We start from the raw sequence: 112,749 nt of genomic DNA on the forward strand, positions 1-112,749 counted from the left end.
GAACTCAGAAGTGAAACGATGCATCGCCGATGGTAGTGTGGGGTTTCCCCATGTGAGAGTAGGTCATCGTCAAGATTGAATTCCGAAACCCCTATCTGCTGACGCAGGTAGGGGTTTTGTCGTTTTGGGCCGGTAATCGGATCACGCCTCTGATTGCGGCTGGCACCCCGGCAAACCCCGAGGCCGTTGCTATGCTTTGATAGTCAGGACTCTGTCAAAAGGAGTCCACAAGGTCACTGGTCATGGGGATTCCAATAATGAAAAACCCTTATGCTCCTGGCTTCTGGTGCGCGGTGGCGGCCCTGATACTGCTGTCGGCCACCTACTTCTATGGCGTCATGCTTACGCATCAGATTGACAAGGCATTGCTCTTTCTCGATAGCGCGGCGGCGTTGATCGGCGTGATATCCATTGCAATCGTGGCCTGGGCATCGCTTCAAGGCCAGCGCATCAAAAAAAGACAGCTTGAACAAGGCAAGACCTTGGTGCTGATTTGGGACACCAAGGTTGCACTACGTCGGGTTGAGACGGTATTCGACCGTTATTTCTGGGGCAGTTATTGGCAGCCTGGTCGCACGTTTCAGGAAGTGATGGGTGAGCTTACCGGCACCCCCCTGGAAAAGAGCCTGGAAGCGCTGAAGACTCAATGCGCAGCCTTGGACAAGCAAGTCACCCAGGGCGGCTGGCATTGGCTCAGCAACGCGCGTGAATTGTGTGATGTCGCGAACGCGATGGCTCGTGAACGTTACCAGTTGGATTACTGCGATTCGCACGCCGACTCATCAGGCGCGGCAGTGATCAATCGCGACTTTGAAGTGCTGGTGTACACCTGGTCGGCCCGTCTCAAGACCTTCGACCATCAACTGGACGAGATTGAAGTTCAATATTCGTAGACCATCTCTCAAGAATACGCTTTTCCCCCTTTAAACATTGGGCCTGCTGGCCTGCCTGATGGTAATCTCCCACCACTTCACGGCGTCGAGCCACACCCTTCGCGGGTCAGGGAAGACGACAGTTTTTTCAACCATGGATATCGATCGGGTCACTCATGAACAAATCAGCAAGCGTACTCCTGGGAATCGTAGTGGCTATCGGGGCGGTCAGTGCCGGTGGCGCCTGGTACACGGGTACGAAGCTCGAAGGCGTGCTGAACACGGCTATCGCCGAAAATAACAAGCAACTGCAGCTGGCGTTCACCGGCTCCAATGGTACGGCTTCGGTGGAGCTGGTTTCCCTGGACCGTGGGATGTTCAGCAGTACTGCCCACTACCGCTTCAAGGGCGAGGGTGAGATGTTCGGTGGCGAACCGGTCGAACTGCTGATCGTCGACAACATCGAACACGGTCCACTGCCGTTCTCTCGCCTGATGTCGTTCAAATGGCTGCCGGTCATGGCGACCAGTCATTCCGAATTGGAAAAGACCCCGCTGACCGAGAAATGGTTCGCCGCCGCCAAGGATAAATCGCCGCTCAAAGGCGTGATCAACCTGGGCTATGACCAGTCCACCAACGGCACCTTCGAACTGTTGCCACTGGACGTCAAGTTGGACGAACAGTCTCAGCTCACCTTCTCGGGGCTGAAAATCGACCTGGCCGCCAGCGCCCAGGCGCAGAAAATCAAGGCAGATGGCTACATGGACAGCTTCAAGCTGACCACCGTCTCCGAAGACCAGACACCGGTGCTTGTCGAGTTGAACGGCCTGACCCTTGCCAGCAACCTGAGCAAGAGCACGTACGGCTATTACATGGGTGATAACAGCCTGCTATTGAGCAACACCAAGGCCAGCTTCGGTGAGCCGAAGTCGGTGCTGCACCTGAAGAATTTCGAGATGAAGAACAGCAGTGCCGAGAACGGTACGAGCGCTTCGGGACGTGCCGATTACAAGATCGGTGAGTTGTCCTTCAACGACAAGACCATCGGTGCGGCACAGATGGCGGTCAGCGTGAAGAACCTGGACATTCCGGCCACGATGTCCTTGGTACAGCTCTACCAGACCAAGCTGCAACCTTACGAAAAAGCATCTGCCGAGGCTGCTGAAGCAGGCGAGCCGGCACCGGAGTTGAACCTGACCGAAGCTGAGGAAGCCCAGGTCAAGGCGGACCTGGAAAAAATCCTGGCTGCTGCCCCGCAAGTGGCGTTGGAGAACCTGTCGTTCAATACCGCCAACGGTGAAACCCGCGCGGCGCTGGTGATGGACCTGGCCAAACCGCAATCGATGGACCTGCCACCTGACGAGTTGGGCCGTCAGTTGCTGGCCCTGCTGGATTTCAAGGTGAAGGTTTCCAAGCCGATGCTGGTGGATCTGATGACCCTGCAGGCGCAAATGGAAGGGCAGACTGATGCTCAAATGATCGCCGAACAAGCCACCGCTGCCAGCGACATGTTCAGCAGCATGGCGGTGGGTTCTGAACTGGCGGTGCTGCAAGGCAACGACATCGTGACCAATTTGCACTACGCCAACAATCAGATCGACTTCAACGGCCAGAAAATGACAGTCGAAGAGTTCTCGACGTTTGTAATGAACAAGATTAGCGGTGGCGTCGCCATTCAATAATCCGTTCGAGCAATACCCAAGAAACCGGCCCGTGCATGACGCACGGACCGGTTTTTTTTGCCCGTCGAAAAGCCAGCAGCGAAATCTGTATCGATTCTGAAGAATTGTGGCGTTCTGGAAGATGACTATCCAGGGGATGCAAAACTAGACCCATTAGAGCTTGGCCGGATTCTTTTGATCCGGCTTCCTGTTTGATGGGCAAGGGGGCACTGCGACCCGGCTGGCCATGTAAGGATGCTGACGAATGCCGCGTACTGTGGGTCCTCTTATTCAAAGTGGCTTGCGCCCGTTGTTTCGCATCGTGCTGTGCGGTCAATTGTGTTGGCCTGCGTTGGCTGGCGCCCAGACCGCCTATGACCAAATGGTGCTGGATGCACGGGCCGGCCACTACACGTCTGCGTTGAACACGTTGCGCCAGGTGCCGGTCGGGCAGGCAAGCACCGCACAAATCAGTGACCACTTGCAGATCGCCAGTTGGGCGGGCCTCGACGCCGAGGTGATAGAGGTTTACGAAACCCAAGGCCGCTTTCGTGATTTACCGGTACCAGCCGTGTCGGCAGCGGCGCGTGCCTATCGCAACCTCAAGCGCTGGGATCCGGCAATTGCACTGTATCGCCAAGCCATACGGGCGGACGCTCAGAACCTTGATCTGCAACTCGGTCTCGCGCTGACCCAGGCGGATGCCGGACTACCCGACGAAGCCGTCAGCCGCGCCAAGGCGCTCGTTGCCGCCAAGCCTGAAGACCCGATGGCCAGACTAGCCCTGGGCTACGCCCTCACGCGCGCTAATGAGCCCTACGAGGCGCTGTTTGAATATGATCAGGCGTTTTTCCGCGCGGGCAACCAACCTGAAGTCGCACGGCAATACATCATTGCCCTGCAACATGCCCGACTGCCAGAACCGGCCTTGCGCCTGGCCCGTCTCAAGCCGGGGCTAGTCGACCGGGGCGTACAGCGCCGTCTGGAAGGCGACGTGGCGGCCGAGCGGGTGCGCCTGTCAGACATGGCGAGCCGCAGCGAGCAGGAGCGCTTCGTCATCGCCGATCGCGCCCTGGCCGACTACGACAAGTTGCTCGCCACGTGGACCCCCGTGGCGGAGGCCCATGACGATGTGCTGCGCTGGCGCATCGATCGCATGGGCGCCCTCAATGCCCGTGCCCGTCGCGCGGAGGTCATTGCGCAATACCAGACGCTGATTGCCGAAGGCGTGAGCATCCCGACCTACGCGCTGCGCTGGGTGGCCTCTTCCTACCTGGAGCAGCGAGAGCCGGAGATCGCCGTCGATTTGTACCGTCGCGTCCTGGCCGCGCCTGATGCAGATCCTGCCGAGCGCTTCGAGGACAGCACGGCGCTCTACTACGCATTGTTGGAAAGTGAGCGGTCTGAAGAGGCCCGCATGCTGGCCGAAGACATGGCGAAATCCCAGCGCCCGCGCATCGAGCTCAAGGGCCTGCCGATCGGCAACCCCAACGACGAATGGATGGATGCCCAGCAACTCGCCGCCCAGGCCGGCACTTATGGCGCCGACCTGCCGTCTGCCGAGGCGCGCCTGGATAGCTTGGTCTATCAGGGCCCAGGCAACACCGGCATACGCCTGGCCCAGGCCGATCTGTACCAGGCCCGGGATTGGCCGCGGTGTTCGGAAAACCTGCTAAAGGAAGTCGAGACCACACTGGCGCGCAACCGTGACCTGGAAATTGCCCAGGCCCGCGCCGCGATGGACTTGCAGGAATGGCGGCAGATGGATGCCCTGACCGACGACGTGGTCGCCCGCTATCCGGAAAACGCCCACGTCAAACGTCTGCAACGCCAACGCGACGTGCACGACATGGCCGAACTGCGCGTCGAAGCCTACACCGGCAAGAGTTTCGGCGGTGGTAACGGGGACGCTGGTGCGGTCACCGGCAGTCGGGATTTCGGTATTGAAACGCTGCTCTACAGCCCGCCCATCGACGAAGACTGGCGGCTGTTCGGTGGTGCTGGCTACGCCACCGGTGATTTCGAAGAAGGTACCGGCCATCACCGTTGGCAGCGCCTGGGTGTGGAGCGTCGTACCCGGGACATGACACTGGAGGCCGAGGTCTCCAATCACGCCTATGGCTCCGGCGATAAACAAGGCGCCCGCCTGGCCGTGGCCCGCGATATCGATGACCACTGGCAGTACGGCGCCAGCCTGGATTACCTCTCGGCCAACACCCCGCTGCGGGCCCTCAACAGCGGAGTCCGTGCCAATGGCGGCAGCGGTTTTGTCCGCTGGCGCGCCAATGAAAGTCGCGAGTGGCGACTGGCTGTCAGCCCGTCCCATTTCAGCGACGGCAATAACCGCCTCGAGACCCAGCTGACCGGTCGCGAAGGGATCTACAGCACGCCGAAGCTGCAAATGGAGCTGGGTCTGGATGTGGCGGCCAGTCGTAACAGCGGCTCTGACGAAGTGCCGTACTTCAACCCCAAGTCGGACTTCAGTGTCATGCCGACTGTGAACGCCAACCACGTGTTGTACCGCCGCTACGAAACCACTTGGAGCCAGCAGTTCCAGGTCGGGGCCGGCAGTTACAGCCAGCGCGACTACAGCACCGCCGCCATGGGACTGCTCGGCTATGGCCAGCGGTTCATCTGGAACGATGTGTTCGAGGCCGGCGCCATGTTGAGCTGGTTGAACCGCCCTTACGACGGCGATCGCGAAAGCGACCTGCGCCTGCTAGTCGACCTCACCTACCGCTTCTAGAAGAGTCTGAAGATGCCTGTCATTTCGCGATTCATCCTTCTGCTGGGCGTCTTGCTGATCAGCGCTTGTGCCCAGCAGGCCCCGGCGTTCACGCCACCCTCGCAGCGCCAGCTGGCGGCCAATGACGCCCCGTGGCCAAAGAACCATGTGCTGGGCATCGCCTACCACGATGTCAACGACCGAGACCCCGACCAGGCGCTGGTAGCCGTGCGTACCGAACGACTGATCGAGCAACTGGCGTGGCTGCGGGAAAACCATTACCAGCCCGTCACGGTGGATCAGATCATCAGCGCCCGCAAGGGCGGCCCGGAACTGCCGCCGCGTGCGGTGCTGCTGAGTTTCGACGACGGCTATTCGAGCTTCTATACCCGCGTCATGCCTATCCTGCGGGCCTATAACTGGCCGGCGATCCTCGCCCCGGTTGGCAGTTGGGTCGACACACCGCAGAACCAGACAGTGGACTTCGCCGGGGTGCCACGCCAGCGTTCCGAGTTCCTGACCTGGGAGCAGATCCGAGAGGTTTCCAAATCGGGCCTGGTGGAAATCGCCGCCCACACCGACGCCAATCACAAGGGCATACTCGCCAACCCGCAAGGCAACCAACAACCGGCGGCGACGACCCGACGCTACGACCCTGCCACCGGCGGCTATGAAACCGAAGCCGATTTCCAGGCGCGCCTGCGCAAGGACGTCGCGGTCATTTCCGAGAAGATTCGCAAGGTCGCGGGCTACAACCCGCGCATCTGGGTCTGGCCATACGGGGAAGCCGACGGCACCGCGTTGCAGGTGATCGGAAGCGAGGGCTACCAAATGGCCCTGACCCTGGAGGACGGCCTCGACAGCCTCGATAACCTGATGGACGGCCCACGGTTCCTGGTGGCGTCCGATCCGGACGGGGCTCATTTTGCCGAAAGCATGGTGTCGGTGCAGACGATCGAGCCGATGCGCGTGGTGCATGTCGACCTGGACTATGTCTACGACCCGGATCCGGCGCAGCAGGAGGCCAATGTCGGCAAGCTGGTCCAGCGCATTTCTGACCTGGGCGCCAACACCGTGTTCCTGCAAGCGTTCGCCGATCCGAAAGGCGACGGCCTGGTGCATTCGCTGTACTTCGCCAACCGTCACTTGCCGGTACGGGCCGACCTGTTCGACCGGGTTGCCTGGCAATTGCGCACCCGCGCCAACGCCAAGGTCTATGCCTGGATGCCGGTGCTCAGTTTCGCCCTCGACGCGAAGCTGTCGCGGGTCCAGCGCTGGGATCCGCAAACCGGCAAGACCGGCGTAGCCCCGGACCAGTACGTGCGCTTGTCGCCGTTCGACCCGAACGTGCGCAAGGTCATCGGTGAGATCTACGAAGACATGGCGCGGATGAGCTCGGTGGACGGTGTGCTCTACCATGATGACGCGGTGTTCTCGGATTTCGAGGATGCCGGCCCCGCCGCCCTGAAGGTCTATGCCGCCAACGGCTTGCCGACGTCCATCGCCGCCCTGCGCGACGATCCGGCAGCGATGCAGCGCTGGACCCGCTTCAAGAGCCGTTACCTGATCGACTTCACCGCTGAGCTGACCGCCAAGGTCCGGGCGATCCGCGGCCCGCAGGTGCGCACGGCGCGCAATATCTTTGCCGAACCGATGCTCAATCCTGAAAGCGAAACCTGGTTCGCCCAGAACCTCGACGATTTCCTCGGCGCCTATGACTGGACCGCCCCGATGGCCATGCCGTTGATGGAAAAACAGACCCTCGCGCAATCCGGGCCGTGGCTGGAACGCCTGGTCCAGACCGTCAAGTCCCGGCCCGGCGCCCTCAAACGCATGGTGTTCGAACTACAGGCCCGTGACTGGGACAGCCGACCGGCGACCGACATCGACGGCGAATGGCTGGCCGACTGGATGGGGCGCCTCAAGCGCCAGGGCGTGACCAGTTTCGGCTACTACCCCGACAACTTCATCGAAGACCAGCCCCCCGTGAAAAACGTGCGGCCGGCGCTCTCCAACAAGTGGAATCCTTGACATGTTTGACAGACTGCTCGCACTGCTGGTGCTGGCGATCGTCCTGGGGGTGCCCCTGGGCCTGATCTTCCTGGCCACCGGGCAATTCCTGATGGACTTCGTGTTCTTCTACCCGTTGTTCATGTCCGGGCTGTGGATCGCCGGCGGCCTGTATTTCTGGCTGCATTGGGAGCGTCACTGGCCCTGGAAGGAGGACACGCTGCCACCGCCCCTGGCTGGCGAACCGCTGATCAGCATCCTGATCCCGTGCTTCAACGAAGGCGATAACGTCGCCGATACCATTCACGCGGCGCTGGGCCAGCATTACCCGAACATCGAAGTCATCGCCATCAACGACGGTTCGAAAGACAACACCGCCCAGATGCTTGACCAACTGGCGACGCAAGACCCGCGCTTGCGGGTGCTGCACCTGGCGGAAAACCAGGGCAAGGCCGTGGCGCTGCGCATGGGGGCCATCGCGGCGCGCAGTGAGTACCTGGTGTGCATCGACGGCGACGCCTTGCTGGCGCCCAACACTTGCGCCTATCTGGTGGCGCCGATGCTGGACAACGCCCGCCTCGGCGCGGTGACCGGCAACCCGCGCATCCGTACCCGTTCGACCCTGGTGGGCCGGGTCCAGGTCGGTGAGTTCTCTTCGATCATCGGCCTGATCAAGCGCACCCAGCGGGTCTTCGGGCGAATCTTCACGGTCTCCGGCGTGATCGTCGCGTTCCGTCGCACCGCCCTGCACCGGGTCGGCTACTGGAGCCCGGACATGATCACCGAAGACATCGACATCAGTTGGAAACTGCAGCTCGATCACTGGAGCATCTTCTACGAGCCGCGCGCGCTGTGCTGGATTCTCATGCCCGAAACCCTGCGCGGCCTCTGGCGGCAACGGCTGCGCTGGGCCCAGGGTGGTGCCGAGGTGTTGTTCAAGAACATCCGTGGCATCTGGCAATACCGCCACCGCTACCTGTGGCCGCTGCTGTTCGAATACTGCCTGTCCACCGGTTGGGCGTTCACCTTCCTGCTGTCGGTGATTTTCTGGGGCGCGGGAAAATTCGTCGAGATGCCGGCGGCCATTGCCGTGGACCACCTGATGCCGCCGGCCTTTACCGGGTTGTTGCTGGCGGTGGTGTGCCTGTTGCAGTTCGCGGTGAGTATCCTGATCGACCGCCGCTACGAAAAAGGCCTGTGGCACATCATGTTCTGGGTGGTCTGGTATCCGTTGGTGTTCTGGTTGATCAGCCTGTTCACCACCCTGGTGAGCTTTCCAAAAGTGCTGTTCGGGCGGCATCAGCAGCGTGCGCGCTGGATCAGCCCGGATCGCGGTATCAAGCCGTTCGATGATCAGGAAGAGGAAGTGATCCGATGAAAATTATCAGGACCCGGCAACGGCCTTTTCTGGTGGTCATCGATGCGTTCTTCACCGTACTGGCCTGGGTAGGCCTGCTCTATCTGCTGGTCAATGGCCTGTGGCCGTTGTTTGCTAGCCAGGCCGGCCCGCGCTTGGGCGGGTCGTTGTTCGACACCCTGGGGACGTTGCAGATCTACGGTTGGATCGCCTTGGTCAACGCGGTGCTGTTGATCAGTTGGGCGCGTTATCAGCAACGCAAGAGCCGCAGCTTCGCCCAACGTCGACTGCCGGCACCGGTGGTGGATGACCAGGGCTTGAGCGCCAGTTTCAAGTTGACCGACGAGCGCCTCGGCACCTTGCGCCAGCCAGGCTCGAAGATCATCCACAACAATCAGGACGGCGACATCAGCCACGTCGTGCCGCACTTCCATTGGCTCAGCCCCGACTTGCAACCGCCGCCCCTCGCGCCACGGGAGCGACCGCAGGTTATCCACTGAAGTCCCGGATCAGCCGCCATGCTTCGTCCACTGGCAACGGTTGTTTCATGCGCTGGGCCAATGCCGCCATGGCCCGGCCTTCATCGCAGGCCACGGCTGCGACAACGAGTCCGTCGTTGCCCAGCAGGGCGATGAAGGGCGGCTGTTCGGGCGTGCCCTTGAATTCCAACTCATCCCAGCGCTCGGCGTGGCCAAGGTAGTCGTAGCGTTTGCCGAAGTGATAGGTCCAGAAAAACGGCACGTCCAGATAGTGTTCGTCACCGCCGAGCATGTTCGCGGCGGCGATGCGCGCCTGTTGCTGGGCCAGGCGCCAATGTTCGATGCGCCGGGGCTGGCCACTGAGGGGGAAAGTCGCGATATCCCCCACCGCCCATAACCCGTCGACTACGCGCATGCCGGCGTCGACGGTCAGTGATTGGTCGGTTTCCCGTGGCAGGTTGGCAAAGGGCTCGGTGGCCGGGCGCACACCGATACCGACAATCACCAGGTCCGCCGCAACGCGCTGGCCATTATCCAGTACCACGGCTTGCACCTGGCCGGCTCCTTCGATCCGCGCCGCTTCGCCGTCGGTGCGATAAATCACGCCGTTGGCCTGATGCCGGGCCAGGATCGCCTTGCCCACGCTTTCACCCAACTGCGCGGCGAAGGGTACGGGATGCCGGGCCAGGACGGTGACCTCCAGTCCACGTTTACGCAACGACGAGGCGACTTCCATGCCGATGAAGCTGTCGCCGATAATCACTGCTCGTTGCGCTGGCCGGGCACTGTCGAGGATCCGTCGGGTGTGATCGATGGTGCGCAGCACAAAGACTTGCGGCAAATCGCTGCCGGGTAGATCCAGGGTCTTGGGCGTCGCACCTGTGGCGATCAGAGCGGCGTCATAGCCCAGGCACTGGCCATCGGCGAGCCAGATCTTGCGTGCGACGGCGTCCAGGCGTGTGACTTCGCCATGGATCCGTTCGATGCGTTGCTGGGTGTAATACGTTTCATCGCGCAGCGGCGAGGTCTCGTCGACGGTCATGTCACCGGCCAGCACGTATTTGCTCAGCACGGTTCGGTCATACCCGGCCGCTGCTTCGCGGTCGATCATCTGGATCCGTCCGCCAAAGCCTTTCTCGCGCAACGCCGCCGCACAAGCCGTGCCAGCCGCTCCGGCTCCGATGATGACGAACGTGCGTGGATCATCGGCGGGCGGGACTTTTTCGGCGGGCAACGGCTGATCATCAACCCAGATGCCACCTTCCCGAACCTCTACGTGGTAACGCGCCAGGCTGTCGAGCGCAGGCGGCTCGCACAGGGCGCCGTCTTCGGCTCGGAACGCCGCCTTGTGCCAAGGGCAGATCAACCGTCCGTGGCAAACCGCCCCCTTGGCCAGTGGCGCGCCAGCGTGCGGGCAGCGGCCCTGGAAGGCGCGGACTTGATCGCCCGCGCGCAGCAGCAGAAGGGGAGTGTCGTTGATTTTCACTTCGAGGCCGCGGTCCTCGCGCACCTCGGCGAAGCGGGCGACCAGATGCAGGGACATGGTGCATCTCCAGCAGGCGTTTCTCATTGGAGTCGAAGGAGTACAACGAGTTTCACTAATTGTCACTGCAACCGGGCCGGCACTGCGGCTATAGTTCGCAGGCCATCCATGGCCTGATCCGCATAAGGTGCCCGGTATGACTCGATTGAACACTCTCTCCCCCTGGTTGGCTGCTGTTGCCTTCGTGCTGTGCACACAAGGGGTTGCCCAGGCCGAGGAGCGTTTCACCCTCAGCATTCCCGGTGTGTCGGACGACCGACTGTTCACCGCGGCGGCCGCCAGCGATGCGAACAATTGCGGTGGCAAGAACATTTCCCCGGCCTTGAGCTGGAATGCCGGCCCGCCGGGCACCCTCAGCTACGCCATCGTCATGTTGGACCCGGACGGCCAGCGGGGGCAGGGCGTCGATCACTGGATCCTCTACGGCATCAAGGCCTCCACCCGGCAGATCCCGACGGGAGCGGGCAGCAAACCCGCGCTGGAAGGCGTGAGTGGCATCAATAGCAAGAACACCCGCGGCTACATCGGCCCTTGCCCGCCCATCGGCGACAGCGCGCATCATTACCTGATCCAGCTGTTCGCCCTGGACCTGCCGCCGGAAGCGCTGCCCGCTGGCCTTACCCGTGCCCAGTTGATGGAAAAGATCAACGGCCACGTACTGCGCAACAGTAGCGTAGTGCGGCGCTATCACCGCTGACGCGAACCTGCCCATGACTGCCACCCATCATCTACCAGGGGAACGATTCGGCCGGTCTGACTACAAGACCCTGGGCCTGGCTGCGCTCGGCGGGGCGCTGGAGATTTACGATTTCATTATCTTCGTCTTCTTCGCCCTGACCCTCAGTCAACTGTTCTTCCCACCGGAAATGCCCGATTGGCTGCGTTTGCTGCAAAGCTTCGGGATATTCGCCACGGGCTACCTGGCCCGGCCGCTGGGCGGCATCCTCATGGCGCACTTCGCCGATCGCCTGGGACGCAAGCGGGTGTTCAGCCTGAGCATCCTGATGATGGCCTTGCCGTGCCTGCTCATCGGGGTGATGCCGACCTATGCGCAAATTGGCTATTTCGCGCCGTTGCTGTTGCTGGCGTTGCGTATCCTGCAAGGCGCGGCGGTGGGCGGAGAGGTGCCGAGTGCCTGGGTGTTCGTGGCCGAACATGCGCCGCTAAAGCACCGCGGCTATGCCTTGGGATTTCTCCAGGCCGGCCTGACCTTTGGCTACCTGCTCGGCGCCTTGACCGCAACGGCGCTGGCGCGGATCTACACACCGACGGAAATCCTCGATTACGCCTGGCGCTTGCCGTTCCTCCTGGGCGGGGTGTTCGGTGTGATCGGCGTCTGGTTGCGCCGTTGGCTGAGCGAGACGCCGATCTTCATGGCCTTGCAAGCCAACCGCGAAGGTGCGGCGGAGCTGCCGCTGCGCACGGTCCTGCGCGATCACCGGCCCGCCTTGCTGCCGGCCGCCATTCTCACCTGCGTGCTGACCAGCGCCGTGGTGGTGTTCGTGGTCATCACCCCCACCGTGATGCAGAAAAGCTTCGGCATGACCCCAGGCCACACTTTCGCCCTGAGTAGCCTGGGCATTGTGTTCCTGAACGTCGGCTGCGTCCTGGCCGGACTCATCGTCGATCGCATCGGCGCCTGGCGCACTGTCCTGCTCTATAGCCTGCTGCTGCCCCTGGGCATCGCCGTGCTCTACGCCAGCCTGATCAACGGCGGCGCCTGGCTGGGCCTGGCCTATGCCGTGGCCGGCCTCGGCTGCGGTGTGGTCGGCGCGGTGCCTTCGGTGATGGTCAGCCTGTTCCCGCCGAAGATCCGCGTGTCCGGCATTTCGCTCACCTACAACATCGCCTATGCGTTGTGGGCGAGCATGACGCCGCTGCTGCTGATTGCACTGGTGCCTTGGAGCCCGTGGGTTTGCGTGGGGTACTGCGTGGTGATGGGGGCGGTGGGCGTGGGGGCGGCGCTGTATTTTCCGGGGCGGGAGCTGAAGGCTGCACGAGCATCGTTGGCGTGTGAGTCGTAGTCCGGCTTTTCAAAGACGCTCGCGCAAGAACTCCAGCATGTGCGCCTGTGCGCGGACCGTCATCAAGGAAACGGCTGGTGAGCTTCTCCAAACCCCGTAGAATGCAACCGTTTTACCCATTACCTCTTCAAGGATGACTTTATCCATGCGAGCTTTTGCTGCAATCCTGGCTTTCTGCCTTTTGGCAGGCTGTGCCTCTAAACCCGATTACTACATTTCCCCCACACCGGTCACGATCCCAAAGACCGCTACTTATTGGATCGACACGTTCAACGTCGAGGTCGTCGGTAAAAACGAACGCTTCCTGCCCGACGAAAAGGTCCGTGAGCAGTTGCATACCGATCTGATCGGTCGCCTGAGCGAAGACAATCGCTATGCTTCCAGCAAGGAAACCGCCGATTATCTCCTGGACGTGAACAGTGTCTACACACGCCGTATCCAGGACACTCACGGTGGCCTCATGAGCAAGATCGTTGCCGACGGTACGCTGCTTGCCAGTGTCGACTACAGTTATCAGGTCAAGGTGAAAAAGGGCGGTGCCGAGGTGTTGCACTTCGCCCAGGCCCGCGAGGGGCTGAGGCCCGGCGGCGCGGTCGGGCAATTTCAGAACATGCGAAGCCTGGCCGGTGCCTTGACGAACAAGGGCAACTCCGAAGTCGAAGAGTTTTACACCAGCGTGTTGAGCCGCTTCATCTCTGATGACCTACGGGCCATTCCGTCCCGCTAGTCGACGCCGCTCCAATGAATGCCACTGCCGTAACCCGACCGGCCCGCCTTGCTCACCAGCGCCATGTTCTACGCTGGCCTGATCAACGGCGGCACCCGGCATCGCCAGTGGCTTTAAATGGCCCGATCGATACAATGTCTGCGCTGTGCGGGGCCTAAACCCCTTTGTCCTGCACTGTTTGATACCGGCTTTGACTCAAGGAATAGTCCATGGAACTGCGTCAGTTACTCGTACCGATTGCTGCTCTCGTCACCTGCGCCAGCACATACGCCGCAACGCCTTCATTCGAAAATTTTGTCGCTTGTGATGCAAGCTCCTTGGCAGTTGTTAGCCAGCCTGCGCTCAAGGAGCGCGTTTCCAGTCAACTCGAAAACGGGCAGATCAAACTCAGTGGTGGTACTAAAACCGATTTGGGCCAGCGCTGGGTTTTCGACAAACCTGTGGTTGTCGACGGTATTTCCCTGACCGGTTTTTTTGCCGAGGATGTCGATCTGATGGGCTCTCGCGTCATCAACTGGGGTTTCTACACGCAACAGAGCCCTGACGAACTCTTTGCCCATTTTCAGAAAGTCACCGGTGCCGATCTGGAAAAAACCAACGGGATTTATGCCCGTGCCCAGATCTGGTCCCACAAACAGTCCGCCTGGGTGTCCGAAAAGGGTGATAGCACCGCAGGCAAGCTGGTGACCGACACGGCGGAACGGATATTGATGGTGGAGCCGGGTCCCGGGGATTTGGCCAAGACCAGCAAGGGCATGTTGACGTGCTCAGTCCAAGGCAACGTCACCGAAGCGATGCTCAAGACCACGCGGCCTGACTTGATCAGATAAATACGCTTGGGCCAGCCAATCCCGCTAGTCGACACGGTTCCAATGAATGCCACCGCAGTAACCCGACCGGCCCGCCAGGGTTGGTCCGGTTCTGCTTTTGAAGCATCCCGCAAAAAAAAATTCCGGCCGTTAACCCGAATCATGGATGCCTTGCGTCTGACCCAGTGAACGAAACTTCCACTTTCGAGGTTCAGCCCATGTCCCGTCCTCTTCCATTCCTGCGTCCTGCTGCCCAGGGTTTCGCCGTGACCTTGCTGGTGACGCTGGCCGGCTGCGGGCTGTCTTCGTCCCGGGAGGTCGCCAAGCCTGCCGACGTGGCGTCTCCCAGCTCGGCCCTGATAGGCGAAGTCGCCTATGAGCCATCCATGGCCAAGCGCAGCGTGGCGCCGTCACCGATGGTGGTGAGCGATGCCCCGGCCATGGACTACCGCAGCGAGCCGCGCGAGCAATATGAAAAGCTGCCCGACAATCCGATCCATAGCGTGATGGAAACGCCAGTCTCGACCTTCAGCGTGGATGTCGATACGGGTAGCTACGTCAACGTACGACGTTTCCTCAATCAAGGTAGCCTGCCGCCCGAAGGTGCCGTGCGACTGGAGGAAATGGTCAATTACTTTCCTTACGCCTACACCTTGCCCACCGACGGTTCACCTTTTGGAGTGACCACCGAAGTGGCCCCGTCGCCGTGGAATCCCCATACCCGCTTGTTGCGCATTGGCATCAAGGCGTCTGACCGCGCCGTGGCGGAACTGGCGCCCGCCAACCTGGTGTTCCTGGTGGATGTGTCCGGCTCCATGGACCGCCGTGAAGGCCTGCCGCTGGTCAAGAGCACCTTGAAGCTGCTGGTGGATCAGTTGCGCGACCAGGACCGGGTGTCGCTGGTGGTGTATGCCGGCGAATCGCGGGTGGTGCTCAAGCCCACTTCGGGCCGCGACAAAGCGACGATCCGCAACGCCATCGATCAATTGGACGCCGGCGGCAGCACCGCAGGGGCCTCGGGCATCGAACTGGCCTATCGGATGGCGCGGGAAAGTTTTATCGACAAGGGCATCAATCGCATCCTGCTGGCCACCGATGGCGACTTCAACGTCGGCGTCAGCGATTTCGACAGCCTCAAGCAGATGGCCGTGGAACAACGTAAAAGCGGGGTCTCGCTGACGACGCTGGGCTTTGGCGTGGACAACTACAATGAACACCTCATGGAGCAACTGGCCGACGCCGGGGATGGCAACTATGCCTACATCGACAACCTGCTCGAAGCGCGCAAGGTGTTGGTGGACCAGCTCAGCTCCACCCTGGCGGTGGTGGCGCGGGATGTGAAGTTGCAAGTGGAATTCAATCCTGCCCAGGTCAGCGAATATCGCCTGTTGGGGTATGAGAACCGTGCGCTCAAGCGTGAGGATTTCAACAATGACAAGGTCGATGCGGGTGAGATTGGTGCCGGGCATACGGTCACGGCGTTGTATGAAATCGTTCCGAAGGGCGAACCAGGCTGGCTGGAGCCGTTGCGCTATGCCAACCCGCCAAAACAGGAGGGCAAGAGCAGCGAGCTGGCGATGTTGCGGGTGCGCTACAAGCCTGCCGCCGGCGGTAGCAGCCGCTTGATCGAGCACCCCATCGTCAGAGCAGCGCAAAATGACAAAGCCAGTGATGACCTGCGCTTTGCCGCTGCCGTGGCCGCGTTTGCCCAGCAGCTCAAGGGCGATGGACGCTACATTGGCAACCTGAGTTTGCGTGACACCGCTGGCCTGGCCCGTTCTGCTCGAGGCGAAGACCCGTTTGGCTTGCGCGCCGAGTTCGTGCAATTGGTCGAGCTGGCACAGAGTCTGAAACCAGTACCGTGACCGCGAAAGGAGTTCGCACTGGTGGCCTGTACGGTTAATTCGAGTACTCAAATAGATGCGTGCGCCGTTTGATACCCTCAGCGACGAATCGCTGCTAGCCCGCTATCGCGATGGCGACGGGGCTTCTTTCGAAGCCCTGTACGCCCGTCATCGCCAGGGGCTTTACCATTTTCTCATGTCGTTGAGCAATAAAGCCGAACTGGCCGAGGAAGTTTTCCAGGAAACGTGGCTCAGTTTGATCCGCAGCACTACGCAGCCACAGGGACGGGCGAGCTTTCGTACGTGGTTGTTCCAGATTGCCCGCAATCGGTTGATCGACCAGTGGCGTCGACACGGCGTCCACAGCCCGTTGCACGACCCTTACGATGAGCAATTGCATGTCCAGTGCGACGAGACCACCAGTCCTGAGCGCCAGTTGAGCCTGAGCCGCGATCAGGGCCGGTTGGAGGCCGCGTTGCAAGCCTTGCCCGAGGACCAGCGGGAAGTGTTTCTGCTGCGCCTGCACGGCGACCTGGACCTGGCGCAGATCGCTGCCTTGACCGGCGCCCCACTGGAAACGGTAAAAAGCCGTTTGCGTTACGCCCAGCAGAAATTGCAACGCCTGCTGGCCGAGGAGGTACCCGCATGATTGATTCCCGACAGACCTCGCAACCCACTGACGAGGGGATGGTCGAGCATTTCCGTCAACACACGGCCGGTGAGCCGCCGGCTTCCCTGGACGCCCTCATCCTGGCCACCGCCCGCCGAGAAGCCCCGACGCCTGCTCCGAGCTTGTGGCAGCGCTGGCTGCGGGCCTGCCAACGGCCGCGCTGGCAAATGGCATTCGCCTCAGTGGCGGGGCTAGCGCTGGTCATTGGCCTGGTAGTGCGTTCGCCGGTGCCCCAAGGCGAATTGTCTTCGCCCGCCTCCATGGAATTTTCCGCCCGCCAGCAAGAGGCGCTCGTTGCGCCAGCCGCGCCCATCGCCATGCCCGCGCCTGCGCCGATGACCGCGACCAAGCCTCAGGCCGACACGCTCCAAGGCTCATTGAGCGCCGAGCAACCTGCGGTGGAGGAGCCCGCGGCGAAGATGAGCAAGCGTTCGGCCGTTGTCCAGCCATCGTTGGAACAGGGCTTGTTGCAAATCCTGCGCTTGCGTCAGGCGGGGGACAGCAAGAAGGCCGATGAAGAGCTGCTCAAGCTGCACCAACGCTTTCCCGAGGAGGATTTGCCTGCGCGGTTGGAGGCGTTGCAAAAGCGCTGAGCAAAACAACGGCGAAAAAAAACCGACATTGGCTGTCGGTTTTTTTTCACGTTGCGCAACGATGCTCAGATCGTCAGCGTCCAATCGTAATCCACGATCAGCGGCGCATGCTGCGAGAACCGTGGCTGGCGCGGCAGGCGGGCGCTGCGTACGAAGCGGCGCAGCCCAGGCGTCAGCAACTGGTAGTCGAAGCGCCAGCCGAGGTTGAGCATCTCGGCTTGTTCGTTGTCCGGCCACCAGCTGTACTGGTCGCCTTCGCGGCTGACTTCGCGCAGGGCGTCGACATAGCCCATGTTGCCGACGATCTCGTCCATCCAGGCCCGTTCCGGTGCCAGGAATCCAGGAGATTGCTGGCTGTCGCGCCAGTTCTTGATGTCCAGCTTCTGCTGCGCCACGTACAGCGAGCCACAATAGATGTACTCGCGACGTTTGCGCCGCTGTTTATCCAGGTAACGGGCGAAGTCGTCCATCAACTTGAATTTCTGGTTCAAATCTTCATCGCCGTTCTGCCCCGACGGGAGCAGTAAGGTCGCGATGCTGACCTTGTCGAAATCGGCTTGCAGGTAGCGCCCGTAGCGGTCCGCCGTCTCGAAACCGAGACCATTGATGACAGCCTTCGGTTGCAGCCGCGAATACAAGGCCACGCCACCCTGGGCGGGGACTTCGGCATCGCAGGCATAAAGGAAGTAACCATCCAGTTGGAAGGCTGCATCGTCCAGTTCAAAGGCGGAGGCGCGGGTGTCCTGCAGGCAGATGACGTCGGCATTCTGTGCTTGCAGCCAACTGAGCAAACCACGCTCCACTGCAGCCTGAATACCATTGACGTTCACACTGATGATCCGCATAAATGGCCCCAAAAATCACGTGCGTGTATGATACACGCCGTCTACCTATTTAGCTAAATCCGCGGTATTTGAGGCTTTTTTCATGCAGGCGTATCAGCGCGATTTCATTCGTTTTGCCATCGATCGCGGCGTTTTGCGCTTCGGTGAGTTCACCCTCAAGTCCGGACGCACCAGCCCGTACTTCTTCAATGCCGGCCTGTTCAACAGCGGTTCCGCCCTGGCGCAACTGGGCCGGTTCTATGCGGCGGCCATCGTCGAGAGCGGCATCCCGTTCGACGTGCTGTTCGGCCCGGCCTACAAAGGCATCCCGCTGGCCGCCACCACCGCGGTCGCCCTGGCCGAACACCACGGCCGTGACTTGCCCTGGTGCTTCAACCGCAAGGAAGCCAAGGCCCATGGCGAAGGCGGCAGCCTGGTGGGTGCACCGCTGACCGGTGAAGTGCTGATCATCGACGACGTGATCACCGCCGGTACCGCCATCCGCGAAGTGATGCAGATCATCGGCTCCCAGGAAGGCGCCAAGGCCGCCGGCGTGCTGATCGCCCTGAACCGCCAGGAGCGCGGCAACGGCGAGCTGTCGGCGATCCAGGAAGTGGAGCGCGACTTCGGCATCCCGGTGATCAGCATTGTGTCGCTGACCCAGGTCCTGGAGTTTTTGGCCGACGATCCACAGCTCAAGCAGCATTTGCCGGCAGTCGAGGCTTATCGGGCGCAGTTCGGTGTCTGAAGGCTTTTGATTCCTGTGGCGAGGGAGCAAGCTCCCTCGCCACAAAAGCATCATCTGAAAAGTGGTGTAAAAAAGACCCCGCTCAACCAGGTTGAGCGGGGTCTTTTTTATGGGTATCGCTTAAGGACGCTTGCGATTACTGATCAACGTGCCCACGCCGGTGTCGGTGAAGATCTCCAGCAGGATCGCATTCGGCACCCGGCCATCGATGATCAGCGAGCTGCCGACGCCGCCCTGTACCGCTTCCAGCGCACAGCGGATCTTCGGCAGCATGCCGCCGTAGATGGTGCCGTCGGCGATCAGGTCATCGACCTGTTGGGTCGACAACCCGGTCAGTACCTTGCCCGATTTGTCCATCAGGCCGGCAATGTTGGTCAGCAGCATCAGCTTCTCGGCTTTCAGCGCTTCGGCCACCTTGCCGGCCACCAGGTCGGCGTTGATGTTGTACGACTCGCCGTTGGCGCCCACGCCGATAGGGGCGATCACCGGGATGAAGTCCCCCTTGACCAGCAGGTTGAGCAGGTCGGTGTTGATACCGACCACTTCGCCCACATGACCGATGTCGATGATTTCCGGTTGGGTCATCTCGGGTGTCTGGCGGCTGACGGTGAGTTTCTTCGCACGGATCAGCTCGGCGTCCTTGCCTGTCAGGCCGATGGCGCTGCCGCCATGACGGTTGATCAGGTTGACGATGTCCTTGTTGACCTGGCCGCCCAGGACCATCTCCACCACGTCCATGGTCTGGGCGTCGGTCACGCGCATGCCATCGATGAAGTGGCTTTCAATGGACAGGCGCTTGAGCAGGTCACCGATCTGCGGACCACCCCCATGCACCACCACCGGGTTGATGCCCACGGCCTTCATCAGCACGATGTCGCGGGCGAAGCCGGTTTTCAGCTCCTCGCTTTCCATCGCGTTGCCGCCGTATTTGATCACCAGGGTCTTGCCGACATAGCGTCGGATGTAAGGCAATGCTTCGGACAGGACCTTGGCGGTATGGGCGGCGGCTTCGCGTTCGAGGGTCATTCAGGGCTCCGGTAGTGCTTCAAATAATCAAAACGGTAGTTGAAGATCAGGTGCAACACGTTTGAGTTGGGTGTGGAACACATCCTTGATGCGCTGCAGTTCGGCCTCGTTATCGGCCTCGAAGCGCAATACCAGCACCGGCGTGGTGTTGGATGCGCGAACCAGGCCCCAGCCATGGGGATAGTCGACCCGCACACCGTCGATGGTGGTCAGTTCGGCGCCTTCGCCCCATTGAGCGTCGTGCAGTGCATCAATGATGCTGAATTTGCTCTCTTCGGTCACATGGATATTGATTTCCGGCGTAGAAATATCGTTCGGGAAGGTCGCAAACAACTCTTCAGCCGTTGATTTCTCCTTGCTGAGGATCTCCAGCAGACGCGCGGCGCTGTAGATGCCGTCGTCGAAACCGAACCAGCGCTCCTTGAAGAAGATGTGGCCGCTCATCTCGCCAGCCAGCAGGGCGCCGCTCTGCTTCATCTTCTTCTTGATCAACGAATGGCCGGTTTTCCACATCAATGGGCGACCGCCGTATTGCTTGATTAGTGGCACCAGGCGACGGGTGCACTTGACGTCGAAAATGATCTCGGCATCGGGGTTGCGTGCCACCACGTCCTTGGCGAACAGCATCAGCAGGCGGTCCGGGAACACCACGCTGCCGGTGTCGGTCACCACGCCGACGCGGTCGCCGTCGCCGTCGAAGGCCAGGCCCAGGTCGGCGTTGGTTTCCTTGACCTTGGCGATCAGGTCTTCGAGGTTCTCCAGCTTGCCCGGATCCGGATGGTGGTTAGGGAAGTTGCCGTCGACGTCGCAGAACAGCGGGATGACTTCGCAGTTCAGGGCTTCGATCAGTTGCGGGGCGATCACGCCGGCCGCGCCGTTGCCGCAGTCGACCACCACTTTCAGGCGCCGCGCGAGCTTCACATCCTTGACGATCTCGTCGTTGTAGCGCTCCAGGATGTCGACCTTGGTCACGCTGCCTTTGCCGCTGCTCAGGTCGTTGGTCTTGAGGCGGGTGTGAAGGGCCTGGATCTGCTCGTTGGCGAGGGTGTCGCCGGCGATGACGATCTTGAAGCCGTTGTAGTTCGACGGGTTGTGGCTGCCGGTGAGCATCACGCCGGATTTGCCGGCCAGCACGTTGGCGGCGTAATACAGCGCCGGAGTCGGCACCAGGCCCACGTCGCTGACATGGCAGCCGCTGTCGGCAATGCCCTTGATCAATTGTGCGACCAGCTCAGGGCCCGACAAGCGACCGTCGCGGCCGACGCACACGTTCGGTTCGCCCTGGGCCAGGCTCTGGGAACCGATGGCGCGACCGATCCAGTAGGCGGTTTCGGCGGTGAGGGTTTCCGGTACCACGCCACGGATGTCGTAGGCGCGGAAGATGCTCTCAGGGAAGATCGGGGCGATTGCGGCTGGGGTGTTCATGGGTGGGGCGCTCTATCAGGAAGGTGATTGGACAGGCCAGTGAAATGCACTGACAGGCTCAAGCTGAAGGGTATGACGGCGTTTTCGACAGAGAGTTCGTGCTGTGAAAGTGCCATGAGACAGCGTTACCTTCGATTCACTCGCCTAATACCTTGATTCCTGTTGGGAAAGCTCGCCGCCAGCCTGTGCGCATTTTTTCGTCCTGAAACAGAAGCTTAACAAACGGGCCGGGCAGAAAACCCGGCCTGGTACCCGAATCAATGACTGCCGGAATGCCCAAAACCACCCGCGCCGCGCTGGCTTTCGTCGAACTCGTCCACCAGTTCGAAGTGGGCCTGGACCACCGGCACCAGCACCAACTGGGCAATGCGCTCGCCCACGGCGATGTTGAAGGTGGTGTGGCCGCGGTTCCAGCACGACACCATCAGCTCGCCCTGGTAATCGGAGTCGATCAGGCCGACGAGGTTGCCCAGCACGATGCCGTGCTTATGGCCCAGGCCCGAGCGTGGCAGGATCAGGGCGGCCAGGCCTGGGTCGCCGATGTAGACCGACAGGCCGGTGGGGATCAGCAAGGTCTGGCCCGGCTCCAGGATTGTGTCCTGCTTGAGCATCGCCCGCAGGTCGAGGCCGGCGGAGCCTGGTGTGGCGTATTGCGGCAGAGGGAATTCGCTGCCGATGCGTGGGTCGAGGATCTTGGCTTGTAGAGCGTGCATGAAAATTAAACCTGGTTCAGCCGTTCGGCGATGAAGGTGATCAGTTGGCGGGCGATCTTGCCCTTGCTGGTCTGGGCGAAAAGGGTGGCATGCAACTGGCGGTCGATCACGCTGCAGGCGTTTTCTTCGCTGTTGAAGCCGATGCTCGGGTTGGCGACGTCGTTGGCGACGATCAGGTCCAGGTTCTTGTCCTTGAGCTTGCGTGCGGCGTAATCGAGCAGGTGCTCGGTCTCGGCGGCGAAGCCGACGCTGAACGGACGGTCGGGGCGGGTCGCGATGGTCGCCAGGATATCCGGGTTACGCACCATTTGCAGGAGCAGTCCGTCGCCGCTTGTAGGGTCTTTCTTCAATTTTTGCGGGGCGATGACCTCAGGGCGGTAATCCGCGACCGCCGCGGAGGCGATGAACAGGTCGCATGGAATGGCCGCTTCGCAGGCCGCGAGCATGTCGCGGGCACTGACCACGTCGATGCGCGTGACCCGGTCCGGGGTCGGCAGGTGCACGGGGCCGGTGATCAGCGTCACCCGGGCGCCGGCTTCCACGGCGGCTTCGGCCAGGGCGAAACCCATTTTCCCGGAGCTGTGGTTGGTGATGTAGCGCACCGGGTCGATGTTTTCCTGGGTCGGCCCGGCCGTGATCAGCACGTGTTTGCCGGTCAGGGTCTGGCGCTTGAAGCAATCGGCGGCGCATTGGGCCAGGTCGGTGGCTTCCAGCATGCGGCCCATGCCGACATCGCCGCAGGCCTGGCTACCGGAGGCCGGGCCGAAGACTTTCAGCTCGCGGCTTTGGAGTAACTGCAGGTTGGCCTGGGTGGCCGGGTCGCGCCACATGGCCTGGTTCATGGCCGGTGCGACGGCGACCACCGCGTCGGTGGCGAGTACCAGGGTGGTCAGCAGGTCATCGGCGATGCCTTGGGCCAGGCGGGCGATCAGGTCGGCCGTGGCCGGGGCGATCAGCACCAGGTCGGCCCATTTGGCCAGTTCGATATGGCCCATGGCGGCTTCGGCCGCCGGGTCGAGCAAATCCAGGTGGACCGGATGGCCGGACAGGGCCTGCATGGTCAGCGGGGTGATGAACTCGCTGCCGCCGCGGGTCATCACGACCCGTACTTCCGCGCCCTGGTCGATAAGCCTGCGGACCAGCTCGGCGCTCTTGTAGGCAGCAATGCCGCCGCCGACGCCCAGAACGATGCGTTTTCGATACAGCCGCTGCATAAGCCTGCCTTTGGATTTCAGTGGTCAGTGCAAGGCGAACCCAGGACAGCAGCCTGCCCGGGTGCAAATCGCCTGCAAAAAAAGATGGGCTACGATATCACAGCGACCGCTACGGAACAGCGGCGCCCATGATCAGGGAGAGACTATGAGTATTCGCGATTGGCCCGCGGCGGAACGCCCGCGGGAGAGGTTACTGGCGCTGGGGGCGGGGAGCCTTTCGGACGCCGAGCTGCTGGCGATTTTTTTACGAACCGGTGTGGCGGGCAAAAGCGCGGTGGAGCTGGCGCGACAACTCTTGATTCAATTTGGCAGCCTGCGCGCGCTGCTTGAAGCCGATCAGCTCACTTTCAGCAATCATGTCGGGCTCGGACCGGCGAAGTTTGCCCAGTTGCAAGCGGTGCAGGAGATGAGCCGTCGGCATTTGGCTGAACGGACACGGGAAAAACCTACGCTGGAAAGCCCATTCGCGGTTCGTGAGTACCTGAAATCGATGTTGCGCCACGAACCTCATGAGGTGTTCGGTTGCCTGTTCCTCAACGCCAAGCACCAGGTGCTGACCTTCGAGGCGCTGTTCCGCGGCTCCATCGACAGCGCCAGCGTTTATCCCCGGCAGGTGGTCAAGAGGGCGCTGGCCCACAACGCCGCTGCGCTGATCCTGTGCCACAACCACCCTTCTGGCAACACCGAGCCCAGCCAGGCCGACCGGGTGCTTACCGAACGGCTTCAGGAGGCGCTGGATTTGATCGATGTGCGCGTGCTCGACCACATCATCATCGGTGACGGCGAGCCGCTGTCGATGGCGGAGTATGGGTGGGTGTGAGGCAGCTGCAAGCCGCGAGCTGCGAGCGGCAAGTCAGAGCTGCGCGCACCTGCTCTTGACTTGCGCTTGAAGCTTGCAGCTCACGGCTTGAAGCCGACCTTGGAATAGTCCTGCCGTCCAAACGGGCTGACCGAATATCCCTGCACATCCTTGCGCACCAGGGCGAAGGCGGTGGGGTGGGCCAAGGGCAGCCACAGGGCCTGTTGCTGGATAAGCGTTTGGGCCTGCTCGTAGAGCTTGGTGCGCACCCCTTGTTCGCCGGTGGTCTTGCCGGCGCTGATGAGCTTGTCCAGGTCAGTGTTGCAGTAACGCGCGAAGTTAGTGCCGGACTTGACCGCGGCGCAGGCAAATTGCGGGGTGAGGAAGTTGTCCGGGTCGCCGTTGTCGCCGGCCCAGCCCATGAACAACAGGTCATGTTCGCCGGCCTTGGCGCGACGGATCAGTTCACCCCACTCGATCACCCGGATTTCGGCCTGGATGCCGATTTCCGCCAGGTCGGATTGCAGCAATTGCGCGCCGATGCTGGGGTTGGGATTGAGCAGGCTGCCGGAGGGGCGGGTCCAGATGGTGGTCTGGAAGCCTTCCTTCAAACCGGCCTTGGCCAGCAGCTCCCGAGCCTTGGCCGGGTCATGGGCGTAGCCGGGCAAGCTCTTGGCGTAGCTCCAGGTGTTCGGTGGATAAGGGCCATTGGCGGCTTCGGCGGTGCCTTCGAAGACGGTCTTGAGGTAGCTCGCCTTGTCGAAGGCGAGGTTGATGGCTTGCCGCACCTCGGGCTTGTCCAGGGGAGGGTGCTGGCTGTTGATCGCCACGAACGCGGTCATGAAGGCGTCGGTCTGGGCCACGGCCAGCGTAGACTCCTGCCTGGCGGCCTGGACGTCCAGCGGCTTGGGCGAGAGGGCGATCTGGCATTCGTTGCGTCGTAATTTCTGCAAACGCACATTGGCGTCCGGCGTGATGGCGAAGATCAGCGGATCGACTTGCGGCTTGCCGGCGAAATAATCGCCGTTGGCTTTGTAGCGAATCGAGGCATCCTTCTGGAACCGGCTGAAAACGAACGGGCCGGTGCCGACCGGCTGGCTATTGAGTTTTTCCGGCGTACCGGCGTTCATCAACTGGTCGGCGTATTCGGCTGAATAGATGGACGCAAAGCCCATGCTCAACGTCGCCAGGAAAGTCGAGTCGGCATGGTCCAGGGTAAAGCGCACGGTCAGTGGGTCGAGTGCGTCGATTTTCGTGATCAGCGCCGGCAGTTGCATGGATTGGGCATGGGGGAAGCCGCTTTGCGCGACTTTGTGCCAAGGGTTTGCCGGATCGAGCATGCGCTCGAAGCTGAACTTCACGTCCTCGGCGGTCAGGTCGCGGCGCGGCGTGAAGTATTCGGTACGATGGAACTTGACCCGCGGGTGGAGCTTGAACACATAGGTCAGCCCATCGGGTGAGACCTCCCAACTGTCGGCCAGGCTGGGGACCACTTTACCGCTGGCGGTGTCGAAATCCACCAGGCGGTTCATCAGCACGTCGGCGGAGGCGTTGGTGGTGGTCAACGAGTTGTACTGGACCACATCGAAGCCTTCCGGGCTGGCCTCGGTACAGACCGTCAGGGCGGCAGCGTGGGCCAACGGGCTGATCAGCAGAGGGGCGAGCAACAGTGGTAGGGCGGCGAGGCGCATCGGTAGGTTTTCCTGTGCAGGTCGAAGGCCCATCTGCGAGTGCAGTCTGGAAAACGCCTACCCTAGTGGGCCCGCCGGTAAATGACTATCCCCTTTTTGCATTTTCCGGTCCCCAGTGCCGGCGCATCGATGGTCAAGGTCGGTCATTGGTCAATAAAAACGGTATGCCGCGACGAGCGGTCACTGACAGCGCCAGCCCTTGCCCCAGCCGCCCGGGACGGTTGGCCGAGAATTTCCCATGAAGACAAATCACATCGGCTGTTGTTGCGCTGTAGTCTTTCTGGTATAAAGCAGCGCTCTTTTCTAGGGGCCCGGTTCCTTCACTGTAGGTGTAGCCGGTAAGACCCTTAAAGAAACGCGGCGCCTGGCGCCAAATGACTGAGAGATTAAGCGGCCAACCCATGCCGGGTTGGGCATGTGGTTTTAGAGGGCTGAGGCATGTCTAGAGTCTGTCAAGTTACCGGTAAGGGTCCGGTGACTGGGAATAACATTTCCCACGCAAACAACAAAACCCGTCGTCGTTTCCTGCCGAACCTGCAGCATCACCGCTTCTGGGTTGAGTCCGAGAAACGTTTTGTACGTCTGCGCGTATCTGCCAAAGGCATGCGTATCATCGACAAGCGCGGCATTGATGTCGTGCTGGCCGAACTTCGCCGCGATGGCAAGGTTTAAGGGAGCTAATCATGCGTGAATTGATTCGTTTGATCTCGAGCGCCGGTACTGGTCACTTCTACACTACCGACAAGAACAAGCGTACTACCCCGGACAAGATCGAGATCAAGAAATATGATCCGGTTGTTCGCAAGCACGTGATCTACAAGGAAGGCAAAATCAAGTAATTGATTTTTCCCTCTTACGAAAAAGGCCCGTATCGCGAGATACGGGCCTTTTTTGTTGCCGTCTGGTCAGTGCGGGGCGGATCAGCCGCAGTTGATGCTGACGATGACTCTGTCGGCATTGGTGTGCAGGTTGATGCGGCGCGGACGCAGATCCCAGCTTGTAGGGTATTTGGGGCCTGTAGCACGCACAGGCGCACCATTGGCCAGGGCGCGAACCTCTTCAAGCAACTCTGGGGTGCATTTTTGGCCGATGGTGTACTGGGCGATGGCGAGATCGCATTGATCGGGTAAGACGGGCATATTGCCTCCTTGCGATTAGTCAGGTTAGGGCGCTCACTTGTCGGCCTGGCTGCACATCCTGTGTGATCCCGGTGCGACAATAGAATTCGTGGCGCGGCAGGCAGTCTCGGTTGACTGACGGGGCATTGACCAGCGAAAGAGTGTCAGCGTCTTTTTCGGCGCGGGCTCAAGCCTTCTGTTCAAACACCACGTAAATCTTGCGGCACGGCTCCAGCACCTCCCAGGTGCCCTTGAAGCCGGCCGGGATCACGAAGCGATCGCCGGCTCGCAGGGTCTTGGCGTTGCCGTCGCTGTCGCGCAATACAGAGACGCCTTGGACGATCTCGCAATATTCGTGTTCGGTGTAGTTGACCGTCCACTGGCCCACGGCGCCTTCCCACACGCCTGCGTTCATTTGCCCACACGGGCTGCTGTAGTGGTTGAACACGGCTTGTTCGGGGTCGCCCTTGAGCACTTTGGCTGGATCCGGGCGATAGCGATCGGCAGCGGTGATGGCCTGGTTGAAATCGACGATGTCCTGGATGCTCATGCTGTAACCCCAGTGATGGCTCGGAAGGTTTCGAGTCTATGTTTATTAAAACGAACATCGCAAGGCGGTTTGCCCGCGTTATGTCAAATATATTGAAACTGGACCGGCCGCTGGTTTAGGGTGGTGGGTGCCTTGTGCCCAAAGCAGGCTGGCCGGGCAGAATTCGTTGGACGCTGCGCACCGCGTGGCGTTCTTACTCAAATAAGAGGAGGACACACGCATGACCACCCTGACTCGTGCCGATTGGGAGCAGCGCGCCCGCGACTTGAAGATCGAAGGCCGCGCCTTCATCAACGGCGAGTACACCGATGCGGTGTCCGGCGAGACCTTCGAGTGCCTCAGTCCGGTCGACGGTCGCCTGCTGGGCAAGGTCGCCAGTTGCGACGTGGCCGACGCACAGCGTGCCGTTGAGAGTGCTCGCAGTACCTTCAACTCCGGCGCCTGGTCGCGCCTGGCACCCAGCAAGCGCAAGGCGGCGATGATCCGTTTTGCCGCCCTGCTCAAGCAGAACGCCGAAGAACTGGCCCTGCTCGAAACCCTGGACATGGGCAAGCCGATCAGCGACTCCCTGAACATCGATGTCCCCGGCGCGGCTCAGGCGTTGAGCTGGAGCGGTGAAGCCATCGATAAACTCTACGACGAAGTGGCCTCGACTCCACACGACCAATTGGGCCTGGTGACGCGTGAGCCGGTGGGTGTCGTGGGGGCTATCGTGCCGTGGAACTTCCCGTTGCTGATGGCCTGCTGGAAGCTTGGCCCGGCGTTGTCCACCGGTAACTCGGTGGTGCTCAAGCCGTCGGAAAAATCCCCATTGACCGCCATTCGCATCGCGGCCCTGGCCGTTGAGGCCGGTATTCCGAAGGGTGTGCTGAACGTGCTGCCGGGTTATGGTCATACCGTCGGTAAGGCACTGGCCCTGCACATGGACGTCGATACGCTGGTGTTCACCGGCTCCACCAAGATCGCCAAGCAACTGATGATTTATGCCGGCGAATCCAACATGAAGCGTATCTGGCTGGAAGCCGGTGGCAAGAGCCCGAACATCGTGTTTGCCGATGCGCCCGACCTGCAAGCCGCCGCCGAAGCCGCCGCCAGCGCGATCGCCTTCAACCAGGGCGAAGTCTGCACCGCCGGTTCGCGGTTGTTGGTGGAGCGTTCCATCAAGGACAGCTTCCTGCCGCGGGTGATCGAGGCCCTCAAGGGCTGGAAACCGGGCAATCCACTGGACCCGGCCACCAACGTTGGCGCCCTGGTCGACACCCAGCAGATGAACACCGTGCTGTCCTACATCCAGGCCGGTCACAGCGACGGCGCCAAACTGGTGGCCGGCGGCAAGCGTATCCTCGAGGAAACCGGTGGCACCTACGTCGAGCCGACGATTTTCGACGGCGTGAACAACGCCATGAAAATCGCCCAGGAAGAGATTTTCGGCCCGGTATTGTCGGTCATCGCCTTCGATACCGCCGAAGAGGCGGTCCAGATTGCCAACGATACGCCGTACGGCCTGGCCGCAGCGGTATGGACCAAGGACATCTCCAAGGCACACCTGACCGCCAAGGCCTTGCGGGCCGGTAGCGTGTGGGTCAACCAGTACGATGGCGGCGACATGACCGCGCCGTTTGGTGGCTTCAAGCAGTCGGGCAACGGCCGAGACAAGTCGTTGCATGCCTTTGACAAGTACACCGAGCTGAAGGCGACCTGGATCAAGCTCTGACGCAGGTCCCTTTTGTGGGAGCGGGCTTGCTCGCGAAGGCGGTTTAACATTCAACAGCTAAGTTGACTGACACTCCGCTTTCGCGAGCAAGCCCGCTCCCACAGTATTTTTTATACCCCTCCACAGGAGCGTGGACATGCGTTGGGCGACTTACTTCGCCGTGCTGGCGTCTGTGCTGAGCGTCGGCCTGGCCTTGGGCGTGAGCATGCCGTTGGTGTCGCTGCGCCTGGAGGGCTGGGGCTATGACTCGTTTGCCATCGGGGTGATGGCGGCGATGCCGGCCGTAGGTGTATTGCTCGGCGCCAAGGTATCGAGCCGGCTGGCCGCGCGGTTCGGCACGGCGACGTTAATGCGCTTGTGCCTGTTGGGCGGCGCGGTGTCTATCGGTTTGCTGGCGCTGTTGCCCAGCTATCCGGTCTGGTTGGTGCTACGCCTGGTGATTGGCGTGGTCTTGACCCTGGTGTTCATCCTGGGTGAAAGCTGGATCAATCAACTGGTCGTCGAGCAGTGGCGTGGGCGACTGGTGGCGCTGTATGGCAGCAGCTATGCCCTGAGCCAGTTGTCTGGCCCGCTGCTGCTGGGCGCGCTGGGGACCGCCCATGACTACGGATTCTGGGTGGGTGTCGGCCTGCTGCTGATCGCGCCCCTGCTATTGCTGGGGCGTAGCGGTGCGCCGAGCAGCGAGGCCAGCAGCGTGACATTCGGGGATTTGTGGGCGTTCTGCCGGGGCTTGCCGGCGATTGCCTGGGCGGTCTCGTTGTTCGCCGCGTTCGAGGCGATGATCCTCACGTTGCTGCCGGTGTATTGCTTGCGCCAGGGCTTCAGTGCCGACGTTGCCCTGGTAATGGTCAGCACCGTGGTAGTCGGTGATGCCTTGTTGCAATTGCCCATCGGGGCCCTGGCCGATCATGTATCTCGCCGGGCCCTGTTGGCGGGCTGCGCGGTGGCGCTGACCCTGTCGAGCCTGGCGGTTCCGCTGTTGATCGATACCCTGTTGATCTGGCCGTTGTGGGTGCTGTTCGGCGCCAGCGCTGGCGGTTTGTTCACCTTGTCGCTGATCCTGATTGGCGAGCGTTATCGCGACGATGCACTGGTGCGGGCCAACGCTCATGTCGCGCAGCTGTGGGGGCTCGGCTGCCTGATCGGCCCTCTGGCGGCGGGCGCGGGGAGTCAATGGGTCAGCGGGCATGCGCTGCCGTTGTTCATGGCGGTAGGGGCGTTTGGCCTGGTGATCCTGCTGCTGCGCCAAGGAGCGTTTGGGGCGACTCAGGCTGCCTGAACGCTTACGAACAACGGGCTGCCGGACTTGTGCCGGTCTACAGCATTCGCTCCAACCCGATCGTCATGCTGAACCAGGCATTGAGCCGACGCCACCAACTGCCCGGCTCGCGGTCCAGCTCGTGCTGCGTGCCGTTGTCTTCGGTGGTCCAGACGAGAGCCCCGTCCTCCAGCCGGACCTGGTAACTCAGGGCCGGCGCCATGCCCTGCAAGGCCAGTCCGCGCACCTGGTCGGCGAGTTCCTGGCTGTCCACCAGCACGCCGACTTCGGTGTTCCACAGCACGGAGCGCGGGTCGAAGTTGAACGAGCCGATGAATGATTTCTGTCGGTCAAAAATGATCGCTTTGCTGTGCAGGCTCGAATCGGATTCACCGTAGGACTTGCTGTAGAACAGATGTGGGCTGCTGGCTTCCTGGCCCGGTTGGCGTCGAAGCTCGAACAGATTGACGCCATGTTGCAGCAAGGCTTTTCGATACGGCGCGTAGCCGCCATGTACGGCCGGCACGTCGGTGGCTGCCAGGGAGTTGGTCAGCAGGCTCACCGACACACCCGCGTCGGCGCGACTGGTCAGGTAGACCAGCCCTGGCTGGCCCGGGACGAAGTAGGCGGAAATCATGATCAGCTCTTTGCTCACGCCGGTCAGTTCCGGGGCCAGTTGAGTGGTCAGCAACAGTTGGGGATCCGGTTCGTCCTTGGCCAGGACCTTGCTGGGCGCGTCCCACATCGCCTGGTTCCAGGCCCAGATCAACTGGCTGCGCCAGATGTCCAGGCGCGGTTGGGTCTTGTAGAGGGTCAACTGCTGGTAGAGCGCGTGGTTTTCCTTTTGCGTCTGCTCCAGGGATTCTTGCAGGCGCAGGCGACTGTTTTCCAGCGCCTTGGTGATCGGACGACGGGACAGGAATTGTTCGATGGGTTTGCTCAGGGCGCTGTTCCAGTACTGGTCGAAACTATGCCCCAGTTGCTCGGCCACCGGCCCGACGCCGAGCAAATCGATATCGGTGAAGTTCAGGTTGGGTTCGGCGTCGAAGTATTCATCCCCCAGGTTGCGCCCCCCGACAATGGCCATGCTGTTATCGGCCAGCCAGAGCTTGTTGTGCATCCGACGGTGTTGCAGCGACAGGTTGAACAGCCGCCCAAGGCCGCGAGTGACACCGGTGGCGCGCCCCAGGTGCAATGGATTGAACAGGCGGATCTGGATGTTCGGGTGGGCGGCGAGGGTCGCGATGATTTCGTCCTGGCCATCGCTGGTGGTGTCGTCCAGCAGGATGCGCACCCGTACGCCCCGGTCGGCTGCCTTGAGCAGTTCGTCCACCAGCATGCGCGTACTGATGCCGTCGTGAACGATGTAGTACTGCAGATCCAGGCTGCGCTGGGCGTTGCGAATCAGCTCGGCCCGGGCGGTGAAGGCATCGGTGCTGTCCGAGAGCAGGCGAAACCCGGAGCGCCCCTCGTGCGGAGCCGCCTGGGCCTGGACCGAGCGGCCGAACGAGGATTCGGCGGCCGGCAGTGCCTGGGAGGGCTCGCGGGTGACATCAAAACTGGCGCAGCCACCCAGCAACGAGGCGACTAGCAGTAGCGCAGGCAGGATCGGTCTGGATCTCACGTAGGATCGTTCCGCTTGTTGGCGTTGATCGGCTGTCGGGTGCGCTTCCCTGCATAAAGGTTCAGACGGTGTCGCGCTGGGTTTCGTTCAACAGTGCGATAGCCGCGGCGCCGACCCTGCGCACGGCTTCTTCAATCTGCGCCGTTGGCTTGGCAGCGTAGTTCATCCGCAGGCAATTACGGTACTTGCCCGATGCGGAGAAGATGCTGCCGACGGCCACTTGTACACCTTGGTCGTGCAGGCGCCGATTGAGTTTGAGTGTATCGAAGCCATCGGGCAATTCGACCCAGAGCATGAAGCTGCCCCGGGGGCGACTGGCCCGGGTGCCGTGGGGAAAATAACGGGTGACCCAGTCGATCATTACGTCGCGATTGCGCTGGTATTGCGCGCGCATCCGCCGCAAGTGTGGTTCGAAATGCCCGCCCTTGAGAAATTCTGCAATGGCGATCTGCGGCTGTGGCGCGGTGGAGCCGGTGCTGATGTATTTCATGTGCAGCACCCGTTCCAGATACCGGCCTGGGGCGACCCAGCCAACCCGAAGGCCAGGGGCCAGTGTCTTGGAAAAAGAACTGCAGAGCAGCACGCGGCCGTCATCGTCAAAGGATTTGATCGTGCGCGGTCGTGGATAGGTGTAGGCCAATTCGCCATACACATCATCTTCGATAATCGCCACGTCGAAGCGCTGTGCCAGGCTCAACAAGGCGCGCTTGTTCGCATCCGGCATGATGTAGCCCAGCGGGTTATTGCAACTTGGCGTTAACTGTATGGCCTTGATCGGCCATTGCTCCAGGGCCAGTTCCAGCGCATCGAGGCTGATGCCGGTCAGTGGATCGGTGGGAATTTCCAACGCTTTCATGCCAAGCCCCTTGAGGGTTTGCATGGCGCCGTGGAAGCTGGGTGAGTCCACCGCAACGATGTCCCCCTGCTCGCAAGTGGCGCGAATGCTCACCGATAGCGCCTCGTGGCAGCCCGTGGTGACGATCAGGTCGCCAGGGCCCAACTGGCAGCCGGAATCCAGCAGCAGGCGAGCGATCTGTTCACGCAACGCGAGGTTGCCGTAGATGTTGTCGTAATACAGGCCTGGCATGTCCTGCCGACGGCTGATCTGCGCCAGGCTGCGCAGCAGTGGCTTCATGGTCGGCGAATGGATGTCCGGCATGCCGCGTCCCAGTTGCACCACATCCTTGCGCGGCACGGCGCGTATCAGTTCCAGCACTTGGTCCCACTGGGAAATGTCCACGGGGCGCTGGGCCGGACGACCCACTGCCGGCAGGTCCGGTAGCTCGCGGCTGGCCGGGACGAAATAACCGGATTTAGGTTTGGGCATCGCCAGCCCGCTGTCCTCCAGCATGCGATAGGCCTGCTGCACCGTGCTCAGGCTGACCCCGTGTTCCGTGCTCAATGCACGCACTGACGGCAGCCGGTCGCCTGGGCGATAGAAGCCCTGCTCGATGCGGGTGCCGAGCAATTCGGCGAGGTTCACGTAGAGGGTCATGGTGCGCTCCCAATAAGGTAGACAAGGGCAACCGATACAGATGGGCGGCAAAAAGACAATTCAGTGGTGAAAAGGCTCAATCTGTATGCACATAAAAGAATCTGGTTGAATCTGTATTGCTTTTGCTCGCCCGCGCATCATGAAACCTCTGGCGACCCAAGTAAACAGGAGCGATCAAAATGAACGGCTTGAGCGATGTGCGGCTGACGTTACGCAGTCAGGAACTGGCGGCAGGACAGGAAAAGGCGCTGCGGGGCGTGAAGGCCCGCAACGCTCCAACCTGTCTGGGACGCTGGGGCCTGTTCTGGCACCGTCTGCATACACGCCAGGCTTTGCTGGAACTTACACCCGAACAGTTGCGTGACATCGGGCTGAGTCGCAAGGAGGCATTGGAGGAGGGGCTCAAGCCGTTCTGGCGGCTGTGAAACCGATGCCGGCGCTGAGATTGCTATCGCGCGCAAGTCTTGCCCACAGGTCACTTTCAATCTGTGGGAGCCAGGCTTGCCCGCGATGGCGTCGTCAGTGGTGATGAGGTTCTTTAAATCAACTCTTTGAGCCGATGCCACAACATCCCCAGCGCCAACAGCGGCGAGCGCAGGTGCTTGCCGCCAGGGAAGGTCATGTGCGGAACCTGGGCGAACAGATCGAAGCCGCCACTGTGCTGGCCGCTGATTGCCTCTGCCAGCAGCTTGCCAGCCAGGTGCGTAGTGTTCACGCCATGTCCGGAATAGGCTTGGGCGTAATACACATTGGGTTGGTCCTGGAGCCGACCGATCTGCGGCAGGCGGTTGGCGCCGATGCCGATCATCCCACCCCATTGATAATCGATTTTCACATCCGCCAATTGCGGGAAGACCTTGAGCATTTTCGGACGCATGTACGCGCCAATGTCCTGCGGGTCGCGGCCCGAATAGTGGCAAGCCCCGCCGAACAGCAAGCGTCGATCCGCCGAAAGCCGGTAGTAATCTAGCGCCACCCGTTGATCGCAGACAGCCATGTTCTGCGGCAGCAATGCCTGGGCCTGAGCCTGGCTCAAGGGTTCGGTGGCGATGATGTAGCTGCCGGCCGGCAGCACTTTTCCGCCAAGTTGCGGGTTGAGCCCATTGAGGTAGGCGTTGCAACCCAGGACCAGGGTCTTGGCCCGGACCGTACCTTGTTGGGTGTGCACCGTGACCTGCGGACCGTAGTCGATGCGTGTGACCGCCGATCGCTCGAACAGCCGGGCCCCCAGTTGCTGCGCGGCGGCAGCTTCGCCCAGGGCCAGGTTGAGTGGGTGCAGATGACCCGAGCCCATGTCGATCAACCCACCGATATAACGATCCGACCCGACCACGCTGTGCATTTCATGGGCTTGCAGCAATCGCGTTTGATGACGATAACCGAGGCTGCGCAGTTCTTCGGCGTCTTCGGCGAAGCCTTCCAGGTCGCTGGGTTTGTTGGCAAGGTCGCAGTAGCCCCAGGTGAGGTCGCACGGGATCTGGAAACGTTCGACGCGCTGGCGGACGAGCTCCACGGCTTCGAGCCCCATGAGTTTCATCTGGCGCACGCCTTCGCTGCTAATGATCGGCGCGAACTGCTCGAGGCCATGGCCGACGCCGCGAATCAGTTGGCCGCCGTTACGCCCGCTGGCGCCCCAGCCGATCTTGTGCGCTTCGAGCAGCACCACGCTCATGCCGCGTTCGGCCAGTTCGATCGCTGTGTTCAACCCGGAGAAGCCACCGCCAACCACGCAGACATCCGCTACCTGTTCGCCTTGCAGCACCGGATGGTCTGGCTGCGGCAGGCTGCTGGCGGCGTAATAGGAAGCTGCATGCGCGTGGCTGGGGACAGGTTGCTGAACACGGGCGTTCATGTGCGTAATCCTGATTATTGTGTTTGAGAAATTTTACGAGAATAAGCCGGCAATTCATCCGTGGGCAACAGCGGTCGGCTAGCCCTGTCTGGTCCGCGGCATTTAAGGCAGAATCCCGGACTGTCCCCCTCGGTAGCCGCCTCGATGAGCTGCAACAGTCAAAAGATCCGCATGCTGCGCCAGCAGATTCCCTCGTTCGAGTGCGTCCCCGGCTGCCATGACTGCTGTGGGCCGGTGACCACCTCACCCGAGGAAATGGCCCGCTTGCCCCGCAAGACCCGCGCGGAGCAGGACGCGGCCATGGACGCGCTCGACTGCGTTCACTTGGGGCCGAACGGTTGTACGGTGTATGACGAACGGCCGCTGATCTGCCGACTGTTCGGTACCACGGCGACCTTGCCCTGTCCCAACGGACGGCGCCCGGTGGAGCTGATCCATCCGCGGGTCGAAAAACAGATTCATGAATACATGGCTGCCAATCGCCAGGTATTGGTCTGACGAGCGCGGCGATCGAGTCGCGGCTTTCGCGAGCCTGCTTTCAATCCGGAATCGGCAGGTTCAGGCTCTCCTTCACTTCCTCCATCACGATGTAGCTCTTGGATTCGCGTACATGGGGCAGCTTGAGCAGGATGTCCCCCAACAGCTTGCGGTATGAAGCCATCTCGGAAATCCGCGCTTTCACCAGGTAATCGAAGTCTCCCGACACCAAGTGGCATTCCAGTACATGGGGCAATTTCAGCACGGCGCGACGGAATTCCTCGAACGTATCGCCGGACTTGTAATCGAGGCTGATCTCGACAAATACCAGCAAACTCCCCTTCAAATGCTGCGGGTTGAGCCGGGCGTTGTAGCCCATGATGATGCCTTCACGCTCCAGGCGGCGTACCCGCTCGGTGCATGGCGTTGTCGAAAGACCGACCTTTTCCCCCAGTTCGGTGAAGGAAATCCGTCCGTCCGCCTGGAGGATGCGCAGGATGTTGCGGTCGATCTTGTCCAGTTCGCGTTTGGTCTGGGTATTGGTACGCACAGGTGATGCGCCTCCATGAAAAGGGTTTTTGCCGAGAATTCTCGCCAAATATAAGCACTTATATAGTGAAAAGCACTGGCTAATCTTTTTTACACTGCGCCCATTACGGTTTTGTATAACAAACGTCAGCGGTTCGCCGCGGTGAGGGCAACAACATGCGTGTTCTGGTCTTGGGTAGCGGCGTCATCGGTACCGTCAGTGCTTATTACCTGGCCCGTGCCGGGTTTGAAGTGGTGGTGGTCGATCGTCAGCCGGCCCCCGCCATGGAAACCAGTTTCGCCAACGCCGGGCAGGTTTCGCCGGGGTATGCCTCGCCCTGGGCCGCGCCGGGCGTACCGCTCAAGGCCATCAAGTGGTTGTTGCAGCGTCACGCACCGTTGGCCATCAAGGCCACCGCGGACATCGATCAATACTTGTGGATGGCGCAGATGCTGCGCAACTGCACGGCCAGTCGCTATGCGGTCAACAAGGAGCGCATGGTGCGCTTGTCCGAATACAGCCGTGACTGCCTCGACGAGTTGCGTGCCGAAACCGGTATCGCCTACGAGGGCCGTAGCCTGGGGACGACGCAACTGTTCCGCACCCAGGCACAACTCGACGGCGCGGCAAAAGATATCGCGGTGCTGAAAGAGTCTGGCGTGCCGTTCGAAGTGCTCGATCGCGAAGGCATTGCCCGGGTCGAACCGGCCCTGGCCAGCGTGACAGGCATCCTGGCCGGCGCCTTGCGCTTGCCCAACGACCAGACCGGTGACTGCCAGATGTTCACCACGCGCCTGGCGGAAATGGCCACCAAGCTCGGTGTGCAGTTCCGCTTCGACCAGAATATCGAGCGCCTGGACTTTGCCGGCGATCGCATCAACGGCGTGTGGATCGATGGCAAGCTGGAAACCGCCGATCGCTATGTCCTGGCCTTGGGCAGCTATTCGCCACAACTGCTCAAGCCCCTCGGGATCCGCGCACCGGTCTATCCGCTCAAGGGCTATTCCCTGACCGTACCGATCACCGACCCGGCCATGGCGCCCACCTCGACCATCCTCGATGAAACCTACAAGGTGGCGATCACCCGCTTCGACAACCGCATTCGCGTGGGCGGCATGGCCGAAATCGCCGGTTTTGACTTGTCGCTCAACCCGCGTCGGCGTGAAACCCTGGAGATGATCGTCAACGACCTTTATCCTCGGGGCGGCGATCTGGCCCAGGCCAGTTTCTGGACCGGCTTGCGCCCGACCACCCCGGACGGTACGCCGATCGTGGGGGCCACGCCGTTCAAAAACCTGTTCTTGAACACCGGTCACGGCACGCTCGGCTGGACCATGGCGTGTGGTTCCGGTCGCCTGCTGGCTGACCTGATGGCCAAGAAAAAGCCGCAGATCAGCGCAGAAGGCCTCGATATTTCCCGTTATGGCCGCAAACACCAGGAGTCTGCGAAACATGTCAATCCAGCGCCAGCTCACCAATGACCGCATGAGCCAGGTGAAGCTGTCTGTCATGGCCGCGCTGCCTTGATGCTTTAAAAAATCCCTCTCCCGGTGCTGTTGGTGGTGCAAGCCGTCAGCCAGCACCGGTTTTTTATTCAATGACCGCCTAGAAGCCCGCCACCATGCGTCCCGCCCGTGCCCTGATCGACCTTCAAGCCCTGCGCCACAACTACCAATTGGCCCGTGAAGTCACGGGGGCCAAGGCCCTCGCGGTGATCAAGGCCGACGCCTATGGACACGGCGCGGTGCGTTGCGCCGAGGCCTTGCAGGACACGGCGGACGGCTTTGCCGTGGCGTGTATCGAAGAAGCCCTGGAGCTGCGAGCCGCTGGCATTCGTGGGCCGGTGCTGTTGCTGGAAGGCTTCTTCGAGGCCGACGAGCTGGCGCTGATCGTCGAACATGATTTCTGGTGCGTGGTGCACTCGTTGTGGCAGCTCGAGGCTATCGAGCGAGCGACGCTGAGCAAGCCGATCAATGTCTGGCTCAAGCTCGATTCGGGGATGCATCGCGTCGGGTTGCATCCGGCGGACTACCAGGCGGCCTACCGTCGTCTGCTGGCCAGTGGCAAGGTGGCGAAAATCGTCCTGATGAGCCACTTTGCCCGAGCCGATGAACTGCACGACCCCAGCAGCACTCAGCAACTGGCCGTGTTCGAAGCGGCCCGTCAAGGCCTGGCGGCGCAAATCAGTCTGCGCAATTCCCCGGCCGTCCTGGGCTGGCCGCAGATACCGAGCGATTGGGTGCGGCCGGGAATCATGCTGTACGGCGCCACGCCTTTCGACGAGCCCAACGCCTTGGCATCGCGCCTGCAGCCGGTGATGACCCTGGAATCGAAGATCATCTGCGTGCGCGAATTGCCGGCCGGCGAGCCGGTAGGCTATGGCGCACGCTTCGTGACCGCGCAACCGACCCGGGTCGGTGTGGTCGCCATGGGTTACGCCGACGGCTACCCACGCCAGGCACCGAGCGGCACGCCAGTGCGGGTGGATGGCCAGCCCAGCCAACTGGTCGGGCGGGTGTCGATGGACATGCTGTGTGTCGACTTGACGAATATCCCCCAGGCCGGCCTTGGTTCGACCGTGGAGCTATGGGGCAAACAGGTCCTGGCCAGCGACGTGGCGAAATCTGCCGACACGATTCCCTATCAGATTTTCTGCAATCTGCGCAGGGTGCCGCGGCTCTACTCTGGGGCCTGAGGCAACACGCTGCCGACCGAAAGTCGTTTCACCCCACAGGATGCGGGTCAAAGTGTTGTAAATACTGAACGCTGTCGCCATGATAACGCTCACTTTCCAAACAACTTGATCCCCTGGAGGCTCCAGCATTGGACGTCGGTGAACGACTGCAAGCCATTCGTAAACTCAAAGGCCTTTCCCAGCGTGAACTCGCCAAGCGCGCGGGCGTCACCAACAGCACCATTTCGATGATCGAGAAGAACAGCGTCAGCCCCTCGATCAGCTCGCTGCGCAAGGTCCTTGGCGGGATTCCCATGTCCATGGTCGAATTTTTCTCGGAGGAGATCTTCCAGGAAAAACCGACCCAGATCGTCTATAAAGCCAACGAGCTGATCGACATCTCCGACGGCGCCGTGACCATGAAACTGGTGGGCAGGGCTCATCCGAGCCGGGCGATCGCGTTCCTGAACGAAATCTACCCTCCAGGCGCCGATACCGGTGAGGAGATGCTCACCCATGAGGGGGAAGAAACCGGGATCCTGGTGGAAGGGCGGCTGGAATTGGTGGTGGGGGCCGAGACCTTCGTGCTCGAAGCCGGCGACAGCTACTATTTCGAGAGCACCAAGCCACATCGCTTCCGTAATCCGTTCGATGCGCCGGCGCGACTGATCAGCGCAGCCACGCCGGCCAATTTCTAGAAAAAGTGGCGCCGCACCCGTATGGCAACGGCGCCGGGGCAACGAGCCGTCGCTGTAAACAAGACCCTTGCGACTTTGGGGTTGTTTCAGTGTGACGGGCTTACCGCTATACTTGCGCCCGCCTGCAAACCGTGGCCGCAGGCGTGACTAGCCACCATTGAGGGTGTACGCGTGAACCTAATTATGAAAATGCTGGCTGCACCAGCAACCGTATTGGCCCTTTGGGCAGCCAGCGCTCAAGCGGCGCCGACCGACGAGATCGCCAAACGCCTTGAACCTGTTGGCCAGGTTTGTGTTCAGGGGAAAGAATGCAAGGGCATGGAAGTGGCCGCAGCGGCTGGCGGTGCCGGCGGCGCCAAGGCACCGAAAGATGTGATTGCGAAACATTGCAACGCTTGCCACGGTACTGGCCTGCTGGGTGCACCAAAAATCGGTGACAAGGCTGCCTGGAAAGATCGCGCCGACCACCAAGGCGGCCTCGACGGTATCCTGGCCAAGGCCATTACCGGTATCAACTCCATGCCGCCTAAAGGCACCTGCGCCGATTGCTCGGATGACGAGCTCAAGGGTGCGATCAAAGAGATGTCTGGCCTGTAACACGCCAACGTTTCCCGAAAAAAGCCGCTTACGAGCGGCTTTTTTGCGCCTACGCTTTTTTCAGGGCTGTTCACCGCAACCAAGACCCGGCCAGTTCGGTCCTACCCACATTCACGGAATGTCCCGGAGGGTCGGATGGTGCAGTTGTGCTCAATCGAACAGGCGGTGGATGAGGTGCTCGAGCGCCTGCCCGCACACATTCACCTGGGCATGCCCCTGGGGTTGGGCAAACCCAATCTGTTTGCCAACGCCTTGTACCGACGCGTCGCGCAGTTGCCCGAGCGACAGCTGACGATCTACACCGCCCTGAGCCTCGGTCGGCCAAACCTGGGCGATGGCTTGCAGAAGCGCTTCCTTGAACCGTTCGTCGAGCGGGTCTTCGGCGACTACCCTGAACTGGATTACCTGGCCGACCTGCGGAACGACAGCCTGCCGGCCAACATCCGGGTCGAGCAGTTCTTCATGCAGCCCGGCAGCCTGCTGCACAGTGCGTCGGCCCAGCAGAACTACGTCAGCAGCAACTACAGTCATGCGGCTCGGGATATCAACGCCGCCGGGCTGAACCTCATTGCCCAACTGGTGGCGAGCGATCCACGACACCCGGATCGCCTGAGCCTGAGCTGTAACCCGGACATCACCCTGGACCTGCTGCCGATGATCGCCAAGCGGCGGGCGGCCGGGGAGACCATTCTCCTGGTCGGCCAAGTGCACAACGACTTGCCCTACATGCCCGGCGACGCGGAAATCGGCATCGACGGTTTCGACCTGTTGATCGACGAGAAGGACGGTCACACGTTGTTCTCCACGCCGAACATGCCGGTGGGCTTCCAGGACCATCTCATCGGCCTGCACGCCAGCACCTTGGTGCGCGACGGCGGCACGTTGCAGATCGGCATCGGTTCCATGGGCGATGCGTTGACGGCGGCGCTGTTGGCGCGCCAGGCCGACAATGCCGGTTACCAGGTGCTGCTGGCGGACTTGAACCTCAGCCAGTGGGCGCAACTGATCGAGCGCGAGGGCGGGGTCGAGCCGTTTGTCAAAGGGCTGTACGGTTGCAGTGAGATGTTCGTCAACGGTTTGCTGGTGTTGGCGGAAGCCGGGATCGTCCGCCGCAAGGTCTACCCCGACGAGGCGACCCAGGCCCAGGCGAATGCCGGCACCCTCGACGAGGCGGCGCAAGCGGATGGCATTTGCGTGCACGGTGGGTTTTTCCTCGGGCCGCGCAGTTTCTACCAGCGCCTGCGTGAGTTACCGCAGGATCGGCTGCTCGAATTCAACATGACCCGCATCAGTTACATCAATGAACTGTATGGCCAGGAACGCCTCAAGCGCTTGCAACGACGCGATGCGCGGTTCATCAACACGGTGTTCACCATGACCCTGCTGGGCGCCGGGGTGGCGGATCAACTGGAAGACGGGCGGGTGCTCAGCGGCGTGGGCGGGCAGTACAACTTCGTGGCCCAGGGCCATGCGCTGGAGGGCGGGCGGTCGATCCTGCTGTTGCGTAGTTGGCGCGAGGCGGGTGGCGAAATCAGTTCGAACATCGTCTGGGAGTACGGCCATTGCACGATTCCCCGACACCTGCGCGACATCGTGGTGACCGAATACGGCATCGCCGACCTGCGCGGCAAGACCGATGCGGCGGTCATCGAGGCGTTGCTGAACATCAGTGATTCCCGCTTCCAGCCAGGCTTGATCGAGCAGGCGAAAAGTGCCGGCAAGTTGCCCCGGGATTTTTGCCTGGATCCGCGTTTCGCCGACAACACCTCAGAGCGTTTGCAGGCGATCCAGGCGCGACATCCGAACCTGTTCCCCGAATATCCGCTGGGCTGCGATTTCGACGGGGTGGAGCGGGACCTGTTGCGGGCACTGAACTGGCTCAAGAGCAAGTTCAAGCTCACCGAGATCCTGGAGTTGGGCAAGGCCGCGCTCGATGCACCGGAACCTGCGGAATTTGCCGCGCACCTGGAGCGAATGCAGCTGGTCAGCCCCGAAGGGCTGAAGGAGGAGCTGTTTCAACGGCTGTTGCTGGCGGGGCTCAAGGCGACTGCGTATGCTCAGCCGATCTGAACCCCTAGGCGGATCAGTCGATAAAGGTCACGACCCCACCGGCCAGGGACTTCACCCGGGCCAGCGACTCGACGCGATACCCCTGGGCATCCAGCTCCGCACGACCACCCTGGAATGACTTCTCGATCACGATCCCCAGCCCGGCCACCGTGGCACCGGCCTGCTTGATGATGGAAATCAGCGCCTGGGAAGCTTTGCCGTTGGCCAGGAAGTCATCGATGATCAACACCCGATCACTGCTGGTCAGGTGACGGGGGCTGATGGCGACGGTGCTCTCGGTCTTTTTGGTGAACGAATACACGGTGGCCGACAGCAGGTTTTCCGTCAGGGTCAGCGATTGCTGCTTGCGGGCGAAGATCACCGGAACACCCAGGTTCAGGCCGGTCATGATCGCCGGGGCGATGCCCGAAGCCTCGATGGTGACGATCTTGGTGATCCCCGAATCCTTGAACAGCGCGGCGAATTCGTCGCCGATCTGCTTCATCAATTGCGGGTCGATCTGGTGATTGAGAAACGCGTCGACTTTGAGGACCTGGTCGGACAGTACGATGCCTTGTTCACGGATTTTCTGGTGCAGGGCTTCCATGAAGCCTCCTTTGATGACGCATCGGCGCCTGAAGTCGGTAAAAATTAATCGATTCTAGCGCTTTAGCATCGCGCGTATATCGGCCAGGGCATTGTTGCCGCGAACGGCTTTTACCTCGGTCGGCGTGTCGTCGTTGCCTTCCCAGGCGAGGTCGTCGGGCGGCAGTTCATCGAGAAAACGGCTAGGGGCGCAGTCGATCACCTCGCCGTATTGCTTGCGCTTGGCGGCGAACGTGAAGGCCAGGGTCTGGCGGGCCCGGGTGATGCCGACATAAGCCAGGCGCCGTTCCTCTTCGATGGTGTCCGCTTCGATGCTGGAGCGGTGCGGGAGGATTTCCTCCTCCATGCCCATGATGAACACGTAGGGAAATTCCAGGCCCTTGGAGGCGTGGAGGGTCATCATCTGCACGCCTTCGGCGCCGTCTTCCTCTTCCTGTTGGCGCTCGAGCATGTCCCGCAGCACGAGTTTGCCGATGGCATCCTCGACGGTCATGTCGCCGTCCTCGTCTTTTTCCAGGGTGTTCTTCAGCGCCTCGATCAGGAACCAGACGTTACTCATGCGGTAATCGGCGGCCTTGTCGCTGGAGCTGTTGGTGCGCAGCCAGTTCTCGTAGTCGATGTCCATGACCATGCTGCGCAGCGCCGAGATCGGGTCTTCGCCTGCGCACTGCTCGCGAACCTTGTCCATGAAACGCTTGAAGCGTGCCAGACGGTCGGTGAAACGGCTGTCCAGGTGCTCGCCCAGGCCGATCTCGTCGGTGGCGGCGTACATCGAAATCTTGCGCTCGGTGGCGTAGTTGCCGAGTTTTTCCAGGGTGGTCGAGCCGATTTCCCGGCGCGGGACGTTGATCACCCGCAGGAAGGCGTTGTCATCGTCCGGGTTCACGATCAGGCGGAAATAGGCCATCAGGTCCTTCACTTCCTGGCGGCCGAAAAAGCTGGTGCCTCCCGACAGGCGATAGGGAACCTGGTGGTGCTGCAATTTCAGTTCGATCAGCTTGGCCTGGTAGTTGCCGCGATACAGGATCGCAAAGTCGCTGTACGGCCGGTCGGTACGCAGGTGAAGGCTGAGGATTTCCATGGCCACGCGTTCGGCCTCGGCCTCTTCGTTGCGGCAGCGGATCACGCGGATCTCATCGCCGTGGCCCATCTCGCTCCACAGCTGCTTTTCGAACTCATGGGGGTTGTTGGAAATCAGCACGTTGGCGCAGCGCAGGATACGGCTGGTGGAGCGATAGTTTTGCTCCAGCATCACCACCTTGAGCGACGGATAGTCTTCCTTGAGCAACATCAGGTTTTCCGGCCGCGCGCCGCGCCAGGCGTAGATCGACTGGTCGTCGTCGCCTACGACGGTGAACTGGTTGCGTTTGCCGATCAGCAGTTTCACCAGCAGGTATTGGCTGGCGTTGGTGTCCTGGTATTCGTCTACCAGCAGGTAGCGGACCTTGTTCTGCCATTTTTCCAGGATGTCGGCGTGGTCCTGGAACAACTTGACCGGCAGCAGGATCAGGTCGTCGAAGTCCACCGCGTTGAACGCCTTGAGCGTGCGCTGATAGTGGGTGTAGACGATGGCGGCGGTCTGCTCCTTGGGGTTGCGGGCGTTCTCCAGGGCCTCGGGGGGCAGGATCAGGTCGTTTTTCCAGGCGCCGATCATGTTCTTGATCTCGTCGACGCCGTCGTCGCCCGCGTATTCCTTCTGCATGATGTCAGTCATCAGGGCCTTGACGTCGGTCTCGTCGAAAATCGAGAAACCCGGCTTGTAGCCCAGCCGCGCATGTTCCTTGCGGATGATGTTCAGGCCCAGGTTGTGGAAGGTACAGACCGTCAGGCCGCGCCCCTCACCGGCGCGCAGCAGGCCGCCGACCCGCTCTTTCATTTCCCGGGCGGCCTTGTTGGTGAAGGTCATCGCCACGATGTATTGGGCGCGGATGCCACAGTTCTGGATCAGGTGCGCGATCTTGCGGGTGATGACGCTGGTCTTGCCGGAGCCTGCGCCGGCGAGCACCAAAAGTGGGCCGCCGACATAGTTCACGGCTTCTTGCTGCCGGGGATTGAGTCGGGACATGACAGGGTCAGGGAGTCGTCTGAGAAATGGGCCGGCATTTTAACAGGCTCAGAGAATTGTGCTGCGCTGTCCGACTTGTGACGCAGCACAAGCATTGTCATTTGCCGCCTGTGCAGGTTTCACGCAGGATATGGGGCGAATTTGCACCTAACGTGCGGTTTCAACGGAAAATAAAACCGCCGTCAGCCGCTGTTTGAGAACCATTGGCATTGGTCATTGCTCGTTCGCAGGTCATAATGCCGCGCGCCCAACCACCTTGCAGAGTCTAGGGAGTCAGCTTGTCTACGCCTGTCGAACCCTTGCGTTTGCTGTTATTGGCCGAAGAGCCAGAGTGGTCGGCCATTTTGCGCGAGAGCCTGGCGCCCATGGGGCCCTCGGTCGTATTGATCAGTGCTCCGAACTGGGAGTCGGTCAGCAGCCTGTTCGAAGATAACCGCAACGCGGTCCTACTGACCGTCATGGCCCTGCAACCGGCACCGGGCCGATGTTCCCTGCCGACTATCCTGTTGCTGGAGCACGAGCCTGTGGTTGCCCCCGATGGCGTCAGTGACTGGCTGGTGCGCGACCTGCTCGACAGTGCGACCCTGCGTCGTTGCCTGCGCCATGTACGCGAACGCGGCGTGCTGGAGAACACCTTGCAGCGCCTCGCCGAACAGGATCCGCTGACCGGCATCGCCAACCGCCAGGGTTTCCAGACGCTGCTGACGGCGCGTCTGGCTGAAAACGACGGTCGTGGACTGGCCCTCGGGCACCTGGACCTGGACAATTTCCGACACGCCAACGATGCCCTCGGTCACCAGGCTGGCGACCGCTTGATTCTGCAAGTGGTGTCGCGGCTCAAGGGGGCGCTCGAAGCCGGGGATCAACTGGCGCGACTGGGCAGCGATGAATTCGCCTTGCTGATCGATACCCGTCGCGCGCCGCAGCGGGCCGAGTGGATGGCCGAGCGCATCACCGAGGCCATGGCCGAACCTTATTGGGTGGACGGTGAAAGCCTGCTGATCGGCTGCAGCCTGGGTGTCGCCCACGCCCGTGCCCAGGCTGGCGCCGACCCGCTGATGTGGCATGCCCACATCGCCATGCAGCAGGCCAAGAGCACCCAAGGCTGTACCTTTCATATTTTCAACGAGCGGATCAACCGCAATGCCCGCAGCCTCGCCGACCTGGAAAGCGAGTTGCGCCGGGCGCTGCGCCGTGACGAGTTGGAATTGCATTACCAGCCCCGGTTGAGCCTCGATGGCGCCCGCATCGTCGGCCTCGAAGCCTTGGTGCGCTGGCGTCACGGTGAGCGTGGTTTGCTGCCGCCCAGCGAATTCGTGCCGCTGGCCGAACAGAGCGGCCTGATCGTGCCGCTGGGCTACTGGGTGATTTCCCGGGCGCTGCGGGACATGCAAGCCTTGCGTGAGCGGGGGCTGGCGCCGCTGCACATGGCGGTCAACCTGTCGTTCCGGCAGTTCCAGGACAGCCAGTTGCTGCCGACCTTGAGCCGGCTGATTGCCGAGCGGGGCGTCGAGGCCCAATGGCTGGAATTCGAACTCACCGAAACCGCCGTCATGCGCCGCAGCGAACTGGTCAAGCAGACCATGGACGCCCTGGGTCGCCTGGGGGTGCGTTTTTCCCTGGATGACTTCGGCACTGGCTTCTCTTCATTCGTGCACCTCAACAGCCTGCCCATCGCCTTGCTCAAGATCGACAAGAGCTTCGTCGGCGGCATGGAGCTGCGCGAAGAGAACCGCAAACTGGTGCACGCCATGATCAACCTGGCCCATAACCTCAACCTGGAAGTGGTGGCCGAAGGGGTGGAGACTCTGGAGCAACTGGATTTGCTGCGCGGTTTCGGGTGCGACCAGGTGCAGGGCTTCTTGATCAGCAAGCCGTTGCCGCTGCCGGAGTTGGTTGAGTACCTGACGTTTGAGGGTGGCCAACAGTCCACGCGCGAAATCGTGGCCTGACAGAAACCTTGTGGAAGTGAGCCCACAGATTCTTTGCTCCCATAGGGGATCACTTGGCTTCGGCAGCGTTGATAGCCTCGAAACGCTGTTCCCCCGGTTCGCTGCGAATCATCCGCTTCATCTTCCATTCAAACGCCAGCGTCAGGCCCACTGCCGCGCAGGCCAGCCCCAGGGCCAGGCCCCACCAGACGCCAGTCGGCCCCCAGTCGAGGTGGAAGGCCATCCACCACGCGGAGGGCGCGCCAATCAGCCAGTAGCAACCCAGGCCCACCAGGAAGGTGGTCTTGGCATCGTTGAGCCCGCGAATGCAGCCCATGGCGATGGTTTGCGTGCCATCGAACAGTTCGAACCACGCCGCCACGGCCAACAGGCTCACGGCCAGGTTGATCACTTCGCTGAATGCTGGATCGTTGTGATCCAGGAACAGGCCGACCAATGTGTGCGGCAGCAGCCAGAAGATCATGGCAAACGTCAGCATCGCGGCGGCGCCAAAACCGATGCCGACCCGTCCGGCCAGCCGCGCCCTTTGCAGTTGGCCGGCGCCGTAGTGCTGGCCGATGTGCATGGTGATGGCATAGGACATCCCCGCCGGCACCATGAATGCCACCGAAACGATCTGCAGGGCAACCTGGTGGGCCGCCAACGGTGTGCTGCCCATGGTGCCTATGCATAGCGCGGCGAACGCGAACAAACCGACTTCCACGGCATAGGTGCCACCAATCGGCAGGCCCAGGCGCCACAGTTCCTGGAGGTAGTGGCGATTGGGCCGCAACAGGCCGGCCAGCAGCGGATAAGCCTGGTAGGTCGGGTGCCGATGAATATGCCAGGCCAGCGCCAGGGCCATGCCGTTGGCGACGATGGCCGTGACCAGGCCGATCCCCATCAAGCCCAGTTTCGGCAGGCCGAACAGACCGGTGATGAGCGCGTAGTTGAGCAGGAAATTGGCCACCGTGCCGCCGAGGCTGATCACCATCACCGGTGTGGCCCGGCCGATGGCGCTGGTGAAACCGCGCAGTGCCATGAAGCTCAAGTAGCCGGGCAGGGCGAACGGCAGCGCCAGCAGGAACTGCCCGGCGGACACCACGTTGGCTTCGGTCTGGCCGAACATCAGCAACACCGGTTTGAGGTTCCACAGCAGCAACCCGGCTATCAGCGCCATCAACCAGGCCAGCCACAACCCGGCCTGGGTCAACCGGGTGGCGCCCACCGTATCACCCGCGCCATGACGGATCGCCACCAGGGTGCCCACCGCCGCGATGACGCCGATGCACAAGATCGAGACGAACGAGTAGCTGGCCGCCCCCAGCCCGCCGCCGGCCAGGGCTTCGGGACTCAGGCGGGCCATCATCACGGTGTCGGTCAACACCATCAGCATGTGTGCCAACTGCGAGGCGATCAACGGCCCCGCCAGCCGCAGGATGGCCCAGAGTTCAATACGCACCGGATGCTGCATGATCATCACGCTCCAGATTCAAACAAGGCAGTAAAGCGACGATTCTCGGCGGCCCTGGCGGTTTGCACAAAAGGATAAAAAAGATCGCTGGCATGATTAAAACTCATGTAGAGGGAGTTTCTGGTAGGGTTCGCCAATAAGCTATAGGAGCTTTCCCCATGTCGCGTCGTCTCCCACCTCTTTATGCGCTGCGGGCATTCGAAGCGGCAGCGCGCTATAGCTCGTTTACCCGGGCGGCTGAAGAACTGTCGATTACCCAGAGCGCGGTCAGCCGGCATATTCGTACGTTGGAAGAACACTTTGCCTGTCGGTTGTTTCAGCGCAGCGGGCGCAACTTGCAGCTGACCGAGGCGGCGCGGTTGCTGCTGCCAGGCGTACGCGAAGGTTTCATGGCCCTGGAGCGGGCCTGCCATACCTTGCATGGCGAGGATGGCATCCTGCGCATGAAGGCCCCCTCGACCCTGACCATGCGCTGGTTACTGGCGCGGCTCAGCCGCTTCCGGCATCTACAGCCGGGCAATGAAGTGCAACTGACCAGCGCCTGGATGGACGTCGACTCGGTGGACTTCAATACCGAGCCTTTCGATTGTGCAGTACTGCTGAGTAATGGGCATTTCCCTGGGGATTGGGAGGCCAGCTTGTTGTTTTCCGAGGAACTGATCCCGGTCGGTGCGCCGAACCTGTTGAACGATCCGCCCTGGGACGTTGAACGGTTGGCCGGCACCGAGTTGCTGCACCCCACGCCGGACCGCCGGGACTGGCGCAAGTGGTTGGAGCGCATGGGGCTGGCCGACCAGGTCTCGCTCAAGGGCGGGCAGGTGTTCGATACGCTGGAACTGGGCATGATCGCGGCAGCGCGGGGTTATGGTGTATCCATGGGCGACCTGCTGATGGTCGCTGAAGACGTGGCCCAGGACCGCCTGAGCCTGCCATGGCCAACGGCTGTCGCCAGCGGCGAGCACTATTATCTGGTGTGGCCGAAAACCCGGCCGGGAGGTGAACGTTTGCGGCGTTTGAGCGACTTCCTCCAAAGCGAAGTCAGGGCCATGCAATTACCTGTCGTGGAGCGTCTTGGCTGAATCGATGAAGCTTGCGTGCTAGCCACTTGACATTATTCCTTCCGAGACGCTCAAGTATTCGCCTTTGCCGCCGAATCGGTGAAATGGAACCCTCGTTCAGAAAGGGCCTACCCCACCTAATCGAATACAATGCCGAGCGTGCGACGTGATCAGGATGATCCGGTGTCTCGGCCAGGAGCCGTCATGTCTCAACCCCGTGCCCGGATTGCCTCACAGCTAGGCCTTGCCCTCGCCGTGATTCTGGCGGTCGTCATCACCGGCAGTACCGTCTTCGCCTTGCGCTCGCTGGACGCTGCCAACCTCGCCACCCGTGAAGAACACCTGGCCAGCGAAGCACGGCTGATGGCCGACCAGCTCAATACCTTCCACGGTACCCTGCGTGAAAGCACCCAGCGATTGAGCGGCCTGTTCGAAAAACGCTTCAGCGCGGGCTTGCAAGTGCACGCCGATCAGCCGGTTGCGGTGGCAGGCATGCAGGCCCCGAGTCTGACCCTGGGCAGCGAAGTGTTGAACAACAATTTCGACGAAGTCGATGAGTTCAGGCAAATGACGGCGGGTGTGGCGACGGTGTTCGTGCGCAGTGGCGATGACTTCATCCGCGTCAGCACGTCCCTGACCAAGCAGGACGGTACGCGAGCCATCGGTACTTTGCTCGATCGGGCAGGGCCTGCGTATGCCCCGGTGATGTCCGGCCAGAGCTACATCGGTCGCGCATTGCTTTTCGGGCGTTACTACATGTCGCAATACACCCCTGTGCGCGACAGCGGCGGTAAGGTCATTGCCGTGTTGTACGTAGGATTCGATTACACCGATGCGCAGAATGCGCAGTTCGAGAACCTCAAGCGCTTCCGCATCGGCCAGACCGGTTCGCTGGCGTTGTTGGATGAGCAGAACAAATGGCTGGTGCCGCCGGCGGGTGTCCAAGCCCTGGATCAGGCGAGCAAAACCATCGTCGACCTGGCCAGGAAGCCGGGCAAGGGTGCGTTCTGGAGCGACACTGCCGAAGACTTCTACAGTGTTGCCGTGCCGTTCGAAGGCGGGCCGTGGGCGGTGGTGGCGAGCATGCCGAGGGCCGAGATCAGTGCTGTGACCTGGAGTGTCGGTACTCAACTGGCCATCGGCAGCTTGCTGGCGATGTTGCTGGCGGTAGGTGCGGCCATGTGGCTGCTGCGCAGCAAGCTGGCACCTTTGGGCGACCTGGTGCGCCAGGCCGAAGCATTGGGTGCCGGCGACTTGAGCGTGCGCCTGAATGTATCGAGCCATGACGAGATCGGCCAACTGGCCCGTGCCTTCAACCAGATGAGCCAGGCGCTGTCGACCATGGTCGAGCACATCCGCAAGGCCTCCCAGGAGGTCAGCAGTCGCGCCCAGGCTTTGTCCGGGCTGTCCAGCGGTGCCTATGAAGGCATGGAGCAGCAGTCCGGCGAAATCACCAGCATGGCCGGTGCGGTGGAAGAGTTCAGCGCCACCTCGTTGAACATCGCCGACAACATGGGCAACACCCAGCGCCTGGCCCAGGAAAACGCCCAGCAAACCCAGATCGGTCGTACCTCGATGGGTGAAGCTTCGGCATCCCTGGAGCAGATTGCCGGCTCGCTGGACAGCACCGCCAAGGTCATCAACACCTTGGGTCAACGCTCACAGGAAATCGGAGGCATCGTCGGTGTCATCACCTCCATCGCCGAGCAGACCAACCTGCTGGCCTTGAACGCGGCCATCGAAGCCGCCCGCGCGGGCGAGCAGGGTCGCGGGTTTGCCGTGGTCGCCGATGAAGTCCGTAGCCTGGCCTCGCGTACGCGTCAGGCCACCGATGAAATTTCCGGCATGATCAACAGCATCCAGCAGGAAACCGGCAATGCCATCAGCACCATGGAACAGGGCAACCTGTTGATGCAGGAAGGCCTGTCGCGCAACGCCAACGTGGCCTCGGCCCTGGCGCGTATCGACGAGCAAAGCCGCTCGGCCGGGCAGCAATTCGCGGCGATCACCACCGCCACCCAGGAGCAAAGCAGCACCGCGACGTTGCTCAGCAGCAACCTGCAAAGCATTGCCATGGCCAACAGCGAGCAGCGCGAAGTGGTCTCGAACCTGGCGATCACTGCCAAGGAACTGGAAAAACTCGCCCAGGACCTGCGCCAAGAGGTCGATCGGTTCCGCTGAGATGCTCCAGTCTTTGCGAGCTTGCTCACCCACAATGGCTTCAACGTGGGAGCGAGCTTGCTCCCGCTGGCCTGCGTAGCAGGCCCCTGCATGGCTTCAGGTAAACCGCATTATCTGGTTTCGCGACTGCTGCGCCTGAGGCGTCGGACCAGCCGAGCGGGAGCAAGCTCCCTCGTCACGGTACTGCGCTCTCACAAAAAAAATCCTCGACCGTAGGCTCCTTCCTTTTTTAGGAATTTGCTGTTTTTAAGCTTGCTGAAACGTTTCTTCAAGTCTATAAAACCCGCACAACTCCAAGAAAGGTCGCCTCCATGACTCCCCTCAAACTCCTCGTTACCCTTGGCGCCCTGGGCGCTGCTTCCCATGCCATGGCCTGGGATTACGTTCTGCTCGACACCGATAAAGCCGCGCAGCCCTGGCAGATCACCAGTCAGCAACTCGGCGTGAAAACCGACAAGCCCTTTTCCGTGACGATGCGCACGCTGCATGGCGGGCGACAGGAGGGGGTCAGCATCGTCGACATCGACAACGGCACCCTGAAGCTTTCCGTCGTGCCGACCCGTGGGATGAACGTATTGCAGGCGTCGGTCGGGAATGTGCGCATGGGTTGGGATTCGCCGGTCAAGGAAGTGGTCAACCCGGCGTTCATCGAGCTCAACGGCCGGGGGGGCCTGGGCTGGCTTGAAGGGTTCAACGAACTGGTGACCCGCTGCGGCTACGAATGGGTTGGTCATCCCGGCATGGACAACGGCGAGCTGCTGACCCTGCATGGTCGCGCGGCCAACATCCCGGCCAACAAGGTCACCCTGCACATCGATGAAAAGCCGCCGTACGCCATTACCCTGCGGGGCGAACTGAAGGAACAGGCCTTCAAGAAGGTCGATTTCTCGGTACAGACCGAACTGGTCACCGAGCCTGGTAGCGTGACCTTCGCGCTCAACGACACCCTGACCAACAACGGCGACTATCCGAAGGAATACCAGGCGCTTTACCACAGCAACTTCAGCACCCCATTCCTGGAACAGGGCGCCCGCTTCGCCGCACCGGTCAAACAGGTTTCGCCGTTCAACGACAAGGCCAAGGGTGATCTGCACGATTGGCAGACCTACCGGGCGCCCACCAAGGATTACGACGAAACCGTCTATAACGTCGTGCCTTATGCCGACGCCAAGGGCGACACGCTGACGGTGTTGCACAACAAGGCCGGCAGCCTCGGGGTGTCGGTGGGCTTCAACACCCGCACGCTGCCCGTATTCTCCTTGTGGAAAAACACCGACACCCAGGGCCAGGGCTACGTGACCGGGCTGGAACCGGGTACCAGTTTTTCCTACAACCGTCGCTATCAACGGCCGCTGGGCCTGGTGCCGACCATCGCGCCGAAAGAGCACAAGCAATTCCAGATCCACTACAGCCTGTTGGCGGACAAGGGGGCTGTGGATAACGCACTCAAGCGCATCGACGCCATCCAGAGCGGGCAAAAAACCGAGGTGCGCGAGACACCCCTGGTGGACCTGACCAAGCCTTAGGTTGTAGCAGGCCGATACTGCAAGGCCTCGGCCAGGTGTTCACGCCTGATCGGCCCGGCTTGCTCAAGGTCCGCCAGCGTCCTGGCGACCTTGAGCAAGCGGTGGGCGGCGCGCAGCGACAGGGTCAAGCGCTCGCAGGCGGTTTCCAGCCAGGCTTCGTCGGTTGTGGATAACTTGCAATGCTGGCGCAACCCCGGCAGATCGAGGAAGGCGTTGGCACAGCGCTGGCGTCTGTGCTGGCGGTCCCGGGCCTCGGCCACCTGCCCGGCGACCGTGGCGGTATCGTCCCCGGAGACGCCCTTGGGGGTCAGCGCCGTGGCCTCCCGGGCGACGGTCAGGTGCAGGTCGATGCGGTCCAGCAGCGGGCCGGAGAGTTTGTTGCGGTAGCGCTGCACCATGTCCGGTGTGCAGGAGCAGCGACCGCTGGGGTCGCCCAGATAACCACAGGGGCACGGGTTCATCGCCGCGACCAACTGGAAACGTGCCGGAAAACGCACCCGGTCACGGGCGCGGGAAACCACGATGTGCCCAGATTCCAGCGGTTCCCTCAGGACTTCCAGTACCTTGCGGTCGAACTCCGGCAGTTCATCCAGAAACAGCACCCCATGGTGGGCGAGGGTGATCTCTCCCGGTTGCGGTTTTGACCCGCCGCCCACCAGCGCCGGGCCGGAGGCCGAGTGGTGGGGCTGGCGAAACGGCCGTTGCGGCCAGTGGCTCAACGGCACGCAACTGGCGACGGATTGAATCGCCGCGACTTCCAGGGCCTCGCTTTCCGCCAAGGGCGGCAGCAGCCCCGGCAGGCGGCTCGCCAACAAGGTCTTGCCGGTGCCCGGTGGTCCGCTGAACAGCAGGTTATGCGCTCCCGCCGCGGCAATGAGCAGCGCGCGCTTGGCCGCCGATTGGCCCTGCACTTCGTTGAGGTCCGGATAGGGCTTGGCCGCATGCATCAAACCGTCGGAAATGTAGGGTTCAACCGGCGTATGGCCGTTGAAATGCGCCACCGCTTGCAGCAGATGATCCACCGCGATCACCTTCAATCCCGAAGCCAGGCACGCCTCCTCGGCATTGGCCCGGGGGACCACCAGCGTGCGCCCGGCCTTTCGTGCCGCCAACGCTGCCGGTAATACCCCACGTACCGGTCGCACCTCGCCGGACAGGGCCAGCTCGCCCAGGCATTCCACGTCATCCAGGGTCAAGGTCGGCACCTGCACACTGGCCGAGAGAATCCCCAAGGCAATCGCCAGGTCGAAGCGCCCGCCATCCTTGGGCAAATCCGCCGGGGCCAGGTTCAAGGTGATCCGCCGCGCCGGAAACTGCAGCCCCGAATTGATGATCGCACTGCGCACCCGGTCCTTGCTTTCCTTCACCGCCGCCTCCGGCAGGCCCACCATCGTCAGCGACGGCAAGCCATTGGCCAGGTGGACTTCAACGGTAACGGCTGGCGCCTCGACCCCGACCTGGGCGCGGCTGTGGACGATGGAGAGGGACATGGATCGTTCCTTGAGTGGATAGGGTGCCGCGTCCTGCGGCTCTTGAAGGGTAGTCGCGGCACGGTGTCCAAGCGGCCTCGTCGAGGGGGCAAATCTTCGCAGGATGTTGCGCCAGTGACTGGTGTCCACCCGTGATCGGTTCTTCCGACCGCCTGGATTTGTCCCGTCCAGCCCTCTGCTAAGCTGAGATTTGTCCAGTCGACTTGGCGGTGTAGCGGCACAGCGAGGAAGTGGCCATGAACGATCTGCTGGCTCTGTTAACCGATAACCGCTTCATGCCCCACGGGCACTGCTATTTGTGGCGGCCGGATCTGCTGTGGACCAACGTGATCGCGGATAGCTTGATCACCCTGAGCTACGTCTCCATTCCTTTCACGCTCCTGTACTTCATCCACAAGCGCAAGGACGTGCCGTTCGACTGGATGCTGGCGGCCTTCGGCGTGTTCATCCTGGCCTGCGGCACCAGCCATGTAATGGAAATCCTGACGATCTGGCAGCCCTATTATTGGCTGTCGGCGCTGGTCAAGGTGATCACGGCGGTGGCTTCGGTCATTACCGCCATTCTCCTGATCCGGCTGGTGCCCGCCGCCCTGAAAATTCCCAGTCCGCAACAAATGGCCCAGGTCAACGATGAGTTGCGCGAAGCGCAGGCCGAACTGGTCACCACCGCGCGCCGGGCCGGCATGGCGGAAATCGCCACCAACGTGCTGCACAACGTGGGCAATGTGCTCAATAGCGTCAACGTATCGGCCCAGGTCTTGTACGAGAAGGTGCATACCTCCAAGGGGCAGGGAGTCGCCAAGGTCGTGCAATTGATGAAGGACCATGCCGATGATCTCGGCAATTTCATCAGCCGCGACCCGAAGGGTCGTGCGCTACCGGACTATCTCGGCAAGCTGGCCGAGGCGCTGGCTACCGAGCAGCAGGGCATGATCAATGAGCTCGCGCAGTTGACCCGCTGCATCGGCCACATCAAGGAGATTGTCGCCACCCAGCAGTCCTATGCCGGTAATTCCAGCGTGCTGGAGCCGGGTTCGCTACGCGAACTCATCGAGGATGTGGTGCGGATCTGCGAGGTGTCCCTGGTCCGCCATCACGTGACGCTGGTCAAGGAGTTCCGCGACATCCCGGTGATGGCATTGGACAAGCACAAGGTGTTGCAGATACTGATCAATCTGATCAACAACGCCAGACAGGCGCTCGACTCGGTCAAGGATCGACCGTCGCGGATCATCCTGCGCCTCAAGGCTGTCGACAACCAGCGCGTGCGGGTCGAGGTCGAGGATAACGGCGAAGGGATTGCCAGCGACAACCTGGCGCGGGTGTTCGAGCATGGTTTTACCACGCGGGTCGATGGCCATGGCTTTGGCTTGCATAGCTGCATCCTGGCGGCGCATGAAATGGGCGGCGAACTGACGGTGCAGAGTGCGGGCCCGGGACAGGGGGCGTTGTTTGTGCTGGAGCTGCCGATGGCGCTCGATCAGGATCCATGCCTACGGGCCATGGGGGATTGACACTGCAGGGCCGGATGTCGACGCATTTTCGTTGAATAATCCAAGAGGTCATGCGATTGCCTGCATGGTGGCCAATCTTTCGGGTGATTAGCATTCCCTCGATAGACATGGCAAAGGGCCATTGTTTCGCGAAGGTCCGCTGATGAACTGGCTCAACGACGCAAGATTTTCGACCAAACTGATCACCTCGTTTTTCCTCTGTGCCCTGATCACGCTCGCCGTGGGCATGCTCGGTATCAGCGGTGTTTCCGCGCTCTCGGCGCGCTTGCAGGTGGTGTTCAACAATAATCTGGTTTCGGTTGCCAATACGGCGCAGACCAAGACCAAGGCGGTTGGCCAGACGCGTGACATGTACCGGCTGTATGTCGCCACTGCCGGTAATGCCCCACAGAGCGTGAAGGATGAATTCCTCGCCTCGATGAAAGCCAACCAGTTGGCCAGCGAACAGGCTTTCGCCGAGTACCGCAAGGGCCCGTTGGCCGAGGATGAGCGCATTGCCGGTGACCAGATGGCGCGTGACTGGCCGGTCTACCAGGCCATGGTGCAGCAATACCTGGCGCTGATGGCGGCCGGGGACCTGGAAAACGGGCGCATCTTGTTGCTGGGTGATTTGCAGAAGACCTATCGCAAGGTCATGGACCAGTTGACCCTCATGATCGACTCCAATGACCGTCAGATCAGCGAAGATGCCCAGGCCGCCGTACGCCAGGAAGCGTCGGCCAGGACGGTGTTGTACAGCGGTATCGTCATCGCGTTTATCGCGGCCCTGTCGCTTGGCCTGTTCATCAGCCGCTTGATCAGTCGGCCGATTGCCGTGGCGGTCGACTGTGCGCAGCGCATCGCCCAAGGCGACCTGACCCAGCACATCACCAGTAGCCGTCGCGACGAAGCGGGTCAATTGATCAAGGCTTTGGGCGACATGCAGGGAAGTTTGAAAAACACGATCCAGCAGATTGCCAGTGCTTCGGATCAACTGGCTTCCGCCGCCGAGGAACTGACGGCGGTGACCGACAATGGCAGCCGAGCCTTGACGCGGCAGAATGACGAGATCCAGCAGGCGGCCACGGCGGTGACCGAGATGACGTCGGCGGTCGAAGAAGTGGCGCGCAATGCGGTTTCCACCTCGCAGGCCTCGCAATCGACCAGTTCCCGGGCCAGCGATGGGCGCGATCAAGCGCGTGGCGCGGTGCAGGCGATCGACAATGCCACCCAGGAAATCACTTCCTCCACCGGCCTGGTTCGGGACCTGGCCGTGCAGGTCCGCGATATCGGCAAGGTCCTGGATGTGATCCGCGGGATTGCCGAACAAACCAACCTCTTGGCGCTCAACGCAGCCATCGAGGCCGCCCGTGCGGGGGAGCAGGGCCGCGGCTTTGCGGTGGTCGCCGATGAAGTTCGCGCCCTGGCGGCACGCACCCAGGCATCCACGGGGGAAATCGAAGGCATGATCCATGCGGTGCAGAGCCGCGCTGACAGTGCGGTCGATGCCATGGGCAAGAGCCAGGCGCTGGTGACCGAGACCCAAAGCCTGGCCCGCGCCACCGGCGAGGCCTTGGAGCAGATCGCCGAGGGCATCGCGCAGATCAATGACCGTAACCTGGTGATTGCAACGGCGTCCGAGGAACAGGCCCACGTAGCCCGCGAGGTCGACCGTAACCTGGTCAATATTCAGGATCTCTCGACCCAAACCGCGGCTGGGGCGCACCAGACCAATGCTTCGAGCCAGGAGCTGTCAAACCTGGCCCTGTCATTCAATGCACTGGTTGGCCGTTTCCGTCTCTGAGTCCATCGGTTGAATGCGCCGGGGCATCTGCCCGGCGCACCGCCCCGCAGCGAATAGTGGTCTATTGCGCTTCTGGCGCCAGTCGCGCCTCCAACTCCGCCACCTTCGCCTCCAGGCTCTCCAACCGTGCCCGGGTCCGGGCCAGTACGACCATCTGGCTGTCGAATTCTTCCCGGCTCACCAGGTCCAGCTTGCTGAAACCGCTTTGCAACAAGGCCTTGAACTGGCTTTCGATTTCGCTTTTAGGCAGCGGGGTGTCGCCGCTCAAGAGGCGGGAGGCGTGGCCGCTGAGGGCGTCGAGGAGGTCTTTGGGCGCGAGCATGGCAACAATCCTGAAAAACGATGGCGGCAGTGTATCACGCAGTGTCTATAGTCAAATTTGCCGGTGGCGATGCACGCTTTTTGCGCACCGGGTCGGACGCTGTCGCACTGTTGTTGTGCGTATCACTGCGGTTCGCGGTGCATCGCAGGCGATGCGAAGCGGGTAAGCGACTGAAAACAAGGGGGTTTGGCACAGATGGCAAGGTTTCTGCTTAGAGGCTGATGACCCATGCACTGATGCAGTCGCTGTGACGAATGCAGTGCAGCCAGGCGAAGCGGGGAGCTTCGCCAGGAGCGGTTAACTGGCGCTGGTCGGGCAACTTGGGCCGACGACGCGTTACAAAGCCAGGCACTGCGCTTAGACTTGAGTCGGGTTTGTTTTCCTGGGGCAAGTCCACCAATTCGGGAGAAAGTTTCATGAAGCTAGTCACTGCCATCATCAAGCCGTTCAAATTGGACGACGTGCGCGAGTCGCTGTCCGAAATCGGCGTGCAGGGCATTACCGTTACTGAGGTCAAAGGCTTCGGTCGGCAAAAAGGTCACACCGAGCTGTACCGTGGCGCGGAATACGTGGTCGATTTCCTGCCCAAGGTCAAGATCGATGTCGCCATTGACGACAAGGACCTCGACCAGGTGATCGAAGCGATCACCAAGGCCGCCAACACCGGCAAGATTGGTGACGGAAAGATCTTTGTGGTCAATCTGGAACAGGCTATCCGCATCCGTACCGGCGAAACCGATACCGACGCCATCTAAGCCGCCCAAACCCAACGCCCCAGGAGAAAACAAAATGACTCTGCGTAAATTCGCAGGGCTAGGAGCCCTGTTGTCCTTGATAATGCCTGGCCTGGCCATGGCGGAAGAAGCGGCAGCCCCCGTCCTGAATTCCGGCGACACTGCCTGGATGCTGACTTCCACCATTCTCGTACTGTTCATGACCATTCCCGGCCTGGCGCTGTTCTACGGCGGCATGGTTCGGTCGAAAAACCTTCTTTCCGTGATGATGCAGTGCTTTGCCATTACCGGCCTGATCAGCATTCTGTGGGTCATCTACGGCTACAGCATCGCGTTCGACACTACGGGCATGGAGCAGGGCGTCGTCAACTTCAACTCCTTCATCGGCGGCCTCGGCAAGGCGTTCCTGGCGGGTGTCACCCCGGCCAGCATCACCGGCCCTGCGGCGCTGTTCCCTGAGGCGGTGTTCGTCACCTTCCAGATGACGTTCGCCATCATCACTCCGGCCCTGATCGTCGGTGCCTTTGCCGAGCGGATGAAGTTCTCCGCCATGCTGGTGTTCATGGGCGTGTGGTTCACCCTGGTGTATGCGCCAATCGCGCACATGGTCTGGTCCGGTAACGGTGGCCTGCTGTGGGACTGGGGCGTGCTGGATTTCGCCGGCGGCACCGTGGTGCACATCAACGCCGGTATCGCTGGCCTGGTAGCGTGCCTGGTACTGGGCAAGCGCAAAGGCTTCCCGACCACGCCGATGGCGCCACATAACCTGGGTTACACCCTGATGGGCGCTGCGATGCTGTGGGTCGGTTGGTTCGGCTTCAACGCCGGTTCCGCTGTCGCCGCCAACGGCACCGCCGGCATGGCGATGCTGGTGACCCAGATCGCGACCGCTGCGGCGGCCCTGGGCTGGATGTTTGCCGAGTGGATCACCCACGGCAAGCCAAGCGCACTGGGCATTGCCTCGGGTGTGGTCGCTGGCCTGGTGGCGATCACCCCGGCTGCCGGCACCGTGGGCCCGATGGGCGCCCTGGTCATCGGTTTGGCGGCAGGCGTGGTGTGCTTCTTCTGCGCCACCACCCTCAAGCGCAAGCTCGGCTATGACGACTCCCTGGATGCCTTCGGCGTGCACGGTATTGGCGGTATCCTCGGCGCGATCCTGACTGGCGTGTTCGCGGCCCCGGCCCTGGGCGGCTTCGGCACCGTGACCGACATCGGCGCGCAAGTGTGGGTTCAATTCAAAGGTGTTGGCTTCACGGTGATCTACACCGCGATCGTCACCTTCATCATCCTCAAGGTGCTGGACGCGGTCATGGGTCTGCGTGTCTCCGAGGAAGAAGAGGCGGTCGGCCTGGACCTGGCCCAACACAACGAGCGCGGCTACAACTTGTAAGTACACGCGAAAAAAAGTGCCCGGCTTGCCGGGCATTTTTTTGCCTGGGATTTGTCATTGTTGGCAGGACGTGCCGGTTTTGCGGAGTCTTTTGTCGTCGATGCGACATGGGCTTTTCTACCGCTAAAGTCTTACATCGAAGGGGGAATATTAGGCTCTTTGTTTTTTTCCAGAGCGCGCTAGAATGCGCCCCGAACGTGCGGAGATCTGTATGTGGCAACAGACGTTGATAACCCTGCGGGCGCGGCCCAGGGGCTTTCATCTGGTGACGGACGAGCTGCTCGCCGGCCTGCCTGAACTCCGGGCATGTCGTGTCGGTCTGTTGCATCTGTGGCTGCAGCACACCTCGGCTTCGTTGACCATCAACGAGAACGCCGATCCGGCGGTACGTCGAGACTTCGAACGATTTTTCAATCGGCTGATCCCACAAGGAGCCGCCGACTATGAGCACAACGACGAAGGCCTGGACGACCTCCCGGCGCACTTCAAGGCCAGTGTGCTTGGTTGCCAGCTCAGTCTGCCGGTTACGGCGGGACGGCTGGCGTTGGGGACCTGGCAAGGTGTTTATCTGGGCGAGCACCGTGATCATGGCGGTGCTCGTAAAGTCCTCGCCACCCTGTACGGTGAAGGGGCATAACCGCTGACTGTCGGCGGGTATTTGAATTTTTTCTGGCAGCCTTCGAACAGATGGCGAAGCTGGGCTATAACTAATCTGCTTTTCGCAAGTCATGAGGTAGAACATGAGCGACGATGATCTGGAAAACGACGACCTCGAAGTAGGCGACGAAGACGAGGCCGAAGAGGGCCTGGAAGCGGCGGCTGAAGACGTTGCCGACGACGACGGTGCCGATGTCCCGGCCCCTACCGCCAAAGGCAAGGCCAAGGCGGCTGTGTCGGTCGACGAGTTGCCGAGCGTAGAGGCCAAGAACAAGGAGCGTGATGCGCTCGCCAAGGCCATGGAAGAGTTCCTGGCCCGGGGCGGTAAGGTGCAGGAAGTGGAGGCCAACGTGGTCGCTGATCCGCCCAAGAAGCCTGACAACAAGTACGGTAGTCGCCCGATCTGAGCCCTGCACTTGCTTGCTGAAAAAGCCCGCCGTCGCTGCGGGCTTTTTCATGGGGCCTGGAAATATGCCAGGGGCCCGCTTCGCCGGCCAGAGGGCACAAACCCCCTCGCCACGGTTCGGTTTGAAGCTCAGGTATCAGGGGCGGCTATGCCAGCCTGCCAACAAGCCCGGCAGTTCGGTCAGGCTGCGGATTTCCGCGTCTGGCACATGTTCGGCATCCCAGGCCTTGCCCGCCGGGTTGAACCAGATCGCGCGCAAACCGGCTTGTTGGGCGCCGGCGATGTCGTCGCCCGGGTGATCGCCGATGTGCACGGCGGTCTGCGCCGTGGCGCCGCCACGTTGCAGGGCTTCGTGGAACAGCCGGGCGTCCGGTTTGGCGATGCCGATGTCCTCGGCGCACAGGGCGAACTTGAAATAGTCCGCCAGCCCCAGGCGCCGTACATCGGCGTTGCCGTTGGTGACCACGCCCAAGGCGAAGTGATTGGCTAGGATTTCCAGGGTGGGCTGCACCTCGGGGAATATGTCCAGTTGATGGCGGGCGTGCAGGAAGGTCTCGAACGCCTGGTCTGCCATTTCCGAGGCTTGCCACTGGTCGTAGCCGGCTTCTTGCAGGGCGCGGAACAGCACCCGTCGGCGCAGCGCACTGATGCGATGCTTCAGGCCGGGCTCCTCGCGGAGCACTTGCTCGCGAATTGTAAACAGATGCTCCACCGGCAGACCGCCCAGGTTCGGTGCATTGTCGGTCAGCCATTGACGGAGTACGGCTTCGGCGCTGGCGATCACCGGGGCGGTGTCCCACAACGTGTCGTCCAGGTCGAAAGTGATGAGTTCGATGGTCATGATTCGTCGCCCTTGGTGCGTTTGGCCCTGGGATGGGCACTGTCATAGACCGTCGCCAGGTGCTGGAAGTCCAGGTGGGTATAGATCTGTGTGGTCTTGATGTCCGAGTGGCCAAGCAGTTCCTGCACGGCGCGCAGGTCCTGGGAAGATTCCAGCAGATGGCTGGCGAAGGAATGCCTGAGCATGTGCGGATGCAGGTTTTGCCCCAGCTCGCGTTCGCCGGCTGCCTTGACCCGCAACTGGATCGCCCGCGGGCCCAGGCGCCGCCCTTGCTGACTGACGAACACCGCCTCGTCGGTGGGATTGCTCAGTGCTCGCAACGCCAGCCATTGTTCCAGGGCCTCGCGCGCCTTGCGGCCAATGGGCAGCACGCGTGTCTTGCTGCCCTTGCCGTGCACCTGGACCATGCCGTCGGCCAGGTCCAATTGGTCCAGGTTCAGCCCCGTCAGTTCCGAAAGACGCAGGCCGGAGGAATAGAACAGTTCGAGGATCGCCTGGTCCCGTCGCGCCAGGAAGTCGTCCTCCACCGCGCCTTCGAGCAGTTGCAGGGTGCGGTCGGTGTCGAGGGTCTTGGGCAGGCGACGTTCACCCTTGGGCGGCGCCAGGCCGGTGGCCGGGTCGTGATCGCACAGGCCTTCGCGGTTGAGGTAGTGATACAAACCACGCACCGCCGACAACAGTCGCGCCAGGCTGCGGGAGGACTGCCCCTGTTGGTGCAGGCGGGCGACCAGGCTGCGCAAGCGCTGGATGTCCAGGGCGGCCCAACTGCCGATATTTTGTTTCTGGCACCACGCCAGGACCTTTTCCAGATCCCGGCGATAGGCCGACAACGTGTGGGGTGACACCTGGCGCTCACTGCGCAGATGTTCGCAGTAGGCCTCCAACTGCCGTTCCATCGTCAACGTACCGAGCGCAGCGAACCCGCCACTCGTGGCAACACGCGACCGGTGACTTCGGCGATGTAGCTCAAAAACAGCGTGCCCACCGAACTCTTGTAGTGCTGCGGGTCGCGGCTGGCGATGGCCAGCACGCCATGCACGCCCTGATGGGCGATGGCGACGACGGCGGTGGAACCGATCTGCTTGCGTTGTTCTTCGCCGAACAGGAAATCCAGCTCATGTTCGCGCAGGTTGCCGCTGACGCTTTTGTTTTCCGTGAGCAGGCCGCCGATCGCGGTTTGTGCTTCGGCGTGGGTCACCCAGCGGCCCACCGGCATGGCATTGTCGCCGAACAGGATCAGGCTGACGAAGGGCACCTGGAAGTCCTGGCGCAGGCTGTCCTCGACGCTCATCACCACGTCTTCGAGGGTGCTGGCGTCCATCAGCGCGAGGATCAAGCGGCGGGTCTTGTCGAAGAGCCGGTCGTTGTCCCGGGCGACGTCCATCAGGTGCGACAGGCGATGGCGCATTTCGATGTTGCGCTCGCGCAGGATCTTCATCTGGTGTTCCACCAGCGACACGGTGTCGCCGCGCCGATGGGGAATGCGCAGTGTCGCCAGCAAATCCTCGTGCTCGACGAAGAAATCCGGATGGGCCTCCAGGTAAGCGACGACGGCCGCGGCGGGTGGAAGCTGGCCCGGGACATCCTCGGGCGACGGGGCTGGAACCTGTGGTTTGTCGGTCATGGCGTCGACTCACTCAAAGACGGACTTGTCCTTCGTATACGCGCACTGCCGGGCCGGTCATCATCACCGGTTGGCCAGGGCCTGCCCATTCGATGGACAGGCGCCCGCCAGGCAGGTCGATCAACAAAGGCGAATCCATCCACCCCTGGCTGATTGCGGCGACTGCGGCGGCGCAAGCACCGGTACCGCAGGCCTGGGTTTCTCCTGCGCCGCGTTCCCAGACACGCAATTGCGCCCGGTGACGGTCGACGACATGCAGGAAGCCGACATTCACCCGCGCCGGGAAGCGCCGATGGTGTTCGATCTTCGGCCCCAGCTCGTGCACCGGGGCGCTGTTGATATCGTCGACGCGCAGCACCGCATGGGGGTTGCCCATGGACACGGCCGCCAGCTCCACCACGGTGCCGTCGACATCCACCTGGTAGCTCGAGGCCTGGGCCGGCGCATCGAAGGGAATGTCCGCCGGTACCAGGCGCGGAGCGCCCATGTTGACGCCGATCTGGCCGTCGCCGCGCACATCCAGTTCGATGATGCCGCTCTTGGTCTCGACGCGGATCTGCCGCTTGGCGGTCAGGCGTTTGTCCAGCACGAAGCGGGCGAAGCAGCGCGCGCCATTGCCGCATTGCTCCACTTCCGACCCGTCGGCGTTGAAGATCCGATAGCGGAAATCCACGTCCGGGTTGGTCGGTGCCTCGACGATCAGCAACTGGTCGAAACCGATGCCGGTGTGCCGGTCGCCCCATTGCTTGGCGTGCTTGGGCAGGATGTGCGCGTGCTGGCTGACCAGGTCGAGGACCATGAAGTCATTGCCCAGGCCGTGCATCTTGGTAAAACGCAGCAGCATGGTTTTACTCCGGCAGCAGGCTTTCGCCAGCAAACAACTCGGCTACCGTCTCGCGGCGACGGACTTCGAATGCCTGATCACCGTCCACCAGCACCTCGGCGCAGCGGCCGCGGGTGTTGTAGTTGGAACTCATGACAAACCCGTAGGCACCGGCCGAATGCACGGCGAGCAGATCGCCTTCTTCCAGCGCCAGTTCCCGGGCCTTGGCCAGGAAGTCACCGGTTTCGCAGATCGGCCCGACGATATCGTAAGTGCGTGTGGCGGTATCGCGCGGGCGCACGGCGCTGACGTCCATCCAGGCCTGGTACAGCGCCGGGCGGATCAGGTCGTTCATGGCCGCGTCGACGATGGCGAAATCCTTGTGTTCGGTGTGCTTGAGGTACTCGACCTGGGTCAGCAGCACGCCGGCGTTGGCGACGATGTAGCGGCCCGGCTCGAACATCAGCGCCAGGTCGCGACCGGCGAGGCGTTCGCGCACGGCCTTGATGTAGTCGGCCACCAGCGGCGGCTCCTCATCGCGATAGCGCACGCCGACGCCGCCGCCCAGGTCAATGTGGCGCAGGTAGATGCCGCAGTCGCCGAGGCGATCGATCAGCGCGAGCAAGCGGTCGAGGGCGTCGAGGAAGGGTTCGAGGGTGGTCAGTTGCGAGCCGATGTGGCAATCGACGCCCAGCACTTCCAGGTTCGGCAGTTGGGCGGCGCGCACGTACACGTCTTCGGCGTCGGCAATGGCGATGCCGAACTTGTTTTCCTTGAGACCGGTGGAAATGTACGGGTGGGTGCCGGCGTCGACGTCCGGGTTCACGCGCAGGGAGATCGGTGCGCGCACGCCCAGCTCGGCGGCGACGACTTGCAGGCGTTCCAGCTCATCGGTGGATTCGATGTTGAAGCAGTGCACGCCGACTTCCAGGGCGCGACGCATGTCTTCGCGGGTCTTGCCGACGCCGGAGAACACGATCTTGTCGGCGCTGCCGCCAGCGGCCAGGACGCGTTCGAGTTCACCGCCGGAAACGATGTCGAAACCGGCGCCCAGGCGTGCCAGGACGTTGAGCACGCCCAGGTTGGAGTTGGCCTTTACAGCGAAACACACCAGGTGCGGCATGCCGGCCAGGGCGTCGGCGAAGGTGCGGTACTGAGCTTCGATGTGGGCACGGGAATAGACGTAGGTCGGCGTGCCGAAACGCTCGGCGATCGCGGACAGGGCAACCCCTTCCGCGAACAGCTCCCCGCCACGGTAGTTAAAAGCGTCCATGGCGTTCCCTTAGTAAGTGGTGGTGTGGGTGTCGTGGGTATGGGATTTGGACTGCGACGACTTGGCCTGCTCTTCTGGAGACTTGCTGTCGTCAGGCAGGTACAGAGGACCTTTTTGACCACAGGCTGTGACGAGGCAGGCAACCGCGACGAGCGCAGCAAGGGAAGAGATCAGGCGCTTCATGGCGAAATCCTTGAAAATGCGTTAATTGCGCCGGAGTATACCGGCCACCCGGCAGCTTGCCTATGCAACGGGGTCCCCGTCCGGCGGGGCTAGGCTCTGTCTGAAAAGCCTTGATACTCGGTGATGCTGCGTTAAAAACTGCCTCGGAATGCTCATTTACTCCAGTAAATTCCGCTTCCTCGGCGGTTTTCGCCTTGCCTCACCTTCGTCTCAAGACTTTTCAAACAGAGCCTAGTGGCCCCGTAAGGGCTACCAGGGCTTTTCGTAGCGCCGAGGGGCGTGCGCCGGTATATCCTTTGCAATCGTCGGGAAGCGTCCGTATCTTGCGGCGCTTGAGCATGAGCAGACATTTTCGAGGTTGCCGCAATGAGTTTGACCGAAGCCCGTTTCCACGATCTGGTCGATACCACCCAGCAGATGCTGGAGGATGTGTTTGACGAGAGTGAGCTGGACATCGACCTGGAAAGCTCCGCCGGTGTGCTGACCGTCAAGTTCGAAAACGGCACCCAGTTGATTTTCAGTCGCCAGGAGCCGCTGCGACAGTTGTGGCTGGCGGCCGTGTCCGGTGGTTTCCACTTCGATTACGACGAGGAAAGCGAGCGCTGGATGTGTGACAAGAGCGAAGAGCAACTGGGCGAGATGCTCGAGCGCATTGTCAAGACCCAGGCCGGCGTGGAACTCGAATTCGAAGGTCTTTGAACCTGTGACATCGAGCGCTCCGCCGCGGCCACCCAAGCCGCTCTACAGCAATGTCAGCCCCGCCGTGCCGTCGCCGTGCACCAGCGTGTGCAAGCTGGACGAGCAGAAAGTCTGCCTCGGCTGCTTCCGGCATGTGGAAGACATCCGCCAATGGCGCTCGGCCGATGATGAGCGCAGGCGGGTCATCTGTGCCGAGGCAGCCAAACGCAAGTCGCTGGTGTGATTTGTGGCGAGGGGATAAATCCCCTCGCCACAGTCATTCTGTTGTTCATGCAACGGGAGCAATAGCTCGGTGACTTGTTTATTTATTGAGCTGTGTTAGTGTCCGGCTACGCCTCACCCTATCGAGGCCCATGAAAACCCCGTCTTCTTGTGGCGGGGTTTTGCTTTTTTCGTGCAGGAGAAAGGAGTCTGCCAGGATCATGACCGCACCTTCCATCACCCTTACCCGTCTGGACGTGCAACGTCTGGAGCGTTTGATCGACAGCCTGGATGAAAACCTGCCGGGTGTGATCGCGTTGCAAGCCGAGCTTGATCGCGCCGAGACGCTGGTGGGCCACGATGAAGTGCCTGCCGATGTCGTGACCATGAATTCGCGGGTGCATTGCCGTGAGGAAAGCAGCGGCAAGGACTACCACCTGGTCCTGGTTTATCCACAGGACGCCAATGCCGATGAAGGCCGGATTTCTATCCTCGCTCCGGTAGGCAGTGCATTGCTGGGCCTGAAGGTCGGCCAGCACATCGATTGGCCGGCGCCCGGTGGCAAGACCCTGAAACTGACGTTGCTGAACGTGGAATACCAGCCCAAGGCGGGCGGTGACTTCTCTCTCTGACACGCATCAGGCCAGGGTCAGCGCCTCGTTCAGGGCGCTTTCCAGGTCGGCCTTGTAGCGCAGGTACAAATTGCTCGAACAGGCGCCGTCGCCCACCAGGCCCGAGAGGTCCAGGTCGGTGATGTAACAGCGGTAGCGCTGGGCCTCGCGGCGCTGGTCAATGATCTCCCGGGCGACCACCCGGAACAGCTGGTCGCCATGCTCCAGTTCGGAAAACTCCTGCTGGTCACAATACAGGGTGACATGTACCTGCCCGTGCGCCGCCTTGCCGATGATCGCCTGTACGTCATAGAACGGTTTGTTCGCCGGCGTCTGCGGTGCTTGCCGTGCCTCGATCCGCCGTGCCCGGCCGTTGCCCGAGGGCAGGAGTTGGTAATACAGGGTTTCCAGGGACACCGGCTGGGCTGCATCCATCGGCAACAAAGCGTCGCGGCGGTACAGCACCGATTGCAGGAAGCGCTGCAACGGCACCAGCAGACTTTGTTCGTCGTGATAGGGCACTTGCTGGTGCCAGAGCGCATTGAGCTCATCGAGCACGTACAGCGTGGCGGTTTCCTCGTTGACCCGGTAGAACACCTGGATGCATTCGGGCTGGCCCATGGGCAGGAGCAGCGCCAGGTCATGTTCCTCCAGGGCCATCGGGTCAAGGTGCAGCGGACTGTAGGCTGTCAGCTCCTCGCCCAGGTAATCCATCAGCGCCGACAGGCTGCCCAGCGCCACGTGGTTGACCTGGCCCGGTATCAGTTCCAGCACGTGATAATGCTGCTGGACCTGAAGCAGATAGCGGTAGTTGAGCTTGCTCAACAGCAAGGTCTGCGCCGTCTCGATGACCTCTTCGACCCGTCGGGCAATGAACTGCGCGCGGTTGTGGCAGAAGCAGCGTACCCGCAAGCGCGGCTGGCGTTGCGTGGTGGGCAGGTCGTTGAGGTAGTCGCGCAGGCAGTCAAGCAGCGCGTGTTCGCCGTCGAAACGGTTGACCAGCACTTCGTTCCAACTGTTGAGCGTGACCTGGTCGAGGGTCAGCACCAGGTTTTCCCGCACCCCGGCGTAGCTCAACGAGTCGGTACGCTCAGTGGTCATCAGAATGTTCAGGTCGCGGTGGTGCTTGAGCGGGTCGACACCGACATTGACCAGGACCAGCACCTCGCTGGGTACGCTGGCATGCAGCAATTGTTCTTCATCGACGCTGCCCAGGGGCAGGGCGATGGACTGTTGCAGGCTGCCCAGGAGGTTGAACAGTTCGAATTCGCTCAGGTCGCTGTCGCCGGGGTGCAGCGCCAGGCGCGTGCTGCTGTCGATCACGCCGTTGCGATGGCACCAGGTCAGCAGTTCGAGCAATTCACGGCTGCGCTTGATCGGCGCGAAATTTTCCCATTCCAGGGCGTTGAGGCTGCCGTTGTACAGGCCCCACTGATTCTGCCCAGGCTCTTTGCGATTGGCTGACTGGACCAGCGTCAGGGTGTCCTCGGCCAGGTCCGGGGCGATGCCGGGGTTGATGAACTCGACCTTGTCGGCCTTGCGTTCGAAGGCGGCATACAACCGCCGACCCAGCACATTGAGGTCGCGCTTGTTGAGCGGGCTGACAGTTTGTTCGGTGCGGGCGAACTGGGTCAGGAAACGGTAACTGTGGGTGAGTTCGTTGACCAGCGCGCGTCGCTCGTTGCTGACCTGGCGGACTTTCCACTGGCTGCGGCTGTCGAGCAACGCCAGTTGACGCTGGTCCCAGCCCCATTCCCGCGTGAGGCGTTCGAGCAGGGTCCGTTGCCAGCCGCCGCTACGCCCTGGGCCGGTGAGCTTGCGATTGACCTTCAGGTACAGCGCCCGGCGGATCAGCTCGAGGCGTTCGGGCTCGGCGCGGGCGTTGAGGTATTCCTCGATGCGGCGGTAGACCACCATGTAGGGGTCCAGCTCTTCCAGGTCCAGGCGATTGGCGAACACGGCTTGTTTGAAGCGCAGGCTCAGGCAGCGCACGTTCGGGTGCTCGCTGGCGTAGACCTCGGTCAGCAACAGCTTGAGCACCGATTTGTAGGGTGACTCGATGCCCTTGAACAATTGCCAGAGCCCGGCGCCGATGAATTCCCCTGGCGGGATATAGGCCAGGTGCCCGAGGTCCAGGGTTTCATCCGCGCGAATGAAACGCTTGGAAATCAACGCATGGGTGTATGGCTCATAGTTGTCTTCTTCGTAGACCGGCACCAGCCACCAGATCGGTGTGCGCCCAGCCAGCCAGATCGCGGTGCGGTAGAACTCGTCCAGCAGCAGGTAATGCTGGGTCGTGCCGCAATCTTCGGAACTGAGCTGGTTGTCCCGCTCGCCCCGCACGAAACGCGCTGGGTCGATCAGGAAAAAGTGCGCTTCGGCCCCCTGGGTCGCAGCCCAGGCTTCGAGCAGTTGGCATTTCTTGCGCAGCTCGGCCAGTTCATCGTCGCTCAGGTCCGGGCCGTGGCAGACCCACACATCCATGTCGCTCTGGTCGGCCTGGGCCAGGGTGCCGAGGCTGCCCATCAGGAACAGGCCGAGAATCGGTCGCGGCGGATTGCTGCCGTGTCGCGGCTTGTAGGAGAACGAGCGGGTCAGGCGCTGGGCCTCGGCAAGGACGCTGGCGTCGGGCTCGTAATTCGACAAGCCGGCGGGTGTGCTCCCGGAGACGTAGCCGGGCAACAGCGGATGGTTAACGTGAAAAAACAACGGCAGCAGCGTCAGCACGCCTTGTTGGCGAGGTGACAGACCCTCCAGGGCACGCTCCATCCGGACGCTGTTGAGCTTGAGAAAACGCGCGCGCAACTGGCTCAGGACCTTGCGATCGATTCCCTCGTCCAGATCGGGGCGTATTTCGTGGTTGCGGGTCATGTCAGCTCAAACCGGCTCGCGGTCTCGAACGTGGGAGATCACAGGTGATGGCAGGTTAGCGCCCGGGTTTGCGAATTCTTAAGCGGGAACAGGATTCAGGTGTCAGATTTTTTACCCAAAGTCCTCACTGCGCCTGCGGAAACCCCCTTGAAGGCGATTTCCGTGGGCGGCAGGGCAGGGCAGGTCAGGCGGCTTCTTGAACGCTCAGTATCGTCAGGACGGTTTGAATATTCTGCGCGGCGTCCCGACCCAGGCTGGTCAGGTAGCCACCGTCGGGCTGGGTGATCAGTTCTTTCTCGAACAAGCGTTGGGCGGCGGCGATGGCCTTGGGGGCCGCGGTCTGATGAATTTTCAAGCCTTCCTGGGAACTGTCCAGGTTGAAGAGTGCAAGGATTTCCAGTTCGGCAACCAGCTCAGGGGTAAGCGATATAAGGACTCCAGACTTTCTAGGAATTTGATCGATAGCGTCACTAAGGTGAGCGCACTCGGCCGAGCTGTCCAGTGCCAGGGCCATGCTTTTTTTGTTTTGGGGGAGGGAGCACCTGTGTTCTGCCCGGCAGGTCCCTGTGGCGAGGGGATTTATCTGTGGAAGCAAGGCTTGCCCGCGATGAAGATAACGCGGTCTGGTGGGAGAGCGAGGTGCCTGCATCGCGGGCAAGCCTCGCTCCCGCAGTCAGTTCTTTTCCGGCGGCAACTCAGGCAGGGCGCGCAGGGCGGCTTCGTACCATTGGGTGTCGAACGGGCGGTCCTCTTCCAGGATCGCGTCAATTTCCACTGCCAGCACATGGGCCATCAGGTTGAGGATGTCCTCGCGCTCATAACCCACCAGGGTCAGCTTGTTGAAAGTGGCCTTGGCCGCTGGCGGGTTGTCGCTTTCAATCTGGTTTTCGATGGCCTGGATCAGCGTGTTCTCGACGAACTCTTCTTCGTCATTGTCGATGTCGGTTGGCTCGCTCATGGCAGGCTCCTGTGAGAAAAGTCGCCAGTTTACCTGCATTCAGCCGCGTGATGCGCCTGGCAATAAACGCCTCGACGGTCTATAACCCAAGGCTGCCAACCCCACACGGCCTGGAGGCATTTGGAATGCTCAAGCTTTATGGTTTCTCTGTCAGTAATTACTACAACATGGTCAAGCTGGCGCTGTTGGAGAAAGGACTGCCTTTCGAAGAGGTCGCGTTTTATCCGGGCCAGACCCCCGAAACGCTGGCCATCAGCCCGCGCGGCAAGGTGCCGGTGCTGAAGACCGAGCAAGGGTTCATCAACGAAACCAGCGTGATCCTCGAATACCTCGAACAGACCCAGCCAGGCCAGGCCCTGCTGCCCAGCGATCCGTTCGAGCGTGCCCAGGTGCTGACCCTGTGCCGGGAGATCGAGTTGTACATCGAGCTGCCAGCGCGCGCCTGCTTTGGCGAGGCGTTCTTCGGCATGTCGGTGCCCGATGCCATCAAGGAAAAGTCCAAGGCCGAATTGCTGCTGGGGTTTGCCACGCTGGGCCGCCATGGCAAGTTCTCGCCTTTCGTTGCGGGCGACCGCTTGAGCATTGCCGACCTGTATTTCCTCTACAGTGTTTCGCCGGCCTTACAAGTGGGTAGCAAGCTGTTCGACACCGACCTGATGGCAGGCATGCCGGCGGCCAAGGCCTTGTTGCAGCGTCTGGAGCAGAACCCGCACGTGCAGCGGATTGCGGCGGACAGGGAGGCGGCGATGCCGGCGTTCCTGGAGATGATCGCGGCGAAGAAATGAGTTTTTTGCTGTTCTGAAGGGCGCCCTCGCGAGCCGGCTCGATCCCACAATGGAACTTCAGGTGTTCACACAATATGTGCTCACTGAAGTCCTTCTGTGGGATCGAGCTCGTTCCGGGCGGCGATCCGACGATGCTTTGGGCTTTTAGCGGCTGGCAAGCAACGCCTGGCCCCGGGCCACAGCGGCCTTGACCTGCGCTGGCGCGGTGCCGCCGATGTGGTCGCGGGCATTGACCGAACCTTCGAGGGTCAGCACCGCAAACACGTCCTGCTCGATCTGGTCGCTGAACTGACGCAGTTCGTCCAGGCTCATCTCCGCCAGGTCCTTGCCGCTGTCTACGCCGTACTTCACGGCATGGCCGACGATTTCGTGGCAATCACGGAATGGCAAGCCACGGCGCACCAGGTAGTCGGCCAGGTCGGTGGCGGTGGAGAAACCGCGCAGGGCCGCTTCGCGCATCACCGCATGCTTGGGTTTGATAGCCGGGATCATGTCGGCGAAGGCCCGCAGCGAATCGCGCAGGGTATCGGCGGCGTCGAACAGCGGTTCCTTGTCTTCCTGGTTATCCTTGTTGTAGGCCAGTGGCTGGCCTTTCATCAGGGTCAGCAGGCCCATCAGCGCGCCGAACACCCGGCCGCTCTTGCCCCGTACCAGCTCAGGCACGTCGGGGTTTTTCTTTTGCGGCATGATCGAGCTGCCGGTGCAGAAACGGTCCGGCAAATCGATGAATTGGAACTGCGCACTGGTCCACAGCACCAGTTCTTCGGAGAAGCGCGACAGGTGCATCATCGCGATGCTGGCGGCGGCGCAGAATTCGATGGCGAAATCGCGGTCCGAAACGTTATCCAGCGAGTTGCCGCCCACGGCGTCGAAACCCAGCAGCTGTGCGGTGTATTCACGATCGATCGGGTACGTGGTGCCGGCCAGCGCGGCGCTGCCCAGGGGCATGCGGTTGGTGCGCTTGCGGCAATCCACCAGGCGCTCGTAGTCGCGGCTGAGCATTTCGAACCAGGCCAGCATGTGATGCCCAAACGTTACAGGTTGGGCGGTCTGCAGGTGGGTGAAGCCCGGCATGATGCTTTCGGCTTCGCGCTCGGCCTGCTCCAGCAAGCCTTTTTGCAGGCGGGTGATTTCGCCCAGGATCAGGTCGATTTCATCGCGCAGCCACAGGCGGATGTCCGTGGCCACCTGGTCATTGCGGCTGCGGCCGGTGTGCAGTTTCTTGCCGGTCACGCCGATGCGGTCGGTCAGGCGCGCTTCGATGTTCATGTGCACGTCTTCGAGGTCGACGCGCCAGTCGAACTGGCCGGCCTCGATTTCACCCTGGATGGTCTTCAGGCCATCGATGATGCTGTCGCGTTCGGCATCGGTCAGCACGCCAACCTTGGCCAGCATGGTGGCGTGGGCGATCGAACCCATGATGTCGTGGCGATACAGGCGCTGGTCGAAATTGACGGAGGCGGTGAAGCGGGCGACGAAGGCGTCGACGGGTTCACTGAAGCGGCCGCCCCAGGACTGATTGGTCTTGTCAGTGCTCATGAATTCGCTCGTGATCGGCTGTGGAGAAAATAGCGGTTAAAGGCTGCGGCGGATGATAGCAGGGTTGCCGGGACTGGCGCTGGCACTGGTCGGCAGGTTTTTTCGATCGAACCTGGGATCCAACCGGTTTTTCGCACAACGATATTTTCCGATTGAGCAATATCGTCGCGGCAACCGTCTACAGTGGACTGTAGGACTTTTTCTTTTTCCATCCATGGTGCATCGGACGAATAAAAAGAAGGGAGGGCTCATATTGATCAGATCGAATGATAACTATCCCTACGACGAAGCCGTGCGACATCAGGCCTCGGGCATCCGTCGACAGGCGCTGGTAAAGATAGGCGACCGCCTCGCGGCACTTTTTGGCCCTCGGACGAGTCTTAGCGTGGATCGCGGTGACGGATGTCACTTTCCCTGTCTACGCTATCCTTGTGCGAGACTCACGCAGGAATCCAGCGCAATATGAATGTCCTGATCGTTGATGACGAACCACTGGCCCGCGAGCGCCTGAGCCGAATGGTTGGCGAGCTCGAGGGCTACAGTGTCCTGGAGCCCAGCGCCACCAGTGGCGAAGAGGCGTTGGCCCTTATCGACAGCCACAAGCCGGATATCGTGCTGCTCGACATTCGCATGCCTGGCCTGGATGGCCTGCAGGTCGCGGCGAAGTTGTGCGAACGAGAGTCGCCTCCCGCCGTGGTCTTCTGCACCACGCGGGACGACTTCCCACCCGAGGTGTTGCAGGCCGGTGCGGTCGGCTACCTGGTCAAGCCGGTGGCGAGCGAAGCCTTGCTCGACGCCTTGCGCAAGGCCGAGCGACCCAACCGCGTACAACTGGCGGCGCTGACCCGTCCGGCGGCCGAAAGTGGCAGCGGTCCGCGCAGCCACATCAGCGCCCGCACCCGCAAAGGCATCGAGCTGATCCCGCTGAACCAGGTCGTCTATTTCATCGCCGACCATAAATACGTGACCTTGCGCCACGAAAGTGGCGAGGTGTTGCTCGACGAGCCACTCAAGGCCCTGGAAGACGAGTTCGGCGAGCGCTTTGTCCGTATCCACCGCAACGCCCTCGTGGCGCGTGAGCGTATCGAGCGTCTGCAGCGTACGCCCCTGGGGCATTTCCAGTTGTTCCTCAAGGGACTCAATGGCGATGCGCTGATCGTCAGCCGGCGACACGTGGCTGGCGTGCGCAAGATGATGCAGCAGCTTTAGGCTCTGTACGAAAAGTCTTGAGACGAAGGTCAGGCGAGGCTGTTTTCAACGCAGCATGAACGAGTATCAAGGCTTTTCGTACAGAGCCTGGGTCACGGTTTCAGGGCGTCCGCCCCGTCGACAGGGTATTTGGCGGTCAGGGAGGCCTTGGGGTCGTGATTCAAGTCAAAGCGATTTTGACTGAGCTGTTATTATCCGCCGTATCTTTTAAGTACGGATTGATCCATGTCCCCTCGCGAGATCCGCATTGCCACCCGTAAGAGTGCCCTGGCCCTGTGGCAGGCCGAACACGTCAAAGCCCGCCTGGAAGCCGCTCACCCCGGCCTGATCGTGACCTTGGTGCCCATGGTCAGTCGCGGCGACAAGCTATTGGATTCCCCTCTGTCGAAAATCGGCGGCAAGGGCCTGTTCGTCAAGGAGCTGGAAACCGCGCTGCTGGACAACGAAGCCGACATCGCCGTGCATTCGATGAAGGACGTGCCCATGGACTTCCCTGAAGGCCTGGGCCTGTTCTGCATCTGCGAGCGGGAAGACCCGCGCGATGCGTTCGTGTCCAACACGTTCCCCAGTCTTGAAGCGCTTCCGCCCGGCAGTGTGGTAGGCACTTCCAGCCTGCGTCGCCAGGCTCAGTTGCTGACCCGCCGTCCGGATCTGCAAATCCGCTTCCTGCGCGGCAACGTCAATACGCGTCTGGCCAAGCTCGATGCCGGGGAGTGCGACGCCATCATCCTCGCCGCCGCCGGCCTGATCCGCCTGGGCTTCGAAGATCGCATCACGTCGACCATCAGCGTCGACGATAGCCTGCCGGCCGGTGGACAAGGGGCCGTGGGCATCGAGTGCCGCAGCGCCGACAGCGAAATTCATGCCCTGCTGGTGCCGCTGCACCATGAAGACACCGCCACGCGGGTCATCGCCGAGCGCGCCCTCAACAAACACCTCAACGGTGGTTGCCAAGTGCCGATCGCCTGTTATGCCGTGCTGGAGGGCGATCAGGTCTGGTTGCGCGGCTTGGTGGGTGATCCGGATGGCAGCCGGTTGCTCAGTTCCCAGGCCCGGGCGCCGCGCCACGATGCCGAGGCGCTGGGGGTGCGGGTCGCGGAAGATCTGCTGCGCCAGGGCGCCGACCAGATCCTCAAGAAAGTCTACGGCGAGGCGGGTCACGCGTGACGGACTGGCGGCTGCTGCTGACCCGGCCGGCCGAAGAGTCGGCGGCCCTGGCGGCTGTCCTGGCCGAAGCGGGCATCTTCAGCAGCAGCTTGCCGTTGCTGGACATCGTGCCGATTCCCTTGTCCGATGCCGGGCGCACGATCATCCAGGCGCTGGACCAGTACTGCGCCGTGATTGTGGTGAGCAAGCCGGCGGCGCGCCTGTGTGTGGAGTGCCTGCGCCAATACTGGCCCAGTCTTCCCGACCAGCCATGGTTCAGTGTCGGCGGCGCCACCGGGCAGATTCTTGCCGATGCCGGCCTCGACGTGTTTTATCCAGACAGTGGCGATGACAGCGAAGCCTTGCTCGAACTCCCCCGATTGCAACAGGCGGTCGACCGGCCCGACGCGCGGGTCTTGATCGTGCGTGGCGAGGGTGGACGCGGTTTGCTGGCGGAGCGTTTGCGCGAGCAAGGTGCTAGTGTCGACTATCTGGAGTTGTACCGACGCGGCCTGCCGTCTTACCGTGAAGGTGAGTTGCCGGCCAGGGTCGAAGCGGAACGCCTGAACGCACTGGTGGTCAGCAGTGGGCAGAGCTTCGAGCATCTGCAACGGCTGGCCGGCGATGCGTGGCCCGACCTTGCGCGACTACCGTTGTTTGTTCCAAGCCCAAGGGTTGCCGAGATGGCGCTTGCCGCCGGGGCCCGAACAGTTGTGGATTGCCGTGGCGCCAATGCCGCGGCTTTGCTGGCGGCGTTACGGGAACAATCCGTGCCGTTTTCTAATGCAAAGGATGGATACGTGAGCGAAACAGCCTTGCCAAAAGAAGAACAAGACCAGCCAGCGATCGACGCGCCGGTTGAAAAACCGGCTCCGACGGCGCCCCGTCGTGGCAGCGGACTGGCGTTCGTGGCGTTGCTGCTCGGCGCCGCTGGCGTGGCAGTCGGTGGTTGGAGCGTGTGGCAGGTGCGTCACCTGCAAGCCAATAACCAGCAACAGGCCGCCGAGGTCCAGGCCCTGGACGATCAGGCCCAGACCCTCAAGCTCAACGAGCAACGCCTGAGTGAGCGGCTGGCGCAACTGCCTCCGGCCGAAGAGCTGGAAGAGCGGCGACGCCAGGTCGCCCAACTGCAAGGCGATCAGCAGCGCCTCAGCCAACGCCTGGAAACCGTGCTCGGGGCCAGCCGCAAGGACTGGCGCCTGGCCGAGGCCGAGCATCTGTTGCGCCTGGCCAGCCTGCGTCTTTCCGCGCTGCAAGACATCAACAGTGCCCAGGCCCTGGTCCAGGGGGCTGACGAGATCCTGCGCGAGCAGGATGACCCCGGTTCGTTCGCCGCCCGCGAGCAACTGGCCAAGACCCTCGCCGCTTTGCGCAGCACCGAGCAGCCGGACCGCACCGGCCTGTTCCTGCAACTGGGCGCCCTGCGCGACCAGGTGTTGCAGCTCAGCGAACTGGCGCCTGAATACAAGGACCGTGGTGAGTCCCTGCTGGGCCTGACCGCCGATGGCGACGGCGCCAGTCGCTGGGCCCAGTGGTGGGACGAAATCTCGCGCTACATCCGCATCGACTTCAACGCCGATCAGAACGTCCGTCCGCTGCTGGCCGGACAGAGCCTGATGCAGGTGCGCCTGGCCTTGAGCCTGGCGCTGGAGCAGGCGCAATGGGCAGCCCTCAACGGCCAGGCAGCGGTCTACACCCAGGCGCTGACCGAGGCACGGGATGTGCTCAAGAACAACTTCAACCAGGACAACCCGCAGAGCAAAGTCATGCTCGAGCGCGTAGTCGAGCTGGGCAAGCAACCCGTGACGGTGGTAACTCCGGACCTGACGGCCACCCTGAGCAGCGTCCAGGCCTACCTTGAGCGCCGTAGCCTGAACGCCGAAGACTCCGTCAAGCCGCTGCCCAAGCGTGGCGAGCAGGAGACCACGCCATGAAGCGTCTCTACGTGATTCTGTTTTTGGTCATCGCTGCCGCCGGCTTGCTGGGCATGGCGATTGCCGAGCATTCGGGTTACGTGCTGGTGGCGTACAAGAGCTTCCGTTATGAAGCCGGTCTCTGGGTAACCCTGGTGCTGGTGGCCGTGCTCTGGCTGTTGTGGCGGGGCGTCAGCGCCCTGATCGGGTTGGTGACCACTTCCTCCGGCGTGGTCAATCCATGGTCGCGGCGCAATCGCAGCCGCCGAGTGCAGGTGGCGATCGAGCATGGCCAACTGGACCTGGCTGAAGGTCGCTGGGCCAGTGCCCAGCGACACCTGCACCGTGCCGCCGAGGCCGAGCGCCAGCCATTGCTGTATTACCTGGGCGCCGCCCGTGCCGCCAACGAGCAAGGTCTTTCCGAGCAGAGCGACAGCTTGCTGGAACGCGCCCTGGAGCGTCAGCCCCAGGCTGAACTGGCCATTGCGTTGACTCATGCACAATTGCAGACGGATCGAGGCGACACTGACGGAGCCCTGGGCACGTTGCAGGCCATGCATGAGCGCCATCCCCATAACACGCAGGTCCTGCGTCAGCTCCAACGTCTTCATCGGCAGCGCGGCGACTGGTCCGCGGTGATCCGGCTGTTGCCGGAGCTGCGCAAGGACAAAGTCCTCGCGGCCAGCGAACTGGCTGAACTGGAGCGCCAGGCGTGGGGCGAGAACCTTTCCCTGGCGGCCCATCGTGAAGACGATGCAAGTGTCGGCCTGCAATCGCTCAACCGGGCCTGGCAGCAATTGACCGCCGCGCAACGCCAGGAGCCGGCCCTGGTGCTGGCCTATGCCGAGCAACTGCGGCAACTGGGTGCCCAGGTCGAAGCCGAAGAGGCGTTGCGCGTCGCCCTCAAGCGTCACTACGACAGCCACCTGGCACGGCTGTATGGACTGGTCCGCGGCAGCGATCCGATCCATCAATTGCAAATGGCCGAAGGCTGGCTCAAGGCACATCCGGCGGATCCAGGCCTGTTGCTGACGCTGGGGCGCTTGAGTTTGCAAAACAGCTTGTGGGGCAAGGCGCGGGATTACCTGGAGAGCAGCCTGCGGATCCAACGCCATCCGGAAGCCTGTGCCGAACTGGCGCGATTGCTGGCGCAACTGGGGGATGCCGAGCGCAGCAATCAGTTGTTCCAGGAGGGCTTGGGGTTGCTGGATGAACGTCTACTGGCTGCGCCGCTGCCGGTTCAGGCGCAGGTCTTGCCGACTTGAGATGGGCATGACTCATTCTTGAAAGTGGAATGAGTCCTTGTGGCGAGGGGATAAATCCCCTCGCCACAATGTTCATCCTGTTCCAGTCCGAACAGATCCCGTCCTGGGGGAAATGGTTGCAGGATACCAGCCCGGTTTTCGGGCTTTGGTCATGCCTTCAGCAAAGTCCTACAGCGCACTGCGCACAATCCCCTTGTCCCTGTCGGGAATTCCCTACACCTGCGGTGAAGTCTCTGCACGGGCCTGCCTTGAAAGGCCTGAGGGCTTTCCTCTACCGTAACTGCTTGTCTCTTCTGTAACGGAACCGCCATGTCTTTGGCCAGCTCACGCTTCTTGTTTTTCATGGCTTCCATCGCTGCGGCCCTGGTCTTGGGCATCGCCAGTTACCTGGAGTATTCGGTCGGCCTGATACCTTGCAGCCTGTGTGTCTTGCAGCGTTTGTGCCTGACCCTGTTTCTGGTCAACTGCCTCATCGCGTGCGTGCACGGGCCGGGTCGCAAGGGCAGCATCTTCTATGGGGCGACGGGGTTGGTCTTCGCGTCGGGGGGCATGATCCTGGCCTGGCGCCAGGTCCTGGTGCAAAGCATGTCGATCGAGCGCTTGCCCGACTGCGTGTCCCACTTGCAGCGAGCGGATACCTGGTGGTGTGCCGTGCATCGTGTTCTCGACGGAGCGGTCGATTGCGCGAGCATCACCTGGACGTTATTCGACCTGAGCATTCCCGAGTGGAGCCTGCTGTTTTTTATCGCCGTGTTCATTGTCGCCACCTATCTGCTGTTGCGTCTTGTCTGGAGCGCTCTGGTTCGACCGCTCGGCGGCGGAACGTCGCAGTGGGTGCGGATCATGGATTAAACACTTGTATGAACTTTATCTCCTGCGTACCTTGAAGCGGCTGTCGTGCGGGCATAATCTGGCCCGCACGTGTTTTGGAATTATGTCGCTCGCTCACGTTGTGTCTGGTTCGCCCCGGGTTTGGGGGGTATGGGCAGGCTGCGAGGGGCATGACTCACAAAGGAAGAAATCGCCATGCTCGAAAGTTGTCAGAATGCTCAGGAACGCTGGGGTGGAGTGCATCTGCTGATCGACCGCTGGTTGCAGGAGCGTCACGAACTGGTTCGGGCCTATGATGCGCTTGGCGACAAGCCTGAGGCACTGAGTGAGAGCCGCAAGCCGTTGCAGGAGTTCTGCGGTGTGCTGGTCGACTATGTGTCTGCCGGTCATTTCGAGATCTACGAACAACTGACAGGCGAAGCCAAGGCTTTCAACGATAAGCGTGGCCTGGAACTCGCCGAGCAGATCTACCCGCGCATCGACGTCATCACCGAAAAGCTGCTGGCCTTCAATGATCTGTGCGATGAAGGCAAGTGCGTCGCGGAAAAATTCAAGGAGTTGGGTGGCTTGTTGCACGAGCGTTTCGAACTGGAAGACTGCCTGATCGAAGTGCTGCACAACGCCCACAAGGAAGACGCTACAGTCCAAGCCTGACGGCCCTGCGGCAAAAAAAACGGTGCGCATTTGCGCACCGTTTTTCGTTTGACCAGCGTCAGGTCGTGGCGCCCAGCAACTCGATCTCGAACACCAACGGTGTGAACGGCGGGATCACATCAGCGGCCCCTTCGGCACCGTAGGCCTGGCTCGAAGGAATCACCAGGCGCCACTTCGCACCGACCGGCATTTGCGGCAATGCGCTGCGCCAGCCATCGATCACGCTGTCCAGGTTGAACCACTGCGGCTGGCCATTGGAATCGAATACGGTGCCATCCGGCAGTCGACCGACATACAACACCTGGACCTTGCCGTGAGGGCCGGCCTTTGCACCTTTGCCAGGCTTGAGTTCGGTCAGCAGGATCCCGTCCGCCAGTTGCTGGACACCGGGACGGTGCTTTTCTTCGTTGAGAAATTTCTGCTCCGTTTGCAGCGCCGCTTCGACCTCAGGTGTCGTCGATTGCGCGGTCAGTCGTGCCTGATGCTCGGCCAGGATCTGTTCGATGCGCTCGTCCCTGAGGGCCAGGGGCTTACCCTGATACGCTTGTTGCAAACCCTCGACCAATACCTGGATCTGGAGGTTGGGCACGTCCTGGCGCAAGCGCTCACCCAGGCTGGCGCCCAAGCTGTAGGCCAGGTCGTGGGCATCGCTTGCGCTGGTTTTTTCAACGGCCTGGGTCATGGAGCAAACCATGCACAGGCATAAAAAAAGCTGACGCGACATGTGGAGTCTCCGGCCTCGAATCGAGGAATTATGCCAGTGCCGACATCGATAAAGGTGGATGGCCCTGGCGCTGGTGCAGAAGATTTTTCGTGCCTTGCAACGCAACGTCTTGCGTACTGTCAACATGCCCTAGCGGCGGTTGCAGCAGAGGTCTAGTATGAGCCGCACTCACGTCAGTCAGGAGGTAACCCATGTCGGCCACCAAGAAGCCTGTAAACACTCCGTTGCACTTGCTCCAACAACTCTCGAGCAGCCTGCTCGATCATCTGGAAAATGCCTGCGCCCAAGCCCTGGCTGATGCTGAAAAACTGCTCGCCAAACTGGAGAAACAACGCGGCAAAGCGCAAGAAAAACTGCACAAATCACGCACCAAATTGCAAGACGCGGCCGCCGCTGGCAAGGCCAAGGCACAAGCCAAGGCCAAGGACGTCGTGAAGGAACTCGAAGACCTGCTCGATGCCTTGAAGGATCGTCAATCCGAAACCCGCGCCTACATCCTGCAACTCAAGCGCGATGCCCAGGAAAGCCTGAAACTGGCGCAAGGCGTGGGTCGCGTCCAAGAGGCAGCGGGCAAGGCCTTGAGTCTTCGCGCCGCCAAGCCCGCCGCTGTATCGGCCAAGAAAGCCGCGGCTAAACCTGCCGTCGTAAAAACTCCGGCCAAAGCAGCCGCCAAGCCAGCCGCAAAAGCGTCGAGCAAACCTGCAGCCAAACCGGTCGCGGCCAGTGCTGCAAAACCTGCGGTGAAAAAACCGGCTGTCAAAGCAGCCGCCAAGCCCGTTGCCAAAACGGCGGCCGCCAAACCGGCTGCTTCCAAGCCTGCTGCAAAAGCGGTCGCCAAGCCTGCGGCTAAAACCGCTGCCGCAAAACCCGCTGCTACCAAGACTGCCGCCGTCAAACCTGCTGCCAAGTCCGTTGCAAAACCTGCCGCTAAACCGGCTGCGAGCAAAGCGGCTGCCAAGCCTGCGGCAACCAAAACGGCGGCGGCAAAACCCGCTACGGCCAAGCCTGCCGTGAAAGCGGCCGCCAAGCCGGTCGCGACCAAGACCCCGGCGGCAGCACCTGCTCCAGCGGCCAACACACCGGCGCCGGCATCCAGCCCGTCGGCCGCCGTTGCGCCAAGCGGCACCCCTACCAGCGCTTCCTAAATGCTGGAAATCGCGACGCGCAGCTCATGCAGCGCGTCGTGGTTCGCCGGACCGGTATTCACCGCCAGCCCCGTCAGCCATTGCGCTGCCTCCTTGTGCCCGCCAGGCCAGTCCTTTGCCGCAGCCTCCAAGCGCTCCAGCAATTGCCGTTCGGCCTCCAGCTCCAGTTGCTTCACCTGTTCGCGCAGATGCCTGAGTGGCGCGTCGCCAAGGGCGCGGGTTTTCCATTGGTTGCGCAGCCTGCGCAATGGCTGGACGACCTCTGAATCCCAGGGTGCGGCCACTTGCCGAAGGTGCTTTAGCCGGTGTTCATCGCAGGCCACGCCGCGTTGCTCCAGCCACAGGCCGCAAAGCAGCAGGCAGACACTCTCGCCGTTCGCTTGCAAGGCCAGGCAGGCCGGTTCCACGCCAGGCTTGGCATAGAGTTCAAGGGAAAAACGCCACAGGTCAGGGGCCATCGTGCTACTCGCGCCAGTTGCGAGCGAAGCTGGTAGACTCCGCCGCCATTATGATCCGACTTCAGAACCTGACTTTACAGCGTGGCCCGCAACGTCTGCTAGAAGACGCCGAGCTGACCCTGCACGCCGGCCACAAAGCCGGCCTCATCGGTGCCAACGGCGCCGGCAAATCCAGCCTGTTCGCCTTGCTGCGCGGCGAGCTGCACCCGGACTCGGGCGATTGCTCGCTGCCGGCCGACTGGCGCATCGCCCACATGCGCCAGGAGGTGGACACGCTCGAGCGCCTGGCGGTGGACTATGTGCTCGATGGCGACTTGCGTCTGCGCCAGGTCCAACGCGACCTGGCTGCAGCCGAGGCGGCCCACGACGGCGCCGCACAAGCCCGCTTGCACGCCGAGCTCGACAGCGCCGATGGCTACACCGCCGATGCCCGCGCGCGCAAATTGCTCGCCGGCCTGGGTTTCACCAATGAGCAGATGGACCGTCAGGTCGGCGATTTTTCCGGTGGCTGGCGGATGCGCCTGAACCTGGCGCAGGCCTTGATGTGCCCTTCGGACTTGTTGCTGCTCGACGAGCCGACCAACCACTTGGACCTCGACGCCATCATCTGGCTCGAAGACTGGCTCAAGGGTTATCCGGGCACGTTGCTGCTGATCTCCCATGACCGGGATTTCCTCGACGCCGTGGTGGACCACGTGGCGCACGTCGACCAGCGCAAGCTCACCTTGTACCGCGGCGGCTACAGCGCTTTCGAGCGGGCCCGTGCCGAACGCCTGGCCCAGCAACAGCAGGCCTACGAGAAGCAGCAGGCGCAGCGTGCGCACATGGAAAGCTACATCGCCCGCTTCAAGGCCCAGGCCACCAAGGCCCGCCAGGCCCAGAGCCGGATCAAGGCGTTGGAGCGGATGGAAGAACTGTCCGCGGCCCACGTCGATTCGCCGTTTGATTTTGTCTTCCGTGAGTCGACCAAGATCTCCAGCCCGCTGATCGACCTGTCCGACGCGCGCCTGGGCTATGGCGACAAAGCCGTGCTGGAAAAGGTCAAGCTGCAATTGACGCCCGGCGCGCGGATCGGCCTGCTGGGCCCCAACGGCGCGGGCAAGTCGACCCTGATCAAGAATCTCTCCGGCGAGCTGCAGCCGTTGGCCGGCCGCCTGACCCGTGGCGAGAACACCGTTGTCGGCTACTTCGCCCAACATCAGCTCGATTCCCTGGACGCCAAGGCCAGCCCGTTGCTGCACCTGCAACGCCTGGCGCCGACCGAGCGCGAGCAGACCCTGCGCGATTTCCTCGGTGGTTTCGATTTCCGTGGGGCGCGCATCGACGAGCCGGTGCTGAATTTCTCCGGTGGCGAGAAGGCGCGCCTGGCGCTGGCGCTAATCGCCTGGGGCCGGCCGAACCTGCTGCTGCTCGACGAACCGACCAACCACCTGGACCTGGAGATGCGCCTGGCCTTGACCATGGCCTTGCAGGAGTTCAGTGGCGCGGTGCTGGTGGTTTCCCACGACCGGCACCTGCTCAAGAGCACCACCGATAACTTCTTCCTGGTGGCCGACGGTAAGGTCGAGGAATTCGACGGTGACCTGGAAGACTACGCCCGTTGGCTGGTGGAATATCGCCAGCGCAACGCGCCAGTCAGCAGCGCACCAGTCAATCCGGACAAGACCGACAAGAAAGCCCAACGCCAGGCCGCCGCGGTCTTGCGTCAGCAGTTGGCACCGCATAAGCGCGAAGCCGATAAACTCGAAGCCGAACTGAGCAAGCTGCACGAAAAGTTGCAGAAAATCGAAACCAGCCTGGGCGACAGTGGTCTCTACGAGGCAGCGCGCAAGGATGAGTTGCGCGATCTGCTGGCCGAGCAGGCCAGGCTCAAGGTTCGGGAAGCGGAGCTCGAGGAGGCGTGGATGCAAGCCCTGGAATCGCTGGAAAACCTGCAAGCGGAGCTGGAGGCGCTGTCCTGATGGAAGCGTTGGCGTTGCCGGTACCGATCATGTGGATCGAGCCGATCTGGCTCGGCGTGCAAGTGCTGCTGATCCTGCTGATCGGCTATTTCGCCCAGCGTTTCGTGGCGCGGGCCCTCACGGGCCTGGGCGAGCGTTACCCGTTTCCACCGCAATTGGTGATTATCCTGCGCGGCGTGTTGCGCTGGCTGATCATGGGCAGTGCGGTGCTGGTGGTGCTCGAGCGCCTGGGTGTCTCGGCCACGGTGCTGTGGACCGCTGTCTCGGGGTTCGTCGCAGTGGCCGCGGTGGCGTTTTTCGCCATCTGGAGCGTGCTCTCCAACCTGCTGTGCGCCGTTCTGATTTATACCGTCGGGCCGTTTCGCCTGGGTGATGTGGTCGAGTTGGTGGAAGCCACCGACAAGCCGGGCATCAAGGGCAAAGTGGTCGCGATCAACCTGCTCTACACCACGCTGATCGAGCCCGAGGAACTCGGCACCGGCAGTTCGATGGTGCAAGTGCCCAACAGTCTGTTCTTCCAGCGTTCGGTTCGGCGTTGGCGCGGCAGCGAGACGTTTCCGGTGGGCGGTTTCGTCGAGTGACCTCGGTGCCTTCGCATTTCCTGAAAATATCGGTGGTCAGTTGCTCGACGGCGCATTAGCTTATTCGTTTCGACGAATTCGAGCCGAGGTGTGCGATGTTGCTGGAAACGTGGCTGGCGTTTTTCGCCGCGTGCTGGGTGATCAGCCTTTCGCCGGGCGCCGGTGCGATTGCATCGATGTCCAGCGGTCTGCGATACGGTTTCTGGCGCGGTTATTGGAATGCCTTGGGCCTGCAATTGGGCCTGGTGCTGCAAATCGTGATTGTCGCGGCCGGCGTGGGGGCGATCCTCACGGCGTCGGCCACCGCGTTTTATGCGATCAAGTGGTTCGGCGTGGCCTACCTGGTTTACCTGGGTATCAAGCAGTGGCAAGCGATCCCCGGTGAAATCAGCGACGACGCGGCAGTGCGGCCGATCGGCAAGCCCCTGGCGCTGATATTTCGCGGATTTTTGGTCAACGTCAGCAACCCCAAGGCACTGGTATTCATGCTGGCGGTGCTGCCGCAGTTCATCGATCCCCATGCTCCCTTGCTCAAGCAGTACCTGATCCTGGGCGTGACCATGATCTGTGTCGACCTGATCGTCATGGCCGGCTACACCGGGCTGGCTTCGAAAGTGCTGCGCCTGTTGCGCACGCCGAAACAGCAGCGACGGATGAATCGGACTTTTGCCGGGCTGTTCATTGGCGCGGCGGGTTTGCTGGCGACGATTCGCAAGGCTGCCGTCTAGGCAAGCCACTTGTGGCGGGGCACTTTGTGGGAGCAAGGCTTGCCCGCGATACAGGCGACTCGATTTCTGAAAGACCTCATCGCCTTCATCGCGGGCAAGCCTTGCTCCCACAGGATCTTCTTGCCACAACGCATTCGTTCAGTGGCTCAGCGCAAGATCACCGGCGCCGTGTCCCGTGGCAGGTTGTTACGCTGCATCGGCTCACGGGGCTCTTCGTAGCTCGGCCCACCGAGCTGTTCGCTCAGTTGTCGCGCCACGTCCTCACCCAGGGCCTTGGACACATCGCGCACCACCCGTGGACGGTTGAGGCTGATGTGCACGTCCCGGTGGTTCAACAGCTTGGTGTCCTGGCCTTCGCCCATGGCGGTGAAGGCCGAGGTGACTTCGAAGGTTCTGGTGTTGATCAGGCTGAAGTCCGCCACCAGGGTCAGCCCCAGCACCGCCGAGTAGCTGTCGGTGTTGGCCAGCTCGTTGATGTCGCGGGTGAAGTCGATGTCCGACACGGTGCCGAACAGCACGTAGTCGGCGCCCTTGAAGTTCCCGGCCTTGATGCGCTTGATCACATCAAAGACGTCACCTTTGGAGGACGCGGTGTAAGGTGTGCCCTGCACTAGCTGGAACATCCCGCTGCGCAGGATCTCACCCTTGATGTCACCGGTGAACTTGCGCAGTTCGCCCTGCTCGATGTAGCTGCTGGTGGCTTCCATCTCGTCGTAGCTCGACGAAGCACTGGCGTTGTAGCCGTTCGCTTGAAAGTTGCTCTGGGCCGAAACGGTGTGGATGTATTCCTCCACCTGCTGCTGGTACGCCAGATCAGTGACGGCGACTTTCGGGGCCGCCTGCGCGCCGAACGCGCAGGCCAGGGCCATGATGCCTATCCATGTGCGCATGGCTTAACGCTCCGTGGTCTTGCGGATTTCTTTTTCGTCCATCCACTCGGCCAGGCCGCTTTCAACGTCGATCAATTGCAGGCTGAACTTATAGAAAACGTCCTTGTAGTCGCTGCTGCGCTTGACGATCGAGCTGATGGAACCCTCGAGACGGTACTTGGCGGCGATCATGTTGCCGGTCTTGGCCACGGTGCTCTTCTTGTACAGACCGCTCTGGTTCTGCAGCTTGAGCTGGTCGACCTGGCTGTCCATCGCGTTGTTGTCGCTGGCGAAACGGGCCGCGCCGGTTTTCATCAGCTGGGTCTTGATGCTGGTGGTGATCTCGCGGGTGTCGATGTATTCGCTGGTCTTGTTTTTCACGTCGTAGACCTGGACCACCGGACGGCCTTGCAGGATGCCGGACTGGGCCAGGGAGCGGGTCATGGACTCGGCGATCATTTGCAGGTCGGTGGAGCCGAATTCATTGGTCACGGTTTCCACGGCCTTGGTGTCGCCGTAGCTGATGTTCTTGTTGCCCAGCACCGGAGAGTTGTTGGCACAGCCGCTGACCAACAGGGCGGCGAGGGCGAGGGAGGTAATGCGTAGAAACATGTGGGGGCTCTCGAATTGCTGCATAAGGGTTGTGTGGTGAAGGGTGGGAGCAAGCTTTACTTCCACCCTTCACCAAAGGCTTTCAGGCCAAAGGCTTGCTGATCGGGATCCGGCTCAGGGCGTATTGATTTCCAAACGGAAATCCACGGCCTTGGGCGTCGGTGCGATGGCCGGCAGGAAGCTGGTCTGCTCGCCGTACAGCGTCAGGCTTTTCCAGGTTTCCGGTTCGGCGATCGGAAAACCTTCCGGCCCCAGCCAGGCGAAGCGGTAATACATCGTCTTGTTGTTGTAGCTGGTGTTGCTCAGCTGCACGTTGACGGTCAGGTAGCCGTTCTCCCGGGCCACGCGCATGGCACCGACCACGATATTTTTGGTTTTGCCCATCGCCACCACCTTGCTGGCGGCGCTGCCCGGTTCCGGAGGTGGCGGGGTGGCGCAACCGGCCAGCAAGGCCAGGGCGCCGACGGCGATCAGTTTTAAACGCATACGGGCAAAGACTCCGTTCTTAAGGTTGCTTGAGGCTGGCGACAGCGGTCGGGTTGGTGTTCGGGATCACATGGGCGGCCAGGCCACTGGCAAAGACCTGGTTGCCCACGGCCCGCAAGCTGATGACCTGGTAACGCTGGTCGACGTTGACCTTGACCACCGAGCCGCCTACCGCGCTCGGCAAGGTCACCTGGTGCTCACCCTTCTTCAGGCGCAGGCGCACCACTTGGGTGTAGTCCGGCAGGGTGCGCCAGGTCCGGGTGTCGGCGCCTTCGAGCACGGCCGAGGTAATGCCCACGGCCAGACCGGCGAGGGGGTTGGTCTCGTTGATCTGCTTTTGTGCCACGCCACGGCTGATGGCGCGCACGGTCGTGCGCAGGATGATGCCCGGCATGTCGTCACGCAGGGCACGACGGGACATGGCGGTGGTGCTGTTGAGCGGCGTGAGGTCCAGCTGGCGTCCGTCGACGCCGATCTGGGCGAAGGCGACGGTGGAGGTATCAGGCTTGATCACCGGGAACGACAAAGGTGTGATCACCACATTGCCGCTGATGGGCAAGGGCAGGGGAATGCGGATCGAGTCCCGGGAAGGTGCCAGGCCGCTTTGCACCACGATCAGGATATCGCTGTCGTCGTCCTTGGCGGCAGGTTTGTCGAGGTTGAGCAGGGCCTGCTCCAGCAGTGGTGTATTGGGGCGCAGTTCGGCGGCCTTGCGGTAACCCGGTGCGGCGAGGTCCTTTTCGCCCAAGGCTTCATAGACGAAGCCGGCCAGGTAATGACTGAATGCGCTCTGGTAACTGTTCTTGAGGCCGATCACTTCCGGGGCGTCGAGGCTGGCCACCGGGTAACCCTTGAGATCCTTGTACTGCGTCTGGATGCCTTGTTTCTCGGCTTCCTCCTCGCGCTTGAGGTATTCCTTGTCCCGCAGGTCGGCAATCACCGCTTCGCGCTCGTGAGTCTTCTTGATCTGCGTCCGCGCGCCGTCGAAGTCGTTCACTGCCAGCAGGTTCAAGGCCATCTGCGTGGTCAGCATGACCTTCTCGTAGTCGTAGCCTTCATAGCGTCGGACTTTGTCGTTGACCAGGAAACTGCCGAACTGGGCCAGGTACTTGGCGGTGTCGAGCTTGACGGCGTCTTCCCAACGGGCCACTTGCTGGTCGGCGCTGGTCCAGGCCGCCTGGCTGCCGGACAGATCGCCTTTGGCGCGCAGCAATTCACCTTTCTCGAAGAAATAGAGCAGGTCTTTGTCTTGGCCGGAATTGTTCTTTTCCAGCAGGGTCAACGCCGCGTCGACGTTGCCGGAGGCCAGTTGCTGGTTGGTCTGGGCCAGTTCGCTGTCGTAGTTGCGAAACACCGAGCAGCCGGACAGCAAAGTGATTGCCCCGAGGGCGAGTGAGAAAACGGCGCGGGATGCCATGAAACTTTTCTTCCCTGATAGCAGCCTGGGTGTGCGGGTCGGGCTGGAGCGATCCCACGGACAAGCGCCGTGACGCTGTCGGTTCCTCATAACCAGAGGAGCTTTTATGCCATCGGATAATAAGAAGGCGGCGCGATTATAAGCATGGCCGTTGGCTATGTAATGGCTTTTTAATTTCTAAATGCTGTTTTTGTGACATCACCTTCAAAGCGTGAAAATCCGATGAAAAAGCGCCGATAACGCACATCGGCTCTTGAGCGAAAGTCATTGGGAGTGAACAATGTGTTACTTCTTATTACCAATTGAGAGTCATTAATGACTGCCCCGTTTCGTTTCCTGGCCTGGCTTGCGCTGCCGTTGCTCGCGCTGTGCAGTACGTCGCTGCTGGCCGACACCGTCGAGGGCGCTCCCCAGGCGCTGCACATGTTGGATTACATCGGGGCGGATTACCCGCCAACGGTCGAAGCGGGCAAGGTCATCGACGACTCCGAGTACCGCGAGCAGTTGGAGTTCACCCAGGTGTTGCAAGGCCTGATCGGCGAGCTGCCGGCCAAGCCAGAGAAGGCCGAGCTGGTCCAAGGCGTCGCGACCTTGCGCAGTGCCATCACCCAGCGCCAGGACGGCGCCGATGTGGCCCGCCTGGCTCGCCAGTTGGGCGCCAAGCTGGCAGTGGCGTATGAAGTCAGCCAGGCGCCGGTCATTACCCCGGACCCTGCCCGCGGTGTACCGCTGTATGCCCAGAATTGCTCGGTGTGCCACGGTGCCACCGGTGCCGGCGACGGTCCGGCCGGTGTCGGCCTGGAACCGCCGCCGGCCAACTTGCGGGACGGCCAGCGTGTCGATCGCCTGAGCCTCTATGGGATCTACAGCACGCTGGGCATGGGTATCGAAGGCACCGACATGCCGGCCTTCGCCGATCAGCTCGATGACCGTCAACGCTGGGACCTGGCGACCTACATCGCCAGCTTCAGCGCCGACCCGGCCGCGGCCAAGAGTGAACAGGTGTTCAACCTGGCCGACCTGGCTCGCCAGACTCCGGCCGAGGTCCTGGCCGCGCAGGGCCCCGCAGCGGCGGCGACTTTCCGCGCCCAGCGTGCCCAGCCGCCACAAGTGCAGCGTGGTCCGGGGCAATTGCTCGACTACACCGCGGCCACCCTGGACAAGAGCATCGCGGCGTACCGCGCCGGTGACCACGACCAGGCCTATGACCTGTCGGTCGCCGCGTACCTGGAAGGCTTTGAGCTGGTGGAAAGCTCGCTGGATAACGTCGACGCCAACGCGCGTAAGGACACCGAAAAGGCGCTGATGGCCTACCGTCAGTCCCTGCAGGACGGCCTGCCGGTGGAGCAGGCCGAGCAGCGCCTGGATGCGGCCAAGGCCAAGTTGAAGGCATCTGCCGGCCTGCTGGGTGGCGATGGGCTGAGCTGGTCGCTGAGCTACGTTTCAGGCCTGCTGATCCTGTTGCGTGAAGGGCTGGAAGCGATTCTGGTGCTGGCGGCAATCCTGGCCTTCCTGCGCAACACCGGCCAGCAATCGGCGGTGCGCAGTGTCAACGCCGGTTGGGGCCTGGCGCTGTTGGCCGGCCTGGCGACCTGGGGGCTGGCGGCCTACGTGATCGATGTCAGCGGCGCTCAGCGCGAGCTGCTGGAAGGCGCGACTGCGTTGTTCGCCAGTGTGATGGTCTTGTGGCTGGGCGTCTGGATGCATGACCGACGTCACGCGGCGGCCTGGCAGGACTACATCAAGAGCAGCCTGGTGGGCGGCGGTGGTCGTTTCGGCTTCGCGATCCTGGCGTTCTTCTCGGTTTACCGTGAGCTGTTCGAAGTGATCCTGTTCTACGAGACCCTGTGGTTGCAGGCAGGCCCGGCCGGACACAACGCCGTGCTGGCCGGTGGCGCGTCGGCGCTGGTGTTGCTGGTGGGGTTGGCCTGGATCATCTTGCGCGGCTCGGCGAAGCTACCGCTGGCGCTGTTCTTCAGCATCAACGCCGCGTTGCTGTGTGCGCTGTCGGTGGTCTTCGCCGGTCATGGCGTGAAGGCGTTGCAAGAAGCCGGGGTGTTCGGCACTCGCCCGGTGGCGTTCTTTGATTTCGACTGGCTGGGCATCCATGCCGATGCCTACTCGTTGGCCGCCCAAGTGCTGGCGATCCTGGCGATCGTGGTGTTGTACGGGCGCAGCTGGGTGGCGGAGAAGCGTCGGGTCCAGGTGTCCTGAAGCGCGGCATTCGCTGCGCTCATGATCGCGGGCAAGCCTTGCTCCCATAGTGATGGACTGCCCCCCAGGAAGTTGGACACCAATCCAACCCTTGGGGCAGTCCAGTGATCAGTCGCTGTGGGAGTAGGGGTGTCAGGCGTCGTTCTCGTGGGTCAGTTCCAGGACCCGGTCCACCAGCTTGTTGATGCCTGACGCGGCTTCGCTGATGTTCTGCGCCAGCATGTAGGCTGGGGTGCTGACCAGTTTGCGCGCGGTGTCTTCGACGATGTCGGTAACGGCGCAGTCTTGGTGGGTGCCGCCCATCTTGGTCACCGCCGCCGCGGTGTCGGCATCGTGGCCAATGGTGCAGATGACCCCGGGACCATAGATTTTTGCCGCCAGGGCCGGGGAAATACAGATCAGCCCTACCGGTTTACCGGCCTCGGCAAAGGCTTCGGTCAGCGCCAGGACTTCTGGCTGGACGCTACAGCCAGCCCCTTCGACGGCAAAGTTGGACAGGTTTTTCGCCGAGCCGAAACCACCCGGGATGATCAATGCGTCGAAGTCCTCGGCACTGGCTTCGCGCAAATCCTTCACGTTGCCCCGGGCGATCCGCGCTGACTCCACCAACACGTTGCGGCTCTCGGGCATTTCCTCGCCGGTCAGGTGATTGATCACATGCATCTGGGCAATGTTGGGCGCAAAACATTGGACCTGCGCTCCGCGTTGGTCGAGACGCAGCAAGGTGATTACGCTCTCGTGGATCTCCGCGCCGTCGTACACGCCACAACCGGAAAGGATCACTGCAATTTTTTTGCTCATGGGCTTTTCTCCAGATTCATGGCGATCAATGTCCACTAATTCGTTACTCGTTGCCATAGGGTTATCCGGCCGCTACACCCGTACAGAACCCGTTCCACATGGATCGCAACGCTTTCTACATGGATCGCGGCGACGGCACGGTGTTCATTATTTGGGAGCGGCTGTTGGGTTCCTTACAAGAGGAAAACGTCAGCGAACCGTTGATTCCTGGTGCAACCGGTCTACTCGATTGGCGTCGTGGGTTCGCCTGGCCGGGCTTGTTCCAGGCGCTCGGCTTCAAGGGCCTTCCTGGCCAGCCGCGCATTCTTGAGACGGCGCCACAGCCATAGTCCAAAACCCACGACCAGGAGGCTGCCGAGCACCCACAGCTCATATTTCTTGATACTAGGCAGGATGGTTTCAAGCGCGGCGCCAAAGTGGTACGCGGCGGCGGCCAGTGCGGTGGCCCAGATCGCTGCGCCGATGCCGTTGAGCAACAGGTAGCGGCCCGGCGGGTAGCCGGAAAGGCCGATCGCCACCGGCATCACCGTGCGCAGGCCGTAGACGAAGCGGAAGCTCAGGACCCAGATGTCCGGATGCCGGCGAATGTGTTCCAGCGCGCGGTCGCCCATCAGTTGCCAGCGCGGCTTGCGCGCCAGCAGCTTGCGCCCGTGCTTGCGACCCAGGAAGTACCACAGCTGGTCCCCCGCATAGCTGCCGCAGAACGCCACGACCACCACCAGGTTGATGTCCATGTAGCCACGGAACGCCAGAAAACCTGCGAGCACAAGAATGGTTTCGCCTTCGAAGAACGTGCCGATAAACAGGGCCAGGTAGCCGAAGTCATTTAGAAATTGTTGGAGCATTGTCTGGGTGCTGGCGAAATGAACGCGCAGCCTAACCCTTCAGGCACATTCAGGAAAGTATCGAAATGTGTCTCGACGTGAACATTTCCTACAACGACAATAACTGCGACGACAAGTCACAGGGTGAAGCCGAACATTGCGACCCCGGCGCAACACTTCTGTCACGCTTTGGTCATAATGACCGCTTATAACTGTCACGCTCGCCCGTCCGCGCGGGCTCAGGAGTCTGCCGTGAGCTTTACCCCCGCCAATCGTCTGTTCCCTGCCACCCGCCTGCGTCGCAATCGCCGTGATGAGTTCTCTCGTCGGCTGGTGCGTGAGAACGTGCTGACCACCGACGATCTGATCCTGCCGGTGTTCGTATTGGACGGGGAGAACCGTCGCGAGGCCGTGGCGTCGATGCCTGGGGTAGAGCGCCTGACCATCGACCTGCTGCTGGAAGAAGCCGCCAAGTGGGTCGAGCTGGGGATTCCGGCGCTTGCGCTGTTTCCCGTCACGCCGCTGGCCCTCAAGTCCCTGGATGCCGCCGAAGCCTGGAACCCGGAAGGCATCGCCCAGCGCGCCACCCGTGCGCTGCGCGCCCGCTTCCCGGAACTGGGGGTGATCACCGATGTGGCGCTGGACCCGTTCACCACCCATGGCCAGGATGGCATCCTCGACGAAGACGGTTATGTGCAGAACGACATTACCGTCGATGCGCTGGTGCGCCAGGCGTTGTCCCACGCCGAGGCCGGTGCCCAGGTGGTGGCGCCGTCGGACATGATGGACGGGCGTATCCAGGCGATCCGCGAAGCCCTCGAGGTGGCCGGTCACGTCAATGTGCGGATCATGGCCTACTCGGCCAAGTACGCCAGCGCCTACTACGGCCCGTTCCGCGATGCGGTCGGTTCGGCCCTGAACCTGGGCAAGGCCAACAAGGCCTCCTATCAGATGGACCCGGCCAACGGCGACGAAGCCCTGCACGAAGTGGCGGCTGATCTGTCAGAAGGGGCAGACATGGTCATGGTCAAGCCGGGCATGCCTTACCTCGACATTCTTTACCGGGTCAAAGATGCATTCAAAGTGCCGACTTTCGTTTACCAGGTCAGCGGTGAGTACGCCATGCACATGGCGGCGATCCAGAACGGTTGGTTGGGCGAAGGCGTCATTCTCGAATCGCTGACCGCTTTCAAACGCGCAGGAGCTGATGGCATCCTGACATACTTTGCCGTGCGCGCCGCCCAATTGTTACGAGAGCAGAAATAGCCTGCCAGGAACTTGCGATGAATACCGAAGGACTTTCCGAAGTTGCTGTAAAAGACGCTCAACCGGTGGTCGAGCAGATCGCCGAGACGCCGCCGGAGCTGGCGCCTGCCCAGGCACAGGCACCGGCGGCGGCCGTCGAGCCCGCCCCGGCTCCGGCGATTGTCATCCCCAGCCTGGATGACAGCAGCTTGTATATCCATCGCGAGCTGTCGCAACTGCAGTTCAACATCCGTGTCTTGGAGCAGGCGCTGGACGAGTCCTATCCGCTGCTCGAGCGCCTGAAGTTCCTGCTGATCTTTTCCAGCAACCTGGATGAGTTCTTCGAAATCCGCGTCGCCGGCCTGAAAAAGCAAATCACGTTCGCCCGGGAACAGGCCGGCGCTGACGGCCTGCAACCGCACCAGGCCCTGGCGCGCATCAGCGAGCTGGTCCACGGCCAGGTGGATCGCCAGTACGCCATCCTCAACGACATCCTGTTGCCGGAACTGGAAAAACATCAGGTCCGCTTCATCCGTCGCCGTTACTGGACCACCAAGCTCAAGACTTGGGTGCGCCGCTATTTCCGCGACGAAATCGCCCCGATCATCACCCCCATCGGCCTCGACCCGACGCACCCGTTCCCGTTGCTGGTCAACAAGAGCCTGAACTTCATCGTCGAACTGGAAGGCATCGACGCATTCGGTCGCGATTCCGGCCTGGCGATCATCCCCGCGCCGCGCCTGCTGCCGCGTATCATCCGCGTGCCGGAAGACGTCGGCGGCCCTGGCGACAATTATGTATTCCTGTCGTCGATGATCCACGCCCATGCCGATGACCTGTTCCAGGGCATGAAGGTGAAGGGGTGCTATCAGTTCCGCTTGACCCGCAACGCCGATCTGGCGGTGGACACCGAAGACGTCGAGGACCTGGCCCGCGCCTTGCGCGGCGAGCTGTTCTCCCGTCGCTACGGCGACGCGGTGCGCCTGGAAGTGGCCGATACCTGTCCGAAGCACTTGTCCGACTACCTGCTCAAGCAGTTCAACCTGCACGAGACCGAGCTGTATCAGGTCAACGGCCCGGTCAACCTGACCCGCTTGTTCAGCATCACCGGCCTGGACAGCCATCCAGAGCTGCAATATTTGCCGTTCACCCCGCAGATTCCCAAGCTGCTGCAGAACAGCGAGAACATTTTCAGCGTGATCAGCAAGCAGGACATCCTGTTGCTGCACCCGTTCGAATCGTTCACGCCCGTGGTCGACCTGCTGCGCCAGGCCGCCAAGGACCCGCACGTTCTGGCGGTGCGCCAGACCCTGTACCGCAGCGGCGCCAACTCGGAGATCGTCGACGCCCTGGTGGACGCGGCGCGCAACGGCAAGGAAGTCACGGCGGTGATCGAATTGCGCGCGCGCTTCGACGAGGAGTCCAACCTGCAACTGGCCAGCCGCCTGCAAGCGGCCGGTGCGGTGGTGATCTACGGCGTGGTCGGCTTCAAGACTCACGCCAAGATGATGCTGATCCTGCGGCGTGAAGCCGGAGAGATCGTGCGTTACGCCCACTTGGGCACCGGTAACTACCACGCCGCCAACGCCCGCTTGTACACCGACTACAGCCTGCTGACCTCCGATGACGCCTTGTGCGAAGACGTCGGCAAGCTGTTCAGCCAGTTGATCGGCATGGGCAAGACCCTGCGCATGAAGAAGCTGCTGCATGCGCCGTTCACCCTGAAAAAGGGCATGCTCGACATGATCGCCCGGGAAACGCAGTTCGCCCTGGACGGCAAGCCGGCGCACATCATCGCCAAGTTCAACTCACTGACCGATCCGAAGATCATCCGTGCGTTGTACAAGGCCAGCCAGTCGGGCGTGCGCATCGACCTGGTGGTACGCGGCATGTGCTGTCTGCGGCCGGGCATCGCGGGGGTCTCCCACAACATCCATGTGCGCTCGATCATTGGCCGCTTCCTGGAGCATACGCGGGTGTTCTACTTCCTCAACGGCGGCGAGGAGCAGATGTTCCTGTCCAGCGCCGACTGGATGGAACGCAACCTCGACAAGCGTGTCGAGACTTGTTTCCCGGTGGAGGGCAAGAAGCTGATCCTGCGGGTCAAGAAGGAGCTGGAAAGCTACCTGACCGACAACACCCACAGTTGGACCCTGCAATCGGATGGTCGCTACATCCGTAACACGCCGACCGGCAACCAGAACCCGCGCAGTGCCCAGGCGACCTTGCTGGAGCGCTTGAGCAGCCCGGTGTTGGTGGTTAGTTAAGGCACGGTCAGCCCGGCTTTTTGTGGCGCGGGGATAAATCCCCTCGCCACAATGGCTATCAGTGAATGTTCAGCACGATCCCGACCCGGGTCAGCCATTCCGCTTCCTGGGCGAAGTCGGCCTGAGTCAGCTGGTTTTCTTCCAGCCAGTCCTCGGGGAATATCACATCCAGTTGGTCGCCGTCGGCGTGCAGGGCCACTTGGGGCATCTGTTGGGTGCCGCGGATGTGGTGGAACAGGATCGCGAAGCGCAGCAGCACGCACAGGCGAATCAGCTTGATGCCGTCGTCGCCGAATTCGGCAAATTTATCCTTGGGAATGTTGCGTCGGTGCCCACGCACCAACAGCGCGAGCATCTGCTGGTCTTCCCGGGAGAAACCCGCCAGGTCGGAGTGCTCGATCAGGTAGGCGCCGTGTTTGTGGTAGTGGTAGTGGGCGATGTCCAGGCCCACTTCGTGCACCTTGGCCGCCCAACTGAGCAGTTCGCGCCAGACGCCGTCATTGAGGTCCCAATCGTCGGCCACCTGGTCGAAGGCGTGCAGCGCCTTGCGTTCGACCCGCACGGCCTGCTCCAGGTCGACGTGGTAACGCTCCATGAGTGAACTCAGGGTGCGCTCGCGCACGTCTTCATGATGATGACGCCCCAGCAGGTCGTAGAGGACGCCTTCGCGCAAGGCGCCCTCGCAGTGGTCCATGCGTTGCAGTTCCAAGGCATCGAAAATGGCTTCGAGGATCGCCAGGCCCGCCGGGAAAATCGCCCGGCGGTCGGGCTTGATACCTTCGAAATCGATCTTGTCCACATCACCCAGCTTGAACACCCTGCGCTTGAGCCAGGCCAGGCCTTCGGCGTTGACCTCGCCGTTGCCCTGGCCGCCGGCCTTGAGAGCCAGGCCGATGGCACGGATGGTGCCCGAGGAGCCGATGGCCTCGTCCCAGGTCAGGCGGTGCAGGGCGTGTTCGATGCTCATGATTTCCAGGCGCGCCGCCGTGTACGCCTGGGCGTAGCGGGCCGGGGTGATCTTGCCGTCGCGGAAATACCGCTGGGTGTAGCTGACGCAGCCCATTTGCAGGCTTTCGCGCAAAAGTGGTTCGAAGCGCTGGCCAATGATGAATTCGGTACTGCCCCCGCCGATGTCCGCCACCAGGCGCTTGCCCGGGGTGTCGGCCAGGGTATGGGAAACGCCGAGGTAGATCAGGCGGGCTTCTTCACGGCCGGAGATGACTTCCACCGGATGGCCGAGGATCTCTTCGGCGCGGTGGATGAACTCGCCACGGTTGCGCGCCTCGCGCAGGGCGTTGGTGCCCACGATCCGCACCGCGCCCAGGGGCATGCCGTTGATCAGTTGGGCGAAGCGCTTGAGGCAGTCGAGCCCGCGCTGGATGGATTCCTCGCTCAGTTGGCGCGCTTCGTCGATACCGGCGGCCAACTGGACCTTTTCACCCAGCCGCTCAAGAATGCGGATCTCCCCGTTCTGGGCTTTGGCGACGACCATGTGGAAGCTGTTGGAGCCCAGGTCTATGGCAGCGATCAGGGACAGATTCTTGGCTTGGGATGGCGGCATGGTCAAAAAGTCTCGGTCGATAACCTCGCCATCCTGCCACGATCAACCGCTTACGCCAACGCACCTGAACCGAACCCTTGAGCCAGAGCAGCTTGCAAGGTGCCGTTGTGGTGAGGGGATTTACCGAGGTCAGGCAGATTCGACCGTCCCGATAAAGTTCGCCAGCTCCGCCGTCTGCGGATCTGCAAACAGCACCTTGGGATCTCCCACCTCATGCACCTTGCCCTGATGCATGAACACCAGTTTGTCGCCCACTTCCCGGGCGAAACGCATCTCGTGGGTGACCATGATCAGCGTCATGCCTTCCTTGGCCAGTTGCCGCACCACGCTGAGCACTTCGTTGACCAGTTCCGGGTCGAGGGCCGAGGTGATTTCGTCGCACAGCAGCACTTTGGGCGACATCGCCAGGGCGCGGGCAATCGCCACTCGCTGTTGCTGGCCACCGGACAGGCGGTCGGGAAACGCATCGAATTTCTCGCCAAGCCCGACCCGTTCCAGCATTTGGCGCGCCAGTTCGGCCGCCTTGGCCTTGGGTACTTTCTGTACGACTTGCGGCGCAAGCATCACGTTTTCGCCAACGGTCAGGTGCGGGAACAGATTGAACTGCTGGAACACCATCCCGACTTTCTGGCGCAGGCTGCGCAGGTCGACGCGGGCGGCGTCGAGGTATTCGCCGTCCACTTCGATCACGCCGTCGTTGATCGACTCCAGGCCATTGAGGGTGCGCAGCAAGGTGGACTTGCCCGAACCGCTGCGGCCGATGATCGCTACTACCTGGCCCTCTTCGATGCTCAGGTCGATGCCTTTGAGCACGTGATGATCGCCGTAGTATTTGTGCAGGGCGGAAATTCTAAGCAGAGGCATGCAGTCTCCTTTCCAGGTAGCGTGCGCTGAGGGACAAGGGGTAACAAAGCAGGAAATAGCCGAGGGCCACCAGGCCATACACCATGAACGGTTCGAACGTGGCGTTGGCGAGCATGCCGCCGGTCTTGGTCAGTTCGGTAAAGCCGATGATCGAGGTCACGGCGGTGCCCTTGACCACTTGCACCGAGAAACCCACGGTCGGCGCCACGGCGATGCGCAGGGCCTGGGGCAGGATCACGTAGCGCAACTGTTCCAATGGGTTGAGGGCCAGGCTGGCGCTGGCTTCCCATTGGCCGTTGGGGATCGCTTCGACGCAGCCGCGCCAGATCTCCGCCAGGTAGGCGCTGGTAAACAACGTCAGGGCAATCGCCGCCGCTAGCCACGGTGAAATCTCCACGCCGGCCAGGGCCACGCCAAAGAACACCAGGAACAATTGCATCAGCAGCGGCGTGCCCTGGAACAACTCGATGTAGGTGCGCGCGATGTGTTGGGGCAGGGCGTTCCTGGAGATGCGCAGCACCAGCACCAGCAAGCCGATCAAGCCGCCGCCGATAAAGGCCACCAGTGACAACGCCAGGGTCCATTGCAGGCCGGTGAACAGGTTGCGCACCACATCCCAGAAAGTGAAATCGCTCATGGGTAGCTCCTGCTGCTGCGGTACAGGCACCGTTGGCCGATCCAGTTCAGGAACTGGCGGATCAACAGCGCCATGCACAGGTAGACCAACGTGGTCAGCGCATAGGTTTCGAACGCCCGGAAGTTGCGCGACTGAATGAAATTGGCGGCGAAACTCAGCTCTTCGGTGGCGATCTGCGAACAGACCGCCGAGCCGAGCATCACGATGATGATCTGGCTGCTCAGGGCCGGCCAGACCTTGCCCAGCGCCGGCAGCAGCACCACATGGCGAAAGGCTTCGAAGCGGCTCATCGCCAGGGCGGCGGCGGCTTCCAGCTGGCCTCGCGGGATGGCCTGGATGCCGGCGCGGATGATCTCGGTGGAATAAGCGCCCAGGTTGATCACCATCGCCAGGACGGCCGCCTGCCATTCGGAAATCTGCAGGCCCAGGGACGGCAGGCCGAAAAAGATGAAAAACAGTTGCACCAGGAACGGCGTGTTGCGGATCAACTCCACATAGACGCCGAAGATCGCCGCGAACGGGCGGATGTTCCACGCCCGCACCACGGCCCCGACGATGCCCAGGCCAACCCCGAACAACGCGCCGATGGCCGTCAGCTCCAGGGTAAACAGCGCGCCGTGCACCAGCAGCTCGGTGTTTTGCACCACCGGCAGGAAATCGAACTGATAAGCCATGCTCAGCCTCTCATGCGGCGGTCAGAGATCGGCCGGCAGCGGCTGCTTGAGCCAGGTCTGGGCATTCTTCTCCAGGCTGCCGTCGGTCTTGGCGGCGGCCAGGATCTGGTTGACCTTGTCCAGCAGCGCTGGCTCGTTCTTGTTCACGCCCACGTACACCGGAGAGTCCTTGAGTTTCACTTTCAGGGCCGGGACACGCTTGGGGTTGCGTTCGCTGATGGCGACCATGACCACGTTGCCGCTGGCGATCAGGTCCACCTGGCCGGCCAGGTAGGCGGCGATGGTCGAGTTGTTGTCTTCGAAGCGCTTGATGGTGGTGCCTTCGGGGGCGACCTTGGTCAGCTCGATGTCTTCGATGGCGCCGCGGGTGACGCTGATGGTCTTGCCCTTGAGATCATCGAGGCCGTTGATAGGCGCCTCGGGCGGGCCGAATACCGCCAGGTAGAACGGCGCGTAGGCGCTGGAGAAGTCGATGACCTTTTCGCGCTCAGGGTTCTTGCCCAGGCTGGAAATCACCAGGTCGACCTTGCCGGTGGTCAGGAACGGAATGCGGTTGGTGCTGTTGACCGGGGTCAGTTCCAACTTGACCTTGAGCTGATCGGCCAAAAGTTTTGCCGTGTCGATGTCCAGGCCACGGGGTTTCATGTCCGGGCCCACCGAACCGAACGGTGGGAAGTCCTGGGGCACCGCGACCTTGAGGGTGCCGCGCTTGACCACGTCGTCCAGGCCATCGGCGTGGGCGGGCAGTTGACAGAGCATCAGGCTGGCGAACAAGGCAGTGAGCAGGGTGCTGCAACGCTGAATCATGGCGAATCTCCGCAATCGGTAATGATTTTTGCGTTTGGACAGAGCACAGGCCATGCCAAGCCGGTTTCCCGCCCACCCCTGCAAGTCCGAACATACAAGCGAGCTTGCTCGCGAAAGCGTCCGCCAGCTTGTGTCAGAGGGCTCTGTACCGGCCTCTTCGCGAGCCGGCTCACTCCCACCCAGGCGGGAGGTGTTTCGCACTGTTATCGGGCATCGTCACCGGGTGTTGGGGGATTTCGGCGCAGCGGCGCGGCAGGATCGCTTCGTCGGATGGGGCTGGGCGTGGCTTGAGTTATACCCAATTACGTCTTCGCTCATAGCGAGACTCAATCAACTGCGGCCTTCCTGAAGCTGGGAAGGGCAGCTATGATGGGCCACGTTTTTTTGCTGACAACCCCGGAGATTTCCATGAGCAGCGATCTGATCAAACACGTTAGCGACGCTAGCTTCGAGGCTGACGTAATCAAGGCCGAAGGCGCGGTACTGGTCGACTACTGGGCTGAGTGGTGCGGTCCTTGCAAAATGATCGCCCCGGTCCTGGACGAGATTGCCGAGACCTACAAAGGCAAGCTGACCGTCGCCAAGCTGAACATCGACGAAAACCAGGAGACTCCGGCCAAGCACGGTGTGCGTGGTATCCCGACCCTGATGCTGTTCAAGAACGGCAACGTCGAGGCCACCAAGGTGGGCGCGCTGTCGAAGTCGCAGCTGGCGGCTTTCCTCGACGCCAACATCTGATCGCCGAATGTCGCAGAAAAAGCCCCGCAAATCGCGGGGCTTTTTCGTTATTCGGGGCTAGACGCTCGCAAACCCAGGTGTTACATTCGGCCCCGCATTGGTTTCTCCATTGCCCCCTGCAAGCCGTCGCCGACGCACTCCTTTCGAACAAGTACGCGATCCTGTCGCCTTCTCCGCGGCGCGGCCTCATTAAGCCAAAAGCTTAATTTCCCCCCTCCATAAATGATTACGTCATTCCTATATGAATCTGACTGAACTCAAGCAAAAGCCGATTACCGAACTGCTCGAATTGGCCGAACAGATGGGCATAGAAAATATGGCCCGTTCGCGCAAGCAGGACGTGATTTTCTCTCTGCTCAAGAAGCACGCGAAAAGCGGCGAGGAAATCTCCGGTGATGGCGTGCTGGAGATTCTCCAGGACGGCTTCGGCTTTCTTCGCTCCGCAGACGCTTCCTATCTCGCCGGCCCAGACGATATCTACGTCTCGCCGAGCCAGATCCGTCGTTTCAACTTGCGCACCGGTGACACCATCGTGGGCAAGATCCGTCCGCCGAAGGAAGGCGAGCGTTACTTCGCGCTGCTCAAGGTCGATACGATCAACTTCGACCGTCCGGAAAACGCGAAGAACAAGATTCTGTTCGAAAACCTGACCCCGCTGTTCCCGACTGTGCGCATGAAGATGGAAGCCGGCAACGGTTCCACCGAAGACCTCACCGGTCGTGTCATCGACCTGTGCGCACCGATCGGCAAGGGGCAGCGTGGCCTGATCGTGGCGCCGCCGAAAGCGGGCAAGACGATCATGTTGCAGAACATCGCGGCCAACATCGCCCGTAACAATCCTGAAGTTCACCTGATCGTGCTGTTGATCGACGAACGTCCGGAAGAAGTGACCGAGATGCAGCGCACCGTGCGCGGCGAAGTGGTCGCCTCGACGTTCGACGAGCCACCGACCCGTCACGTGCAAGTCGCCGAAATGGTGATCGAGAAGGCCAAGCGTCTGGTCGAGCACAAGAAAGACGTGGTGATCCTGCTGGACTCCATCACCCGCCTGGCCCGCGCCTACAACACCGTGATCCCGAGCTCCGGCAAGGTACTGACCGGTGGTGTCGATGCCCACGCGCTGGAAAAACCGAAGCGTTTCTTCGGTGCCGCGCGCAACATCGAAGAGGGCGGCTCTCTGACCATCATCGCCACCGCGCTGGTTGAAACCGGCTCGAAGATGGACGAAGTGATCTACGAAGAGTTCAAGGGCACCGGCAACATGGAGCTGCCGCTGGATCGTCGCATCGCCGAGAAACGTGTGTTCCCGGCCATCAACATCAACCGCTCCGGCACTCGCCGCGAAGAGTTGCTGACGGCCGATGACGAGTTGCAGCGCATGTGGATCCTGCGCAAGCTGCTGCATCCGATGGATGAAGTGGCTGCCATCGAGTTCCTGGTCGACAAGCTGAAGACGACCAAGACCAACGATGAGTTCTTCTTGTCGATGAAGCGCAAGTAACAAGCAATACGTTGCAGAAAAGGCGCCCTGGATAGGGTAATGCCGATCAGTTAAGCCACAAACCCGTGGGAGCAAAGCTTGCTCGCGATTGGGACAAGTCGGTCGACACCTGTATCACGGGGTCCACCGCTATCGCGAGCAAGCTTTGCTCCCACAGGGTTTGCACCGTTTGATCCTTAACTGATCGGCATTACCCTGGATAGGGCGCTTTTTTTTGCAACCGGGGTCGTCGCCAGCAGCGAAGGCGCGTAAGCCTGTTTCGACTTGAGCGCTTTTACCGAAGTTGGATAACTTATTCGGGTGGCCAGTGTCATTTGATTCATCGCCTGTGCATCCGGATCGACAAGGAATGTTATGCATCTATTTGGCAACCGCCGTGACATAGACGGGCTCAGGGCATTGGCCGTTATTCCGGTCGTGCTGTTCCACTTCGGCTTTGGCGCATTCGGTGGTGGTTTCGTCGGCGTCGATGTCTTCTTCGTCATTTCCGGCTTTCTGATTACCGGCATTCTGCTGCGTGAGATCAGTTCGCAGCGTTTCAGCTTCGTGAATTTCTGGGCCAGGCGTGCCCGGCGCATCCTTCCAGCCTTGAGTGTGGTCATGCTGGCCACCTTGGCATTGGGCTGGTTGCTGTTGGCGGCCAAGGACTTTTCGCAGCTGGGCCGGGCGGTTCGTTATCAGTCGCTGTTCATGTCCAACATTCTCTATATGCGCGAAGACGGCTATTTCGAACCAGCCTCGGACCTGAAGCCATTGCTTCACACCTGGTCCCTGGCGGTCGAGGAGCAGTACTACATTTTTTTCCCACTGTTGATGGCGTTGTTGATGCGCCATGTTCGCCAGTGGCGTTGGATGTTGTTTGCCGTGCTGCTGGTTTCTTTCGCACTGAACATCGGCTATATCGAGCGCAAGCCTGATGTCGCTTTCTTTTCGTTGCCAACACGGGCCTGGGAGCTGTTGTGTGGGGCGATGCTGGCGGTCTTGCCAGCGCCGAGCCGCGTGGTGCGGCCGTGGGTCCGCCAACTGGTCGGCACGGCGGGGTTGGTGGCGGTGCTGACGGCGGTTTTCACTTTTGACCGGGCGACGGTGTTTCCCGGTTGGGCCGCTTTGTTGCCCGTGCTGGGCGCTACTGCGCTGATCTGGTCGGGCTCGCAGGGGCCGACCTGGGTCGCCCGCGCATTGAGTGCGCCGGTATTGGTCTGGATTGGCTTGCTTTCCTATTCCCTTTATCTGTGGCATTGGCCGATCTATGTCTATGCCAACGCTATTTCCGTTGACGGGATCCAGTCCTGGGAAGCCGCGGGCTGGGTTCTGCTGGCGCTGGGCCTTGCCTGGCTGAGCTGGCGTTTCGTCGAGCTTCCGTTCCGTGAGAAGCGCGTACTGGCCGGCCAGGGCGCGGTGTTGCTTGGAGCAGGCCTGGCCATGGCCGTCCTGGCTGTGGCGGGGGTGGTGGTACGGTCGGCGGACGGTTATCCCCAGCGTCTGGCCGGCAAGGCGCTGGAGTACGCCCAGGCGCGGGATTGGCAGGCCGGGCAGATGGAATGCATGCTCGGCTTCTCGGATACTCAGCCGGACAAGGCCTGCCTGCTTGGCGCGAATAAAGAGACTCCGGCCAATCAGCTGTTCTGGGGCGACAGCCACGCCGCGGCTCTGTTGCCGGCGATTGAAAAGAGCGGCACCCGCGATGGGCGTCCGGTATGGCTCTACAGCATGAGCGGTTGCCCGCCGATCCTGAGCGATGATCCGCCACCGCGCTGCAGGGCGTTCAACGAACGAACCATGGAGCAGGTTCGTCGCCTGGGTATCCGTGATGTGGTGTTGGCGGCCAATTGGAGCCTGTATGTCTATGGCCGCGAGGACGGAGACAGGAAGCACATGCTCAACTCTCGCGATGACAGGGCCGGCGCCGAGGCGCGCATGGCGACGGCGCTCAAGGGGCGGGTGGCGGCGATAAGGGCGACGGGCGCGCAAGTCTGGCTATTCAAGGAAGTGCCGTTGCAACGCCTGGGTACCATCAGCCGATTGACGAGCCTGGCCCGGATAGGGCGTTCAGCCGAGGGGTTGGGGCGTCCGCTTCAGGAGCACTTGGCGCGCCAGGTTTTCCTGAGTGCCTTGTTCGAGTCGATGAGCAGCGCCGATCCGGGGGTGCATATCATCGACCCGGCACCGCTGATGTGTCCGGGGGGCGTCTGTCGTATAGAGGTCAATGGCCATTCCCAGTACAAGGATGAAGATCATTTATCGGACATTGGCAGCACCCGTCTGAGTCCGTTGTTTGCTCCCCTGCTGTTGGGTACGACCGATTATTGAGCGCTCCGCGCATGCGCGGGCTGCTGTTTGGACGCCAGAGCAGGTAGGATGTACGCCTATTTTCGGGGTGGCATCTCAATGAAATTCAAGGATCTTCGGGATTTCGTGCAGCAGCTTGAGCAGCGCGGCGAGTTGAAACGTATCCAGGTTCCCATCTCTCCCGTGCTGGAGATGACGGAAGTCTGCGACCGCACCCTGCGGGCCAAAGGCCCGGCGCTGTTGTTCGAAAAGCCGACGGGCTATGACATTCCGGTGCTCGGCAACCTGTTCGGTACGCCGGAGCGCGTGGCGATGGGCATGGGCGCCGAGTCGGTCAGCGAACTGCGGGAGATCGGCAAGCTGCTGGCGTTTCTCAAGGAACCCGAGCCGCCGAAAGGCCTGAAGGACGCCTGGTCCAAGCTGCCGATCTTCCGCAAGATCATTGCCATGGCACCCAAGGTCGTCAAGGACGCGGTCTGCCAGGAGGTGGTGATCGAGGGCGACGATGTCGACCTGGCGATGCTTCCGGTGCAGACCTGCTGGCCAGGCGACGTGGCACCGCTGATCACCTGGGGCCTGACCGTCACCAAGGGCCCGAACAAGGACCGCCAGAACCTGGGTATCTACCGCCAGCAGGTGATCGGTCGCAACAAAGTCATCATGCGTTGGCTGAGCCACCGCGGTGGTGCGCTGGATTACCGCGAGTGGTGTGAAAAACATCCCGGCAAACCGTTCCCGGTGTCCGTGGCCCTGGGCGCGGACCCGGCAACCATCCTCGGCGCCGTCACGCCGGTGCCCGACAGCCTTTCCGAATACGCCTTCGCCGGCCTGCTGCGCGGCAACCGCACCGAGCTGGTGAAATGCCGCGGTAACGACCTGCAAGTGCCGGCCACCGCCGAGATCATCCTCGAAGGCGTGATCCATCCCGGCGAAATGGCCGATGAAGGCCCGTACGGCGACCACACCGGTTACTACAACGAAGTGGACAGCTTCCCGGTCTTCACGGTCGAGCGCATTACCCATCGGCTCAAGCCGATCTACCACAGCACTTACACCGGCCGTCCACCGGATGAGCCGGCCATCCTGGGCGTGGCGTTGAACGAAGTGTTCGTGCCGATCCTGCAAAAACAGTTTCCCGAGATCACGGATTTCTACCTGCCGCCGGAAGGCTGTTCGTATCGCATGGCCGTGGTGACCATGAAGAAGTCGTATCCGGGGCACGCCAAGCGGGTGATGCTCGGGGTCTGGTCGTTTTTGCGACAGTTCATGTACACCAAGTTCGTTATCGTCACCGACGACGATATCAACGCGCGGGACTGGAACGACGTGATCTGGGCTATCACCACGCGCATGGACCCCAAGCGCGACACGGTGATGATCGACAACACGCCGATCGACTACCTCGACTTTGCCTCGCCGGTGTCCGGCCTGGGGTCGAAGATGGGGCTCGATGCCACGCACAAATGGCCCGGCGAAACCAGCCGCGAGTGGGGCCGGGTTATCGTCAAGGATGAGGCCGTTACCCAACGGATCGATGCCATCTGGAATCAGTTAGGAATAGATTGATGCGTGTAACCTTGCAGCCTTCCGGGGCGGTGCTGGACATACAGCCCGCCGAGCGGATTCTCGATGGCGCGCGGCGCCTGGGCTATGAATGCCCGCAAAGCTGCCGCAACGGCAACTGCCATGTCTGTGGCGCGTTGCTGGTGGAAGGTCGCGTGGAGCAAGCTGGCGAGGTGCGCGATCACGGTGAGATCTTCACCTGCATCGCCGAGCCGTTGGAGGATTGCGTGGTGTTGTGGGATGGCGTGCTGTCGCCGGGCGAGTTGCCGGTGCGCAGCCTGGCCTGCCAGGTGACCGAGTGCGTCGAGGTGGGTGGCGATGTCTGGCGAGTTCGCCTGCGTGCGCCGGCGGGCAAGCCGCCGCGCTATCACGCGGGGCAGTACCTGATGATCGAGCGCGAGAATGGCGATAAATCGGCGTTCTCCCTGGCCTCGGCACCGCATTCGGGGCGCGACCTGCAACTGCATGTACTGGCGCGCGAAAACAGTGCGCAGGCGCTGCTGGAGCAACTGCGGCGCAACCCCCATGCACGCATCGAGATGCCTTTTGGCGACACGCACCTGGCCGAGCTACCGGACGGTCCGCTGGTGCTGATCGCGGCCGGAACGGGCATGGCGCAGATGCACAGCCTGATCGAGCATTGCCGGGCGGAGGGCTTCAAGCACCCGGTGCATTTGTATTGGGGCGTGCGGCGACCGGAAGACTTCTATGAAATCGAGCATTGGGACGAGTGGAAGAAGCTGCCGAACCTGTTCTTGCACAAAGTCGTCAGCGACCTGTGTGGCTGGGAAGGGCGCTGCGGGATGCTCCACGAAGCGGTGTGCGAGGACATTCGCGACCTGTCCGGCGTGTACGTCTACGCCAGCGGTTCGCCGGCCATGATCTACGCCACGCTCGATGCATTGGTGGAAGCCGGGATGGACGCCCACCAGATGCGCGCCGACGTGTTTGCGTATGCGCCGCGCTCTTGAGCCATTCTGGATCTGCTTTTTGTGGCGAGGGGATTTACAGGTTTATGCACCGGATGGCATCTAATTTGCCTCGCTCCTGACAAACGCCAGCATCATGACGGCGTGCCATCCGACCGATCCGCGAACCATGACCGCCATCGAAACCGCCATAACCTGCGCGCTGTACCCGCCTCGACTCGAACTGGGTGCACCGCTGAGCCGTGAGCAGCTGCTCGCGTCGATGCAATCGACCATGAGCCGTCACCAGGGTGGTCCGGTCTGGTTGTTCGCCTACGGCTCATTGATCTGGCGACCCGAATGCACGGCGGTGGAGCGGGTGCGTGGACGGGTGCATGGTTATCACCGCGGTTTGTACCTGTGGTCCCACGAGCACCGCGGTACGCCGGAACTGCCGGGGCTGGTGTTCGGCCTGGATCGCGGCGGTTCGTGCAGCGGTTTCGCTTACCGGTTGCCGGAAGAGAATCTCGAGGGTTCGTTGTTTGCCCTGTGGCAGCGCGAGATGCCGGTGCCGTCCTACCGTCCGCACTGGCTCAACTGTCGTCTGGAGAACGGCAACCGCGTGCAAGCGCTGGGCTTCGTGCTGGAGCGGCACCTGCCCAGCTACGCCGGCAATTTACCGGACCATGTGCTGAGCCAGGTGCTCGAAAATGCCTGCGGGCGTTACGGCACGACGCGCGATTACGTCGAGCAGACTATCCACGCCCTGCGCAACCACGCCATGCCAGATCGGAATCTGGAGGCGCGGTTCAAGCGCTGCAAATCAACCCTGGATCAGGCCAGCGCTTCGCGGCCCTGACTGGCGACTTGCTTGTGCCATAGGGTGGGTGCGAGGCACGCCATCGCCAGCAGGCAGGCACCCACCAGCAGCACAAAACCACCGTCCCAGCCAAAATGGTCGACGGTGTAACCCATGGCCGCACTGGCCGCGACCGAGCCGCCCAAGTAGCCGAACAGGCCGGTGAAGCCTGCCGCGGTGCCGGCGGCTTTCTTCGGCGCCAGTTCCAGCGCTTGCAAGCCGATCAGCATCACCGGGCCGTAGATCAGGAACCCGATGGACACCAGGGCGATCATGTCGACGGTCGGATTGCCGGCCGGATTGAGCCAGTACACCAGCGTCGCCACGGTCACCAGCGCCATGAACACCATGCCCGTCAGGCCACGGTTGCCACGGAAGATCTTGTCCGACATCCAGCCGCACAGCAGCGTGCCGGGAATGCCCGCCCACTCGTAGAAAAAGTAGGCCCAGGAGCTTTTATCCACGGTGAAGCCCTTGGCTTCCTTGAGGTAGGTCGGCGCCCAGTCCAGCACGCCGTAGCGCAGCAGGTAGACGAATACGTTGGCCATGGCGATGTACCAGAGCATTTTGTTGCGCAGCACGTATTTGACGAAGATTTCCTTGGTGCTGAATTCCTTCTCGTGGCTAGCGTCGTAGCCTTCCGGGTAATCGTTCTTGTATTTCTCGATGGGCGGCAGGCCCACCGATTGCGGCGTGTCGCGCATGGTCGCAAAGGCAAACAGCGCGACCAGCAAGGCTACGGCGGCCGGGACATAGAACGCCGCGTGCCAATCGTTGAACCAACCCATGCCCAACAGGAATAGCGGGCCGATCAGGCCACCGCCGACGTTGTGCGCCACGTTCCACACCGACACCACGCCGCCACGTTCCTTTTGCGACCACCAATGCACCATGGTCCGTCCACTCGGCGGCCAGCCCATGCCCTGGGCCCAGCCGTTGATGAACAGCAGGATGAACATCATGGTGACACTGGACGTCGCCCAAGGTGCGAAACCGAAAATGAACATCACCCCTGCCGATACCAGCAAGCCGAATGGCAGGAAGTAGCGTGGATTGGAGCGATCGGACACCAGGCCCATCAGGAACTTCGAGAGCCCATAGGCAATGGCGATGGCCGACATGGCCACGCCCAGCTGGCCCCGGGTGTAGCCTTCGTCGATCAGGTACGGCATGGCCAGGGAGAAGTTCTTGCGCAGCAGGTAATAGCCGGCGTAGCCAAAGAAGATCCCGGCGAAAATCTGCCAGCGAAGGCGTCGGTAGGTACTGTCTATTTTTTCTTCAGGCAGGGACGCCTGATGGGCGGCAGGACGAAAGAAAGCAAACATTCAAGGGCTCCAGATTCTTGTTATGACTGCAAATTCGAATGTTACAGTTTCGTTACCGAAAATAGCATCATTAAATTCACGGTAAAAAAGAAAATGGCCGGTGAAAAATGTTCTTAAGTGAACGTTTCTCTCAGGCATACGCCGAGGACGTTGTAGGAATCGTCCTGCCAGACCTTTTCGCACTCGCCGCTTACCGTTATGTCACTCGACAGTGGGAAACGTCCTTCACGCAAATGGGAAGCCTCGCCATTTATCCCATGGGCCCCGACCCCTACGCTTCACGCTGCTGTCAGGTAGGGTTTTCAGGAGAGGGGGTGGGGTATGAGACGGTGCGTTGTGATGCTGTTGTTGGGCTTGTCGGGGACGGGCTGGGCGACGGATGTGTTGTTGGTGCCTGAGAACAACCCCAAGCCGCAATACCCGACGGCTCTGTACCGAACGGGGGGCATGGGTGTGGTAAGGGTCGGTTTCACGGTGCATGCCGACGGTCGTGTCGATGAGGTCGCGATCTTGCAGAGCGACCATCCCGGGTTAGCCGAATCCGCGCGAGAGGCCGTGACCCGGTGGCGCTTCAGGCCATGGACAGTAGACGACGAGCATCCGGCGCAGGCGCACGCGGTGGCACCGTTCGAGTTCCGCCTGGATACCACACCGCTCGATGCCAATAAATGGATCAAGACCTGGAAATGCTCGGACATCAACGCGCATGCTCGGAGCCAGCTCTGGCTGCAGGATCTGTTTCCGTTCGACTACACCCGCAGCTACCTGTCCAACGTGTTTTTCGCCCGGCAATTGCCGGATGCCGAACGGCTGGCCTTGATCGCTCGTTTCAACCGGGAGCTGCCGTGGATAGTGCAGCGTTGCGGGAGTTTTCCGGGGGCGCGGTATGTACGGATGCTGCCGCGGGAGGTTCGTGAGTTGCTTTGATCGCGAAGCAGGCATCATCGCTGGTGGCGATGATGCCTGCTTTTTTACTCTGGCTTGAAGCCGGGTTTTCCGTTTTGCTCTCGCCAGCGTTCAATGTTATTCAGTATCCCTTCCGGGGTATCTTCAACTTCCTCATTAGGGTAGAAAATAATATCGGTCCCATCGGGATGTTCGGAGGTGTCGACAATCTGATGTACCAATACATCGAGTTCAGCCTCGGAGGCATACTCTTTATTAAATAGGCGTTCAATAAGTAATAAAAATTCTTTACGGGTATATTGTTCGTATGGTTTTTTGATCATTTTCGCTCACCGTTGGTCTTTGAGTGAATAGTAATATGACTCTTGGGTGTTGTGATAGCCATATTGTCCATGTTATATACATCGCCACCCTTGCCAATTGGGTGTACATGATGTATCTCAAATTTTTCTCGACCCCCTACCTGTTCGTTACGCGGTGCATAGGGAGAATAACCGTCTTCCATTATCGCCCGATTTCGTGAGCTAAACTGCTTAATTAGCTCAGGGTCGTTTGCCACGGCGGTCCATAACTCCTCTCTAAAATTATCGAAATCTTTCATTTCTTGACCACGCAACCTATCTGCTATCTGGCTGGGAATTGGAACGCCGCTTGATTCGCCAGCGGCTCTCATCCAATCTGATCCGACTGTTTTTCCTGTTCCGGTCACCGTTCCCGGTTCATATCGCGGTCCGGTACGGCTTGCCATGATATAGACTGGTTGAATTCCTGACTCCGCCGGAAACACCAGTACATAATCGTCGATGTCGGCGTCATCACAAGTTGGATGCTCG

102 protein-coding genes, 1 rRNA gene and 7 pseudogenes (1 of these 110 only partly in view) are annotated in these 112,749 nt (G+C 61.6%); 65 read left to right on the top strand and 45 right to left on the bottom strand.

The window, feature by feature from the left end:
• From rrf to pgaD, 7 genes are all read left to right on the top strand, one after another.
• Nucleotides 1–75, top strand: a 5S ribosomal RNA gene (rrf, locus tag N4Q37_RS28065); the annotation flags it as partial.
• A gap of 182 nt (nt 76–257) precedes the next feature.
• Nucleotides 258–893, top strand: a complete 636-nt coding sequence (locus N4Q37_RS08905) for an NADH:ubiquinone oxidoreductase subunit N (protein ID WP_260957065.1) — start codon at nt 258–260, stop codon at nt 891–893.
• A 155-nt stretch (nt 894–1,048) separates the two neighbouring features.
• The gene (locus N4Q37_RS08910) at nt 1,049–2,554 is read left to right on the top strand and encodes a YdgA family protein (protein ID WP_260957067.1); all 1,506 of its coding nucleotides are present in this window, start codon (nt 1,049–1,051) and stop codon (nt 2,552–2,554) included.
• Nucleotides 2,555–2,798: 244 nt separating this feature from the next.
• Nucleotides 2,799–5,279 (top strand): poly-beta-1,6 N-acetyl-D-glucosamine export porin PgaA, encoded by a 2,481-nt coding sequence (pgaA, locus tag N4Q37_RS08915; protein WP_260957068.1) that lies wholly within the window; start codon nt 2,799–2,801, stop codon nt 5,277–5,279.
• Nucleotides 5,280–5,291: 12 nt separating this feature from the next.
• Nucleotides 5,292–7,289 carry a poly-beta-1,6-N-acetyl-D-glucosamine N-deacetylase PgaB gene (gene pgaB / locus N4Q37_RS08920; RefSeq protein ID WP_260957070.1) on the top strand — a complete coding sequence of 666 codons (1,998 nt, stop codon included), beginning with the start codon at nt 5,292–5,294 and terminating at the stop codon, nt 7,287–7,289.
• A gap of 1 nt (nt 7,290) precedes the next feature.
• Entirely contained in the window at nt 7,291–8,646 is a 1,356-nt protein-coding gene (gene pgaC / locus N4Q37_RS08925; protein WP_260957073.1) for a poly-beta-1,6-N-acetyl-D-glucosamine synthase, read from the top strand.
• Nucleotides 8,643–9,125, top strand: coding sequence for a poly-beta-1,6-N-acetyl-D-glucosamine biosynthesis protein PgaD (gene pgaD, locus N4Q37_RS08930; RefSeq protein WP_260957074.1), 483 nt, complete (start codon nt 8,643–8,645; stop codon nt 9,123–9,125). Before pgaC ends, pgaD begins: the two co-directional genes overlap by 4 nt.
• On the opposite strand, the gene N4Q37_RS08935 is transcribed toward pgaD, so the two are convergent.
• Complete coding sequence (locus tag N4Q37_RS08935; RefSeq protein WP_260957076.1) at nt 9,115–10,647, bottom strand: apoptosis inducing factor family protein; 1,533 nt, start codon at nt 10,645–10,647, stop codon at nt 9,115–9,117. The two genes, pgaD and N4Q37_RS08935, sit on opposite strands and share 11 nt — an antisense overlap.
• A gap of 136 nt (nt 10,648–10,783) precedes the next feature.
• On the opposite strand from N4Q37_RS08935, the gene N4Q37_RS08940 reads away from it, so the two are divergent.
• Nucleotides 10,784–11,344: a YbhB/YbcL family Raf kinase inhibitor-like protein gene (locus N4Q37_RS08940; RefSeq protein ID WP_260957079.1), complete on the top strand. Its 561-nt coding sequence runs from the start codon at nt 10,784–10,786 to the stop codon at nt 11,342–11,344.
• 13 nt (nt 11,345–11,357) lie between these two features.
• Nucleotides 11,358–12,671 carry an MFS transporter gene (locus N4Q37_RS08945; protein ID WP_260957081.1) on the top strand — a complete coding sequence of 438 codons (1,314 nt, stop codon included), beginning with the start codon at nt 11,358–11,360 and terminating at the stop codon, nt 12,669–12,671.
• Nucleotides 12,672–12,680: 9 nt separating this feature from the next.
• Here the strand turns inward: N4Q37_RS08945 and N4Q37_RS08950 are convergent, their stop codons facing one another.
• A complete protein-coding gene (locus N4Q37_RS08950; RefSeq protein ID WP_260957082.1) occupies nt 12,681–12,818 on the bottom strand; it encodes a hypothetical protein in 138 nt (45 codons plus the stop codon).
• Here N4Q37_RS08950 and N4Q37_RS08955 point away from each other — a divergent pair.
• The 5 genes from N4Q37_RS08955 (at nt 12,817) to N4Q37_RS08975 (ending at nt 17,314) form a co-directional block, all read left to right on the top strand.
• On the top strand, nt 12,817–13,398 hold the full coding sequence (locus N4Q37_RS08955) for a hypothetical protein (protein ID WP_260957083.1): 582 nt from the start codon (nt 12,817–12,819) through the stop codon (nt 13,396–13,398). The genes N4Q37_RS08950 and N4Q37_RS08955 overlap by 2 nt on opposite strands.
• 209 nt (nt 13,399–13,607) lie before the next feature.
• Nucleotides 13,608–14,228, top strand: a complete 621-nt coding sequence (locus N4Q37_RS08960) for a hypothetical protein (RefSeq protein WP_260957084.1) — start codon at nt 13,608–13,610, stop codon at nt 14,226–14,228.
• Nucleotides 14,229–14,425: 197 nt separating this feature from the next.
• Nucleotides 14,426–16,072 carry a vWA domain-containing protein gene (locus N4Q37_RS08965; protein ID WP_260957085.1) on the top strand — a complete coding sequence of 549 codons (1,647 nt, stop codon included), beginning with the start codon at nt 14,426–14,428 and terminating at the stop codon, nt 16,070–16,072.
• Nucleotides 16,073–16,127: 55 nt separating this feature from the next.
• Nucleotides 16,128–16,700 (top strand): RNA polymerase sigma factor, encoded by a 573-nt coding sequence (locus N4Q37_RS08970; protein WP_260957087.1) that lies wholly within the window; start codon nt 16,128–16,130, stop codon nt 16,698–16,700.
• A complete protein-coding gene (locus N4Q37_RS08975) occupies nt 16,697–17,314 on the top strand; it encodes a hypothetical protein (RefSeq protein WP_260957089.1) in 618 nt (205 codons plus the stop codon). Before N4Q37_RS08970 ends, N4Q37_RS08975 begins: the two co-directional genes overlap by 4 nt.
• Nucleotides 17,315–17,379: 65 nt before the next feature.
• On the opposite strand, the gene N4Q37_RS08980 is transcribed toward N4Q37_RS08975, so the two are convergent.
• Nucleotides 17,380–18,159 carry an exodeoxyribonuclease III gene (locus tag N4Q37_RS08980; RefSeq protein ID WP_003177265.1) on the bottom strand — a complete coding sequence of 260 codons (780 nt, stop codon included), beginning with the start codon at nt 18,157–18,159 and terminating at the stop codon, nt 17,380–17,382.
• 82 nt (nt 18,160–18,241) lie between these two features.
• On the opposite strand from N4Q37_RS08980, the gene pyrE reads away from it, so the two are divergent.
• Nucleotides 18,242–18,886 carry an orotate phosphoribosyltransferase gene (pyrE, locus tag N4Q37_RS08985; RefSeq protein WP_260957092.1) on the top strand — a complete coding sequence of 215 codons (645 nt, stop codon included), beginning with the start codon at nt 18,242–18,244 and terminating at the stop codon, nt 18,884–18,886.
• 120 nt (nt 18,887–19,006) lie between these two features.
• Here the strand turns inward: pyrE and argB are convergent, their stop codons facing one another.
• The 4 genes and pseudogenes from argB to coaBC all read right to left on the bottom strand — a co-directional run bounded on the left by argB (nt 19,007) and on the right by coaBC (nt 23,264).
• Entirely contained in the window at nt 19,007–19,912 is a 906-nt protein-coding gene (gene argB, locus N4Q37_RS08990) for an acetylglutamate kinase (protein ID WP_260957095.1), read from the bottom strand.
• 27 nt (nt 19,913–19,939) lie between these two features.
• A pseudogene (locus tag N4Q37_RS08995) lies at nt 19,940–21,343 on the bottom strand (phosphomannomutase/phosphoglucomutase); the annotation flags it as partial.
• Nucleotides 21,344–21,594: 251 nt separating this feature from the next.
• A complete protein-coding gene (gene dut / locus N4Q37_RS09000; RefSeq protein ID WP_260957096.1) occupies nt 21,595–22,050 on the bottom strand; it encodes a dUTP diphosphatase in 456 nt (151 codons plus the stop codon).
• A gap of 5 nt (nt 22,051–22,055) precedes the next feature.
• Nucleotides 22,056–23,264, bottom strand: coding sequence for a bifunctional phosphopantothenoylcysteine decarboxylase/phosphopantothenate--cysteine ligase CoaBC (gene coaBC, locus N4Q37_RS09005; RefSeq protein ID WP_260957098.1), 1,209 nt, complete (start codon nt 23,262–23,264; stop codon nt 22,056–22,058).
• A 145-nt stretch (nt 23,265–23,409) separates the two neighbouring features.
• Here coaBC and radC point away from each other — a divergent pair, with 145 nt between their 5' ends.
• Nucleotides 23,410–24,084 (top strand): RadC family protein, encoded by a 675-nt coding sequence (gene radC, locus N4Q37_RS09010; protein WP_260957100.1) that lies wholly within the window; start codon nt 23,410–23,412, stop codon nt 24,082–24,084.
• A gap of 80 nt (nt 24,085–24,164) precedes the next feature.
• Here radC and N4Q37_RS09015 read toward each other — a convergent pair whose 3' ends face one another.
• Entirely contained in the window at nt 24,165–25,754 is a 1,590-nt protein-coding gene (locus N4Q37_RS09015; protein WP_260957102.1) for an ABC transporter substrate-binding protein, read from the bottom strand.
• Between the two features lie 438 nt (nt 25,755–26,192).
• Between N4Q37_RS09015 and rpmB the strand changes: the two genes are divergently transcribed.
• Both rpmB and rpmG read left to right on the top strand, forming a co-directional pair.
• A complete protein-coding gene (gene rpmB / locus N4Q37_RS09020) occupies nt 26,193–26,426 on the top strand; it encodes a 50S ribosomal protein L28 (RefSeq protein WP_007921114.1) in 234 nt (77 codons plus the stop codon).
• 11 nt (nt 26,427–26,437) lie between these two features.
• A complete protein-coding gene (rpmG, locus tag N4Q37_RS09025) occupies nt 26,438–26,593 on the top strand; it encodes a 50S ribosomal protein L33 (RefSeq protein ID WP_003177274.1) in 156 nt (51 codons plus the stop codon).
• 81 nt (nt 26,594–26,674) lie between these two features.
• Here rpmG and N4Q37_RS09030 read toward each other — a convergent pair whose 3' ends face one another.
• Both N4Q37_RS09030 and N4Q37_RS09035 read right to left on the bottom strand, forming a co-directional pair.
• The gene (locus N4Q37_RS09030; RefSeq protein ID WP_260957128.1) at nt 26,675–26,893 is read right to left on the bottom strand and encodes a peptidase inhibitor; all 219 of its coding nucleotides are present in this window, start codon (nt 26,891–26,893) and stop codon (nt 26,675–26,677) included.
• 166 nt (nt 26,894–27,059) lie between these two features.
• Complete coding sequence (locus N4Q37_RS09035) at nt 27,060–27,422, bottom strand: cupin domain-containing protein (protein WP_260957130.1); 363 nt, start codon at nt 27,420–27,422, stop codon at nt 27,060–27,062.
• 220 nt (nt 27,423–27,642) lie between these two features.
• Here N4Q37_RS09035 and N4Q37_RS09040 point away from each other — a divergent pair, with 220 nt between their 5' ends.
• A complete protein-coding gene (locus N4Q37_RS09040; RefSeq protein WP_260957133.1) occupies nt 27,643–29,136 on the top strand; it encodes an aldehyde dehydrogenase in 1,494 nt (497 codons plus the stop codon).
• A gap of 136 nt (nt 29,137–29,272) precedes the next feature.
• Nucleotides 29,273–30,415, top strand: a complete 1,143-nt coding sequence (locus tag N4Q37_RS09045) for an MFS transporter (protein WP_260957135.1) — start codon at nt 29,273–29,275, stop codon at nt 30,413–30,415.
• A gap of 37 nt (nt 30,416–30,452) precedes the next feature.
• On the opposite strand, the gene N4Q37_RS09050 is transcribed toward N4Q37_RS09045, so the two are convergent.
• Together N4Q37_RS09050 and N4Q37_RS09055 are read right to left on the bottom strand one after the other, a co-directional pair.
• Entirely contained in the window at nt 30,453–32,018 is a 1,566-nt protein-coding gene (locus tag N4Q37_RS09050) for a phospholipase D family protein (protein WP_260957137.1), read from the bottom strand.
• A 61-nt stretch (nt 32,019–32,079) separates the two neighbouring features.
• A complete protein-coding gene (locus tag N4Q37_RS09055; protein WP_260957139.1) occupies nt 32,080–33,513 on the bottom strand; it encodes an aminotransferase-like domain-containing protein in 1,434 nt (477 codons plus the stop codon).
• A 179-nt stretch (nt 33,514–33,692) separates the two neighbouring features.
• Between N4Q37_RS09055 and N4Q37_RS09060 the strand changes: the two genes are divergently transcribed.
• The gene (locus N4Q37_RS09060) at nt 33,693–33,938 is read left to right on the top strand and encodes a DUF1127 domain-containing protein (RefSeq protein ID WP_260957141.1); all 246 of its coding nucleotides are present in this window, start codon (nt 33,693–33,695) and stop codon (nt 33,936–33,938) included.
• Between the two features lie 113 nt (nt 33,939–34,051).
• On the opposite strand, the gene N4Q37_RS09065 is transcribed toward N4Q37_RS09060, so the two are convergent.
• On the bottom strand, nt 34,052–35,365 hold the full coding sequence (locus N4Q37_RS09065) for an NAD(P)/FAD-dependent oxidoreductase (RefSeq protein WP_260957143.1): 1,314 nt from the start codon (nt 35,363–35,365) through the stop codon (nt 34,052–34,054).
• Between the two features lie 144 nt (nt 35,366–35,509).
• On the opposite strand from N4Q37_RS09065, the gene N4Q37_RS09070 reads away from it, so the two are divergent.
• Nucleotides 35,510–35,863: a YkgJ family cysteine cluster protein gene (locus N4Q37_RS09070; protein WP_260957145.1), complete on the top strand. Its 354-nt coding sequence runs from the start codon at nt 35,510–35,512 to the stop codon at nt 35,861–35,863.
• A 40-nt stretch (nt 35,864–35,903) separates the two neighbouring features.
• On the opposite strand, the gene N4Q37_RS09075 is transcribed toward N4Q37_RS09070, so the two are convergent.
• Nucleotides 35,904–36,392, bottom strand: a complete 489-nt coding sequence (locus tag N4Q37_RS09075) for an Lrp/AsnC ligand binding domain-containing protein (RefSeq protein ID WP_003206849.1) — start codon at nt 36,390–36,392, stop codon at nt 35,904–35,906.
• 155 nt (nt 36,393–36,547) lie between these two features.
• On the opposite strand from N4Q37_RS09075, the gene dadA reads away from it, so the two are divergent.
• The 5 genes from dadA to N4Q37_RS09100 all read left to right on the top strand — a co-directional run bounded on the left by dadA (nt 36,548) and on the right by N4Q37_RS09100 (nt 42,410).
• The gene (gene dadA / locus N4Q37_RS09080; protein WP_260957153.1) at nt 36,548–37,852 is read left to right on the top strand and encodes a D-amino acid dehydrogenase; all 1,305 of its coding nucleotides are present in this window, start codon (nt 36,548–36,550) and stop codon (nt 37,850–37,852) included.
• A gap of 140 nt (nt 37,853–37,992) precedes the next feature.
• Nucleotides 37,993–39,066: an alanine racemase gene (gene alr / locus N4Q37_RS09085; protein ID WP_260957155.1), complete on the top strand. Its 1,074-nt coding sequence runs from the start codon at nt 37,993–37,995 to the stop codon at nt 39,064–39,066.
• A 128-nt stretch (nt 39,067–39,194) separates the two neighbouring features.
• Nucleotides 39,195–39,743, top strand: a complete 549-nt coding sequence (locus tag N4Q37_RS09090; RefSeq protein ID WP_260957157.1) for a cupin domain-containing protein — start codon at nt 39,195–39,197, stop codon at nt 39,741–39,743.
• A 183-nt stretch (nt 39,744–39,926) separates the two neighbouring features.
• Nucleotides 39,927–40,340, top strand: a complete 414-nt coding sequence (locus N4Q37_RS09095; RefSeq protein WP_260957159.1) for a c-type cytochrome — start codon at nt 39,927–39,929, stop codon at nt 40,338–40,340.
• Between the two features lie 135 nt (nt 40,341–40,475).
• Nucleotides 40,476–42,410 (top strand): acetyl-CoA hydrolase/transferase C-terminal domain-containing protein, encoded by a 1,935-nt coding sequence (locus tag N4Q37_RS09100; RefSeq protein WP_260957161.1) that lies wholly within the window; start codon nt 40,476–40,478, stop codon nt 42,408–42,410.
• 13 nt (nt 42,411–42,423) lie between these two features.
• On the opposite strand, the gene N4Q37_RS09105 is transcribed toward N4Q37_RS09100, so the two are convergent.
• Both N4Q37_RS09105 and rep read right to left on the bottom strand, forming a co-directional pair.
• Entirely contained in the window at nt 42,424–42,996 is a 573-nt protein-coding gene (locus tag N4Q37_RS09105; protein ID WP_041023330.1) for a xanthine phosphoribosyltransferase, read from the bottom strand.
• 54 nt (nt 42,997–43,050) lie between these two features.
• Nucleotides 43,051–45,060, bottom strand: a complete 2,010-nt coding sequence (gene rep / locus N4Q37_RS09110) for a DNA helicase Rep (RefSeq protein WP_260957164.1) — start codon at nt 45,058–45,060, stop codon at nt 43,051–43,053.
• 278 nt (nt 45,061–45,338) lie between these two features.
• Between rep and N4Q37_RS09115 the strand changes: the two genes are divergently transcribed.
• Nucleotides 45,339–47,012, top strand: coding sequence for a putative bifunctional diguanylate cyclase/phosphodiesterase (locus N4Q37_RS09115; protein ID WP_260957166.1), 1,674 nt, complete (start codon nt 45,339–45,341; stop codon nt 47,010–47,012).
• Nucleotides 47,013–47,061: 49 nt separating this feature from the next.
• On the opposite strand, the gene N4Q37_RS09120 is transcribed toward N4Q37_RS09115, so the two are convergent.
• Nucleotides 47,062–48,465 (bottom strand): NorM family multidrug efflux MATE transporter, encoded by a 1,404-nt coding sequence (locus tag N4Q37_RS09120; protein WP_260957664.1) that lies wholly within the window; start codon nt 48,463–48,465, stop codon nt 47,062–47,064.
• Between the two features lie 158 nt (nt 48,466–48,623).
• On the opposite strand from N4Q37_RS09120, the gene N4Q37_RS09125 reads away from it, so the two are divergent.
• The 4 genes and pseudogenes from N4Q37_RS09125 (at nt 48,624) to N4Q37_RS09135 (ending at nt 53,230) form a co-directional block, all read left to right on the top strand.
• Nucleotides 48,624–49,544, top strand: a complete 921-nt coding sequence (locus tag N4Q37_RS09125) for a LysR substrate-binding domain-containing protein (RefSeq protein WP_260957167.1) — start codon at nt 48,624–48,626, stop codon at nt 49,542–49,544.
• A 342-nt stretch (nt 49,545–49,886) separates the two neighbouring features.
• Nucleotides 49,887–50,801: pseudogene (locus N4Q37_RS28070) on the top strand (Cache 3/Cache 2 fusion domain-containing protein); the annotation flags it as partial.
• Between the two features lie 315 nt (nt 50,802–51,116).
• Nucleotides 51,117–51,704 (top strand): annotated as a pseudogene (locus N4Q37_RS28075) (methyl-accepting chemotaxis protein); the annotation flags it as partial.
• 311 nt (nt 51,705–52,015) lie between these two features.
• Nucleotides 52,016–53,230 carry an aldose 1-epimerase family protein gene (locus N4Q37_RS09135; RefSeq protein ID WP_260957171.1) on the top strand — a complete coding sequence of 405 codons (1,215 nt, stop codon included), beginning with the start codon at nt 52,016–52,018 and terminating at the stop codon, nt 53,228–53,230.
• Here N4Q37_RS09135 and N4Q37_RS09140 read toward each other — a convergent pair.
• Complete coding sequence (locus N4Q37_RS09140; RefSeq protein WP_260957173.1) at nt 53,227–54,720, bottom strand: YifB family Mg chelatase-like AAA ATPase; 1,494 nt, start codon at nt 54,718–54,720, stop codon at nt 53,227–53,229. The two genes, N4Q37_RS09135 and N4Q37_RS09140, sit on opposite strands and share 4 nt — an antisense overlap.
• Before the next feature lie 236 nt (nt 54,721–54,956).
• On the opposite strand from N4Q37_RS09140, the gene N4Q37_RS09145 reads away from it, so the two are divergent.
• The 3 genes and pseudogenes from N4Q37_RS09145 to N4Q37_RS28085 all read left to right on the top strand — a co-directional run bounded on the left by N4Q37_RS09145 (nt 54,957) and on the right by N4Q37_RS28085 (nt 58,017).
• A complete protein-coding gene (locus N4Q37_RS09145) occupies nt 54,957–56,234 on the top strand; it encodes a sensor histidine kinase (RefSeq protein ID WP_260957176.1) in 1,278 nt (425 codons plus the stop codon).
• A 142-nt stretch (nt 56,235–56,376) separates the two neighbouring features.
• A pseudogene (locus N4Q37_RS28080) lies at nt 56,377–57,159 on the top strand (MCP four helix bundle domain-containing protein); the annotation flags it as partial.
• Entirely contained in the window at nt 57,154–58,017 is an 864-nt protein-coding gene (locus N4Q37_RS28085; RefSeq protein ID WP_449301160.1) for a methyl-accepting chemotaxis protein, read from the top strand. The pseudogene N4Q37_RS28080 and the gene N4Q37_RS28085, both read left to right, overlap by 6 nt.
• 61 nt (nt 58,018–58,078) lie before the next feature.
• Here N4Q37_RS28085 and N4Q37_RS09155 read toward each other — a convergent pair whose 3' ends face one another.
• On the bottom strand, nt 58,079–58,339 hold the full coding sequence (locus N4Q37_RS09155; protein ID WP_260957180.1) for an accessory factor UbiK family protein: 261 nt from the start codon (nt 58,337–58,339) through the stop codon (nt 58,079–58,081).
• 416 nt (nt 58,340–58,755) lie between these two features.
• On the opposite strand from N4Q37_RS09155, the gene glnK reads away from it, so the two are divergent.
• The 4 genes from glnK to sutA all read left to right on the top strand — a co-directional run bounded on the left by glnK (nt 58,756) and on the right by sutA (nt 61,527).
• Nucleotides 58,756–59,094, top strand: coding sequence for a P-II family nitrogen regulator (gene glnK / locus N4Q37_RS09160; protein WP_260957182.1), 339 nt, complete (start codon nt 58,756–58,758; stop codon nt 59,092–59,094).
• Nucleotides 59,095–59,128: 34 nt separating this feature from the next.
• Complete coding sequence (locus N4Q37_RS09165) at nt 59,129–60,463, top strand: ammonium transporter (protein ID WP_260957184.1); 1,335 nt, start codon at nt 59,129–59,131, stop codon at nt 60,461–60,463.
• 211 nt (nt 60,464–60,674) lie between these two features.
• Nucleotides 60,675–61,100 (top strand): secondary thiamine-phosphate synthase enzyme YjbQ, encoded by a 426-nt coding sequence (locus N4Q37_RS09170; protein ID WP_260957665.1) that lies wholly within the window; start codon nt 60,675–60,677, stop codon nt 61,098–61,100.
• 103 nt (nt 61,101–61,203) lie between these two features.
• On the top strand, nt 61,204–61,527 hold the full coding sequence (gene sutA, locus N4Q37_RS09175; RefSeq protein WP_092395066.1) for a transcriptional regulator SutA: 324 nt from the start codon (nt 61,204–61,206) through the stop codon (nt 61,525–61,527).
• Between the two features lie 135 nt (nt 61,528–61,662).
• Here the strand turns inward: sutA and N4Q37_RS09180 are convergent, their stop codons facing one another.
• From N4Q37_RS09180 to lptM, 6 genes are read right to left on the bottom strand one after another with little or no spacing between them, the layout of a single operon-like run.
• A complete protein-coding gene (locus tag N4Q37_RS09180; protein WP_260957187.1) occupies nt 61,663–62,367 on the bottom strand; it encodes an HAD family hydrolase in 705 nt (234 codons plus the stop codon).
• Complete coding sequence (gene xerC, locus N4Q37_RS09185) at nt 62,364–63,263, bottom strand: tyrosine recombinase XerC (RefSeq protein WP_260957189.1); 900 nt, start codon at nt 63,261–63,263, stop codon at nt 62,364–62,366. The genes N4Q37_RS09180 and xerC overlap by 4 nt, the downstream gene beginning before the upstream one ends.
• A 2-nt stretch (nt 63,264–63,265) precedes the next feature.
• Entirely contained in the window at nt 63,266–63,991 is a 726-nt protein-coding gene (locus N4Q37_RS09190) for a DUF484 family protein (protein ID WP_260957191.1), read from the bottom strand.
• Nucleotides 63,992–64,004: 13 nt separating this feature from the next.
• Nucleotides 64,005–64,835: a diaminopimelate epimerase gene (gene dapF, locus N4Q37_RS09195; RefSeq protein WP_260957193.1), complete on the bottom strand. Its 831-nt coding sequence runs from the start codon at nt 64,833–64,835 to the stop codon at nt 64,005–64,007.
• A gap of 4 nt (nt 64,836–64,839) precedes the next feature.
• Complete coding sequence (gene lysA / locus N4Q37_RS09200; RefSeq protein ID WP_260957195.1) at nt 64,840–66,087, bottom strand: diaminopimelate decarboxylase; 1,248 nt, start codon at nt 66,085–66,087, stop codon at nt 64,840–64,842.
• Between the two features lie 9 nt (nt 66,088–66,096).
• The gene (lptM, locus tag N4Q37_RS09205; RefSeq protein ID WP_260957198.1) at nt 66,097–66,270 is read right to left on the bottom strand and encodes an LPS translocon maturation chaperone LptM; all 174 of its coding nucleotides are present in this window, start codon (nt 66,268–66,270) and stop codon (nt 66,097–66,099) included.
• A 366-nt stretch (nt 66,271–66,636) separates the two neighbouring features.
• Here lptM and cyaY point away from each other — a divergent pair, with 366 nt between their 5' ends.
• From cyaY to rnk, 3 genes are all read left to right on the top strand, one after another.
• A complete protein-coding gene (cyaY, locus tag N4Q37_RS09210; RefSeq protein ID WP_260957199.1) occupies nt 66,637–66,969 on the top strand; it encodes an iron donor protein CyaY in 333 nt (110 codons plus the stop codon).
• Between the two features lie 4 nt (nt 66,970–66,973).
• Nucleotides 66,974–67,192: a DUF1289 domain-containing protein gene (locus N4Q37_RS09215; protein WP_260957200.1), complete on the top strand. Its 219-nt coding sequence runs from the start codon at nt 66,974–66,976 to the stop codon at nt 67,190–67,192.
• A gap of 199 nt (nt 67,193–67,391) precedes the next feature.
• A complete protein-coding gene (rnk, locus tag N4Q37_RS09220; protein WP_260957202.1) occupies nt 67,392–67,802 on the top strand; it encodes a nucleoside diphosphate kinase regulator in 411 nt (136 codons plus the stop codon).
• A 6-nt stretch (nt 67,803–67,808) separates the two neighbouring features.
• Here the strand turns inward: rnk and N4Q37_RS09225 are convergent, their stop codons facing one another.
• From N4Q37_RS09225 to N4Q37_RS09235, 3 genes are all read right to left on the bottom strand, one after another.
• Nucleotides 67,809–70,652 (bottom strand): class I adenylate cyclase, encoded by a 2,844-nt coding sequence (locus N4Q37_RS09225; RefSeq protein WP_260957204.1) that lies wholly within the window; start codon nt 70,650–70,652, stop codon nt 67,809–67,811.
• A 184-nt stretch (nt 70,653–70,836) separates the two neighbouring features.
• Nucleotides 70,837–71,082 carry a TIGR02647 family protein gene (locus N4Q37_RS09230; RefSeq protein ID WP_260957667.1) on the bottom strand — a complete coding sequence of 82 codons (246 nt, stop codon included), beginning with the start codon at nt 71,080–71,082 and terminating at the stop codon, nt 70,837–70,839.
• A 243-nt stretch (nt 71,083–71,325) separates the two neighbouring features.
• A complete protein-coding gene (locus N4Q37_RS09235) occupies nt 71,326–71,610 on the bottom strand; it encodes a hypothetical protein (RefSeq protein ID WP_042730387.1) in 285 nt (94 codons plus the stop codon).
• A gap of 125 nt (nt 71,611–71,735) precedes the next feature.
• Here N4Q37_RS09235 and N4Q37_RS09240 point away from each other — a divergent pair, with 125 nt between their 5' ends.
• Nucleotides 71,736–72,395 (top strand): glutathione S-transferase family protein, encoded by a 660-nt coding sequence (locus tag N4Q37_RS09240; protein ID WP_260957208.1) that lies wholly within the window; start codon nt 71,736–71,738, stop codon nt 72,393–72,395.
• A 144-nt stretch (nt 72,396–72,539) separates the two neighbouring features.
• Here N4Q37_RS09240 and argH read toward each other — a convergent pair whose 3' ends face one another.
• On the bottom strand, nt 72,540–73,934 hold the full coding sequence (gene argH / locus N4Q37_RS09245) for an argininosuccinate lyase (protein ID WP_260957209.1): 1,395 nt from the start codon (nt 73,932–73,934) through the stop codon (nt 72,540–72,542).
• A 316-nt stretch (nt 73,935–74,250) separates the two neighbouring features.
• Between argH and N4Q37_RS27855 the strand changes: the two are divergent.
• The 8 genes and pseudogenes from N4Q37_RS27855 to rsd form a co-directional block, all read left to right on the top strand.
• A pseudogene (locus N4Q37_RS27855) lies at nt 74,251–74,400 on the top strand (sensor histidine kinase); the annotation flags it as partial.
• Nucleotides 74,397–75,143 (top strand): LytR/AlgR family response regulator transcription factor, encoded by a 747-nt coding sequence (locus tag N4Q37_RS09250; RefSeq protein ID WP_260957211.1) that lies wholly within the window; start codon nt 74,397–74,399, stop codon nt 75,141–75,143. The pseudogene N4Q37_RS27855 and the gene N4Q37_RS09250, both read left to right, overlap by 4 nt.
• A gap of 225 nt (nt 75,144–75,368) precedes the next feature.
• On the top strand, nt 75,369–76,310 hold the full coding sequence (gene hemC, locus N4Q37_RS09255; RefSeq protein ID WP_260957213.1) for a hydroxymethylbilane synthase: 942 nt from the start codon (nt 75,369–75,371) through the stop codon (nt 76,308–76,310).
• A pseudogene (locus N4Q37_RS09260) lies at nt 76,307–77,053 on the top strand (uroporphyrinogen-III synthase); the annotation flags it as partial. The gene hemC and the pseudogene N4Q37_RS09260, both read left to right, overlap by 4 nt.
• Before the next feature lie 36 nt (nt 77,054–77,089).
• The gene (locus N4Q37_RS09265) at nt 77,090–78,223 is read left to right on the top strand and encodes a uroporphyrinogen-III C-methyltransferase (protein WP_260957669.1); all 1,134 of its coding nucleotides are present in this window, start codon (nt 77,090–77,092) and stop codon (nt 78,221–78,223) included.
• Entirely contained in the window at nt 78,220–79,467 is a 1,248-nt protein-coding gene (locus N4Q37_RS09270; RefSeq protein ID WP_260957215.1) for a heme biosynthesis HemY N-terminal domain-containing protein, read from the top strand. The genes N4Q37_RS09265 and N4Q37_RS09270 overlap by 4 nt, the downstream gene beginning before the upstream one ends.
• A 309-nt stretch (nt 79,468–79,776) precedes the next feature.
• Entirely contained in the window at nt 79,777–80,319 is a 543-nt protein-coding gene (locus N4Q37_RS09275) for a disulfide bond formation protein B (RefSeq protein ID WP_260957217.1), read from the top strand.
• Nucleotides 80,320–80,493: 174 nt separating this feature from the next.
• Nucleotides 80,494–80,952, top strand: coding sequence for a sigma D regulator (gene rsd / locus N4Q37_RS09280; protein ID WP_260957218.1), 459 nt, complete (start codon nt 80,494–80,496; stop codon nt 80,950–80,952).
• Between the two features lie 58 nt (nt 80,953–81,010).
• Here the strand turns inward: rsd and N4Q37_RS09285 are convergent, their stop codons facing one another.
• Nucleotides 81,011–81,676, bottom strand: coding sequence for an FKBP-type peptidyl-prolyl cis-trans isomerase (locus N4Q37_RS09285; RefSeq protein ID WP_260957220.1), 666 nt, complete (start codon nt 81,674–81,676; stop codon nt 81,011–81,013).
• A gap of 191 nt (nt 81,677–81,867) precedes the next feature.
• On the opposite strand from N4Q37_RS09285, the gene N4Q37_RS09290 reads away from it, so the two are divergent.
• Nucleotides 81,868–82,821, top strand: coding sequence for an AlgP family protein (locus N4Q37_RS09290; RefSeq protein ID WP_260957222.1), 954 nt, complete (start codon nt 81,868–81,870; stop codon nt 82,819–82,821).
• Here N4Q37_RS09290 and N4Q37_RS09295 read toward each other — a convergent pair.
• Nucleotides 82,818–83,279: a TIGR02444 family protein gene (locus N4Q37_RS09295; protein WP_260957224.1), complete on the bottom strand. Its 462-nt coding sequence runs from the start codon at nt 83,277–83,279 to the stop codon at nt 82,818–82,820. The genes N4Q37_RS09290 and N4Q37_RS09295 overlap by 4 nt on opposite strands.
• Nucleotides 83,280–83,329: 50 nt before the next feature.
• On the opposite strand from N4Q37_RS09295, the gene N4Q37_RS09300 reads away from it, so the two are divergent.
• From N4Q37_RS09300 to N4Q37_RS09310, 3 genes are all read left to right on the top strand, one after another.
• A complete protein-coding gene (locus N4Q37_RS09300) occupies nt 83,330–85,240 on the top strand; it encodes an ATP-binding cassette domain-containing protein (RefSeq protein ID WP_260957226.1) in 1,911 nt (636 codons plus the stop codon).
• Nucleotides 85,240–85,821: a mechanosensitive ion channel family protein gene (locus N4Q37_RS09305; protein WP_260957228.1), complete on the top strand. Its 582-nt coding sequence runs from the start codon at nt 85,240–85,242 to the stop codon at nt 85,819–85,821. The genes N4Q37_RS09300 and N4Q37_RS09305 overlap by 1 nt, the downstream gene beginning before the upstream one ends.
• A gap of 95 nt (nt 85,822–85,916) precedes the next feature.
• The gene (locus N4Q37_RS09310; protein ID WP_260957230.1) at nt 85,917–86,549 is read left to right on the top strand and encodes a LysE family transporter; all 633 of its coding nucleotides are present in this window, start codon (nt 85,917–85,919) and stop codon (nt 86,547–86,549) included.
• A gap of 146 nt (nt 86,550–86,695) precedes the next feature.
• Here the strand turns inward: N4Q37_RS09310 and N4Q37_RS09315 are convergent, their stop codons facing one another.
• The 4 genes from N4Q37_RS09315 to N4Q37_RS09330 form a co-directional block, all read right to left on the bottom strand.
• Nucleotides 86,696–87,439: a penicillin-binding protein activator LpoB gene (locus tag N4Q37_RS09315; RefSeq protein ID WP_260957232.1), complete on the bottom strand. Its 744-nt coding sequence runs from the start codon at nt 87,437–87,439 to the stop codon at nt 86,696–86,698.
• A gap of 3 nt (nt 87,440–87,442) precedes the next feature.
• Entirely contained in the window at nt 87,443–88,030 is a 588-nt protein-coding gene (gene lpoB, locus N4Q37_RS09320) for a penicillin-binding protein activator LpoB (protein ID WP_260957233.1), read from the bottom strand.
• Between the two features lie 114 nt (nt 88,031–88,144).
• The gene (locus tag N4Q37_RS09325; protein WP_260957235.1) at nt 88,145–88,516 is read right to left on the bottom strand and encodes a YcfL family protein; all 372 of its coding nucleotides are present in this window, start codon (nt 88,514–88,516) and stop codon (nt 88,145–88,147) included.
• 19 nt (nt 88,517–88,535) lie between these two features.
• Nucleotides 88,536–89,933, bottom strand: coding sequence for a COG3014 family protein (locus N4Q37_RS09330; RefSeq protein ID WP_260957236.1), 1,398 nt, complete (start codon nt 89,931–89,933; stop codon nt 88,536–88,538).
• Nucleotides 89,934–90,248: 315 nt separating this feature from the next.
• On the opposite strand from N4Q37_RS09330, the gene N4Q37_RS09335 reads away from it, so the two are divergent.
• On the top strand, nt 90,249–92,147 hold the full coding sequence (locus tag N4Q37_RS09335) for a cytochrome c/FTR1 family iron permease (protein WP_260957237.1): 1,899 nt from the start codon (nt 90,249–90,251) through the stop codon (nt 92,145–92,147).
• Nucleotides 92,148–92,279: 132 nt separating this feature from the next.
• Here N4Q37_RS09335 and elbB read toward each other — a convergent pair whose 3' ends face one another.
• Complete coding sequence (gene elbB / locus N4Q37_RS09340; protein WP_260957239.1) at nt 92,280–92,948, bottom strand: isoprenoid biosynthesis glyoxalase ElbB; 669 nt, start codon at nt 92,946–92,948, stop codon at nt 92,280–92,282.
• A gap of 221 nt (nt 92,949–93,169) precedes the next feature.
• Nucleotides 93,170–93,793 carry a DedA family protein gene (locus tag N4Q37_RS09345; RefSeq protein WP_260957241.1) on the bottom strand — a complete coding sequence of 208 codons (624 nt, stop codon included), beginning with the start codon at nt 93,791–93,793 and terminating at the stop codon, nt 93,170–93,172.
• 231 nt (nt 93,794–94,024) lie between these two features.
• Between N4Q37_RS09345 and hemB the strand changes: the two genes are divergently transcribed.
• A complete protein-coding gene (gene hemB / locus N4Q37_RS09350) occupies nt 94,025–95,038 on the top strand; it encodes a porphobilinogen synthase (RefSeq protein ID WP_260957242.1) in 1,014 nt (337 codons plus the stop codon).
• Between the two features lie 17 nt (nt 95,039–95,055).
• A complete protein-coding gene (gene ppk1, locus N4Q37_RS09355) occupies nt 95,056–97,284 on the top strand; it encodes a polyphosphate kinase 1 (protein ID WP_260957245.1) in 2,229 nt (742 codons plus the stop codon).
• A 58-nt stretch (nt 97,285–97,342) separates the two neighbouring features.
• Here ppk1 and ppx read toward each other — a convergent pair whose 3' ends face one another.
• The 5 genes from ppx to N4Q37_RS09380 all read right to left on the bottom strand — a co-directional run bounded on the left by ppx (nt 97,343) and on the right by N4Q37_RS09380 (nt 101,827).
• Nucleotides 97,343–98,845: an exopolyphosphatase gene (ppx, locus tag N4Q37_RS09360; RefSeq protein ID WP_260957247.1), complete on the bottom strand. Its 1,503-nt coding sequence runs from the start codon at nt 98,843–98,845 to the stop codon at nt 97,343–97,345.
• A gap of 129 nt (nt 98,846–98,974) precedes the next feature.
• Nucleotides 98,975–99,709: an amino acid ABC transporter ATP-binding protein gene (locus N4Q37_RS09365; protein ID WP_260957249.1), complete on the bottom strand. Its 735-nt coding sequence runs from the start codon at nt 99,707–99,709 to the stop codon at nt 98,975–98,977.
• Nucleotides 99,696–100,346, bottom strand: a complete 651-nt coding sequence (locus N4Q37_RS09370) for an amino acid ABC transporter permease (RefSeq protein ID WP_260957251.1) — start codon at nt 100,344–100,346, stop codon at nt 99,696–99,698. The genes N4Q37_RS09365 and N4Q37_RS09370 overlap by 14 nt, the downstream gene beginning before the upstream one ends.
• The gene (locus N4Q37_RS09375; RefSeq protein WP_260957253.1) at nt 100,343–101,020 is read right to left on the bottom strand and encodes an amino acid ABC transporter permease; all 678 of its coding nucleotides are present in this window, start codon (nt 101,018–101,020) and stop codon (nt 100,343–100,345) included. Before N4Q37_RS09375 ends, N4Q37_RS09370 begins: the two co-directional genes overlap by 4 nt.
• 21 nt (nt 101,021–101,041) lie before the next feature.
• Nucleotides 101,042–101,827: a transporter substrate-binding domain-containing protein gene (locus tag N4Q37_RS09380; protein WP_260957255.1), complete on the bottom strand. Its 786-nt coding sequence runs from the start codon at nt 101,825–101,827 to the stop codon at nt 101,042–101,044.
• A gap of 408 nt (nt 101,828–102,235) precedes the next feature.
• Here N4Q37_RS09380 and trxA point away from each other — a divergent pair, with 408 nt between their 5' ends.
• From trxA to N4Q37_RS09410, 6 genes are all read left to right on the top strand, one after another.
• Nucleotides 102,236–102,565 (top strand): thioredoxin TrxA, encoded by a 330-nt coding sequence (gene trxA / locus N4Q37_RS09385; RefSeq protein ID WP_042607086.1) that lies wholly within the window; start codon nt 102,236–102,238, stop codon nt 102,563–102,565.
• A gap of 241 nt (nt 102,566–102,806) precedes the next feature.
• Nucleotides 102,807–104,066, top strand: a complete 1,260-nt coding sequence (rho, locus tag N4Q37_RS09390) for a transcription termination factor Rho (RefSeq protein ID WP_003206716.1) — start codon at nt 102,807–102,809, stop codon at nt 104,064–104,066.
• A gap of 354 nt (nt 104,067–104,420) precedes the next feature.
• Nucleotides 104,421–106,376, top strand: a complete 1,956-nt coding sequence (locus N4Q37_RS09395; protein WP_260957269.1) for an acyltransferase family protein — start codon at nt 104,421–104,423, stop codon at nt 106,374–106,376.
• 78 nt (nt 106,377–106,454) lie between these two features.
• A complete protein-coding gene (gene ubiD / locus N4Q37_RS09400; protein ID WP_260957271.1) occupies nt 106,455–107,921 on the top strand; it encodes a 4-hydroxy-3-polyprenylbenzoate decarboxylase in 1,467 nt (488 codons plus the stop codon).
• On the top strand, nt 107,921–108,889 hold the full coding sequence (locus N4Q37_RS09405; protein WP_260957273.1) for a CDP-6-deoxy-delta-3,4-glucoseen reductase: 969 nt from the start codon (nt 107,921–107,923) through the stop codon (nt 108,887–108,889). The genes ubiD and N4Q37_RS09405 overlap by 1 nt, the downstream gene beginning before the upstream one ends.
• A gap of 127 nt (nt 108,890–109,016) precedes the next feature.
• The gene (locus N4Q37_RS09410; RefSeq protein WP_260957274.1) at nt 109,017–109,685 is read left to right on the top strand and encodes a gamma-glutamylcyclotransferase; all 669 of its coding nucleotides are present in this window, start codon (nt 109,017–109,019) and stop codon (nt 109,683–109,685) included.
• Here the strand turns inward: N4Q37_RS09410 and glpT are convergent.
• Nucleotides 109,650–111,010 (bottom strand): annotated as a pseudogene (glpT, locus tag N4Q37_RS09415) (glycerol-3-phosphate transporter). The gene N4Q37_RS09410 and the pseudogene glpT overlap by 36 nt on opposite strands.
• 321 nt (nt 111,011–111,331) lie before the next feature.
• On the opposite strand from glpT, the gene N4Q37_RS09420 reads away from it, so the two are divergent.
• A complete protein-coding gene (locus N4Q37_RS09420; protein WP_260957276.1) occupies nt 111,332–111,937 on the top strand; it encodes an energy transducer TonB in 606 nt (201 codons plus the stop codon).
• A gap of 44 nt (nt 111,938–111,981) precedes the next feature.
• On the opposite strand, the gene N4Q37_RS09425 is transcribed toward N4Q37_RS09420, so the two are convergent.
• Both N4Q37_RS09425 and N4Q37_RS09430 read right to left on the bottom strand, forming a co-directional pair.
• Complete coding sequence (locus N4Q37_RS09425; RefSeq protein ID WP_260957277.1) at nt 111,982–112,239, bottom strand: bacteriocin immunity protein; 258 nt, start codon at nt 112,237–112,239, stop codon at nt 111,982–111,984.
• A protein-coding gene (locus tag N4Q37_RS09430) for an S-type pyocin domain-containing protein (RefSeq protein ID WP_260957279.1) crosses the window boundary here: on the bottom strand, nt 112,236–112,749 show its 3' portion. 356 nt of this gene lie beyond the right edge of the window; only the last 514 of its 870 coding nucleotides appear in the window; its start codon lies off the right edge, out of view; it ends in the stop codon at nt 112,236–112,238. The genes N4Q37_RS09425 and N4Q37_RS09430 overlap by 4 nt, the downstream gene beginning before the upstream one ends.

This window comes from Pseudomonas citri (genome assembly GCF_025336485.1).
Taxonomy (GTDB): domain Bacteria; phylum Pseudomonadota; class Gammaproteobacteria; order Pseudomonadales; family Pseudomonadaceae; genus Aquipseudomonas; species Aquipseudomonas citri.

Bases quoted from the DNA above. Each gene is read 5' to 3' on its own strand.
- N4Q37_RS08905 (WP_260957065.1), top strand. From the start codon at position 258: ATGAAAAACCCTTATGCTCCTGGCTTCTGGTGCGCGGTGGCGGCCCTG.
- N4Q37_RS08910 (WP_260957067.1), top strand. From the start codon at position 1,049: ATGAACAAATCAGCAAGCGTACTCCTGGGAATCGTAGTGGCTATCGGG.
- pgaA (WP_260957068.1), top strand. From the start codon at position 2,799: ATGCCGCGTACTGTGGGTCCTCTTATTCAAAGTGGCTTGCGCCCGTTG.
- pgaB (WP_260957070.1), top strand. From the start codon at position 5,292: ATGCCTGTCATTTCGCGATTCATCCTTCTGCTGGGCGTCTTGCTGATC.
- pgaC (WP_260957073.1), top strand. From the start codon at position 7,291: ATGTTTGACAGACTGCTCGCACTGCTGGTGCTGGCGATCGTCCTGGGG.
- pgaD (WP_260957074.1), top strand. From the start codon at position 8,643: ATGAAAATTATCAGGACCCGGCAACGGCCTTTTCTGGTGGTCATCGAT.
- N4Q37_RS08935 (WP_260957076.1), bottom strand. From the start codon at position 10,647: ATGTCCCTGCATCTGGTCGCCCGCTTCGCCGAGGTGCGCGAGGACCGC.
- N4Q37_RS08940 (WP_260957079.1), top strand. From the start codon at position 10,784: ATGACTCGATTGAACACTCTCTCCCCCTGGTTGGCTGCTGTTGCCTTC.
- N4Q37_RS08945 (WP_260957081.1), top strand. From the start codon at position 11,358: ATGACTGCCACCCATCATCTACCAGGGGAACGATTCGGCCGGTCTGAC.
- N4Q37_RS08955 (WP_260957083.1), top strand. From the start codon at position 12,817: ATGCGAGCTTTTGCTGCAATCCTGGCTTTCTGCCTTTTGGCAGGCTGT.
- N4Q37_RS08950 (WP_260957082.1), bottom strand. From the start codon at position 12,818: ATGGATAAAGTCATCCTTGAAGAGGTAATGGGTAAAACGGTTGCATTC.
- N4Q37_RS08960 (WP_260957084.1), top strand. From the start codon at position 13,608: ATGGAACTGCGTCAGTTACTCGTACCGATTGCTGCTCTCGTCACCTGC.
- N4Q37_RS08965 (WP_260957085.1), top strand. From the start codon at position 14,426: ATGTCCCGTCCTCTTCCATTCCTGCGTCCTGCTGCCCAGGGTTTCGCC.
- N4Q37_RS08970 (WP_260957087.1), top strand. From the start codon at position 16,128: ATGCGTGCGCCGTTTGATACCCTCAGCGACGAATCGCTGCTAGCCCGC.
- N4Q37_RS08975 (WP_260957089.1), top strand. From the start codon at position 16,697: ATGATTGATTCCCGACAGACCTCGCAACCCACTGACGAGGGGATGGTC.
- N4Q37_RS08980 (WP_003177265.1), bottom strand. From the start codon at position 18,159: ATGCGGATCATCAGTGTGAACGTCAATGGTATTCAGGCTGCAGTGGAG.
- pyrE (WP_260957092.1), top strand. From the start codon at position 18,242: ATGCAGGCGTATCAGCGCGATTTCATTCGTTTTGCCATCGATCGCGGC.
- argB (WP_260957095.1), bottom strand. From the start codon at position 19,912: ATGACCCTCGAACGCGAAGCCGCCGCCCATACCGCCAAGGTCCTGTCC.
- dut (WP_260957096.1), bottom strand. From the start codon at position 22,050: ATGCACGCTCTACAAGCCAAGATCCTCGACCCACGCATCGGCAGCGAA.
- coaBC (WP_260957098.1), bottom strand. From the start codon at position 23,264: ATGCAGCGGCTGTATCGAAAACGCATCGTTCTGGGCGTCGGCGGCGGC.
- radC (WP_260957100.1), top strand. From the start codon at position 23,410: ATGAGTATTCGCGATTGGCCCGCGGCGGAACGCCCGCGGGAGAGGTTA.
- N4Q37_RS09015 (WP_260957102.1), bottom strand. From the start codon at position 25,754: ATGCGCCTCGCCGCCCTACCACTGTTGCTCGCCCCTCTGCTGATCAGC.
- rpmB (WP_007921114.1), top strand. From the start codon at position 26,193: ATGTCTAGAGTCTGTCAAGTTACCGGTAAGGGTCCGGTGACTGGGAAT.
- rpmG (WP_003177274.1), top strand. From the start codon at position 26,438: ATGCGTGAATTGATTCGTTTGATCTCGAGCGCCGGTACTGGTCACTTC.
- N4Q37_RS09030 (WP_260957128.1), bottom strand. From the start codon at position 26,893: ATGCCCGTCTTACCCGATCAATGCGATCTCGCCATCGCCCAGTACACC.
- N4Q37_RS09035 (WP_260957130.1), bottom strand. From the start codon at position 27,422: ATGAGCATCCAGGACATCGTCGATTTCAACCAGGCCATCACCGCTGCC.
- N4Q37_RS09040 (WP_260957133.1), top strand. From the start codon at position 27,643: ATGACCACCCTGACTCGTGCCGATTGGGAGCAGCGCGCCCGCGACTTG.
- N4Q37_RS09045 (WP_260957135.1), top strand. From the start codon at position 29,273: ATGCGTTGGGCGACTTACTTCGCCGTGCTGGCGTCTGTGCTGAGCGTC.
- N4Q37_RS09055 (WP_260957139.1), bottom strand. From the start codon at position 33,513: ATGACCCTCTACGTGAACCTCGCCGAATTGCTCGGCACCCGCATCGAG.
- N4Q37_RS09060 (WP_260957141.1), top strand. From the start codon at position 33,693: ATGAACGGCTTGAGCGATGTGCGGCTGACGTTACGCAGTCAGGAACTG.
- N4Q37_RS09065 (WP_260957143.1), bottom strand. From the start codon at position 35,365: ATGAACGCCCGTGTTCAGCAACCTGTCCCCAGCCACGCGCATGCAGCT.
- N4Q37_RS09070 (WP_260957145.1), top strand. From the start codon at position 35,510: ATGAGCTGCAACAGTCAAAAGATCCGCATGCTGCGCCAGCAGATTCCC.
- dadA (WP_260957153.1), top strand. From the start codon at position 36,548: ATGCGTGTTCTGGTCTTGGGTAGCGGCGTCATCGGTACCGTCAGTGCT.
- alr (WP_260957155.1), top strand. From the start codon at position 37,993: ATGCGTCCCGCCCGTGCCCTGATCGACCTTCAAGCCCTGCGCCACAAC.
- N4Q37_RS09095 (WP_260957159.1), top strand. From the start codon at position 39,927: ATGAAAATGCTGGCTGCACCAGCAACCGTATTGGCCCTTTGGGCAGCC.
- N4Q37_RS09100 (WP_260957161.1), top strand. From the start codon at position 40,476: ATGGTGCAGTTGTGCTCAATCGAACAGGCGGTGGATGAGGTGCTCGAG.
- N4Q37_RS09105 (WP_041023330.1), bottom strand. From the start codon at position 42,996: ATGGAAGCCCTGCACCAGAAAATCCGTGAACAAGGCATCGTACTGTCC.
- rep (WP_260957164.1), bottom strand. From the start codon at position 45,060: ATGTCCCGACTCAATCCCCGGCAGCAAGAAGCCGTGAACTATGTCGGC.
- N4Q37_RS09120 (WP_260957664.1), bottom strand. From the start codon at position 48,465: ATGCAGCATCCGGTGCGTATTGAACTCTGGGCCATCCTGCGGCTGGCG.
- N4Q37_RS09125 (WP_260957167.1), top strand. From the start codon at position 48,624: ATGTCGCGTCGTCTCCCACCTCTTTATGCGCTGCGGGCATTCGAAGCG.
- N4Q37_RS09135 (WP_260957171.1), top strand. From the start codon at position 52,016: ATGACTCCCCTCAAACTCCTCGTTACCCTTGGCGCCCTGGGCGCTGCT.
- N4Q37_RS09140 (WP_260957173.1), bottom strand. From the start codon at position 54,720: ATGTCCCTCTCCATCGTCCACAGCCGCGCCCAGGTCGGGGTCGAGGCG.
- N4Q37_RS09145 (WP_260957176.1), top strand. From the start codon at position 54,957: ATGAACGATCTGCTGGCTCTGTTAACCGATAACCGCTTCATGCCCCAC.
- N4Q37_RS28085 (WP_449301160.1), top strand. From the start codon at position 57,154: ATGCAGGGAAGTTTGAAAAACACGATCCAGCAGATTGCCAGTGCTTCG.
- N4Q37_RS09155 (WP_260957180.1), bottom strand. From the start codon at position 58,339: ATGCTCGCGCCCAAAGACCTCCTCGACGCCCTCAGCGGCCACGCCTCC.
- glnK (WP_260957182.1), top strand. From the start codon at position 58,756: ATGAAGCTAGTCACTGCCATCATCAAGCCGTTCAAATTGGACGACGTG.
- N4Q37_RS09165 (WP_260957184.1), top strand. From the start codon at position 59,129: ATGACTCTGCGTAAATTCGCAGGGCTAGGAGCCCTGTTGTCCTTGATA.
- N4Q37_RS09170 (WP_260957665.1), top strand. From the start codon at position 60,675: ATGTGGCAACAGACGTTGATAACCCTGCGGGCGCGGCCCAGGGGCTTT.
- sutA (WP_092395066.1), top strand. From the start codon at position 61,204: ATGAGCGACGATGATCTGGAAAACGACGACCTCGAAGTAGGCGACGAA.
- N4Q37_RS09180 (WP_260957187.1), bottom strand. From the start codon at position 62,367: ATGACCATCGAACTCATCACTTTCGACCTGGACGACACGTTGTGGGAC.
- xerC (WP_260957189.1), bottom strand. From the start codon at position 63,263: ATGGAACGGCAGTTGGAGGCCTACTGCGAACATCTGCGCAGTGAGCGC.
- N4Q37_RS09190 (WP_260957191.1), bottom strand. From the start codon at position 63,991: ATGACCGACAAACCACAGGTTCCAGCCCCGTCGCCCGAGGATGTCCCG.
- dapF (WP_260957193.1), bottom strand. From the start codon at position 64,835: ATGCTGCTGCGTTTTACCAAGATGCACGGCCTGGGCAATGACTTCATG.
- lysA (WP_260957195.1), bottom strand. From the start codon at position 66,087: ATGGACGCTTTTAACTACCGTGGCGGGGAGCTGTTCGCGGAAGGGGTT.
- lptM (WP_260957198.1), bottom strand. From the start codon at position 66,270: ATGAAGCGCCTGATCTCTTCCCTTGCTGCGCTCGTCGCGGTTGCCTGC.
- cyaY (WP_260957199.1), top strand. From the start codon at position 66,637: ATGAGTTTGACCGAAGCCCGTTTCCACGATCTGGTCGATACCACCCAG.
- rnk (WP_260957202.1), top strand. From the start codon at position 67,392: ATGACCGCACCTTCCATCACCCTTACCCGTCTGGACGTGCAACGTCTG.
- N4Q37_RS09225 (WP_260957204.1), bottom strand. From the start codon at position 70,652: ATGACCCGCAACCACGAAATACGCCCCGATCTGGACGAGGGAATCGAT.
- N4Q37_RS09235 (WP_042730387.1), bottom strand. From the start codon at position 71,610: ATGAGCGAGCCAACCGACATCGACAATGACGAAGAAGAGTTCGTCGAG.
- N4Q37_RS09240 (WP_260957208.1), top strand. From the start codon at position 71,736: ATGCTCAAGCTTTATGGTTTCTCTGTCAGTAATTACTACAACATGGTC.
- argH (WP_260957209.1), bottom strand. From the start codon at position 73,934: ATGAGCACTGACAAGACCAATCAGTCCTGGGGCGGCCGCTTCAGTGAA.
- N4Q37_RS09250 (WP_260957211.1), top strand. From the start codon at position 74,397: ATGAATGTCCTGATCGTTGATGACGAACCACTGGCCCGCGAGCGCCTG.
- hemC (WP_260957213.1), top strand. From the start codon at position 75,369: ATGTCCCCTCGCGAGATCCGCATTGCCACCCGTAAGAGTGCCCTGGCC.
- N4Q37_RS09270 (WP_260957215.1), top strand. From the start codon at position 78,220: ATGAAGCGTCTCTACGTGATTCTGTTTTTGGTCATCGCTGCCGCCGGC.
- N4Q37_RS09275 (WP_260957217.1), top strand. From the start codon at position 79,777: ATGTCTTTGGCCAGCTCACGCTTCTTGTTTTTCATGGCTTCCATCGCT.
- rsd (WP_260957218.1), top strand. From the start codon at position 80,494: ATGCTCGAAAGTTGTCAGAATGCTCAGGAACGCTGGGGTGGAGTGCAT.
- N4Q37_RS09285 (WP_260957220.1), bottom strand. From the start codon at position 81,676: ATGTCGCGTCAGCTTTTTTTATGCCTGTGCATGGTTTGCTCCATGACC.
- N4Q37_RS09290 (WP_260957222.1), top strand. From the start codon at position 81,868: ATGTCGGCCACCAAGAAGCCTGTAAACACTCCGTTGCACTTGCTCCAA.
- N4Q37_RS09295 (WP_260957224.1), bottom strand. From the start codon at position 83,279: ATGGCCCCTGACCTGTGGCGTTTTTCCCTTGAACTCTATGCCAAGCCT.
- N4Q37_RS09300 (WP_260957226.1), top strand. From the start codon at position 83,330: ATGATCCGACTTCAGAACCTGACTTTACAGCGTGGCCCGCAACGTCTG.
- N4Q37_RS09305 (WP_260957228.1), top strand. From the start codon at position 85,240: ATGGAAGCGTTGGCGTTGCCGGTACCGATCATGTGGATCGAGCCGATC.
- N4Q37_RS09310 (WP_260957230.1), top strand. From the start codon at position 85,917: ATGTTGCTGGAAACGTGGCTGGCGTTTTTCGCCGCGTGCTGGGTGATC.
- N4Q37_RS09315 (WP_260957232.1), bottom strand. From the start codon at position 87,439: ATGCGCACATGGATAGGCATCATGGCCCTGGCCTGCGCGTTCGGCGCG.
- lpoB (WP_260957233.1), bottom strand. From the start codon at position 88,030: ATGTTTCTACGCATTACCTCCCTCGCCCTCGCCGCCCTGTTGGTCAGC.
- N4Q37_RS09325 (WP_260957235.1), bottom strand. From the start codon at position 88,516: ATGCGTTTAAAACTGATCGCCGTCGGCGCCCTGGCCTTGCTGGCCGGT.
- N4Q37_RS09330 (WP_260957236.1), bottom strand. From the start codon at position 89,933: ATGGCATCCCGCGCCGTTTTCTCACTCGCCCTCGGGGCAATCACTTTG.
- N4Q37_RS09335 (WP_260957237.1), top strand. From the start codon at position 90,249: ATGACTGCCCCGTTTCGTTTCCTGGCCTGGCTTGCGCTGCCGTTGCTC.
- elbB (WP_260957239.1), bottom strand. From the start codon at position 92,948: ATGAGCAAAAAAATTGCAGTGATCCTTTCCGGTTGTGGCGTGTACGAC.
- N4Q37_RS09345 (WP_260957241.1), bottom strand. From the start codon at position 93,793: ATGCTCCAACAATTTCTAAATGACTTCGGCTACCTGGCCCTGTTTATC.
- ppk1 (WP_260957245.1), top strand. From the start codon at position 95,056: ATGAATACCGAAGGACTTTCCGAAGTTGCTGTAAAAGACGCTCAACCG.
- ppx (WP_260957247.1), bottom strand. From the start codon at position 98,845: ATGCCGCCATCCCAAGCCAAGAATCTGTCCCTGATCGCTGCCATAGAC.
- N4Q37_RS09365 (WP_260957249.1), bottom strand. From the start codon at position 99,709: ATGCCTCTGCTTAGAATTTCCGCCCTGCACAAATACTACGGCGATCAT.
- N4Q37_RS09370 (WP_260957251.1), bottom strand. From the start codon at position 100,346: ATGAGCGATTTCACTTTCTGGGATGTGGTGCGCAACCTGTTCACCGGC.
- N4Q37_RS09375 (WP_260957253.1), bottom strand. From the start codon at position 101,020: ATGGCTTATCAGTTCGATTTCCTGCCGGTGGTGCAAAACACCGAGCTG.
- N4Q37_RS09380 (WP_260957255.1), bottom strand. From the start codon at position 101,827: ATGATTCAGCGTTGCAGCACCCTGCTCACTGCCTTGTTCGCCAGCCTG.
- trxA (WP_042607086.1), top strand. From the start codon at position 102,236: ATGAGCAGCGATCTGATCAAACACGTTAGCGACGCTAGCTTCGAGGCT.
- rho (WP_003206716.1), top strand. From the start codon at position 102,807: ATGAATCTGACTGAACTCAAGCAAAAGCCGATTACCGAACTGCTCGAA.
- N4Q37_RS09395 (WP_260957269.1), top strand. From the start codon at position 104,421: ATGCATCTATTTGGCAACCGCCGTGACATAGACGGGCTCAGGGCATTG.
- ubiD (WP_260957271.1), top strand. From the start codon at position 106,455: ATGAAATTCAAGGATCTTCGGGATTTCGTGCAGCAGCTTGAGCAGCGC.
- N4Q37_RS09405 (WP_260957273.1), top strand. From the start codon at position 107,921: ATGCGTGTAACCTTGCAGCCTTCCGGGGCGGTGCTGGACATACAGCCC.
- N4Q37_RS09410 (WP_260957274.1), top strand. From the start codon at position 109,017: ATGACCGCCATCGAAACCGCCATAACCTGCGCGCTGTACCCGCCTCGA.
- N4Q37_RS09420 (WP_260957276.1), top strand. From the start codon at position 111,332: ATGAGACGGTGCGTTGTGATGCTGTTGTTGGGCTTGTCGGGGACGGGC.
- N4Q37_RS09425 (WP_260957277.1), bottom strand. From the start codon at position 112,239: ATGATCAAAAAACCATACGAACAATATACCCGTAAAGAATTTTTATTA.